The organism is Citrobacter sp. Cpo037 (assembly GCF_030332945.1).
GTDB classification, from domain to species: Bacteria; Pseudomonadota; Gammaproteobacteria; order Enterobacterales; family Enterobacteriaceae; genus Citrobacter; species Citrobacter portucalensis.
Genome location: NZ_JAOWGW010000062.1, coordinates 171789 through 273817 on the forward strand (window position 1 = coordinate 171789; position 102029 = coordinate 273817).

Here is a 102029-nt window from a genome sequence, read left to right on the forward strand (position 1 = left end):
GGTAAGCACAGCGCCACCCGGCATTTTTATTGAGCTGAAAACGTGAACACATTAGAACAAACAATTGGCAATACGCCTCTGGTGAAATTACAACGTCTGGCGCCGGATAACGGCAGTGAAATTTGGGTCAAGCTGGAAGGCAATAATCCCGCAGGTTCGGTGAAAGACCGCGCCGCGTTGTCGATGATCGTCGAAGCGGAAAAGCGCGGAGAAATTAAGCCAGGCGACGTGCTGATTGAGGCTACCAGCGGTAATACCGGAATCGCGCTGGCAATGATCGCCGCGCTGAAGGGCTACCGTATGAAGCTGCTGATGCCAGACAACATGAGTCAGGAGCGCCGTGCGGCGATGCGCGCCTATGGTGCCGAGCTGATTCTGGTCACCAAAGAGCAGGGGATGGAAGGCGCGCGCGATTTAGCCCTTGAAATGGCGCAGCGTGGAGAAGGCAAGCTGCTGGATCAGTTTAATAATCCGGATAACCCGTACGCGCATTACACCACCACCGGACCGGAAATCTGGCAGCAGACGTCAGGTCGTATTACCCACTTTGTCTCCAGTATGGGAACGACAGGCACCATTACCGGTGTGTCGCGTTTTCTGCGTGAGCAAGAAAAAGCGGTCACTATCGTTGGCCTGCAGCCGGAAGAGGGCAGTAGTATTCCGGGAATTCGCCGCTGGCCTGCGGAATATATGCCGGGCATTTTTAACGCCTCGCTGGTGGATGAGGTGCTGGATATTCACCAGAACGATGCGGAAAACACCATGCGTGAACTGGCCGTGCGCGAAGGGATTTTCTGTGGTGTCAGTTCTGGTGGCGCGGTAGCGGGGGCGTTACGTGTGGCGCGCGCGACACCGGGAGCGGTGGTGGTGGCGATCATCTGCGATCGCGGCGATCGCTACCTTTCAACCGGCGTGTTTGGCGAAGAGCACTTTAACCAGGGATTAGGGATTTAGTTTTCAGGCCTGATAACCATAGCGCTATCAGGCAAACGTACGGCACGAGCGCCGGATGACGACGTAAAGCGTCTTATCCGGCCTGCCATAATCAATCGTTACGTTTTTCCACAAGCTTATCTAGGAATTGCCACAGCTTCTCATTCATCTGCTGATAATCCCATGCTCGCATCTCTTCAACGGAACGGATGAAGCGCTTGCCTTTAGCTTCCGCCAGTTCTTGTTCGGAGTGTTGAATAAGCCCTTCTATAGCATCAGCCGTAAACTCCATATGGCACTGAAAACCATAAACAAAATTACCGTATTGCACGATTTGTCGTGGGCAGCCCTCGCTGGCAGCAAGAATGGTCGCCTGGTCGGTTAATCCTGGCATGTCGTTGTGCCAGTGACCGACGGTAAGCGGTGAGCCGAAATGGCTGAACAGCGGGTGCTGTTGACCGGCTTCGGTCAGAACGATAGGGTAGTGACCAATCTCTTTTTCCGGACTCTGGCACACCTTCGCACCCAGCGCTTCGCCGATTAACTGTGAACCCAGGCAGATCCCCACCACAATTTTACGTGCTGCAATCGCCTGGTTGATCAGATGCTGCTCGGCCTGAGAATCAAAGTACGGGCACTCTGCCAGCGTGGTTCGTGGTGACTGCGGACCGCCAAACACCACCAACATATCAAAATCATCGGCGTTCGCAGGGACCGCTTCTCCGGCATAAACGCGCGACCAGGTGACGCTATAACCGCGTGATTCGGCCCACGGCAGATACGCGCCAGCAGATTCGAAAGACTCATGAATAACAAAATGAACTCGCACTTTTTCTCTCCTGTTAGCGTTTTAGCGCCTGATGAATATCAGCCGCCAGCTTATCAATGTCGCTGTCAGTTAAGGTTGACAGCGTAATACGCAGGCCGTGGGCAGGCGTATTGACGCCAAACACTTCGCCTTCCCGCACCAGCCAGCCGGACTTCGCCAGCGCAAAAGCGATTGCCTGGCTGTTATTTTCCAGCGGTAGCCACATATTCAGACCGTCACCAACGGGTAACTCAATGCCATGTCGCCGCAGTGCTACCGCCAACGTTTGCTGCTGGGCGGCGTAAAACTGCTGAGTTTGCGCCAGCGTGTGTTGATAAGTCTCGTCACTCAGGCAGGCGCAGGCCAAATCCTGCAGCAGATGGCTGACCCACTGACTGCCGGAGTTGAGCCGTAAACGTAGCTTCCCTGAAGTGAGCGGATCGCTGGCCACAATGGCCAGGCGTAAATCCGGACCTAACGTTTTGGACATCGAACGGACAATCGCCCAGTGCGTGGTTTCCTTCGCAATCACCGGATACCAGTGGCAAGCAGATAGCAGCGCAAAGTGGTCGTCGACGATCACCAGCGTCTGCGGATAGCGGGCCAGGATTTCCTGCAATTGCGCCGCGCGGGATGCGTTCAGGCTGCATCCTGTGGGGTTATGCGCGCGCGGTGTCAGAATCACCGCCCGCGCACCTTTCTGTAGCGCGAGTTCCAGTTGGTCCGGCAGCATACCTTCGTGGTCAACATTGGCCGGACTGGCGGAGAAACCAGCATAACGCAGCATGTTGATGCTGCTCAAAAAGCACGGATCTTCTACGACAACGCTATCACCAGGCAGTAAATGGGCGCACAGTAGCCGTTCGATAGCATCAATGGCGCCGCTGGTGATATCAATTTCCCCTTTGCCGGGCATTGCATTTTGCATCCATTGTGATGCCCACGCCTTAAGTCCAGGTGATACAGCGGCATCGCCATACAACCGCGGACTCTTATTTATCTTTGCGAAATAACTACTCAGGTCAGGAAGACGCGAGGGCGCTGGGTTACCGCCGGAAAGATCGATAAGCGGGGTATTCGGATTACCACCTTCCAACGCAACGGGGGCAGTAATCCCCTTAATCACCGTGCCGTTGCGTCCCAGGCTCTGCGCCAACCCGGAGGTGACCAGGCGTTTGTAAGCCGCCGCGACAGTATTGCGGTTCACGTTTAATTCCGTTGCCAGTTCCCGCACTGGCGGCAACGTTTCGCCTGCTGCCAGCGTGCCTGTAGTGACATGTTGACGGATACTGTCAAAAATTTCGTTAGCGGTTTTTCCGTCGATCATTATTGACCTATGACAAAATGAATTTTAGCATATGACGATAATAGTGAGGCGTAGGCCCGCTGTCCAGAGAGAGGAGAAATTTATGGAGCAGGAGAGTGATATCCAGTCAGTGCTCTTTGACGACACGAATCGGGCGTTACAGACCGATATCGTCGCCGTCCAGTCACAGGTGGTGTATGGCAGCGTAGGCAACAGCATCGCCGTCCCGGCCATTAAAGCGCAGGGGTTACGCGTGACGGCAGTACCCACGGTGCTGTTCAGTAATACCCCGCATTATGAAACCTTTTACGGCGGCGTTATTCCGTCCGACTGGTTTAGCGGCTATCTCCGCGCCTTAAGCGAGCGTGATGCCTTGCGCGAGCTAAAGGCGGTGACTACTGGATACATGGGCAGCGCGGAGCAAATCGCCTTGCTGGCACAGTGGCTGGAAACCGTTCGGGCCACGCATCCGGACCTGTGCATTTTGGTCGACCCTGTGATTGGCGATACGGATAGCGGCATGTATGTGAAAGCCGAAATCCCGGAAGCTTATCGTCAGCACCTGCTGCCGCTGGCGCAGGGGCTGACGCCGAACGTGTTCGAGCTGCAAATGCTGAGCGGAAAGCCGTGTCGTACGCTTGATGAAGCCATTACGGCGGCACAATCACTGCTCACTGACACGCTGAAATGGGTGGTGATTACCAGCGCGCCGGGGGATAGCGAAGAGATTATTAACGTTGCGGTGGTGACGGCTGAAACGGTTGAGGTGTTAGTCCATCCGCGAGTGAAAACGGATCTGAAGGGGACTGGCGATCTGTTTTGTGCAGAGCTGGTGAGCGGCCTTGTGCTGGGGAAAGCGCTGACGACTGCGACGCACGACGCCGCGCAGCGTGTACTGGACGTGATGACGTGGACGCACCTGTGCGGTTGTGATGAATTAATTCTGCCACCGGCAGGGGAGGCGCGATGAAGAGTTACCGGCTGGTGATTCGCCAGAATGGGCGTATGGTTGGACATTTTGACACCAACGGGGCAGCAGCGCTGGAAGATATCTGTGTAGCGCGGGCCATGTTTGGTATTGCGGGTGGCTACGACTGTGAATTGTTAGTGGCAGACTCGGAGCGACGGATGCTGGAAAGCGGGCCGGAAGGGATGAAAATCCTGATGCGCGAGGCGTGTTACCGACCAGTCACCTCACAAATTTAACGCCGGATGGCGGCGCATATGCCTTATCCGGCCTACGTTACGGAGTTTGTTGTAGGCCGGATAAGCGTAGCGCCATCCGGCAGGGTTTTGATATCCATCAGATAAAAAAAATGGCGCCTGCTGGCGCCATTTTTCTCTGCAAAAAGAATTACTTCTTGATGCGGATAACCGGAGTCTCACCCACTGTCACGCTACCGGACAGTTTGATCAGCTCTTTGATTTCGTCCATGTTGGAGATAACAACCGGAGTCAGGGTAGACTTGGCTTTTTCTTCCAGCAGCGGCAGATCGAATTCAATAACCGGGTCGCCCACTTTCACGCGCTGACCTTCTTCAGCGATGCGTTTGAAGCCTTCGCCTTTCAGTTCAACGGTATCAATACCGAAGTGAACAAACAGCTCAATGCCGCTGTCGGATTCGATAGAGAAAGCGTGGTTGGTTTCAAAGATTTTGCCGATGGTGCCATCAACAGGAGCAACCATTTTGTTACCGGTTGGTTTGATAGCAATGCCATCACCAACGATTTTTTCAGCAAAAACTACATCCGGCACGTCTTCGATGTTGACGATCTCGCCAGAGAGCGGAGCAACGATCTCAATAGTTCCGGTGTCTTTCTTATCATCAGAAACCAGAGATTTCAGTTTATCGAACAAACCCATGATCTTCTCCTAAGCAGTAAATTGGGCCGCATCTCGTGGATTAGCAGATTGTTTTTTCTTCAATGAACTTGTTAACCAGCGTCATTAACTCGTCCGTTGTCGGTTGAGCAAGAGCCTGCTCTGCTAACACCTTCGCATCTTCGAAGTTCGTGTTACGGATAATCTTCTTAATGCGCGGGATAGAAATGGCGCTCATAGAGAATTCGTCCAGACCCATCCCCAGCAACAGAAGTGTAGCACGTTCGTCGCCTGCAAGCTCACCACACATGCCAGTCCATTTGCCTTCAGCATGAGAAGCATCAATAACTTGCTTGATCAGCGTCAGCACAGATGGCGACATCGGTTGGTAAAGGTGTGAAATCATATCATTACCACGGTCAACTGCCAGGGTGTACTGCGTTAAATCATTGGTGCCGATACTAAAGAAATCAACTTCTTTGGCTAAATGACGCGCAATTGTTGCCGCAGCCGGTGTTTCCACCATCACGCCAATCTCAATGCTTTCGTCAAATGCTTTACCTTCGTCGCGCAGTTCCTGTTTGTAGATTTCGATCTCTTTGCGCAGTGCACGCACTTCTTCAACAGAGATGATCATTGGGAACATGATGCGCAGTTTGCCGAAAGCAGAGGCGCGCAGGATAGCGCGAACCTGGTCACGCAGGATCTCTTTACGATCCATGGCGATACGCACGGCACGCCAGCCCAGGAACGGGTTCTCTTCTTTCGGGAAGTTCATGTACGGCAGTTCTTTATCGCCGCCGATGTCCATGGTACGGACGATGACCGCCTGAGAGCCACAGGCTTCAGCAACGGCTTTATACGCAGCAAACTGTTCTTCTTCAGTTGGCAGCGATTCACGGTCCATGAACAGGAATTCGGTGCGGTACAGACCCACACCTTCAGCGCCGTTACGCTCAGCGCCTTCAACGTCACGAACGGTACCGATGTTGGCGCAAACTTCAACCTGATGTCCGTCCAGCGTGATAGCCGGCAGATCTTTCAGCTTAGCGAGTTCCGCTTTCTCGGTAGCAACCTGCTCCTGAACGGCACGCAGTTGCTCAATAACGTCGTTGGTCGGATTGACGTAAACCTGGTTGTTTACGGCATCCAGAATCAGATAGTCGTCGTTTTTCACCTGAGAGGTGACGCTACCCGTACCTACGATGGCAGGCAGTTCCAGAGAACGCGCCATGATAGAGGTATGGGAAGTACGTCCGCCCGCGTCAGTGATGAAACCCAGCACCTTGTTCAGGTTCAGCTGTGCGGTTTCTGACGGGGTCAGGTCTGCGGCAACCAGGATAACTTCGTCCTGGATAGCGCTTAGGTCAATAATTGCCAGACCCAGAATGTTACGCAGCAGGCGTTTACCGATGTCGCGTACGTCAGCCGCACGTTCTTTCAGGTATTCATCATCCAGCTCTTCCAGGGCTGTGGCCTGACCTTCGATAACTTCATGCGCAGCTGCATCAGCCGTCATGTGCTTATCTTTAATCAGGGCTATGATTTCCTGCTCCAGCTCCTCATCTTCGAGCAGCATGATATGCCCTTCAAAGATGGCTTCTTTTTCTTCACCGAACGTTTCACCAGCTTTGGTTTTGATCGCTTCCAGTTGCGCAGATGCCTTGGCACGACCGCTCAGAAAACGTTCAACTTCCTGATCAACCTTGTCGGCAGAAATTTTTTTCCGGTCAATGACGATCTCGTCTTCTTTCAGCAGCAATGCTTTACCGAAAGCGATACCCGGGGATGCTAAAATGCCTGAAATCATAACCCTACCTTACTTGTGACTGATATTTAAAAGAACTCGTTGAACTTACTCGAGTTCAGCCATCAGTTTAACCAGATGCTCAACTGCTTTCTGCTCGTCTTCACCTTCTGCGGACAGGGTGACAACGGTACCCTGAGTCAGGCCCAGAGTCTGCAGTTTAAACAGGCTTTTGGCGCTAGCGCTTTTGCCGTTGGAAGTCACAGTAATTTCAGAAGTAAAGCCTTTTGCTTCTTTAACAAACTGAGCAGCAGGGCGAGTATGCAGACCGTTCGGAGCGGTAATGGTAACTTCTTGCTGGAACATTATATTTCCCCAACTTATAGGTTTAGTGTTGTGGAACTAAAGTCTAGCCTGGCGGCTCAACTTTAGCCTGTATTGTTAGCATCGGCGTAAACTGGACGCGACACAAAAGGAGTTCGGTGCAATCCGTTGCTGGCAACTTATTGCCGCTGACGTTTCGTTCGTCATTAAACATTATGCCGCGAAAGGAAGAGTTGAACCAAATCATAAAATCGATTCAGCTAGCGCTTTTCCTGTAACGATTAATTTCGCGCATCAAAATAATTAGTTTGGTTAAATACCAGTTCCGGCGGGTTGAATCAATGCCAGGCGAGTTGAAACTTTGAAGCAGGCCACAAAAAAGCACCCAAAAGGGTGCTTTTTTACGCGTTTTTAACATGCTGGCACTACTGTTGCAGTTCTTTCTCTGTAAAGAGATCGGCAAACAGTGCTGTGCTCAGATAACGCTCACCCGATGACGGTAGAATAACCACTATATTCTTATTGGTAAAGGTTTCATCTTCCTGGAGCTTAAGCGCGGCAGCAACCGCAGCACCGGAAGAGATCCCAGCCAGAATACCTTCTTCTTCCATCAGACGACGCGCAGTAGAAATAGCTTCATCATTAGTGATGGCAACGACTTTATCGATAAGCTTCAGATCAAGGTTACCCGGAATGAAGCCAGCGCCGATGCCCTGAATTTTATGCGGGCCTGGTTTGAGTTCTTCACCTGCCAGCGCCTGGGCGATAACAGGGGAGTCGGTAGGTTCAACCGCGACGGTGATCAGATCGGTTTTGCCTTTAGTGCCTTTAATGTAACGGGTCACACCAGTCAACGTACCGCCGGTACCAACGCCAGAAATAAAGACATCAACCTGGCCATCGGTATCTTCCCAGATTTCCGGGCCGGTAGTTTTTTCGTGGATTTCCGGGTTTGCCGGGTTGCTGAACTGCTGCAGCAGCAGGAATTTTTCCGGATCGCTGGCCACAATTTCTTCCGCTTTCTGAATCGCGCCCTTCATACCTTTTGCGCCTTCGGTCAGCACCAGGTTCGCGCCCAGCGCTTTTAAGAGCTTGCGGCGCTCAATGCTCATGGTTTCAGGCATGGTCAGAGTCAGTTTGTAACCGCGAGCTGCGGCAACGTAGGCCAGCGCAATCCCTGTGTTGCCGCTGGTTGGTTCGACCAGCTCTACACCCGGTTTAAGTACACCTCGTTTTTCGGCATCCCAAATCATGTTGGCACCGATACGGCATTTGACGCTAAAGCTTGGGTTGCGTGATTCCACCTTCGCCAGAATGCGTCCGTTACCGATACGGTTCAGTCGAACCAGCGGCGTATGACCGATAGTCAGCGAGTTGTCTTCAAAAATCTTACTCATGGCCTGTCCTTAACTGTATGAAATTGGGATACCGCTTCAGCATACCTGTTGAGAAAGTATGGGGAAGTAAGGAATTCGTATATCTATATGCCACCAGGAAATAATGCGTTGCAGTATGGAATAAGAGCGGGCATAAGCCAGCCCGCTTTTACACATTTTTGCATTACTTCCATAACGCGTGCTTAGCACGATAGCAGTCTACCCACATCGCCGTGGCACCACAAACCGCAACTGGCATGATGAACAGATTGAGCACCGGAATCATGGTGAACAGGCTGGTCAATGCGCCAAATTGCATATTGGTGACCTTGCGTGTGCGCAGCGCGACGCGCATCTCCTTAAAAGGCACCTTATGGTTATCAAACGGATAATCGCAGTACTGAATGGCCAGCATCCACGCGCTGAACAGGAACCACAGCACCGGGGCTACGGTCTGACCAATACCCGGAATGAAATAGAGGATCAGCAACACGACGGCGCGCGGGAGATACCACGCCAGCTTTTGCCATTCACGTTTCATAATACGGGGAACATCTTTCATGATGCCGAGAACGCCGGTGTCAGGCGGTGTTGCGCCCGTTAAGCGCGCTTCCAGTTGTTCAGCCAGCAGACCGTTAAACGGCGCTGCAATCCAGTTGGCTATGGTGGAAAACAGGTAGCCGAACACCAGTAGTACGGAGATAGTGACAATCGGCCACAGCAAGTAGCTGAGCCACTGAAGCCAGTCAGGGACGTGACTCATCAGGGCGGGGATCCAGCTATCGAGTTGTGTGAATAGCCACCAGAATGCGCCGCCCATCAGCAGGATATTCACCAGCAAAGGCAGGATGACAAAGCGACGAATGCCCGGTAGGGTGATGAGCTTCCATCCCTGTGAAAAGTAATAAAGGCCGCTGCGAGGTACGACTGCAGATGATGAAACCATGGTCAGGACATACTCCTTGTTATATAAGCTCTGGTAAACTTTGCGTATCTTACCGGGTTGTTGAGCGTTAAGCTGTTCAGAAATGTTCGAAAAAACAGCAAAAAGCACAATTTTGTTCATCTTTATGCCGTGAAAGCCAAGAGTGCACTTGCACTTGGCGTAATCGACAAATACTCTTAGTGAGTAAATGTTTGCCGTGGTGGCAAGGTGTTAGAACAACAGAGAATATAATGATGCAGGATTTGCGTCTGATATTAATCATTGTTGGCGCGATCGCCATAATCGCTTTACTGGTACATGGTTTTTGGACTAGCCGTAAAGAGCGGTCTTCTATATTCCGCGATCGCCCACTGAAACGCATGAAGTCTAAACGTGAAGACGAGGATTCGTTCGACGACAACGTCGAGGAAGACGAAGGCGTGGGCGAAGTTCGCGTTCATCGTGTGAATCATGCTCCCGGTAACGCGCAGGAACATGGTGTTCCTCCTCAGTCGCCGCAACACCAGTACCAGCCGCCTTATGCGTCTGCTCAGCCGCGTCAACCCGCGCCGCAGCCTGCACAAGCGCCGGTACCGCCGCCGCATGCTCAGCAGCAGCCGCAGCCTGTACAACCGCAGCAGCCGGTGCAGCATCAGCCTGTTCAGCAACAACCTGCGCAGCAGCCGATGCAGCATCAGCCCGTTGCTCCGCAGGTTCAGCAGCCCGTGCAGCAAGCACCGCAACCTGCGCCGCAGGCTTTCCAGCCCGCAGAGCCTGCCGTTGAACATCAACCTCAGCCTGAGCCGGTAGTTGAAGAAGCGCCTGTTGCTGAAAAACCGCAGCGTAAAGAAGCGGTCATTATTATGAACGTTGCGGCGCATCACGGTAGTGAGCTCAACGGTGAAGTGCTGCTCAACAGCATTCAGCAAGCCGGTTTTAAATTTGGCGACATGAATATTTTCCATCGTCATTTGAGTCCGGATGGCAGCGGTCCTTCGCTGTTCAGCCTTGCCAATATGGTTAACCCAGGAACGTTTGACCCCGAAATGACGGGTGATTTCAGCACCCCTGGCGTGACTATTTTTATGCAGGTTCCGTCCTACGGTGACGAGCTGCAAAACTTTAAGCTGATGCTGCAGTCCGCACAGCACATTGCCGATGAAGTGGGTGGTGTGGTGCTCGACGATCAACGTCGTATGATGACGCCGCAGAAACTGCGCGAGTATCAGGACCGCATCCGCGAAGTTAAAGAATCTCACGCCTGATTCTCCTCTGGCGTGACATATCCTTGCTAAACCCCCGCCTGTCGGGGGTTTTTTATCATTGATGGTGCGATATGGAATCAATCGAACAACAACTGACAGAACTGCGAACCACGCTTCGCCATCATGAGTATCTCTACCATGTGATGGATGCGCCGGAAATTCCCGATGCGGAATACGATCGCCTGATGCGTGAACTGCGCGAGCTGGAAGCGCAGCATCCGGAACTTATCACCCCCGACTCGCCAACCCAGCGCGTAGGCGCCGCTCCGTTAGCAGCGTTCAGCCAGATTCGCCATGAAGTGCCAATGCTGTCGCTGGATAACGTGTTTGATGAAGAGAGTTTTCTCGCCTTCAACAAGCGCGTGAAGGACAGACTGAAGAGTACGGACAAACTAACCTGGTGCTGCGAACTGAAGCTGGACGGGCTGGCGGTCAGTATCCTGTATGAAAACGGTGTGCTGGTCAGTGCCGCAACGCGTGGTGATGGTACTACGGGTGAGGATATTACCTCGAACGTGCGCACCATTCGTGCGATCCCGTTAAAACTGCGTGGCGATAACATTCCGACGCGTCTGGAAGTGCGCGGTGAAGTGTTCCTGCCGCAGGCCGGGTTTGAAAAAATTAACGAAGAGGCCCGCCGTACTGGCAACAAAGTGTTTGCTAACCCGCGTAACGCGGCGGCCGGGTCATTGCGCCAGCTCGATCCGCGTATCACAGCGAAGCGACCGCTTACTTTCTTCTGCTATGGCGTCGGTGTGCTGGAAGGTGGTGTGCTGCCTGATACCCACTTGGGCCGTCTGCTGCAATTTAAAGAGTGGGGATTGCCGGTGAGCGACAGAGTTACGCTTTGCGACTCTCCGGAGGAAGTACTTGCTTACTATCACAAGGTTGAAGAAGACCGACCGACGCTGGGATTCGATATCGACGGTGTGGTGATCAAAGTCAACTCCATGGTATTGCAAGAGCAACTGGGTTTTGTTGCCCGCGCGCCGCGCTGGGCGGTGGCCTTTAAGTTCCCGGCGCAAGAGCAGATGACCTTCGTACGTGATGTTGAGTTTCAGGTTGGACGCACCGGGGCGATTACGCCTGTCGCTCGCCTTGAGCCAGTTCAGGTTGCCGGGGTGTTGGTCAGTAACGCCACCTTGCACAATGCGGATGAAATTGAGCGTCTTGGTTTGCGTATTGGCGATAAAGTCGTCATTCGCCGTGCGGGCGATGTCATCCCGCAGGTAGTGAACGTCGTGCTTTCCGAACGCCCGGACGATACGCGTGAAATTGAGTTTCCCACCCACTGTCCGGTATGCAACTCTGACGTTGAGCGTGTGGAAGGCGAAGCGGTCACACGCTGTACCGGTGGTTTAATCTGCGGAGCGCAGCGTAAGGAATCGCTGAAACACTTCGTTTCCCGCCGCGCGCTGGACGTTGACGGCATGGGCGACAAAATTATCGATCAACTGGTCGAGAAAGAGTATGTCCACACGCCAGCGGATCTCTTCACACTGACCGCAGGCAAGCTGACCGGTCTTGATCGTATGGGGCCGAAATCGGCACAAAACGTGGTGAATGCGCTGGAAAAAGCGAAAGAAACAACGTTTGCCCGTTTCCTCTACGCGCTGGGTATTCGCGAAGTCGGCGAAGCTACGGCGGCTGGTCTGGCGGCACATTTTGGCACCCTTGAGGCGCTGGAAGCGGCCTCTATTGAAGAGCTACAAAAAGTGCCGGATGTCGGCATTGTGGTAGCGACCCACGTGTTTAATTTCTTTGCCGAAGAGAGTAACCGCGAGGTGATCGTCCAACTGCTGGCGCAGGGTATCCATTGGCCAGCGCCGGTGGTCATCAACGCTGAAGAAATCGACAGCCCCTTCGCGGGTAAAACGGTGGTGCTGACCGGGAGTCTGAGCCTGATGTCACGCGATGACGCCAAAGCGCGACTGACTGAGTTGGGTGCAAAAGTGGCCGGTAGCGTATCGAAGAAAACCGACCTGGTGATTGCCGGTGAAGCGGCGGGGTCGAAACTGGCAAAAGCGCAGGAACTGGGTATTGCCGTGATCGATGAAGCTGAAATGATCCGCTTACTGGGTGCCTGAGATGGAAAAAGAGCAGCTGGTTGAAATCGCCAATACCGTGATGCCCTTTGGCAAATATAAAGGGCGTCGGCTGATTGATGTACCGGAAGAGTATCTGCTGTGGTTTGCCCGTAAGGATGAATTCCCGCCGGGCAAGCTCGGCGAGCTGATGCAAATCACGCTGCTGATTAAAACTGAAGGGCTGACGCAACTGGTGCAGCCCCTGAAACGCCCGCTCTAAGCCTTTGCGGCGCGGCTTTTCTGCTGCGCCTGCAATGCGTCCGTTTGTTGCTTGTAGCGACGTGCCAGCACGGCACACACCATCAGCTGAATTTGATGGAAGATCATCAACGGCAGCACCATCATTCCTATCACTGACGTCGGGAACAGAATATTTGCCATTGGGATCCCATTTGCCAGGCTCTTTTTCGATCCGCAAAAGACAATGGTGATCTCATCGGCTTTGTTGAAGCCGCATTTACGCGCAACAAAGACGTTGATGCCAATCACGATTGCCAGCAATACGATGCTGACCACCACGATAAACAGCAGCGAGCCAATCCCCACTTTGTGCCAGATCCCGTTAACCACGGCTTCACTGAAGGCGGAGTACACCACCAGCAAGATGGAGGATTGGTCCGTTTTGGCGATCCATTTTTTATGTCGGGACACCCAATTACCAATCCACGGACGTGAAAGATGTCCCAGTACGAACGGCAGCAGCAGTTGCAGCATGATTTTCCCCACCTGCTCCAGACTGCCTTCTGCGCCGTGCATATTCATTACCAGGCCAACCAGCAACGGCGAGAGAAAAATACCCAGCAGGCTGGAGGCCGAAGCGGAACACACGGCAGCGGCAACGTTACCCCCTGCCAGCGACGTAAAAGCGATTGCCGACTGCACCGTGGCCGGCAAAATACACAGGTACAGGAAACCGGTGTACAGCATCGGGTCAACATTAACCGGCGCCCACCAGGCGAACAGAACACCCAGTACCGGGAAAACAACAAACGTGCTGCACATCACCCATAGATGCAAACGCCAGTGACTACCGCCAGCAATAATGGCTTCACGCGAAAGCTTCGCCCCGTGCATAAAAAACAACAGGGCAATGGCAGCGGTGGTTAAGCCTTCAAAGAAAGGCACAAAGCCACCCTTGGCCGGGAAAAAGGACGCCAGTAATACGACCGTAATCAACGTTATCGTGAACGGATCAAGGATACGAAAAAGTTTCATAAAAGCTCCTGAAATTCGGTAGGAACATTTTGCGTTTTTCTGTTTGAGAAATAAAATTGATTTATTGCATCCATATATGAATCGAATAAATGAATTACTCTCTGCGTCAGCTCCGTATCTTTGTTACCGTCGCTCAGGCCAAAAGCTTTAGCCGGGCGGGGGATATCATTGGCTTAAGCCAGTCTGCGGTCAGCCACAGCGTTAAAGAGCTGGAAGGGCAGACGGGTGTGCGGTTGTTAGATAGAACAACGCGGGAAGTGGTGCTGACGGAAGCAGGGCACCAGTTGGCGGCTCGGCTGGAACGTATTCTGGATGAACTGCACAGCACGCTGCGTGAAGCAGGCCAGGTGGGAACGCAGTTAACCGGAACGGTGCGCGTTGCCGCCAGCCAGACAATATCAGCTCACCTTATTCCACAGTGTATTGCCCAGAGTAATCAGCTTTATCCAGCAATCGATTTTGTGCTGCACGATCGTCCGCAACAGTGGGTGCTGGAGAGTATTCGTCAGGGCGAGGTGGATTTTGGCATTGTGATAGATCCAGGTGCTGTGACCGATCTACAGTGTGAAGCGGTGTTATCCGAACCGTTCCTGCTGTTGTGTCGAGAGGATCATCCGCTAGCCCAACGCGAATGGGTAAATTGGCAGGATTTATATCATGAGCGCTTGGTATTACAGGATTACGCTTCCGGCAGTCGACCGTTGATCGATGCGGCACTGGCCCACTTTTCCATTGAGGCGAATATCGTTCAGGAGATAGGTCACCCGGCCACACTGTTCCCGATGGTTGAGGCGGGGATTGGTATCAGCGTGCTGCCTGCGCTGGCGCTTCCTCTGCCACAAGGCAGCCATTTGCAGGTTAAACGCCTGACGCCGGTTGTGGAACGACAATTGATGCTGGCACGACGTAAAAATCGTTCTTTATCGACTGCGGCCCAGGCGCTGTGGGACGTGGTGCGGATGCAGGCCAGTGAATTAACCGCCGGTCGGGCACGGGATCCTTTGTACCAGCTTTAACGATATGACTGGTGTTTGTCATGTCGTTAGGTTTGGCTTTCAGTATCGATGAACTGATCGTTAACTTTGATATTTTACCCGGCACCGGACTACCTCTTTATATTTATAAATTCTCCTGCGATATTCTTAGACAATTGCTCAGTTTGCGGATTTTTAAGGCTATTTTAAATTATTACTTTTTTTCTTGACCTTCCACTTGCTGGAAGGTTGATACTCTTTATACGCAAGTACGGATAGCAGTATCTAATACAATGATGTATAGCGATTGATTAATGAAATGACTAAACAATTCATACAGTAACTCGTTATAGGTAGAATTAACACGATCCCGATGGAGTAATATTAGTGATATGTTAAATAATCCTACAATAGCTGGTTACTGAAACTAATCCGGTAAATATATTTAACTAATGGGGTATTGGCGGCGATGATAAGCAAAAATAAAATTTTAATTGCAATGCAAATTAGTATGCTGGCATGGTCTGGTTATACGCTTGCAGCAGACAGAGTGTATGTAGCAAATGAAGGTGCAGATTCAGTTAATGTGCTTGATGCTGCATCTTTAAAGACTGTAGATAAAGTACATGTTGGTAAAATGCCGCATAACGTTCAGGTGTCACCAGACAATAAAACAGTTTGGGTAACCAACCTTGGTGCTAACGGAACACATTCATCAGGCTCTGAACATATGGATATGAGTAAAGATGCTCATTCTGAGAAAATGGACATGGGCAAAGATTCTCATGCTGGCAAAAAGGGACATGGCGAAGTTTGGGTTATTAATGCCGAAAATGATACGGTTATTGCAAAACTTCCGGTTGGCGCACACCCTGCGCATGTTGTTGTCACCCCTGATGGGAAAATGGCGTATATTTCAAATAGTGCAGATAACACCATCAGCGTGATTGATGCAGAACATTTGAAAAATTTAACGACAATTAATGTAGGTAAATTCCCTCATGGCCTCAGAGTGAGTCCTGACGGTAAAGAAGTTTATATCGCGAATATGAAAGGGGGCTCGGTATCCGTTGTTGATACAGCCAGTAATAAAGAAGTCGCGCAGATCCCATTAGGTAAAATGCCAGCCCAGGTAGGTTTCTCACCGGACGGAAAACTGGTGTTTGTTTCCCTGTCTGGTGAAGATGCTGTAGCGGTGATTGATACAGCAACGCGTAAAGTTGTGAAGAAAATTAATGTCGGTACCGTACCAATCCAGCTGTTTGGCACTCCGGATGGTAAAAGCATGCTGGTAACCAATCAGGGCTCGAAGAGCAAGCCGGGTAACACAATAAACATGATTGATATCGCAAGCCTTACGGTAGCGAAAACCATCACCACTGGCGATGGGGCCCATGGCGTGGTTGTCGATAAAAATGGCAAATATGCTTACGTAACTAACTCATTTGCAAACTCTGTCTCGATGATTGACATTAATGAGCGTAAGGTAGTGAACACGCTTCCGGTAGACAACAACCCAAATGGTATCAGCTGGGGCTCTGTCGAAGTGACGCCTAAATAACTGTGCTAGCATTTATCAATACCCGTCATTCGCTGGCGGGTATTTTCATGAATATTCTATAAATAAAGGAACAACAGATGAGAAAGCCGGAGCGGACAAAAACGCTGCCTAGTAAGTTCAATTTTGATGATACTGTAAACAGACTCGTCAGCGTATTGAATGCTAAAAATATTCGTATTTTTGTGCAGGTTGATCAACAGCAAGCGGCAACGGATGTAGGTCTTGCTCTGCGACCGACGATGTTATTTCTGTTTGGTAACCCAAAGGGTGGTACTCCTGCCATGCAAGCAAATCCTCATGCGGCAATAGAGTTACCCCTACGGGTGGTTATTTGGCAGGATGACAATGGTGATACCCATATAGATTATCAGGATGCAAGTACTGTTCTGGAGTTTGATTATGGTGTTGCACATAAAATTGTTGCTCCAGTTAGCATTCTGGCAACTCTTCTTAACGAAGTGTCCGGTAATTAATTGCAAATAGCACTAAATTCCTCGCGGATATTTAGTGTTATTTTTCTGCGTTTATTATGAAAGTATTTAACCCGCTATAATAAACCTATTGAACAATACATATGATGTTCATTACTCTTCAATGTTTGTCGATTCGTCTATTTTATAAATTGAAGGGTTTTTGTTTGCAATATTATGTGAAAAGTATATCTTGACGCTCAAATATTAATATGTAAGTTATGAGGATAGTTATGAAAAAGACATTAGTCACATCATTGGCCGCTTCTTTGTGTTTTCTCAGTCTGTCTGCCTTTGCTGCTACAGAAATCTCGCAACAAGAAGCCAATAGTTTAAAGCATGTCAAGTCAATCACCGTAACGGAAAATACGGTGAATCAATGTATGCACAAAATTTCGAAAATGGCAGATAAAGAAGGTGCTGATTTCTTTGTCATTAAGAACTTCTCTTCTATAGGCAATGGTTCTCAGGCTGTAGTGACCAGCGAACTCTATAAAAAGTAAACAGCAGTTTCCCCCGTTTTGATTATTGATTAGCGAAAGTGCGTTGTTATACCTGCTTTCGCTTATTAATAATCAACAAATGTTTGTCAGTCATTCTCAGGGCGGGCTTTGTCAGCCCACTCGTCTGACGAATTCCAGATATGTTGGTACTCCTTGCCATTTCTGGCAGAAAAAAAATGTGAGTTCAGGCTGATTTAGCACATACCATCTATACCGATTTACTATCGGTAATCGGGATAAACGGTATTGGTAATCGATTGCGTAGTCTCGCTATAACAATGCGGTACGCTACGTTATTTCGATTACTCAGTATTAAGGACATCTCATGAGCCACTCTCTTTTCTCGCAAAATCCCTGGTATAGCGCTGATATCATTCGTGGTTACAAACCGGATTTTACGCCGCGCGTAGCCTTTATCCTCGGCTCCGGCCTGGGGGCGCTGGCGGATCAAATTGAGGATGCGGTTGCCATCTCTTACGAGAAACTACCAGGGTTCCCGGTGAGTACCGTACACGGTCATGCTGGTGAACTGGTATTGGGAAATCTGGCGGGAATTCCGGTGGCCTGTATGAAAGGACGTGGACATTTCTATGAAGGTCGCGGTATGACGGTGATGACGGATGCCATTCGTACGCTGAAGCTGCTGGGATGTGAGCTGCTGTTTTGCACCAGTGCCGCAGGCTCTTTGCGTCCCGAAGTCGGACCGGGTAGCCTCGTGGCGCTTAGCGATCACATCAATACGATGCCGGGTACGCCGATGGTAGGGCCAAACGATGAGCGTTTTGGTGAGCGATTCTTTTCATTGGCGAATGCCTATGATGCTGACTACCGTGCGGTCCTGCAAACTGTTGCCGCTGAGGAAGGATTCTCGCTGAGTGAAGGGGTTTTTGTCTCTTATCCGGGGCCGAACTTTGAAACCGCAGCAGAAATCCGCATGATGCAAATTATCGGTGGCGACGTGGTGGGGATGTCGGTGGTGCCTGAAGTTATCTCTGCGCGCCACTGCGGTTTGAAAGTGGTTGCGGTGGCGGCCATCACCAACCTGGCGGAAGGTCTGGGTGATGTTAAATTATCTCACGCGCAGACGCTGGCTGCGGCGGAACTCTCCCGGCAGAATTTCATCAATTTGATCTGCGGATTCTTGCGCAAACTGGCCTGAATAACTAAAAAATGACCCCGCTTGCGGGGTCTTACTTTATGGCAAGGAACGGAAAAATGGGTATCGCATCTCGCTTAAAGCTCATGTCGTTTTTGCAATATTTCATCTGGGGAAGCTGGTTGGTAACCCTGGGTTCCTACATGATTAATACCCTGGATTTTACCGGTGCGAACGTCGGTATGATTTACAGTTCGAAAGGGCTGGCGGCGATTATCATGCCGGGCATTATGGGCATCATTGCCGATAAATGGCTACGCGCCGAGCGCGCCTATATGCTTTGTCATCTTGTATGTGCGGGCGTGTTGCTATATGCCACAACCGTTACCGATCCGCAGACCATGTTTTGGGTGATGCTGGTTAACGCAATGGCGTATATGCCGACGATTGCGTTATCGAATAGCGTCTCATACTCGTGTCTGGCACAATCGGGTCAGGATCCGGTCACCGCGTTCCCGCCAATTCGTGTGTTTGGCACCATAGGGTTTATTGTGGCGATGTGGACAGTCAGTTTGATGGGACTGGAACTGAGCAGCGCGCAGTTGTATATCGCTTCAGGGGCATCGTTGCTGCTGGCTCTCTATGCGCTTACGTTGCCGAAAATCCCGGTTGCTGAGAAGAAAGCAAACACCACGCTTGCTAGCAAGCTCGGTCTGGACGCCTTTGTCCTATTTAAAAAACCGCAGATGGCAATCTTCTTTTTGTTTGCGATGATGCTGGGGGCGGTGTTGCAAATCACCAACGTCTTTGGCAATCCGTTCCTGCATGATTTTGCCCGTAACCCGGAATTTGCCGACAGCTTTGTGGTGAAGTATCCCTCCATATTGCTTTCCGTTTCACAGATGGCGGAGGTGGGCTTTATTCTCACTATTCCGTACTTCCTTAAACGCTTTGGCATAAAAACGGTGATGCTGATGAGCATGCTGGCATGGACGCTGCGCTTTGGCTTCTTTGCCTTTGGCGATCCGTCGCCGTTTGGTTTTGTGCTGCTGCTGATGTCGATGATCGTCTACGGCTGTGCGTTTGATTTCTTCAATATCTCGGGATCGGTATTTGTCGAGCAGGAGGTTAGCTCTAACATTCGCGCCAGCGCGCAAGGGCTGTTTATGACGATGGTAAACGGCGTTGGCGCGTGGGTGGGATCAATCCTGAGTGGTATGGCGGTAGACTATTTTTCTGTCGATGGCGTCAAGGATTGGCAAACTATCTGGCTGGTGTTTGCCGCGTATGCGCTGGCTCTGGCGGTTATCTTTGCATTGTTCTTCAAGTACAAGCATGAGCCTGAAGGACTGGCACAGAAATCACCGGCACATTAACACTCCATTGGCGGCGGGATCTGATACCCGCCGTTTCATTTTCTGCGAGGCAATGTGGTAACTTTGCGCATTATCCTTATTTCAGGAGCGCATTATCCATGGAACGCACGCACCGCATCGATCTGAAGTTACTGCGTTATTTTCTTGCTGTCGCAGAAGAACTGCATTTTGGACGTGCTGCTGCTCGCCTGAATATGTCGCAACCGCCGCTCAGTACCCATATTAAAGAGCTGGAGCAACAGCTCGGCACTTTGCTATTTATCCGTCATTCCCGCAGCGTGGCGTTAACTCACGCGGGAAAGATATTGATGGAAGAGTCGCGCCGACTGTTATCCAGTGCCAATCAGGCGCTGGCGAGAGTGGAGCAAATTGGTCGTGGTGAGGCAGGGCGAATTGAGCTTGGCGTTATCGGTACAGCGATGTGGGGAAAAATGCGTCCGGTGATGCGGCGTTTTATGAAGGATAATCCCAATGTTGAGGTGCTGTTTCGCGAGAACATGCCCGCGATGCAGATGACGATGCTGGAACGGCGTGAACTGGATGCGGGAATTTGGCGGATGGCTACGGAGCTTTCTCCCGGTTTTACCAGTTTGCGTTTGCATGAGTCCTCTTTTCTGGTTGCCATGCCGGAAGAACATCCTCTTACTGCCTGTGAGTCCATACCGCTGGAGGCGTTGAGAAATGAATATTTTGTCACAATGCCTTCCATTCATACTGACTGGGCATTTTTGCAGCGAGTTTGCCTGAGTGCTGGATTTTCCCCGATGATTATTCGTGAGGTGAAGGAGCCGCAAACGGTGCTGGCGATGATCAGCATGGGGATTGGTATTACGTTAATTGCTGACAGCTATGCGCAGATGAATTGGCCTGGCGTGGTATTTCGACCGTTAGAGGAACGTATTCCGGCGGATTTGTATATTGTGTATGACCAACAGCAGGCGACACCCGCGCTGGAGAAACTGGTAGCGGCATTGACGATGTGATGTCTGTGCCGGATGGCGACTAACGTCTTATCCGGCCTGCGTGTGTCAGGGGCGTCTGTAGGCCTGATAAGCGCAGCGCATCAGGCAAGCAGGTTGGGATCTTATAAATCGCAGATAGCAAAAAGGCGCCTTTAGGGCGCCTTTTTACATTGGTGGGTCGTGCAGGATTCGAACCTGCGACCAATTGATTAAAAGTCAACTGCTCTACCAACTGAGCTAACGACCCGAAGTGGTGGGTGATGACGGGATCGAACCGCCGACCCCCTCCTTGTAAGGGAGGTGCTCTCCCAGCTGAGCTAATCACCCACTTCGGTACTTCAATTTTATTGTAAGAAATCCAGCTGGCGAGAAAGTGGTGGGTGATGACGGGATCGAACCGCCGACCCCCTCCTTGTAAGGGAGGTGCTCTCCCAGCTGAGCTAATCACCCACTTCTCAATTTCTTACTCTACACGGCGGAGACTACATAAAGTAGTTGGTGGGTGATGACGGGTTCGAACCGCCGACCCCCTCCTTGTAAGGGAGGTGCTCTCCCAGCTGAGCTAATCACCCCCGCTGTGTGGAGTCGCATTATAGGGAGAGTTGAAAATGAGTCAACGCATTTTCTAAAGAATTTGTTCGTTCGTCGTAAATTTAAACAAAACGATCGCAAATCAATCCATGCAGCATGATTTGTATACGAAAATGGCAAAGCGTGATGTTCCAACCTGAACAACATTGAGGAATCAGACCACAGTGATAGAATACGAGCCTGATAATCTTCCCAGGATTTGCCGGTTGTCGGCATCTTTATAAACGTAAGGCCATTTCATGAAAATCAAAACTCGCTTCGCGCCAAGCCCGACAGGTTACCTGCATGTCGGTGGTGCGCGTACTGCTCTATATTCCTGGCTTTTTGCACGTAACCATGACGGTGAGTTTGTGCTGCGTATTGAAGACACCGATCTCGAACGCTCCACTCCGGAAGCTATTGAAGCCATTATGGATGGCATGAATTGGCTGAATCTGGAATGGGATGAAGGCCCGTACTTCCAGACCAAACGTTTTGATCGCTACAACGCCGTGATTGATGAGATGCTGGAAGCCGGTACCGCGTATAAATGCTATTGCTCCAAAGAGCGTCTGGACGCACTGCGCGAAGAGCAGATGGCAAACGGTGAGAAGCCACGTTACGACGGTCGCTGCCGCCACGGCCATGAGCATCATGCTGCTGATGAACCATGCGTGGTGCGTTTTGCCAACCCGCAGGATGGATCCGTTATTTTTGACGACCAGATCCGTGGGCCGATCGAATTCAGCAACCAGGAGCTGGACGATCTGATCATCCGCCGTACTGACGGTTCCCCGACCTACAACTTCTGTGTTGTTGTCGACGACTGGGATATGGAAATCACTCACGTTATTCGTGGTGAAGACCATATCAACAACACTCCGCGTCAGATCAACATCCTGAAAGCGCTGAATGCGCCGGTGCCGGTTTATGCACACGTGTCGATGATCAACGGCGACGACGGTAAAAAACTCTCTAAACGTCACGGTGCGGTCAGCGTTATGCAGTATCGCGACGACGGTTACCTGCCGGAAGCGCTGCTGAACTATCTGGTGCGTCTGGGCTGGTCCAGCGGCGATCAGGAAATCTTCACCCGTGAAGAGATGATCAAACTGTTCTCCCTTAGTGCGGTGAGCAAGTCTGCCAGTGCGTTCAACACCGAAAAACTGCAGTGGCTGAACCATCACTACATTAATTCGCTGGCACCAGAATATGTGGCAACGCATCTGCAATGGCACATTGAGCAGGAAAATATCGATACTCGCGTCGGTCCGCAGCTGTCTGAGCTGGTTAAACTGCTGGGTGAGCGCTGCAAAACGCTGAAAGAGATGGCGCAGAGCTGCCGCTACTTCTACGAAGACTTTGCTGAGTTCGACGCGGATGCAGCTAAGAAACACCTGCGTCCGGTAGCGCGTCAGCCGCTGGAAGTGGTTCGCGATAAGCTGGCTGCTATCAGCGAGTGGACGGCAGAAAACGTGCACCACGCGATTCAGGCAACCGCTGATGAGCTGGAAGTGGGTATGGGTAAAGTTGGGATGCCGCTGCGCGTAGCCGTAACCGGCGCGGGTCAGTCTCCGGCGTTAGACGTCACGGTGCATGCGATTGGTAAATCACGCAGCATTGAGCGTATTAATAAAGCGCTGGCGTTTATTGCTGAGCGTGAAAGCCAGCAGTAAGATCGGTTGAGCGATGAAACAACGGCAGGAGCGCATCCTGCCGTTTTTTTTGCCTGTTATTCAGACTCATCAATACCCAGACGGGTAAGGAAAGTGCGAATACCTTCGCGCGAAATATACATAGCCAGCTTTTCTTGTTCCGTTGGGGACATGTTGTCCAGTGCGCTGATTATCTGGCGACAGGCGTGGCTACGCACCACGTGGGTATATTCTGCCAGCGGTTCCTCAGCCTGATAAATTTCAGGGACTTTGCGAAAAGCCGGAATATTGAGCAGAAACGTACGGACGCTGGAGTCGATATGGATCAGCCTTGCACGACCCCCTTTAACGCCGGGAAACTTTTCGGTGGTCCAGTTTTGTTCTCTGATCCAACGATTGACGGTTTGTTTGGCAACCCCGAGACATTCCGCCAGTTCTTCGGTCGTCATTTTGCTGCGTAATTTTTTCATATTATTTGTTGTCGCGGATCCCTAAGCGTTGTAACAAACCCGTAATGCCTTCACGCAGGATCAGTGACGTAAACATTTTTTGTTCTGACGGAGTCATCTCTTTGGCGAGCCTAATCAGTAGAGCTTCGATAGAGGTATCGCCGGATAACGATAAATTATCTGATAAACCTTCGGCTGAACGCTCAGCACTGCGAATGTATTCACGAACTTGTTCGGTGACGTGAACCAGACGCGCTTTACCGCCCTGTACGCCTGGTTTTGGTGATGTAGCCCAACCCTCCTTGCGCACCCATTTATTGATGGTCTGTCGGCTGTATCCGGTCAGATTAGCAAGTTCTTCTGGCGTCATCCGTTCCTTGAACATAACGATTCCCTGAATAGTCGTGGGGTTAATTAGTGGCTCATTTTATAGCACCATTTTAGTAGAAACCGTGACGCGTTTAACTACTGAATGCGAGTTGTTACGCAATGTTCTTCATTTGACTGCTTTTTCAGCGATTGAATTCTATGAGTTAATTTTGCCGTTGACACACGCGAAGGGAATTCATATGATGCCGCCCGTCAACTCGACAAGCTTTACGTAATGGGGCTATAGCTCAGCTGGGAGAGCGCTTGCATGGCATGCAAGAGGTCAGCGGTTCGATCCCGCTTAGCTCCACCAAATTTAATCCCAATAAATTTGGTACGTACGTAATAGCATCGTGGGGCTATAGCTCAGCTGGGAGAGCGCTTGCATGGCATGCAAGAGGTCAGCGGTTCGATCCCGCTTAGCTCCACCAAAATTTAAACCCTCGCTGAAAAGCGGGGGTTTTTTGTTTCTGTTTCCTACCTGTTCTTATCCTGTATCTCTTCGGTTTGCTGGATAGCAGGCATAAAAAAACCGGGGAGAAGAATCTCCCCGGTCTTATCAATACGACGTTGTCTTACGCTTACAGCACCAGTGCGGCGATAGATGCAGACAGTACACTCACCAGCGTAGAGCCGTACACCAGCTTCAGACCGAAGCGGGAAACCACGTTACCTTGCTCTTCGTTCAGACCTTTAATCGCACCGGCGATAATACCGATGGAAGAGAAGTTAGCGAAGGAGACCAGGAACACGGACAGGATACCTTCTGCACGCGGAGAGAGCGTGGCGGCAATTTTCTGCAGATCCATCATCGCAACGAATTCGTTGGAAACCAGTTTGGTTGCCATGATACTGCCCACCTGCAGCGCTTCGCTGGACGGCACACCCATTACCCATGCAACCGGGTAGAAGATGTAGCCCAGGATGCCCTGGAAGGAGATGCTGTAGCCAAACCAGCCGGTCACGGTGGCGAACAGGGCGTTCAGGGCTGCGATCAGCGCGATGAAACCAATCAGCATAGCTGCAACGATAATTGCCACTTTGAAACCTGCCAGGATGTATTCACCCAGCATTTCGAAGAAGCTCTGGCCTTCGTGCAGGTTAGACATCTGGATGTTTTCTTCGCTGGCATCAACGGTGTACGGGTTGATCAGCGACAGCACGATAAAGGTGCTGAACATGTTCAGAACCAGCGCCGCAACCACGTACTTCGGCTCCAGCATGGTCATGTACGCGCCGACGATAGACATGGAAACGGTCGACATCGCCGTTGCAGCCATGGTGTACATACGGTTGCGAGACATTTTGCCGAGAATATCTTTATAGGCGATAAAGTTCTCGGACTGACCCAGGATCAGGGAGCTGACGGCGTTGAAGGATTCCAGCTTGCCCATACCGTTCACTTTGGATAACAGGAAACCAATCGCGCGGATGATAACCGGCAGAACGCGGATATGCTGCAAAATACCGATAAGAGCGGAAATGAAGACGATTGGGCACAGCACTTTCAGGAAGAAGAATGCCAGTCCTTTGTCGTTCATGCTGCCGAAGACAAAGTTTGTCCCTTCATTAGCGAATCCGAGGAGTTTTTCAAACATCTCGGAGAAGCCTCTCACGAAGCCCAGACCGACATCAGAGTTCAGGAAGAACCATGCCAGTAACACTTCAATAACAAGCAATTGAATAACATAACGAATGCGGATTTTTTTACGGTCACTGCTTACCAGCAGTGCGAGTACCGCAACCACGGCAAGGGCCAGGACGAAATGAAGAACGCGGTCCATATTTGCTCCAAATATGAGGCAGGTTTAGTTTTCGTGCACATTCTATGTAACAACCATAAAGAAAACGAGATCAAACACACACTATAATAAGGACCTGTGACGAGATTCAAAATTAGTGATCGGTGATACACTTCTGTTATGTTTAGTATGGAAGTGAAAAGTTATGTCATTGTGCTAATCTCATAACAATAATTAAACATCTCACCAGTATTTCCAGAATCCTTATCGATCCATAGACAAACGCTATCAGAGAAATCAACTTCATCCATCAAAATGAATTTGATAATCATTCTCAATAGGCGTAGCTTGAAACATAGCAAAGGCTATGTTTCTGAGGCACTAAAATGACTAACGATCGCGTTGAGAGTAGCAGTGGACGGGCAGCGCGCAAGTTGAAGCTCGCATTAATGGGACCTGCGTTCATCGCGGCGATCGGCTACATCGATCCGGGAAACTTCGCCACCAACATCCAGGCAGGGGCCAGCTTTGGCTATAAACTGTTGTGGGTGGTGGTCTGGGCAAACCTGATGGCGATGCTGATCCAGGTGCTGTCGGCAAAGCTGGGTATTGCCACGGGTAAAAACCTGGCGGAGCAAATTCGCGATCACTATCCTCGTCCGGTGGTGTGGTTCTACTGGGTGCAGGCCGAAATTATCGCCATGGCGACAGACCTTGCTGAATTCATTGGTGCCGCGATTGGTTTCAAATTGATCCTCGGCGTGTCGTTATTGCAGGGGGCCGTGCTCACCGGTATCGCGACTTTTTTGATTCTGATGTTGCAGCGTCGTGGGCAAAAACCGCTGGAAAAAGTGATTGGCGGCTTGCTGCTGTTTGTGGCTGCGGCTTACATTGTGGAACTGATCTTTTCCCAGCCGAACTTCGCGCAACTTAGCAAGGGAATGGTTATCCCGAGCCTGCCTAATTCCGAAGCGGTGTTCCTGGCGGCTGGCGTGCTCGGCGCTACTATCATGCCACACGTCATTTATCTGCACTCTTCCTTAACTCAGCATCTGCACGGCGGAACACGTCAACAGCGCTATGCTGCCACGAAATGGGATGTGGCAATCGCCATGACGATTGCTGGATTTGTCAATCTGGCGATGATGGCGACGGCTGCCGCTGCATTTCATTTTAGTGGGCATACCGGTATTGCCGATCTCGATCAAGCATATCTGACACTTGAACCGCTGTTGAGTCACGCTGCGGCGACGGTATTCGGTTTAAGCCTGGTGGCTGCGGGACTTTCTTCTACCGTGGTCGGTACGTTGGCCGGGCAGGTGGTGATGCAAGGGTTTATCCGCTTTCACATTCCGCTATGGGTACGCCGTACCGTCACCATGATGCCATCATTTATTGTGATTTTGATGGGACTGGATCCGACGCGTATTCTGGTGTTGAGCCAGGTGTTGCTCAGTTTTGGTATTGCACTGGCGCTGGTGCCGCTGTTGATCTTCACCAGCAACAGTCAGCTGATGGGCGATTTGGTGAATACCCGATGGGTAAAACAGGTAGGCTGGGTGATTGTTGTGCTGGTGGTGGCGCTCAATATCTGGCTGTTGGTAGGAACCGCACTCGGTTTGTAAAAACAAAAGGGCCTGTTGGCCCTTTTGTTACATTAATGATGATGTTTGTGGCCACGCCCGCGACCGCGATGGTCGTCACGATCGTTCCAGCCTTCACGATAACCGCGCTCATAAGCTTTGCGTTTGTCCCAGCCACGATGGTAGCCGTTGTCATGACGCCACCAGCGATTTTTTCGCCACTCATAGTTATGGTGCCAGTAATCCCGGTCGCGCCAGCGGCCGCCATCCCAGTAGTTACCGTAGTTATCGCGATCGCCAATTTGTAATTTTATTGATGGCAGCAGGGTGATTTCGCCAGCGTTCGCGGCCAGCGGTGTAAAAGCCAATAAGACTGCCGCCAGAATCAGTGACCTGAACATGTTTTCTCTCCTTCACGATCGAGCCGTAGCCGGCCTGTTAACGTAATATTACGGGGCAGTAAAGCCCCGTTTCATCGCCTTAACTCTTAAATCGCAAGTGAGAGCACTTTTTGTTAATAAATGTGTCTTTATTTCAATCAACTCAGGATAGCATCAATCTCCGCGCACTCTTCAGACGTAAAGTGACGGTTTGCCAGCATGCCGACAGCGTCTTCAATCTGCGCCGTTTTACTCGCGCCAATCAGCACTGACGTGACTTTGTCATCCCGTAACACCCATGCCAGCGCCATCTGGGAAAGCTTTTGCCCGCGTCGTTCTGCCAGCACATTCAGCGCCCGCACTTTTTCCAGTTTTTGTGGAGTGATCTGGTCCGGATTCAGAAAGCGACTGGTGCTTGCCGCACGAGAATCCGCAGGAATGCCGTTCAGATAGCGGTCGGTTAACTGTCCGCCAGCCAGCGGTGAGAAGGCGATACTGCCGACACCTTTTTCCTGTAATAGCGACAGCAAGCCACCTTCGACCCAACGTTCAAACATGGAATATTTGGGCTGGTGAATAAGGCATGGCGTACCTAAATCGTCGAGTATTTCAATCGCCTGCCTGGCAAGATCCGCGGGATAGTTAGACAACCCTACATACAGCGCTTTGCCCTGACGGACGATGTGATCCAGCGCGCGCATGGTTTCTTCGAGCGGCGTTTCAGGGTCGGGGCGATGGTGGTAGAAGATATCGACATACTCCAGCCCCAGACGCTTCAGGCTTTGATCGAGACTGGCAATCAGATATTTGCGTGAACCCCAGTCACCGTAGGGACCTTCCCACATGGTGTAGCCCGCTTTAGTGGAGATAATAAGCTCATCTCGCCACGGTAAAAAATCTTCCTGCAGGATCCGACCAAAATTCCGTTCTGCCGAACCCGGCGGTGGACCATAGTTATTTGCCAGATCAAAATGGTTAATCCCCAGATCGAATGCGCGCTGTAACAATGCGCGACTGTTCTCGACCTGCGTGGTATCACCAAAATTGTGCCACAAACCCAGTGAGACAATCGGGAGCTTAAGGCCGCTTTGACCGCAGCGGCGGTACTCCATTGTCTGATAACGATTTTCATCTGCGTGATAAACCATGTCACCCCCCCTCCACAATGCGTGTGTCTTCCAGTGTATACGGTTACACCGCCGATTCTTCAATGAATTTTAACCACCAAAACTGTAAATCCTGCTTTCCACCCCTTCACAGCGACTTTCCTGGACAGTCATCACAGTTCTTCGATACTCAACATGAGGTTACCGTCAGAAGGATAGCTGTCATGCAAACCCCGTATTCCGTTGCTGATTATCTGCTGGACAGGCTGGCAGGCTGTGGCATCGGCCATCTCTTTGGTGTGCCGGGCGATTATAATTTGCAGTTTCTTGACCACGTGATTGAACATCCCAACGTATGTTGGGTCGGGTGTGCGAATGAATTGAATGCGGCTTATGCGGCAGATGGCTATGCTCGGGTATCCGGGGTAGGGGCGCTGCTCACCACGTTTGGCGTGGGTGAGTTAAGTGCAATTAACGGTATCGCGGGTAGCTTCGCGGAATATGTTCCTGTTTTGCATATTGTCGGCGCACCCTGTCGCGGCGCGCAGCGTCGTAGAGAGTTGATGCATCACACTTTGGGTGACGGTGACTTTCAGCATTTTTATCGCATGCAGCAGGCAGTAACGACGGCCAGCGCGATACTGGATGAACAAAATGCCTGCTATGAAATTGACCGTGTGTTGCGAATGATGCTCAGCGAGCGCAGGCCGGGCTATCTGATGCTGCCTGCTGATGTGGCTAAACAGCCTGCTACGCCACCGAATGATATTATGATTGTTCCTCTGAGCGAGCCGGAAAGCAGCGTGATAGAGGCGTTTCGCTACCATGCCCGTGAACGATTGCTGGACAGCCCACGCGTAGCGTTGCTGGCCGACTTCCTCGCGCTGCGTTTTGGCCTGCAGCCGGTTTTACAGCGCTGGATGGCGGAAACGCCGATGGCTCATGCCACGTTGTTGATGGGCAAAGGACTGTTTGATGAGCGTCACCCGGCGTTTGTTGGCACATACAGCGCGGGAGCCAGCAGCGATTATGTACGTCAGGCGATAGAAGATGCCGATACGATAATGTGTGTCGGTACGCAATTTGTCGACACCCTGACAGCTGGGTTTACACAACAGCTACCGCAGGATCGCACCATTGACGTTCAGCCCCATGCGTCACGAATTGGATCCCACTGGTTTAACATCCCGATGGAGCAGGCGGTCACCACATTACGTGAGCTGTGCCTGGAAATGTCGTTTTCTCTGCCACCAGAACGTCCGCCACTTGGGCGTGTTCAGGTTGAGAAGGGCCCACTGACGCAGGAAAACTTCTGGCACACGGTGCAGCAGTTTCTGAAGCCTGATGACATTATCCTCGTCGATCAGGGAACCGCCGCCTTTGGCGCGGCTGCGCTCTCATTACCTTGCGGGGCGGAAGTCCTGGTTCAACCGTTGTGGGGATCTATCGGCTACGCGCTCCCGGCGGCATTCGGTGCGCAAACGGCCTGTCCGGACCGTCGGGTGATCCTGATTATTGGTGATGGCGCGGCGCAGCTCACCATTCAGGAGCTGGGCTCCATGCTCAGAGATGGGCAATCGCCGGTTATTTTACTGCTCAACAATGATGGTTATACCGTTGAGCGGGCCATACACGGGGCAAATCAGCGCTATAACGACATTGCCGCCTGGAGCTGGACGTTGATGCCGCAGGCGTTTAGTCGTGAATGTCAGGCCGAATGCTGGCGGGTGAAGCAGGTGGTACAGCTGGAAGAAGTGCTGGCCCGGCTGTCCCAACCGCAACGACTGTCGTTAATTGAGGTGGTGCTACCGAAAGCCGATCTTCCTGAATTATTGCGCACGGTGACCCGTGCGCTGGAATCTCGCAACGGCGGATAGCTATTTATCGGGGCGCTCAGCGACCATCATCGGTTTGCCCGCCAGCAGCAGCCAGGCGGGCAGCATGACGATGCACAGCAGCGGCAGCAGGGTGGAATCTGGCACCACCACTGCTGCCATAAACAGGCTCAGCCAGGCGTCGCGGGTGACGACCAGCACCAGCCCGAGAATAGAGCAAGAAACCGTGATGGCAGCCGGCACCGCTTCAACATGGGCGTGCAGCATCAGGCCAAGCGCGACGCCAACGAATACCGCCGGGAAGATTCGTCCGCCGCGAAAACCACTCGCCGCTGCAACCACTAATGCCGCCAGCTTAATGACGGCGAGCATGAAATAATCTGATGTCCCCAGCGTTTGGCTAAACGCCATTTGCTGCATTTCGTCTAGTCCCTTAAACAAGGTAAGCGGCCCGCCGATAACACCCAAAATGCCAAGGATAAAACCGCCTGTCCCGAGGATCAGCACCGGGTGTTTTAATCGATGCATTAAATGGTGCAAATGCGGCAGACACCAGACGGCCACCATTCCAGCGGCAATGGCGATGGCAGCAACAACCGCGCCGCTGAGGATATCCGTCAAGTGCATCTGCGTGTAGTGCGCGATGGGCAGTGAAAAATGGGGGTGAAAAAACAGGCTGGTGGTTAGCGAACCCGCGGCGGCGGCCATTAACGGCGCAAACAGGCGATCCCACAAGGGCACATCGTTTGAGCTATTCAGCGTTTGCGAAAATATCAACGCGGCGGCAACGGGGGTACCAAATAGTGCGCCGATGGTGCCGGCAGAGGCGAGAATGGTCCAGTCCAGTTTCGCTATACGGGGAAACATGCGGCTACCAAGTGCTACTGCCAGAGCGATATTTACGGTCATGATCGGGTGTTCCGGACCCAGACTGACGCCACCCGCGAGGCCAAGGATTAGCGCTGCCAGCAGGCCCGGTATTGCTGATGTTGGCACCGGCATGCCAATTAACGGTTCACAGGCCGGATCCGGACCTGCGTGGCCATGACTGTAGCGGATAACTAACCCGACCATGATCCCCGTGAGCGTCAGCATACCGATAATCCAGACCGGAGAGTCCTGGGCTATACCGATGCTAACAGGCAGACGTTCCCACAAAAACTGCTGTAAAACGGAAGCCACTTTCATCACAACGATCAACACCAGGCTGGACGCTATGCCAATGATTAGCGCTGGAGTTGATAGCAAGAGCATCGTTCTGGCTCGCGGATGGAGCATTTTCTATTCCTTAAAACAGAGTCATAGACATAGTTTGCACAGCCTGCCTGACGACATCGCTGCAAATGGTGCTGAAACGATAAAGTAATTGTGTGATCTGGATCGATTTTCCACGGGCATCAGCCTTCAGACCGTTGTTGTTATGTCCCCATGAATTTACAGTGTGGCAAAGATTTATTCTGACTTTAGCGGAGCAGTGGAAGAATGACAAAATATGCTTTAGTAGGGGATGTTGGCGGCACCAACGCGCGTCTTGCTCTGTGCGATATTGCCAGCGGCGAGATTTCGCAGGCAAAAACCTATTCCGGGTTGGATTATCCAAGTCTGGAGGCGGTGGTGCGCGTGTACCTGGATGAGCATAGCGTTAGCGTTGAAGATGGTTGTATTGCCATTGCCTGTCCGATCACCGGCGACTGGGTGGCAATGACCAACCATACCTGGGCGTTCTCTATTGCTGAGATGAAAAAAAACCTGGGCTTCAGCCATCTGGAAATCATCAATGATTTCACCGCTGTGTCGATGGCGATCCCGATGCTGAAAAAAGAGCATTTAATTCAGTTTGGTGGTGCGGAACCTGTGGAAGGCAAACCTATTGCGGTTTATGGCGCAGGAACCGGGCTTGGCGTGGCGCATCTGGTCCACGTGGATAAACGCTGGGTAAGTCTCCCTGGTGAAGGCGGCCACGTGGATTTTGCGCCTAACAGCGAGGAAGAGGGAATTATCCTTGAGGTTCTGCGCGCGGAAATAGGTCACGTGTCCGCAGAACGCGTGCTGTCTGGTCCGGGACTGGTGAATCTGTATCGCGCGATCGTCAAATCTGACGGACGCCTGCCGGAAAATCTGCAGCCGAAGGATATCACCGCACGGGCGCTGGAAGATTCCTGCATTGACTGTCGTCGTGCGCTGTCGCTGTTCTGCGTCATCATGGGACGTTTTGGTGGCGATCTGGCGTTAACGCTGGGCACATTTGGCGGCGTGTACATCGCCGGGGGGATCGTGCCACGCTTCCTTGACTTCTTTAAAGCATCGGGCTTTCGCGGTGGTTTTGAAGATAAAGGCCGTTTTAAAGCCTACGTGCAGGATATTCCGGTGTATCTGATTGTGCACGATAACCCGGGCCTGCTTGGATCCGGTGCGCATTTGCGCCAGACGTTAGGCCATATTTTGTAAGGTCAGGGCCGGATGGCGCTCAGCGCTTATCCGGCTTTGTCGTTCTGGCTGTTCATATTTTCTAAAATTATCTTGATCATCTGTTGTTCAAATAAATCGGCATGCAGGTATCTTGTGTTTTTATATTTTTTATCGGTATCCAGATAGGGTTGATGCAAACAACATTCTGGCGGCGTGCATGAGATCAGGATGTTAATAAGGTCAATTGGTTTAGGGTATTCAATATATAGCGGGCCATGGTGATAGTTATGTTCATTTTGCCATTCCGCCAGATCGTCCATGAAACACTCTGCGGTTGGTTTTGGCATCGCGCTGGCTTTATCTTTACCCAATACAATATAAGCCAGGTTGTATAACCCGTGCGCGTATGGCCAGAACATTTTAAGGAGCTTACTGAGCCCTGGTTCTCTCAATGCAGACACGCTTTTACAATATAAATCGAGTAGTGTGCCTGCTTCTGTCACATCCTCATCCAGGAGCGCCATCAGATACCTGAGGATGAACATATCGCTTGCTGTTTGCTTCGAGGTCAGTACCTTTTGCGCTCTTTTTCTGGCATCCACTGCAAAGTCTGCACGTTTGTACCACACCGCCATTATTATATTCGTCATGGCAGGTTAACAGGGTGACCGTTATCACTCATACCCAATTTTTCAGGCAATAAGAGCGGTACTCGGTCAAATAAACCCGCGGCAAGAATCTCCAGTGTCGTCCATACATTAATACTGTGATCGCAGCCTGAATCCACACCCTGCGTCACATGTTTAATCATCGCAGACTGTCGCAGGGATAAGTGCAGAGATTCCATATTATTTGACTGTATCGCGGTTTTATATCCTAATAACTCCGGGCTGCGCTTCATGCGCAGAATAAAAAGCCATGAACTCAGCTGTTGTTGCAGTGAATAATCCAGATGGCATTGTTCATGAATATCCAGGCACTCAGCTAAATAATCGTCCGTACTTATCCATATCAGGGCATTTTTTTCCGCTTCTTTTGCGTATTCGCGTAGATATGTACGTTGATATTTTTCGCTCAGCTTCGCCATGACATCACCTGTAAAAAATAGAGTGACGACCAATATACTACAAACTTAGTTCAGCTATCCCGTTCGTCGCGGAATCGACTGAAAGCGTGCGCTGCACTCTCCATTCGTCACGCTTTTTCAGCACTATAAATGCATTAACTGTCTGAACTCTTTCACTTTACTCCGACTAACCGGGATTTCAAATTCCAGATCCTTTAAACGCAGAATATAAGTGTTGTTAAACCAGGGTTCGATCTCACGGATTTTATTCAGATTTACGCAGAACGAGCGGTGGCAGCGGAAGAAATGCGAAGCCGGCAGTTTGCTGCAAAATTCGCTGATGTTCATCGGCATGACGTATGATTCTCGTCGCGTATAGACGAACGTCATCTTTTCATGCGCTTCAGCGTAGTAGATGTCGTTGATTGGGGTCACGATGATCCGCTCATCTTTGATCAGGTTGATCGTATCGTTTTCGCGGGCTACCGGACTTACAGGGGACGTTCCCGTTTGCTGTTGCTGCCAGGCGGCTTCCAGCTTTTGCAGCATGCTGACAATGCGTGATTCCTGGTATGGCTTCAGAATGTAGTCAAAAGCTTCCAGTTCGAAGGCTTCAACGGCGTGCTCTTTCCATGCGGTAATAAACACAATAAAGGGTTTATGTGCGAACTGGCTGATATTTTGTGCCAGCAAAACGCCGTCCAGCGAGGGAATATTAATATCCAGAAAAATGGCGTCAACGCGGTTGTGCTGGAGATATTTCAGCACGTCCAGACCATCGTCAAACGTGCCGACAATCTCCATCTGGCTGTGCTCTTTTATCAGCCAGCTCAGTTCCTGTTGGGCCAGGAATTCATCTTCAACAATGATGACTTTCACGACTTCACTCCTGGTTAAAGCAATAATGTAGTTGGCGCGGCTGCGGGCGAGTGCACATTAGGTACATAAAAGGCAATCTCTGTGCCTGGCTCCAGACGGCGGATATGTAATCCCTCACCGTAGAGCAGCTTAACGCGATGGTGCACATTCAACAGACCAATTTTATTGCCCGGCATTTCATTGGACTCGACCCGTTCAATCACTTTTGGGTCGATACCATGACCCGTATCTCGTACGGCAATCCGTACCCGGTTGCCGCACTCCGCAACGCTGATGGTGACCACACCTTTCCCTTTGCAGGGCTGGATCCCATGGACGATAGCGTTCTCGACCAACGGCTGAATCAGCAGGCTGGGAATAAAACAGCTTACCTCTTCATCGATATCATAAATAACGGTCAGCTTGTCGCCAAAGCGGGCCTGTTCGATGGTGATGTAATCCTTGATTTGATACAGCTCTTTCTTGATGTCGATCTGCTCATCGTCTTTTAATTCAATATTATAGCGAAGATAGCGCGACAAATTAAAAATGAGCTGACGTGCGGTGTCCGGGTTAAGCCGCACCGACGATGAAATCGCGTTCAGGGCATTAAACAGAAAATGGGGATTTATTTTGCTTTGCAGCGCGCGTAGCTCTGCCTTATTTGCCATTTCTCGTAGTTGCTCTGCGCGGGAGACTTCAAGCTGGGTGGAGATGATTTGCGACAGACCGATCGCCATTTCCTGTAACGAGGAAGTGATTTGATGAGCGTGACAGTAGTAGATCTTCAGCGTGCCGGTCACGACGCCTTTCTCCCAAAGCGGGATCACCAGCATGGAGTGAATTTCCGGGGTGCGATGCGCTTCATCATTGTTTTTTATGATAATTTTACCGTGATTTATGGCTTCCTGCGTGGTGGGGCTGACGAAGTCATCGTTATCGCGGTAGTTGATCTCTCCAACGCCAACATAGGCCAGAACGTGCTGAGTATTGGTGATGGCAACCGCGTCAGCGTGGATATCGTGGCGAATAATTTCGCACACCTGACGTAACGACTCGCTGTTGACCTGACGAAAGAGCGGTAGCGTTTTGTTGGCGATATCCAGCGCCAGCTTGGCCTGTTTTGCAGCGCTGGCTTCTTTCTCACCTTCAACGCTTTGTACCAGCATCACGATAAAACCAATACAGACGCTGCCGAGGATCATCGGGATACCGATTTTTGAGACAATATCCAGCCCCAGTTCGGTGGTGGGTGCCCAGGCGACGACGAGGATCATGGTCAGTGATTCGCACAGCATTCCGCCTAAAATACCCGCGCGCCAGTGCTGTGCTTTGGGGATCTTTCGGTTGATCCACCCGGCAATGCAGCCAGCCAGAATGCTGGTAATAAAGCAGGGTAGGGCAGTTACGCCGCCAATATCGATCAGGTAACGGTGGGTGCCTGCGATCAGCCCTGTAATAATGCCAACCCATGGACCGAACAGGATCCCTCCTGACATGACCGCGATAATACGCACATTGACCAGAGAACCTTCTACCGGTACGCCTGACCAGGTACTGAACAGGGCAAACATGGAGAAAATCGCGGTAACGGCGAGCAGCTCTTTTGGGGAGTGGGCTGACTTGTGCAACAGTTCGCGAAACAGGCGGATACGAATCAGGAAAAACAGACAGAACAGCATCAGTGCTGCCCGGTCAAATACCGCCAGCAGCATATTGAATATTTCGTGCACGGGTGACTCTTGCGCAAGGGTTAAACCACTATGATAGGTAACCTGAGGCAGGATGACCAGCACCCCCGCAGTTCAGAGCTAATGGGGAAAAACCATAACATTAAAAGGGGATTGTTGCATGATTGTTGTATTTACAATGCCTGTCCTGTGAGTGCTGCGTTCAAGGTAATGTATTTAACAACAAAATGTTAAATGATGGTAATTTTAAGCGAGTTGTGAAAATGAATATTTCCTCATTTTACTCAGCTGTTCCTCTTTTTCGTCAGGAAAAAATATTTTGTTTTGCCTCTCGACAGAAGGAAATTATTCAGGCTATTTTCTAAACGTGCCACCATCGTGGCAGCGTCGCTCGGACGGTCCGGGCGCTAACGTTAATCTGAGGATATTATGGCTGACTCCCGCCCTGAACGTCGCTTTACGCGTATTGATCGCCTTCCCCCGTACGTTTTTAACATCACCGCTGAACTGAAGATGGCTGCGCGTCGGCGCGGCGAAGATATTATCGATTTCAGTATGGGGAACCCGGATGGGGCCACGCCTCCTCACATTGTTGAAAAACTGTGTACCGTGGCGCAGCGCCCGGATACTCACGGTTATTCCACCTCACGCGGCATTCCGCGTTTGCGTCGGGCGATTTCCCGCTGGTACCAGGAACGCTATGACGTTGAGATCGATCCTGAATCCGAAGCCATTGTGACCATCGGTTCCAAAGAGGGGCTGGCGCACCTGATGCTGGCTACGCTCGATCACGGTGATACGGTCCTCGTGCCCAACCCAAGTTATCCCATCCATATCTATGGCGCGGTGATTGCCGGCGCGCAGGTGCGTTCAGTGCCGCTGGTTGAGGGTGTCGACTTCTTTAATGAGCTGGAACGCGCAATACGCGAAAGTTACCCGAAGCCGAAGATGATGATCTTAGGTTTCCCATCCAACCCGACCGCGCAGTGCGTCGAGCTGGAATTCTTTGAGAAAGTGGTGGCCCTGGCTAAACGCTATGACGTGCTGGTGGTTCACGACCTGGCCTACGCTGATATTGTTTATGACGGCTGGAAGGCACCATCGATTATGCAGGTACCCGGCGCTCGCGACGTCGCTGTTGAATTTTTCACCCTGTCGAAAAGCTACAACATGGCGGGATGGCGTATCGGGTTTATGGTGGGCAACAAAACGCTGGTGAACGCGCTGGCGCGAATCAAGAGCTATCACGATTACGGGACCTTTACGCCACTGCAGGTTGCGGCAATTGCCGCGCTGGAAGGCGATCAGCAATGTGTGCGGGATATCGCTGAGCAATATAAACGTCGTCGTGATGTGCTGGTCAAAGGACTGCATGAAGCAGGCTGGATGGTCGAGATGCCAAAGGCCTCAATGTACGTTTGGGCGAAAATTCCAGAGCAATACGCCGGGATGGGGTCACTTGAGTTTGCCAAGAAGCTGCTGAACGAAGCGAAGGTATGCGTTTCGCCAGGGATTGGGTTTGGTGATTATGGTGATACGCATGTGCGATTTGCGTTGATTGAAAACCGTGACCGTACCCGTCAGGCTATTCGCGGCATCAAGGCGATGTTTCGCGCAGATGGCCTGTTACCGACCAGTGCAAAATCGGCTTCTGAAAGTACCGACTGACAGAATGATTCCCCAAAATGCAAAACAGGAGCCTGATGGCTCCTGTTTTTTTGCTGCGTCTTTTAATTTAGATCATCAGGGCGAAAGTACCGGCCCAAACGATGACCATAAAAGAAATGCCCATAAAGAAATATTTCACTTTTCATCTCTCCGCGTACCTGGGGTACGTCTAAATGAACATATGCTTACCTGACAGAGAGCTGATGCACTCGCGAACGAAAGGGTGAATACCCCTCATTTGCTTGGCTGCATCACCTCAGAATTCTGAGCTTTAATGCTCCAGACGGCGCTAATGTACGCCTAAAAATGAGGAGAGACAAGAGGCATTTTTTTATTTAATTTTAATAACTTACAACTGTCGTGATTCGGCGACAGTTTAATTTCTGCCGGTAATAAATTGCTATTGAGCGACGGAATGGTTACTCGGAGAATTCTCATATCGCCATGATGTTAATGCGGTTAATTTTTCGCGGAATGAGATAATGAAAAGGTTAAAAATGACCAGATTAATGATGTTAGCACTCGTTTTTACGCCATTGACGTCGATGGCGGCCTCACCGTTGGCGTTTAATTTCAGCTGCGCAAGTATTGGTGGGGTGAATAGTGATGGTAAAGGCAATGTTTGGATTGATGGCTCGAAGGCGACGGTGAAGGCCTTCAATGAAAATTACTGGGAGGCTAAAAGCGGGAACAATACGGTTTCTATTTCTCGTAAAGATGACGGAAATCCGGACGTTTCCTGGAGTGGGCCGAATCGAAAGCACGGGGTATGCCTGCCTGAAGATAATATTGACTTTTCTGGGGCCAAAAAATCGACCAGCACTGGACCCTCTTTTTCCTGCGCTGCGGTTGCAAAAGGCAGTATCGAAGAGATTATCTGTCAGAGTCCTTCGCTCTCAGAAATGGATTTAGCCTTAAACGGGGCCTACAAGCAGGCGCTGGTTAAATCGAGCAATAACCCGACGCTGAAAGCAGAGCAGCGCGGTTGGGTGAAAGGGCGTAACGAGTGTTGGAAGGAACAGGATAAATCAGCCTGCATCGCCCGCAACTACAGCGAGCGAATGGCTGAACTGCACAGCAAATGGGGCGTTAAGTAATTCAACCGTAGAAAAAAAGAAAGGCCTTACGGCCTTTCTTTTTAGATATACAACGAAGCTTCACCCATCGGGCGAGTTTTGAAGCGACGGTGGATCCAGAGATACTGCTCGGGTGCACGCATGATCTCTTTTTCGATAATTTTATTCATATACGCCGCAGCCTGGCTTTCATCTGCCGGGTAACCTTCCATTTCCGGGGTGATGAACAGGCGGTAACCGGTGTTATCTGCTTTTCTCACCATGGTTACGGTCAGCATTGCTGCGCCCGATAATCGTGACAGTACGTAGGTACCGTTGGTGGTCGCCACGTCTTTGACTGCGAAGAAGGGGGCGAATGAACTCCCTTTACGACCATAGTCCTGATCGGGGGCAAACCACACTGCCTCGCCTTTTTTCAGGGCGCCGACAATACCACGCAGATTATTTCTGCCGATCATCGCCTTGTTGGAGCGCATACGACCGCGGGTTTGGATCCACTCCATCAACTTATTATTGTGCGGGCGATAGGTTGCCATCATTGGCTGGCAAAGCCCCATTACGCGACCACCCAACTCGAGCGACATAAAGTGTACGCCAACGACCATCACGCCACGGTTTTGCATCTGAGCGCGCTTCAGGTTGTCCAGCCCTTCTACATCAAACCATTTACGCACCCGAAGGTCCGGCCAGAACCAGGCCATACCTGTTTCAAGCAGCCCCATGCCGAGCGAACGGAAATTCTCATCGACCAGTTTGTCTCTTTCTTCTTGCGACAGATTTGGGAAACAGAGTTCGAGATTTTTACGTGCAATAGATTCACGGCGTTTTAAAAATGGACGAGCCAGCGTTCCTGTACGGGTACCAAGAAAACACAATACGGGATAGGGAAGCTGTACCAGTAACCAGAGCACACCAACACCAAACCATGTGAGCCAGTAGCGCGGATGCAAAAACGCGCGTGAAAATTTACTTTGGGGGAACATAAGCACCTGTTGTTGATACGAAATAGATGTATCGCGAAGATTCTTTGCCTGTCGCTTTACACTCTGCACTGATCTTTAGGCCGCCATGAACGACATTGGTTCCTGTAAAGAGTGTAAAACTGAGTCAGGACAAAACCACGAGGGGGCATGAATGATCGGACGCACAATGTACACCCGAAAATTAATGTCAGCCAGAAATAATTACTCAAGATTCGTAAATGTTTTTAGGGCGATTAAGGGCAAAATTTCGCCTATATATAATTCGTTGTTTTTATGATGATTAAATAAACGACGGAGAAACAGTGTAATAGTAAGCGGTCGAATGATCTTTGTGAATAAAATGTTGCTCAAATTGCATGCGGATAGGAATTGTCTTAGAATATAAAGTTAAGGGAGTGTAAGGACTTACGTTAAGTTTACGGCAGACAGGAGGTATCGCTATGCTCTATTTCTGGATCTTTCTCATACTGAGCATTCTGTGCGTCAGTTGCTATATCTGGCAGGTTATAGGCGCTGCGGCGTCAATTAGCGCTTTTCTCGGCATGGCCATCCTTACGGCATTAATTTACGTTTTTACTATGCGGCTGACCAATGGTGACGAAATGGTAACTGGATTATTCCTGTTTCTTGCCCCGGCATGTGGTTTGATCATTCGCTTTATGGTCGCAGACGGTAAGCAATAATTTGCAATGTTACGTTTAGCAATAAATTATCACCTTAAGTTATTTATTATTTGTCTGAGTTTATTGAAGTGCCAGCATCGCTGGCACTTTTTTGTGAGACCGAAATGAATTACCGGGCATCCGCCAACTGGAGTGATGCTTCTTCTTGTTGAGCATTTTTTCGCTGTTGTTCAAGTTCCAGCGCACCGCGATGAGAGAGGTAGCAGAACAGGATGCAGCAAACAATACCCCCCATCAGCAGATAGAAGCCGCCGTGCCACCCCATTTTGTCGACCATTACGCCAAACAGACTGGTGCCCAGCGATGCGCCAAAAATGTAGCTCATAAATCCGCGCAGTCCTACTGCAGAACCTACTGCGAAGCTGGGAACGATTTCCATCGTCTGAATAGAAGCGAGGAACTGTGGAACATAGATCAGGCAACCCACAATGGCGGCAAAAATAGTGACCATCAGCAGGGATTCACTTTTCCAGTAGCCGATCAAACAGACGAAAATCAGCGCCATACAAATCATGGCCAGCGGCATGCGACGGCCTTTAAACAGTTTATCGGTAAGCCAGCCCGCCAGTAATGTGGAAGGGATTGCCGCCCATTCAAAAAACAGAAAAGCGATGCTCATTTGCTCTTTCGAGAAATGTTTTTCGGTTAACAGATAAATAGGCAACCAACTAATCATGCCAAAACGCACCATATAGACGAAGACATCTACCAGTGAAACATACCAGGCATTCTTATTACGCAGCACATAGGTGCAGAAAATCTGGAAGGCACTCATATTTTCTGGTGCCTGGACAGCGTGTCGGGAATTTAATACTACTTTTTCTTCCGGCATCATTTGTTCCAGAGCCGGTAAGCCTTCCTGGCGCGGTGAACCTTTCCCCAGCATCAGCACAATAAAAGCAAACAGTACGGCAACACCGGCCGGGACAATATAGCTGGCGCTTTGCCAGTGCTCGCTCCCTAAAATGGCAAAGGCGGCACCAACAATCGGAGCGACAATACCACCGCCAACGTTGTGAGAAATATTCCAGAATGCGCCGACGCGTCCACGTTCTTTACGCGGAAACCAGTTGGCAATGGTAATAAATGAAGGACCAACGCCCATTCCCTGGAACAAGCCATTGAAAACGACCAGAGCGGCAAAAATCCAGAATCCGGTACTGAATCCTAAACCGACGTTTACGATGGCGCACAGAACCAGGCCGCATGCCATAAAGACCTTAGGGCTGGCCTTGTCTGCCAGACTACTCATAATGCCTTTACTGATCCCATAGGCAATAAGCATACAACTGCTGAGTAGACCAATTTGCGTGGCACTGAGATCCAGATGTTCTTTCAGGTACGGTGTTGAGAGCGTGAAGTTATTGCGCACAATATAGTATGCGAGATAGCCAAGAAATACACTGAGTAATGCCTGAATGCGGTATCGGCCATAAGTTTCCTGGACTTTCTCCGCCGGGACTTTATTTGCTGAAGGCCCTGCCTTAAATATGGATAACATATCATCACCTAAATTTATATTGATGTGAATATCAGGATTTTTCGTAGTGAAGAGTGAAATAGACGGCAGAGAAACTCAAGTTGATGAAATGAGTCACTATTGACACAATTTGTGGATTGCGTGGCTGATTTTGACTCTTTTTAAATAATGGCTTTTCAATTCTATTCTTTTACGGACGCTTTTATCATTAGCGTGTGCGGATATTAACAAATTCAGACTGCGTTTTCGGGTATTCTTCACCGATGTCGTCACTTTCCGTTTGGTTATTCTACGAATAACCTTATTCTTCCCCCAGTCGGTGATAAACGGGTAAGTTTTGTCTCAATATTATTTTTTGCACATGTTGGTATTTATGAACAGGATCACAAACAGACTTTTGGGCCGGGGGCGTTGTTGGGCGATCTCGCTCTGTTTTATGTCGTTGTCGGTGAGTTGCCAGGCGCAGGGTAAAGAGCTGGTAATGGCGACAACCTTTTCACCGGGGGCAACGGCCTGGATTATTCAGCGTTGGCAGACTGAACCGGGGTCGGTGATGATTCGCACGTTAAACCGGACCAGCAGTTCGTTGGAGCAACTGCTGGATACCGCGAATGCGGAAAATGTTGATCTGATTTTGACCTCATCCCCTATGCTGTTGCAGCATCTGCAGGAACATCAGAAGCTGGCGCCCTTCGACAATGCGTTGCCGGAAAGCCAGCGGCTGGTGCCAGACTCTATCCGTTCGACCTCCGTGGCAGTGGCGATATCTGGTTTTGGTCTGTTGATTAATCGTTCTGCGCTGGCGGCACGACATCTGTCGCCTCCTGCCGACTGGGGGGACTTAACGCTGCCCAAATATCAGAACGCGCTGTTGATGAGTAGCCCATCGCGTTCGGATACCAACCATCTGATGGTTGAGTCATTGCTACAGCAAAAAGGGTGGGAAGCGGGGTGGGCGACGCTGCTGGCGAGTGCTGGAAATCTGGTAACGATTTCATCACGCAGTTTTGGCGTAGCCGACAAAATTAAGAGTGGCCTGGGCGTGGCGGGGCCGGTCATTGATAACTATGCCAACCTGTTGCTTAACGATCCTCACCTGGCTTTTACCTATTTTCCACGCTCGGCGGTATCGCCAACCTATGTGGCTGTTCTCAAGAACAGCCAGCACCCCAATGAAGCGCGTCGTTTTATCCGCTATTTGTTAAGCCCGGAGGGACAGCGGATCCTTGCTGATGCGAATACGGGAAAATATCCGGTAACGCAGCTCGCATCTGATAATCCCCGCGCTGCTCAGCAGGCTATTTTAATGAACCAGCCTCCGCTTAATTATCGGCTGATCCTTAAGCGGCAACAGTTAGTGCAGCGGATGTTTGATACCTCCATCAGTTTTCGTCTTGCGCAACTGAAGGATGCATGGCGGGCGCTATACAGTGCGGAAGCGCGCCTGAAACGCCCGCTACCCGAAATCAGAGCCTTACTGACCAGCGTTCCGATAGATGCCAAAAGTAGTGAAGATGAAGCCTGGCTTGGGCAGTTTGATAATAAAAGCGTTGCCGAACAGCAGATGATGGAGTGGCAGCTCTGGTTTCTTAAAAATCAGCGTCAGGCGATATCAAAACTGGAAGAATTAAAATGAAAGGTGGATCGATACTGCAACGCCTTCGCCAACTCAGCATCAGCAGCAGCCTGCGGGGAGCCTTTCTAACGGGCGCATTACTGACGTTGAGCGTCAGCTGCGTCAGTTTGTACTCCTGGCATGAGCAGAGCTCGCAGATACGCTATTCGCTTGATGATTACTTCCCGCGCGTGCATTCCGCTTTCTTGATTGAAGGAAATCTTAACCTGGTTGTGGACCAGCTAAATGAATTCCTGCTGGCTCCCAATACGACGGTAAGGCTGCAACTGCGCAATCAGATAATCTCGCATCTGGATAAAATCGAAGTGCTGAGCAGGGGGTTGCAATCAGCAGAGCAGCAGCAACTGGCGGTGATTTTGCAGGACAGCCGGGCGCTGATGGCGGAACTGGACCGGGTGCTCTACAACATGTTCCTTGTACGCGAAAAAGTGAGCGAACTTTCCGCGCGCATTGATTGGCTACATGATGATTTTACTACTGAGCTGAATTCACTGGTGCAGGATTTTACATGGCAGCAGGGGACGTTGCTGGATCAAATCGAGGCCAAAAATGGTGATGCGGCGCTGTATCTCAAACGTGCCCGAGAGGTGCAAAACGAGCAGCAGCAGGTCTACACCCTGGCAAGAATTGAAAACCAGATCGTTGATGATTTACGCGACAGGCTCAATGAACTGAAATCGGGTAGCGACGATGGCATGCTGGTGGAGAATCACATCCGCTACCTGGAAAATCTGAAGAAAACGGCGGATGAAAATATTCGTACCCTCGATGACTGGCCCAGCACTATCACACTGCGACAAACTATCGATGAGCTGCTGGAAATCGGGATGATGAAAAATAAAATGCCCGATACGATGCGCGATTATGTCGCAGCGCAAAAAGCGCTGGTTGATGCCAGCCATGCCAGAGAGGCCACGCTTGGGCGCTTTCGAACACTGCTGGAAGCGCAACTGGGGAGTAGCCATCAGCAAATGCAGACGTTTAACCAGCGGCTGGAACAAATTGTTCGCGTCAGCGGTGGGCTTATCCTGCTGGCGACGTTGCTGGCGCTACTTCTCGCCTGGGGGCTTAACCACTACTTCATTCGCTCGCGTCTGGTGAAGCGTTTTACTGCGCTCAACCAGGCCGTGGTGCAAATTGGTCTTGGCAGAACGGATGCCTCTATCCCGGTGTATGGACGCGATGAACTGGGGCGTATCGCAGGCTTGCTGCGCCATACTCTGGGGCAATTGAGCGCGCAAAAAAATCAGCTGGAACAGGAAGTGATCGAGCGCAAGGAGATTGAATCCGATCTTCGCGCAACGCAGGATGAGCTGATCCAGACGGCAAAACTGGCTGTGGTCGGCCAGACTATGACCACGCTGGCGCACGAGATTAATCAACCGCTGAATGCGCTGTCGATGTACCTGTTTACGGCGGGGAGGGCAATCGAACAGGGACAACCCGCTCAGGCCAGAAGCACATTAACCAAAGCGGAGGGGCTGATTACTCGCATCGATGCCATTATCCGTTCACTGCGTCAGTTTGCGCGCCGGGCCGAGCCTGGCACGCCTCTGCATCCGGTCGATCTACGTCAAACGTTCAACGCTGCCTGGGAACTGTTGGCCATGCGACACAAGCCACAGCAGGGTTCGCTGACGCTGCCAGACCGGGGCGTGTGGGTGGCTGGTGATGAAGTGCGTATTCAGCAGGTGCTGGTAAACGTCCTGGCAAATGCGCTGGATGCCTGTCCGGTTGCGGCGAAAATAGAGGTTCACTGGCAGACCGAAGGCAGCCGGTTGTGCGTATTTATCAGCGATCACGGTCCCGGCTGGCCTGGGGCATTATTACCATCACTGTTAAAACCGTTTACCACCAGTAAGGATGTTGGCCTCGGTATTGGCTTATCGATTTGTGTATCGTTAATGATGCAAATGAACGGCGAACTGCGCCTGGCGTCGACCCCGGGGCGCAATGCCTGCGTCGTTCTGCAATTTAATCTGACGGATGTAAACGATGTTGAGTGATGAATATTCTGTTCTGCTTATTGATGATGATGCCGATGTTCTTGACGCTTACACCTTGTTGCTTGAACAGGAGGGATATCATGTATTCGCATGCAGTAACCCTTTTGATGCCCGAAATTGGTTGCAGGCCGACTGGCCAGGGATTGTCCTGAGCGACGTGTGTATGCCTGGCTGTAATGGAATTGACCTGATGACGTTGTTTCATCAGGATGACAATCAGCTTCCGATCCTGTTGATCACCGGACATGGCGATGTCCCTATGGCGGTGGACGCGGTGAAGAAAGGTGCGTGGGATTTTCTGCAAAAACCGGTTGATCCTGGCAAACTGCTGGTGTTGGTAGAGGACGCGTTGCGGCAGAGAAAATCTGTGATTGCACGTCGTCACTATTGCCAGCAAAAGCTCCAGGTTGAACTGGTCGGCTACAGTGACTGGGTTAATCAGTACCGCCAGCGCTTACGGCAACTGGCTGAAACGGATATTGCCGTCTGGTTTTATGGCGAGCCGGGAACCGGACGTATGACCGGTGCCCGTTATTTGCATCAGCTTGGGCGCAGCGCTGAAGGACCGTTTATTCGTGGGGAGTTGACGTTAGAGAATGCGGGGCAACTCAATGACCTTATTGCCCAGGCGCAAGGGGGAACGCTGGTCCTGAGCCATATTGAGTGCCTGACGCGCGAACAGCAGCACCAGCTGGTGCATTTGCAAAGTCAGGAGCGGCGTCCGTTTCGCTTAATTGGCATTGGCGCCACTTCGTTGGTGGAACTGGCGGCAACCAACCAGATTGTGGCTGAACTATATTACTGTTTCGCGATGACGCAAATTGGTTGCCAGCCGTTGTCTCAGCGCCCGGATGATATTGAGCCGCTGTTTCGCCATTATCTGCACAAAGCCTGTCTACGTCTGAACCATCCGGTGCCTGAAGTTGAAGTGGATTTACTGAAAGGCATGCGGCGTCGCGTGTGGTTAAGCAATGTCCGGGAACTGGCCAATGCCGCCGAGCTTTTTGCCGTTGGGTTATTGCCACTGGCTGAAACCGCGAATCCACAGCTACATTTGCCCGAACCGACACCGCTCGATCGTCGGGTCGACGAGTACGAGCGACAGATCATTACCGAAGCGCTTAATATTCATCAGGGACGTATTAATGAAGTGGCGGAGTATTTACAAATTCCGCGTAAGAAACTGTATTTGCGCATGAGAAAATACGGACTGAGCAAGGAACACTATAAGTTTTAGCAGATGGCATGTGGGGAAGAAGAGCGGGTGACGGTATTTCGGTGGTGGCACTAGCGTTCACCGAAATACGCGACGAAACTCTGGGTGATTATCGGGGTGTTTTTCTTACCACATCAAATCGTCAGGAATGACAAAATCAGCATACGGATCGTCTTCGTCCTTCGCTTCCTGGCTCAGTTCGCAATTTAGAACAATATAGCTTGCATCGCGCTGGGCAATCTTGTCGGCGACAACAGCCGGGATAATGGCGTATTCGCTCTCGCTGCTGCTTTCAGCCGTCAGGCGGGCAATGGCCAGACGGCCCTTGATCAACTGAGACTGGGTTACCTTATCAACATAAACTTTTTTGATCAGGTTATTGTCAGTAAAGTTGTAACCAATATCGCCACGGGAAATGGTGATTTTGTTCATTTCAATCAGTTGCTTGATCTGCGCTTTGTATTCTTTAGACAATGCGGCCTGCTTCTGCTGTTCGCTGAGCTGCTTATCACGCTCGACCTGTGCTTTTTTATTTTCTTCAACCGCTTCTCTGGCTTCACGAGCCTGAACGCGCGATTTTTTCGCCGTTCTCTGCACTTTCGCCATTTTTTTGCTGCTGACCAGACCTGCTTTAAGCATCTGTTCTTGTAGGGTAAGTTTTGTCATTGTCGCTTCTAATCCAAAAAATCGTTGCAAGGATTATAACCTTAACGTTCGGCGGGACGCCAGAATGACGGCCGCGCCATGGCTGTTATCTCGGGCTGCTGTCACTGTCCTGTATCTCTCTCCCTTTCTGAATCAGTTGATGATTACCTGATTCTTTAATAAAAAATAATATGCCAAATAAGTTAATGAAATGGAGTATAGATTCGCATGTGTTAATTATTTAGAGTTTTATTCTAATTGAAGTAATTAAATAGAGTTATACTGGCAAAAATTTAATCTAAAAAACAAACAGTTGCCCATTGTTCAAATTTAAAGAGCCGCTTCTTTACGCCGATAACCATAGTGAAAATATGGATAATGGGGGGAAGTGGCATGTGGTGGGTTTATCGAATGCCGATGAAAATGAAGTTAATAATTGCGCTACAACCATTATTACTGGCGTTATGTTGGTTTGCTGGTTCAGGAATATTAACGCGCATTGAGACAGAACGGCAGATGGAGAATATTGCCCAACTGACAGCGCTCGCACACAGTGCCGGAAATGTAGTGCATGAATTGCAAAAAGAACGCGGTATGAGTGTCGGGTTTCTGGGGGCTGCAGGGAAGACGTTCAAAGATGAGTTAAATGCACAGCGGGCTTTGACCGATCGCGAGATCGAGGTATTTGTGCGGTCACTGTCCGATACTGCATTACCGGAAGGGGATGTCGCCACCTCTGTCGCCACGTTTAAGAAAAACATTCTTTCTCTCTCCACTATACGGGAGAACGTCACGCAATTAGGGCTTCCGGCTTCAGATGTTGTTAAGTTTTATACCAACGTCATTGCTGATGTGCTGATTTTTGTGGGTAGATTGGGGCAGTTGACGGATTCTGGCGAGATGGCAAACGCATTCGCCGCCTACTACAACCTGCTGAATTTAAAAGAACAGGCGGGTATTGAACGAGCTCTGCTGTCAAATATCTTTTCCTCCGGCCATTTCGCCTACGGACAGTTACATCAGCTCAGTGATGTCGTCAGTAAACAGAACGTTTGGTTGGCAGAATCGTTACGCCTGAGTTCACCGGAACAGGCAGCCATGTTGAAAAGCCGCTTACAGTCAGCAGAAGCGTCAAAAGCCCTCGCATTTCGTGAAACCGCGTTTAGCCATGCCGCCAACGGTGGATTTGGTGTCGATCCTACTACCTGGTTTAAAGTACAAACCCAGCGTATTGAAGTGATGCGGCAGATAGAAAATGTGACGGCGAATCGTCTGTTGGCGAATGCAGAAAAACTCGCGCAGGATGCACGAAAAAACTGGCAAATATATATGGCTGTTAGCCTGTTAGCGCTCCTGGCATCATTGACGTTCGCTGGGGCCATCGCAATTAATATGCACCGTCAGTTTAGTGACACGCTACGCAAGATTGCGGGTATGAATGGCGATCTGACTCAACGTCTGGCGACCCCGGGCAAAGATGAGCTTTCCTCACTTAATCGTGCCTATAACACAATGCTGGAAAGTATTCAGCATATCGTACAGGAGATTAAGCAAGGCTCCGTGGTTTTGTCCGATGCCAGTAGCAGTATTACGGCGGGAAATCAGGATCTGGCTCAACGTACAGATGAACAGGCTGCATCAATAGTAGAAGCTGTGGCCAGCATGGAGCAGCTATCAACTGCGATTACGCAAACGGCGGATAATGCCCGCGAAGCGGAGCATCTGACAATCAGACTGGAAAAAGAGGTCCGACAGGCCAGTAACGTTGCCAGTGCGGCGAACCAGAGCATGGGGGATATTCGCGCTTCCAGTGAGAAAATCTCGAATATTGTGACCTCGATTGATGATATTTCGTTTCAGACTAACTTACTGGCGCTGAATGCGGCAGTGGAAGCTGCTCGGGCAGGAGAGATGGGCAGGGGGTTTGCTGTTGTAGCCAGTGAAGTGAGAAATCTTTCGCAGCGTTGCGCCAAAGAGGCTAACCAAATCCGTGAGTTGGTCGCGCAGAATATGGTCAAAATTAGTGAGGGTGTTGAGCGGGTTACTGCATCTGCTACCGCGCTGGAAGCCGCAGCGGATAATACCACCAGTATGAAGCAATATATTGCGGATATCGCTCGTGTGGCGACGGAGCAGTCACAAGGGGTAACCCAGATAAACCTGGCATTGCGACCGATGGAGCAGGTTACACAGCAAAATGCGGCGTTGGTATCTCAGGCGGCGAGCGACAGCCAGAGGCTGGACAATCTGTCGGCAACCATGAAGGATCTGGTTAACCGTTTTGTTGTCTGACGTGGCGCCGTTTAACCGACCCGGAAAACATACCGGGTCGGTTAGTTATCGTATCCTCATGGTGAGGATAGGAAGGAGCATTGGTCAGGTACTTTCAGTGGGTTAGAAAAAGATTTCTGACACAGGGATGTCGTCGCTGGTAAAGTGAGCAACCAATACCGAGATCTGGCCAGAAGGGAATTCAGTGTGACTGAGCGTATTGATTATCAGGCTGAAAAATACAGTTTTACTGAGGCGACAGAGTGTTCCCGTCTTACCGGCCAGTGGGCTGATGTTATTGCTGAATGCCGGGAAATGAAGGCGGGGCCCCAAGAACGTCTTCGTATTGCTTTATTGAATGTGGACTATGTGACCAGCTTTGAGCTGCCTTTCCGCCTGTTATTACTCCGTACTCCACAACTGATTGCCAGCGTGCGTGAAGAGCTGCAGCTTAGTCAGAAAAACGTCATCTTTAACGGCAAACGCTTTGGATGTGTTTACAGCCTGAAAGCGAGTCTCGGCGGGATCCCGGATGAATTTCAGTACCGCCTGTCACATCGTATCCGGCGCATTAGTCCTGCAGGTTCAAGCGAAGCGCCATATCAGCAGATTGCTAAAACAGTAAAAGCGCCGCGTGAACGTCTGAAGCTGGCACTGGAATCGGGCCTTGATGTCACTGCGCTGGACGGGCTTTTCTGGTTTGGCAGCCAGCGTATTGCCGCTGATGTGTTGAGGCTGAGAAAAGCAGGGATGCGGATAGCGACAAAGCAGACAATGGTGTCCGACAATCTTACTGCAACAGTGAGGAATGTGCCGTTTTACCGCCTGGCCAAGGGATGAACTGACTGGTAAATGATAGGATTTTGACTGGATGCCTAAGAATTCATGGTGTCCCCTGCAGGAATCGAACCTGCAACTAGCCCTTAGGAGGGGCTCGTTATATCCATTTAACTAAGGGGACGAAGCGGCACGAGTATAGCGTTTTTTACTCACAACGGTAAGTCTCAGGCCGCCCGACTGCTCAAACAGTCACCATTCAGGCCTGTTTTTTCTGGTTTTTCTGCTTTTGCTCATCACGCTTTGCTTGCAACCTGGCTTCTTCCTTGCGTTTGTTGCTCATATCATTGCGGATCTGCGCATGGCTCATCAGCGCGAAAATAAACGTTCCGCCACAGATATTCCCGGCGAGCGTTGGTAGCGCAAAGGGCCAGAAAAAATCACTCCAGTGCAGCGTGCCATTAAAGACCAAATAGAGAATTTCCACCGAGCCGACGACGATATGCGTGGTATCACCTAACGCAATCAGCCAGGTCATCAGAATAATGACCACAATTTTTGCCGCCCCGGCAGCTGGAAACATCCACACCATGGTGGCAATTAACCAGCCGGAAATGATGGCGTTGGAAAACATCTCTGTTGGCGTATTTTTCATCACATCCATACCAATTTTGACAAAAGCATCGCGGGTCTCTTCATCAAAAATCGGCATATGTTCAAACGCCCATGCGGCAACCCCGGTGCCAATAATATTACCCAGCAGAACCACGCTCCACAGGCGCATCAACAGGCCAAAATTGCCGAGGGTAGGGTTTTGCATCACCGGCAGTACAGCGGTGACGGTATTTTCGGTAAAGAGTTGCTGGCGGGCCATAATGACAATAATAAAGCCGAAGGTATAACCGAGGTTCTCGAGTAAAAATCCCCCTGGCACGCCTTCCAGCTGTACGTGAAAAATCCCTTTAGCCAGCAATGAGGCGCCCATCGACAGTCCTGCTGCGATGGCTGACCACAGTAGCGCCATCGCGTCACGCTCCATCTCTTTCTCTCCATCCTGGCGAATATGTTCATGGATTGCCATGGCGCGGGAGGGGAGTCTGTCCTCATCAAGCTCTATCTTTGTCCCTGTTAGCTTTTCATCGCTTTCCACCTCGAGCTCGTCGCTGTGTCGATCGATCTTATCTTTCTTGATGTCATTCATAGCCTAATCCTGAATAAGCACGTATTGCTAAAGCGTAGCGGCTTTTGTCCGAAAATCAGCGGGAGAAAGTCTGAGATAGCAAAAATAGTAACGTTTGTTTTTATCGGGTTAGTTAGAATAGAACCGCCGCGGAGTGCGCATTACCAGGCTATGATCAAATCAGTAAGACAGGGTATATAGACATCATTTGACGTGCTGTTACAATCGCTCACATCTAAACAGGCGGATACGTCATCGTTCCGTCATGGATGGCAATCAGCGATAGCCATAAAACACAGGGAGACACTTATGAAGCTTCGCCTGTCGGCGCTTGCGCTGGGAACCACACTTTTGGTGGGGTGTGCGAGCTCCGGTACTGAACAGCAGGGGCGTTCGGATCCATTTGAAGGGTTCAACCGCACCATGTACAACTTCAACTTTAATGTTTTAGATCCATACGTTGTTAGACCCGTAGCTGTTGCCTGGCGAGATTATGTTCCGCAGCCAGCGCGTAATGGTTTAAGCAACTTTACGGGGAACCTTGAAGAGCCGGCCGTCATGGTCAACTATTTCCTGCAAGGCGATCCTTATCAGGGGATGGTGCACTTTACCCGTTTCTTCCTGAATACCCTGTTAGGTATGGGCGGCTTTATCGATGTGGCTGGTATGGCTAATCCGAAGTTGCAGCGCGTTGAACCACACCGCTTTGGCAGTACGTTAGGCCACTATGATGTTGGTTACGGACCGTATATGCAGCTTCCATTCTACGGTAGTTTCACGCTGCGTGATGACGGCGGCGATATGGTCGATACCCTGTATCCGGTACTGTCCTGGCTGACCTGGCCGTTGTCGATAGGCAAATGGACGGTTGAAGGGATTGAAACTCGCGCGCAATTGCTCGACTCTGATGGTCTGCTGCGTCAGTCTTCTGATCCTTACATCATGGTGCGTGAAGCTTACTTCCAGCGTCATGACTTTATTGCGAACGGCGGGAAACTCAAACCAGAAGAAAACCCGAACGCGAAAGATATTCAGGATGATTTAAAAGAGATCGATTCTGAGTAAGGAATTGGGCAAATAAAAAGGTGAGCTAAAAAGCTCACCTTTTTTACGTCTGAAGAAAATCAGAATGCGTAGTTGAAGTTTGTACCAAACAGCCAGGCTTTACCTTCAGAGTCGAAAGTATATTTGCCTTCTTGCACTGTTACTTTTTGTCCGTGCATGTAAGACACACCGACGTCGATAGAGGCATCGTCATTGAACGCATAAGTTGTACCTGCACTCAACCACAGGCGATCCTGATCCGGAATCGAGATGGAACGCTTACTTGCTGGAACCGGGCTATCGTCATAAGCAATACCGGTACGGAACGTCCAGCTTTTATCCATATAGTAAGTCGTACCCAATGCAATGCGGTAAGAATCTTTGAAGCCTTCTTCTTTATAGAACAGTGTCTGTCCATTGGAACCTGTGGCTTTCAGCTCCTGGAACTGACTCCAGCTGGTATGGGCCATGCTGTAGTGGATAGCCCACTGTGGTGCAATACGGTTATAACCTGACAATTCCCACATTTCAGGAAGGTTAAGTGTCAGAGAACCCGGGACAGTGGCATTGGTCGTTCCCCATGGGAATGTAGTGCCAGCGCCAGGTATAGCATTCGCCTGGGTACGGATGCCACTCTTATAATCGCCATCAAAATCAATTTTAACTTCAGAACGGTACGTTAAACCATAACGGTTATTTTTATCCAGTTCGTACAGAATCCCGGCGTTCCAACCGTAGCCCCATTCGTCCCCTTTCAGGCTGGCAATTTTGTTGCTGACCTTCGGTAATGCAGCCGTCTGCTCGCCAGAATAACGTTCAATTTTTGCATCAGCATAAACGGCGTTAAAACCGAGACCGAAGCTCCAGCTATCATTCAGACGGTAGGCGCCGCTCAGGTTAAGGTTGACCGTTTTAAGGTCGGTCTTACCGCCGTATTCACCGACGATGTAGCTGTCGTTAAATTCGGTAGCCAGGCCATAGTTTGAGGTAACGGAAGCACCCCAACCAAACTGTTCGTTGATAGGCATCACGAAGTGAGCATTGGGAACCCACGCCGTAGGCGCGATGTTGTCCGCATCAGTGCTGCGTCCGGTGTATGGCGATTTACCGGAAATATTAACGTCTGGATCGATATACACCGCACCTGCTGAGAAAGTAGGGCGATCGAACATCATAATCAGTGCCGGGTTACGACTGGCGTTACCTGCATCATCTGCAATTGCGCCTTCACCCGAATATGCCCGGCCAAGGCCAGAGGAAGAAAATTCGTTTAACTGAAAGCCTGCAGACCAGGCCTGTGTGGAGATAATTGCCACTGCGACTGCGAGAGCAGACTTTGTAAACAGGGTTTTCTGGCTCATGACCATAACCTCATAGATTTATTTTTATACAAACAATGTTACATGCCGTAACAGGAGCGCGAAGTGTAGGGTCTGAGGTACGACTTAGAAATCAGACCAGTGGCGTGAGTATAGGTCGGACCAGCTGGAATGTTGCAAGTATGTTTATAAATATTTTCAAATTTGATCAGAGAAACGCGATCCAGCTGGCAAAATTGCGGGGGTGCGCACTCACCTGTTTGGGCGATTTTTGTTTTAGATCATTTTTAAGTGTGATTTCGGTCACTTATCGCATTTCATACAATTAACGACTGGAGAGGCGAATAATGGGAGCGTAAAATATCCCTATCGTTTATCTGGCACCTCAGGTGCGAATACAGAGGAAATCTACAATGAGTAAATGCAGTGCTGATGAAACCCCGGTTTGCTGCTGTATGGATGTTGGCACCATCATGGACAACTCCGATTGCACCGCGTCCTACAGCCGTGTGTTCGCGAACCGCGCAGAGGCAGAAGAAACGCTGGCCGCTCTGACTGAAAAGGCGCGTGGCGTGGAATCTGAGCCTTGCCAAATCACCTCGACCTTTACTGAAGAGTCAGAAGGTGTGCGTCTGGATATCGACTTTGTTTTTGCCTGTGAAGCTGAAACGCTGATCTTCCAGCTGGGCCTGCGTTAATCCCCCTCTGCAAAAGCCCTTGCTATCTGATAGCAAGGGCTTTTTCGTAACTGTCAGTGATTATTCACTGTGTCTTAGCTCCCACTTTCTTTTCTCTCCGCTTGGCTAAATGTAAAAAATTGGTTAAGACTATGATCAGGTCAGACCACTTATTTTATTTTTTACAGGGGAGTGTTATGAGTCAGGCTTTACCGCTGGTTACCCGCCAGGGCGACCGTATTGCCATTGTAAGTGGATTGCGTACGCCATTTGCTCGTCAGGCTACCGCGTTTCATGGCATTCCCGCCGTTGATTTAGGAAAAATGGTCGTCGGTGAGCTGCTGGCGCGCAGCGAAATACCTGCTGATGTGATTGAGCAACTGGTTTTTGGTCAGGTGGTGCAAATGCCTGAAGCGCCAAATATTGCTCGTGAAATCGTGCTGGGAACCGGCATGAATGTGCATACGGATGCCTATAGCGTAAGCCGAGCCTGCGCGACCAGTTTTCAGGCAGTGGCGAATGTCGCGGAAAGCCTGATGGCGGGGTCTATTCGTGCGGGAATTGCGGGTGGTGCGGACTCATCGTCAGTCTTGCCTATTGGCGTTAGTAAAAAGCTGGCGCGGGTGCTGGTGGATGTCAATAAGGCCCGGACAACCGGTCAACGCCTTAAACTCTTTTCCCGACTGCGTTTACGTGACCTGATGCCTGTGCCGCCAGCCGTCGCCGAGTATTCCACTGGTTTGCGTATGGGGGATACGGCTGAGCAAATGGCCAAAACCTATGGTATTACCCGAGAACAGCAGGATGCTCTGGCGCACCGCTCTCATCAGCGTGCCGCTCAGGCGTGGGCTGAAGGAAAGCTGGCAGATGAGGTAATGACTACCTACGCGCCACCGTTTAAAGATCCTTTTTCAGAAGATAACAATATTCGCGGTAACTCTACGCTGGCCGATTACGCCAAACTACGTCCGGCGTTTGACCGCAAGCACGGCACTGTCACCGCAGCAAACAGTACCCCGCTAACGGACGGCGCAGCCGCCGTGATCATGATGACGGAGTCGCGTGCGAAAGAGTTGGGGCTGGTGCCGCTGGGATACCTGCGTAGTTTTGCTTTTACCGCCATCGATGTCTGGCAGGACATGCTGCTGGGACCAGCGTGGTCAACGCCGCTAGCCCTGGAGAGAGCGGGTCTGACGATGGCAGATTTAACCCTGATCGACATGCATGAAGCTTTTGCCGCACAAACGCTGGCGAATCTTCAGTTGTTGGGTAGCGAACGTTTTGCCCGCGATGTGCTGGGCAGAGCACATGCCACTGGCGAAGTTGATGACAGTAAATTTAACGTGCTGGGTGGATCGATTGCCTATGGACACCCCTTCGCCGCTACCGGTGCGCGCATGATCACCCAAACCCTACATGAGTTACGACGTCGTGGCGGTGGTTTTGGTTTAGTGACCGCCTGTGCAGCTGGTGGTTTGGGTGCAGCCATGGTTCTGGAGGCGGAATAATGGAAATGGCATCGGCTTTTACACTAAACGTACGTCTGGATAACGTTGCTGTTGTCACCATTGATGTGCCCGGAGAGAAAATGAACACCCTGAAAGCGGAGTTTGCTTCACAGGTACGGGCCATTCTGAAACAAATCCGCGATAACAAAGCATTGCGCGGCGTGGTGTTTATTTCGGCTAAACCCGATAACTTCATTGCCGGGGCGGATATCAACATGATTGGTAGTTGTCGTAGCGCGCAGGAAGCCGAAACGCTGGCCCGTCAGGGGCAGCAGATGATGGCGGAAATTAATGCCTTGCCGATCCCGGTTATCGCCGCGATTCATGGCGCATGCCTCGGCGGTGGCCTGGAGATGGCACTGGCGTGCCACAACCGTATTTGTACCGATGATGTTAAAACCGTTCTGGGTTTACCGGAAGTACAACTTGGCTTGTTGCCCGGCTCCGGTGGTACGCAGCGGCTGCCGCGCCTGATTGGCGTCAGTACCGCACTGGATATGATCCTCACCGGAAAACAATTACGCGCAAAACAGGCGCTGAAAGTTGGTTTAGTGGATGAAGTTGTACCGCATTCCATTTTGCTGGAAGCGGCCGTAGAACTGGCTAAAAAGGACAGTTCTGCGCATCGAACACTGCCCGTGAGAGAGCGAGTGTTGGCGGGGCCGCTGGGGCGGGCGCTGTTGTTCCGCATGGCCAGTAAAAAGACGGTGCAAAAAACGCAAGGTAACTACCCTGCAACAGAACGTATCCTTGAGGTCATCGAAACCGGGCTAGCGCAAGGCAGCAGTAGCGGTTACGACGCTGAGGCCAGTGCGTTTGGTGAGCTGGCGATGACATCCCAGTCTCAGGCGTTACGGCACATCTTTTTTGCCAACACCGATGTGAAAAAAGATCCCGGAAGTGATGCGAAACCTGGCCCGCTAAACAGCGTAGGTATTTTGGGCGGCGGTCTGATGGGCGGTGGTATTGCCTACGTGACGGCCTGTAAAGGCGGCTTGCCTGTGCGCATCAAAGATATAAACGCTAAGGGAATCAACCACGCGCTGAAGTACAGCTGGGATCAGCTTGAAACGAAGGTTCGCCGCCGTCATATCAAAGCCAGCGAACGCGATAAACAACTGGCGCTGATTTCGGGAACGATCGACTACCGTGGCTTTGCGCATCGCGATCTAATTATTGAAGCCGTGTTTGAAGATCTGTCGCTAAAACAAAGGATGGTGGCAGAAGTTGAGCAAAATTGCGCACCTCATACCATTTTTGCTTCTAACACCTCATCTTTGCCCATTAGCGATATTGCTGCGAACGCTGCAAGGCCCGAACAAGTGATTGGTTTACACTTTTTTAGTCCGGTGGAAAAAATGCCGTTGGTCGAAGTGATCCCGCATGCCACGACCTCTGAGCAGACAATTGCAACTACCGTTAAGTTAGCGAAAAAACAGGGTAAAACGCCGATAGTGGTGAGAGATAAGGCCGGCTTTTACGTTAACCGCATTTTAGCGCCTTATATTAACGAAGCGATTCGTATGTTGACCGAAGGCGAGCGGGTCGAAACCATAGACGCCGCGCTGGTTAAGTTTGGTTTTCCAGTTGGGCCAATCCAACTTTTGGATGAGGTTGGAATTGATACGGGCACTAAAATTATACCAGTGCTTGAGGCTGCATATGGAGAACGTTTTAGCGCGCCTGCAAATGTTGTTGCTTCAATTTTGAATGACGATCGCAAAGGTAGAAAAAATGGTCGGGGTTTCTATCTTTATGGTGCGAAAGGGCGTAAAAGCAAAAAACAGGTCGACCCTGCAATTTATACGCTTATTGGCGTCCAGGGTCAGGGCCGACTTTCCGCTGCGCAGGTAGCAGAGCGGTGCGTTATGTTAATGCTCAATGAAGCAGCCCGTTGTTTCGACGAGAAGATAGTCCGCAGCGCACGTGATGGCGACATCGGCGCTGTATTTGGTATTGGTTTTCCGCCATTCCTCGGCGGCCCGTTCCGGTATATGGATTCTCTCGGCGCGGGTGAAGTGGTTGCGGTTCTGCAACGGCTGACCACGCAGTACGGCTCGCGGTTTACACCGTGTGAGCAGTTATTGCAGATGGCGGAACGCAGTGAAAGATTCTGGAATATTGGGGAAACTGACCTGAATTCATGAGGTCAAAGGTAGGATGAATCCGCACTGAATGTATGGGTCGCGCTCAAAATGTAAACAGAGATTGACTATACTTACGCCGTTGAGGTAAAAAACAGCGTTTCATTCGGTGAATGGATAAGGCACAATGCCGGCCACCATATCGTTACCACAGCCAATAGGGGCTGTGAATAAAGGTAGTGGTGATTCTGGTTAACAAAAGCGGTGCAATATGCAAGTTTTTATCATGCGTCACGGCGACGCGGCCCTCGATGCCGCCAGTGATTCGGTTCGTCCCTTAACCTCCTGTGGTTGTGACGAATCTCGCCTGATGGCGAACTGGCTGAAAGGTCAAAAAGTGGATATCGAACGTGTTCTGGTGAGCCCGTTCCTACGAGCCGAACAAACGCTGGATGTGGTGGGGGAGTGTATGAACCTGCCAACCGGTGTGGATGTTTTGCCGGAGCTGACTCCCTGCGGCGATGTCGGTCTGGTCAGCGCCTATTTACAGGCTCTGGCCAATGAAGGTATCGCCACCGCACTGGTTATCTCTCACTTGCCTTTAGTGGGATATCTGGTGTCTGAGCTTTGCCCAGGTGAAACACCGCCGATGTTTACCACATCAGCGATTGCCAGCGTTACGCTTGATGAGAGCGGGAAGGGTACTTTTAACTGGCAAATGAGCCCGTGTAACCTGAAAATGGCAAAAGCGATTTAAACAGGCCGGATAAGGCGCAGCAGCCACCCGGAAAATCAAAGAGCCGCAAATGCGGCTCTTTTTGTCTTTCTGCATCACGGAAGTTCGGGCGGTAGCCACTCTTCCACTTCAATCAGCACCAGCAGCGCGGCGTCGCCACCGTACTCCTTCGGTGCCTGATGAAAGGCCATTACGTGCGGATGCTGGGCCAGCCAGAGCGGCGTCTGCTGTTTCAGAATATGTTTTCCGTGGCCATGCATCACGCAGGCGCAAAACACATGTTCACGGCGACAGGCGGCAATCAGCGCGCCTAACTCTTGTTTGGCCTGTTGCTGGGTCAGCCCATGCAGATCGAGAAACAGCTCTGGAGAGTAATCGCCACGGCGCATTTTCTTCAGTTCGAAATGGCTGACGTCGGCGCGCAGGTATCTTACCGGGCCGTCCGTATTCAGCAGCGGCTGAAACTCATCCGAGAAATAGTGGCTGGCATCAGCCTGCTCCTGTAGCAGCCTTTTAACCGGAACCTCGGCAATTTTTTTACGTGGAGGTCGGTGAACAATGGTGTCCTGTTTAATTTTACGCGTGCCGGTCATCAGCTGGCGAAACAGCGTCTGATCCTCCTCGCTGAGCGATGTTTTCTTTTTCATTCGAGAGTCTCAACTTTTATTTTCCGTTAGTTTAACCCGACTCGGCGGGCATCCGATCGCTTAAAACGCAATTTTCGCGTTCAGGCCCCGTGTGAATGCTGATTTATCGCCGTCTTCGTGGCAAACTAGCCGCCGAAATTAATACGAGCATGCCCTGGAGGAATACGTGGATAAAATTTTCGTCGATGAAGCAGTGAGTGAACTGCATACCATTCAGGACATGTTGCGTTGGGCGGTCAGCCGTTTTAGCGCGGCGAACATCTGGTATGGCCATGGCACGGATAACCCATGGGACGAGGCCGTACAACTGGTGCTGCCGTCACTTTATTTGCCGTTGGATATTCCAGAAGATATGCGTACCGCGCGTCTGACCTCCAGCGAGCGTCATCGTATTGTTGAACGCGTGATTCGCCGCGTCAACGAGCGCATTCCGGTTGCTTATCTGACCAACAAAGCCTGGTTCTGCGGGCATGAATTTTATGTTGATGAACGCGTGCTGGTTCCACGTTCACCGATTGGCGAGCTTATCAATAACCGCTTTGCGGGCCTTATTAATGAGCAACCGCAGCATATCCTCGATATGTGTACCGGCAGCGGCTGTATTGCCATTGCCTGCGCCTATGCCTTCCCGGAAGCCGAAGTCGATGCGGTGGATATTTCCACTGACGCGCTGGCGGTGACTGAACACAATATTGAAGAACACGGTCTGATCCATCACGTCACGCCGATCCGTTCCGATCTGTTCCGCGATCTGCTGAAAGTCCAGTATGACTTGATTGTGACCAACCCGCCGTATGTCGATGCGGAAGATATGTCCGATCTGCCAAACGAATATCGTCACGAACCTGAACTGGGTCTGGCGTCCGGCAGCGATGGGCTGAAACTTACCCGCCGCATTCTGGGGAACGCCCCAGACTACCTGTCAGATAACGGTATTCTGATTTGTGAAGTCGGAAACAGCATGGTACATCTGATGGAGCAGTATCCGGATGTACCGTTCACCTGGCTGGAGTTCGACAACGGTGGTGACGGCGTATTTATGCTGACCAAAGAGCAGTTAGTTGCTGCTCGCGAGCACTTCAGCATTTATAAAGACTAATTACACGCGCACATACACAACACGCATAACGGAGCCGTGATGGCAGGAAACACAATTGGGCAACTCTTTCGCGTAACCACTTTCGGCGAATCACACGGGCTGGCGCTCGGTTGTATTGTCGATGGTGTTCCGCCGGGCATTTCTCTGACAGAAGCTGACCTGCAGCACGATCTCGACAGACGCCGTCCGGGCACATCGCGCTACACTACGCAGCGTCGTGAGCCGGATCAGGTGAAAATCCTCTCCGGGGTGTTCGAGGGCGTTACCACAGGCACCAGCATTGGCCTGCTGATCGAAAATACCGATCAGCGTTCACAGGATTACGGCGCGATTAAGGACGTTTTTCGTCCGGGACACGCCGACTATACCTATGAGCAAAAATATGGCCTGCGCGACTACCGTGGCGGCGGACGTTCATCCGCACGTGAAACAGCGATGCGCGTGGCGGCCGGAGCGATTGCCAAAAAATATCTGGCGGAAAAATTCGGCGTTGAGATCCGCGGCTGCCTGACGCAGATGGGGGATATTCCGCTGGAGATTAAAGACTGGTCCCAGGTGGAACTTAACCCGTTCTTTTGCCCGGACCCGGATAAACTCGAAGCGCTGGATGAACTGATGCGCGGGCTGAAGAAAGAAGGTGACTCCATCGGAGCTAAGGTGACCGTTGTTGCACGCGGTGTACCTGCGGGTCTCGGCGAACCTGTATTCGACCGCCTGGATGCCGACATCGCCCATGCGCTGATGAGCATTAACGCCGTTAAGGGCGTTGAGATTGGCGATGGATTTGACGTTGTTGCGCTGCGCGGCAGTCAGAACCGTGACGAAATCACCAAAGAAGGTTTCCAGAGTAACCATGCGGGCGGCATTCTGGGCGGGATCAGCAGCGGGCAACAAATCATTGCTCATATGGCGCTGAAACCGACGTCCAGTATTACCGTTCCTGGGCGCACTATTAACCGCTTTGGAGAAGAAGTCGAAATGATCACTAAAGGTCGCCACGATCCGTGCGTAGGGATCCGCGCCGTACCGATCGCCGAGGCGATGCTGGCGATCGTATTGATGGATCACCTGCTGCGTCAGCGGGCGCAAAATGCGGACGTGAAGACCGATATTCCACGCTGGTAAGAGATGAAAAAAACGGCACTTGCGGCGCTGGCTCTGTTTGCCAGTACCGCCTGTCTGGCGGCGACGCCCTGGCAGAAAATTACCCATCCGGTTGCGGGCAGCGCGCAGTCTATCGGCGCGTTTTCCAATGGCTGTATTGTTGGCGCAGATACGCTGCCTGTCCAGTCAAAACACTATCAGGTGATGCGCACCGATCAGCGTCGTTACTTTGGCCATCCGGATCTGGTGAGGTTTATCCAGCGTCTGAGTAATCAGGCCAATAGTCAGGGGCTGGGCACGGTGTTAATCGGCGATATGGGTATGCCGGCCGGTGGGCGATTCAATGGCGGTCACGCCAGCCACCAGACGGGATTGGATGTGGATATTTTCCTGCAACTGCCGAAAACGCGCTGGACCCAGTCGCAACTGCTGCGGCCGCAGGCGTTAGATCTGGTCTCACAGGATGGCAAACGTGTTGTGCCGTCACTGTGGAAACCGGAGATTTTCAGCCTGATCAGGCTGGCTGCAAAAGATAATGAAGTAACGCGTATTTTCGTGAATCCGGCGATTAAGCAACAACTTTGTCTGGATGCAGGGACCGACAGGGACTGGTTGCGTAAAGTGCGGCCGTGGTTCCAGCATCGTGCGCATATGCACGTGCGGTTACGTTGCCCTGCCGACAGCCTTGAGTGTGAAGATCAACCGTTACCGCCACCGGGTGACGGCTGTGGCGCAGAGCTGCAAAGCTGGTTCGAACCTCCAAAACCTGGAACCACCAAGCCTGAGAAGAAGACACCGCCGCCGTTGCCGCCTTCCTGCCAGGCGCTACTGGACGAGCATGTACTCTAATGGATCATTTTGCCTCTCTGTTTATGGTGTCGCCACTGCTGTTAGGTGTGCTTTTTTTTGTGGCGATGCTGGCAGGTTTTATTGATTCTCTGGCCGGAGGCGGTGGTCTACTCACCATCCCGGCATTGATGGCGGCCGGGATGCCACCTGCGCAAGCGCTGGCGACCAATAAGCTGCAAGCCTGCGGGGGATCTATCTCTTCCTCCCTCTATTTTATTCGTCGGGGTGTGGTTAATCTGGCGGATCAGAAGCTCAATATCTTCATGACCTTTATCGGCTCAATGAGTGGCGCGCTGTTGGTTCAACACGTGCAGTCAGATGTTCTGCGCCAGATCCTGCCAGTATTGGTTATCTGTATTGGCCTTTACTTTCTGTTGATGCCGAAAATCGGGGAAGAAGACCGACAGCGTCGACTGCATGGGTTGCCTTTTGCGCTGGTGGCCGGGGGATGCGTCGGCTTTTACGATGGCTTTTTTGGTCCGGCGGCGGGGTCGTTCTACGCGCTGGCTTTTGTCATGCTGTGCGGATACAACCTGGCGAAATCGACGGCTCACGCCAAAGTATTAAATGCCACCTCGAATATCGGCGGGTTGTTGCTGTTTGCTCTCGGCGGCAAAGTGATTTGGGCGACAGGTTTTGTGATGCTCATTGGCCAGTTTATTGGCGCACGGATGGGCTCTCGACTGGTACTCAGCAAAGGACAAAAACTTATTCGGCCAATGATCGTTATTGTCTCCGCCGTGATGAGCGCCAAGCTACTTTATGATAATCATGGACAGGAGATTCTCCACTGGCTGGGGATGAACTAATGAATAATACGCATCACTACGAACAGTTAATTGAGATTTTTAACGGCTGCTTTGCCGATGAATTTAATACCCGTCTGATTAAAGGCGACGACGAACCGATCTATCTTCCAGCGGATGCGGAATTACCGTATCACCGTATCGTTTTTGCGCATGGTTATTACGCCAGTGCGTTACACGAAATTTCACACTGGTGCATCGCCGGTAAAGCCCGTCGTGAACTGGTCGATTTCGGTTACTGGTACTGCCCGGACGGACGCGACGCGAAGACACAATGCCAGTTTGAAGATGTGGAAGTGAAGCCGCAGGCGTTTGACTGGTTGTTTTGCATGGCGGCGGGCTACCCGTTTAACGTCAGTTGCGACAATCTGGAGGGGGACTTTGAACCGGATCGCGTGGTATTCCAGCGCCGTGTTCATGCTCAGGTGATGGAGTACCTGGAAAAAGGGATCCCTGAACGTCCGGCGCGTTTCATTAACGCGTTACAGAATTATTATCACACGCCTGAACTTACGGCGGAACAATTCCCGTGGCCCGAAGCGCTCAACTGAAGCCGCTGCCACGTTTACAATGAGGAAATAAGATGATCGCGGAGTTTGAATCACGCATTCTGGCATTAATCGACGATATGGTAGAGCACGCCAGCGATGATGAGTTGTTTGCCAGTGGCTATTTGCGTGGGCACCTGACGCTGGCTGTGGCTGAGCTGGATGCTGGCGAGGACCATTCCGCTGAGGCATTGTACGCCAATGTGACCAGCAGCCTGGAAAAAGCCATCAGCGCAGGCGAACTCTCGCCGCGTGACCAGGCGTTAGTGAAAGAGATGTGGGACACACTGTTCCAGAAGGCAACGCAATAATAATTGCAGTGGATTGTGCCGGATGGCGACGCGAAGGCGTCTTATCCGGCCTACGAGGACGGGAGTTGTAGGCCTGATAAGCGTAGCGCCATCAGGCAATGGCGAGATGGTATCTTATTTCACCGCTTTACCCTTCAATAACTTCCTTACCCACAGACGATTCGGATTCAGCGCTGCCAGCGTGTTGGCATCCATTGGTATGGGTTCATTGCTCATTTGCGATGCAAGAATTTCTGCACACAGCGGGGCAGTACACAGCCCGCGCGAGCCCAGCGCACCTAACATAAATAAATCGGAATACACCGGGGCGTTTACGGCGTGCACTTTGTCTTCGGCAAGAGTGGCATACTGGCTGAGCGTGGCGTCATAATCCGCGACGTTGCCGACCATCGGCATGTGATCGCGCGTGGCGCAGCGCACTCCACAACGGGCGTCATTGCCACTAACGTCTACTTCTTTTGCCCACGAGGCATTCGGGAAACAATCTATTAAGCGCTGACGGTTTTGCTGCTGATCGTCCGCGCGATACACCGTTTCTTCACTTCCGCGATGATAGCTGGCGCCAATGCAGTGCTGCTGGTTTTGCGGGTTGTGTGGCGTGAGGTAGCCGTCATAGCACAGCACCTGACGCAGCGCTGAAAGCGAAGGCGTGGTAGGAATGTGACTCACCTGACCGCCTACGGAGTACACCGGAAGCGACTGCGTTTGCTCAACGCCGTTAATGCGATGCCCGTTAGCCATAACTACAGCAGCGTGAGTGGCGGTGTCGCCACTGGAAAACGTCAATTGCCAGTGTTCTGTCTGCCGAGACAGCGAGGCCAGCGTATGTTGATACCGGGTGCGTAATCCCAGCGTTGCGGCGTAGTCGAATACGGCGGCGGTTAACTGTGCCGGACACAGCCATCCTCCGGCAGGGTACTGAATGCCGCCGCATCCGGTTTCTACGCCGGTCGTTTGTAAAACCTGCTCTGCGTTAACGCTGATGGCGAGCGCATCAGGCAATTCAAGGGACAGCATTTGGTCGATTTTTTGCTGGCTTTTTTCATCCCACGCCAGTTGTGTCACACCGCACCAGTCATGCGCGAACTCAACGGGGAGGGCGTCATACAGTCGACGAGCGAAGGTAAACGCGGTGGGGAAAAAGAGATTAATGGCCGCGTCATGCTTGCTGAGTAGCGGATAAAGCGCGCCCTGGCGATTGCCGGATGCACCCCCGGCTGGGTTATCGTCGGCGCAATAGAGAGTGACCTGCCAACCGCGACGCAGTAACGCCAACGACAGCAATGCGCTGGCAATCCCCCCGCCAATAATGGCGGCTTCGCGTTTATCTGTTCCGGTACGTGCAAACCACGGCGCCGAGGAGGGGAGCGTCAGCGTCTGTTCCATTACGCCACAGAGCATTTCGCGTTTGCGACCAAAGCCTTTGCATTTTTGCATCGTAAACCCGGCTTCCTGCAACCCCCGGCGCACAAAGCCAGCTGAGGTGAAGGTCGCCAGCGTACCGCCGGGACGAGCCAGACGGGCCATTGCGTTAAACAGCGTTGGCGTCCACATATCCGGGTTTTTTGCCGGAGCGAAACCGTCCAGAAACCAGGCATCCACTTTTTGATTCAGGGAGTCATCGAGCTTACTGGTCAGTTCGTTAATATCGCCAAACCACAGATCCAGCGTGATACGTCCTTCATCAAGGAGCAGGCGATGGCATCCCGCCAGCGGCAGCGGCCATTGCTCTTGCAGCGCCGTGGCCCACGGGGCAAGTTCTTGCCAGTGCTGATGGGCTAAGGTTAAATCTTCGCGCGTCAGTGGATATTTTTCAAAGCTGATGAAATGTAATCTTTCCAGGGTAGCTTCGGGATGGGTATCGCGAAAATCGGTAAATGCCTGCCAGAGTGTCAGGAAGTTAAGTCCGGTGCCAAACCCGCTTTCTGCCACCACGAAGAGGGGCCGTGAATGCGCAGGGAATCGCTGGGCGAGATGATTCCCGCCGAGAAAGACGTAACGTGTCTCTTCCAGCCCGTTATCATTGGAAAAATAGACATCGTCAAAATCTCGGGAAACAGGTGTACCCTCAGCGTTGAATTCAAGGTTTGCAGGTTGTATAGCGTATTGTTTCACGTAAGTTACTCGTCTGGCAGGCTGTGCCCCGATCTTAGCGATGAGTGCCTGGCTGCGCAAATTTCCACACTAAATGGCTGATCGGACTTGTTCGGCGTACAAGTGTACGCTATTGTGCCACTCGAAACTTTAAAATAGTGCGACTTACAGAGGTATTGAATGAAACGTGCAGTGATTACTGGCTTGGGCATCGTTTCCAGCATCGGTAATAACCAGCAGGAAGTCCTGGCATCTCTGCGTGAAGGACGTTCAGGGATCACTTTCTCTCAGGAGCTGAAGGACTCCGGCATGCGTAGCCACGTTTGGGGCAACGTAAAACTGGATACCACTGGCCTCATTGACCGCAAAGTAGTGCGCTTTATGAGCGACGCATCCATCTATGCATTCCTTTCTATGGAACAGGCAGTGGCTGATGCCGGCCTTGCAGCAGAAGATTACCAGAACAACCCGCGCGTTGGCCTGATTGCAGGTTCCGGCGGCGGCTCCCCGCGTTTTCAGGTGTTCGGTGCTGACGCAATGCGTAGCCCGCGTGGTCTGAAAGCGGTTGGCCCGTATGTGGTCACCAAAGCGATGGCGTCCGGCGTTTCTGCCTGCCTCGCAACACCGTTCAAAATCCACGGCGTAAACTACTCCATCAGCTCTGCCTGTGCGACATCTGCGCACTGTATCGGTAACGCGGTAGAACAAATTCAGCTGGGCAAACAGGATATCGTTTTTGCTGGCGGCGGCGAAGAGCTGTGCTGGGAAATGGCGTGTGAATTCGACGCAATGGGCGCGCTGTCTACTAAATACAACGACGATCCATCCAAAGCTTCCCGTACCTATGACGCACACCGTGACGGTTTCGTTATCGCTGGTGGTGGCGGTATGGTCGTGGTCGAAGAGCTGGAGCATGCGCTGGCACGTGGCGCGCATATCTACGCGGAAATCGTCGGTTACGGCGCAACGTCCGATGGCGCAGACATGGTTGCTCCGTCTGGCGAAGGCGCAGTACGTTGCATGCAGATGGCGATGCACGGCGTAGACACCCCGATCGACTACCTGAACTCTCACGGTACCTCTACTCCGGTAGGCGACGTGAAAGAGCTGGGTGCAATCCGTGAAGTGTTTGGTGATAACAGCCCGGCCATCTCTGCGACTAAAGCCATGACCGGTCACTCTCTGGGTGCGGCTGGTGTGCAGGAAGCTATCTACTCTCTGCTGATGCTGGAACACGGCTTTATCGCGCCGAGCATCAACATTGAAGAGCTGGATGAGCAGGCGGCAGGTCTGAACATCGTGACCAAACCGACCGAGCAGGCGCTGACTACCGTGATGTCCAACAGCTTCGGCTTTGGCGGCACTAACGCAACTCTGGTTATGCGTAAGCTGAAAGCATAAAACAGTGTGCCGGATCTTATATCCGGCTCATGCTGTACAGTAAAGGGAGCCTGATGGCTCCCTTTTTTATATCGTTGACAATCGATCCGGTTTACAGGCAGACTCCAGCTTCAACATTATCCTCTTGATAATGCGTAAGCGTTTAACGTTATCCAACGCACCTTAATCCTGATAGTCAGGTAGAGGGGGCGTGGACATTCCTCGCCTTACTCTGCATTTTGGAGTAACGCATGACAGCTGTAACCCAACAAGAAAAAACACCTTCGGCGAACTTTTCGTTGTTTCGTATCGCTTTTGCGGTTTTCCTGACCTATATGACGGTCGGCCTACCTTTGCCCGTGATTCCTCTGTTTGTGCATCAGGAACTGGGCTATGGCAATACCATGGTCGGTATCGCCGTAGGCGTACAGTTTCTGGCAACGGTATTAACGCGCGGCTACGCCGGGCGCTTAGCCGATCAATATGGTGCTAAACGCTCGGCGCTACAGGGGATGTTTGCCTGTGGGCTGGCGGGCGCGGCGTGGCTTTTAGCCGCGCTATTGCCAGTTTCTGTCCCTGTAAAATTTGCGTTGTTAATCGTCGGGCGTTTGATCCTCGGTTTTGGCGAAAGCCAACTGCTCACTGGAACGTTGACCTGGGGGTTGGGGTTGGTCGGCCCAACACGCTCCGGTAAGGTGATGTCGTGGAACGGAATGGCGATTTACGGCGCGCTGGCCGCCGGTGCACCGTTGGGCCTGTTGATCCACAGCCACTTTGGCTTTGCAGCGCTGGCCGGGACGACGATGGTATTACCGCTGCTGGCATGGGCATTCAACGGCACTGTACGCAAAGTGCCTGCGCATGCAGGAGAACGTCCTTCGTTATGGAGCGTGGTAGGGCTTATTTGGAAACCGGGCCTGGGCCTGGCGCTGCAGGGCGTTGGCTTTGCGGTGATCGGTACGTTTATTTCACTCTATTTTGTCAGCAACGGCTGGACGATGGCGGGGTTCACCCTGACTGCGTTTGGTGGGGCGTTTGTGCTGATGCGCATTCTGTTTGGCTGGATGCCGGACCGGTTCGGCGGCGTGAAGGTTGCCGTTGTCTCTTTGCTGGTGGAAACTGCGGGGCTGATTCTGCTGTGGCAGGCCCCATCAGCCTGGATTGCGCTGCTCGGAGCGGCATTAACCGGGGCCGGGTGTTCGCTTATCTTCCCGGCCTTGGGTGTCGAGGTAGTGAAGCGAGTGCCCGCGCAGGTTCGTGGGAGGGCGCTGGGCGGTTACGCCGCGTTTCAGGATATCTCCTACGGCATAAGCGGTCCGGTCGCCGGGGTGCTGGCCACCGCGTACGGTTATCCCTCAGTGTTCCTTGCCGGGGCGATATCTGCCGTGGTGGGGATTATTGTAACGTTGCTTACGCTGCGTAAAGGTTAGGCGACCAGCCAGAAAATGGTTAACGCAATTATCAACGCAACAAACAGCAGTCCCGGTCGTGCCGACAGAGATTTAACCGTTTCAATCATCGGCGCGAACGGGCTGTAAATGGGCTGCAGATGGCGCGGATCGCTGAGCTCGCGTTCTCGTTCCACGCGCCGCAGGAAAATTTGATTGAGCAAGTCCTGCACCTGCACCGTGGTCAGAATCGATTGTGGTTGGATCTGATACGTCTGCTGTGCGTACTCTTTTATTGCTGTCAGCTCATTCGGCTCTAATGGCAGCTTCAGCGCCGCCTGGAGCGTTTGTAGCGTCGGGGCGCTTTGCAAGCTGAGCGTCTGGCGCGCCTGCAGCCAGGTGACCAGGTGCGTAAACTGTTTGGCAGGGATCAGCTCACCGCTTTTTACGCCAGACAACTCCAGCATCGACTGCCAGATCATCTTCCCGGATTCTCCCGTGGCCGCCGCCAGTTTGGTAACTAACTGGTTCAGCGTATTGTGCTCTGCGGGGAGCAACGGACGATCGGTGGCCGGGCGCTGCTGTGGCTGCGGTATCGACAGCTGCCCCTGTTGCAGTAGCGTGAGCACGTTCTTTAACTGCTCAGGCGTGAGCTTGCTGAGCGCCGTTTGCCCATACTGCTGACGGATAAAATCACTCACTGCCTGGCGATTATTTCCCTGGCTCAGTAATTCAGTGAGCTGCGAAAGCACCTGACGATTAACATGATTTTGCTGAGCAACCCCCAGCCGTTGATTCAGGTTTTGCTCAGCGGCTGGAAAGTGACGTGACTGCAGCGGCGTATCACTTTTGACGCCCAGATCGTGCTTCATTCCGGCCCACACCTCAGCACTTTGCTGCTGGGTGAGTGAAATCAAACGGGTAATAAGCCGTTCCAGCACAGTACGTTGTTGCGTGGATAACGGTTGTTCACCCGCAGCGGAAGGGGCATTATGGCCTTCGCCGGGAGGGCGTGCGGGCGTACCTGAAATGGGCTGCATCATCTCTGTTCCTTAAATCTGTGCTGACCAGGTCTCGCAGTATGCCTGGCGGCGAGATTATGGCACACTTGCCCGGTTAACTCTCGTTCTCAAACAGGTGCGAAAGACGTGAAAATCCTCGTTGATGAAAATATGCCCTATGCCCGCGAACTGTTCAGTCGTTTGGGGGAAGTCAAAGCGGTTCCCGGCCGTCCGATTCCCGTTGCTGAACTGGATGATGCGGATGCTTTAATGGTGCGCTCGGTGACGAAAGTAAATGAATCACTGCTTGGCGGAAAACCGGTTAAATTTGTCGGTACGGCAACCGCTGGCACAGACCATGTGGATGACGCCTGGCTTGCTCAGGCGGGGATAGGTTTTTCCGCCGCACCCGGTTGTAACGCAATAGCGGTCGTAGAATATGTTTTTTCAGCATTGCTGATGCTGGCGGAGCGCGACGGGTTTGCGTTACGCGATCGCACCGTAGGCATTGTGGGTGTGGGGAACGTGGGCGGGCGTTTGCAGGCGCGTCTGGAAGCGTTGGGGATCCGCACGCTGCTGTGCGATCCACCGCGAGCCGATCGCGGTGACGAAGGCAATTTCTGCTCGCTGGATGAACTGGTTGAGCAAGCCGATGTGCTGACTTTCCATACCCCGCTGTTTAAAGACGGGCCGTACAAAACGCTGCACATGGCGGATGACTCGCTGATTAGCCGGTTGAAGCCGGGCACCATTCTGATCAACGCCTGCCGTGGGCCGGTCATCGACAATACGGCATTGCTGAACCGATTGAATGCCGGTCAGTCGCTGAGCGTTGTGCTGGATGTCTGGGAAGGAGAGCCGGATCTCAATGTGGCATTGCTGGAGAAAGCCGATATCGGCACGGCGCACATTGCCGGGTATACCCTCGAAGGAAAAGCGCGTGGTACCACGCAGGTCTTTGAGGCCTATAGTAAGTTTATTGGTCACGAGCAGCACGTTGCGCTCAGTACCCTGTTACCCGCACCGGAATTTGGTCGTATTACCCTGCATGGCCCGTTAGATCAGCCAACGCTGAAAAGGCTCGTGCATTTAGTGTATGATGTGCGCCGCGATGATGCGCCGTTGCGTAAAGTCGCTGGAATTCCGGGTGAGTTTGATAAACTGCGTAAAAATTACCTTGAGCGTCGTGAATGGTCGTCTTTATATGTGATGTGTGACGACGCAACGGCTGCTGCCTTATTGTGTAAGCTGGGTTTTAACGCTGTTCATCATCCGGCACATTAATGTCTTCTTAATGCTCCCTGTCGAATAATGCGACAGGGACGCTTACGTATTTCTTGGAGTAAATCACCATGTCTGAAGGCTGGAATATTGCCATTCTGGGCGCAACGGGCGCCGTAGGCGAAGCCCTGCTCGATACGCTGGTTGAACGCCAGTTCCCGGTCGGTGAAATTTATGCGCTGGCGCGTAATGAAAGCGCCGGTGAGCATCTGCGTTTTAACGGTAAATCGGTCATAGTGCAGGACGTTGCAGACTTTGACTGGACGCAGGCACAGTTGGCATTTTTTGTTGCGGGCGCTGAAGCCACCGCCGCATGGGTAGAAGAAGCCACTAATGCGGGTTGTCTGGTGATTGACAGCAGCGGTCTGTTCGCGCTCGAGCCTGACGTTCCGCTGGTGGTTCCGGACGTTAACCCGTTCGTGCTGGCGGATTACCGTAACCGCAATGTGATTGCGGTGCCTAACAGTCTGACCAGCCAACTGCTGTCTGCGCTGAAACCGTTGATTGATGACGGTGGGCTTTCGCGTATTACGGTGACCAATATTATCTCAGCTTCCGCTCATGGCAAAAAAGCGGTGGATGCGCTGGCCGGACAGAGTGCGAAACTGCTTAATGGCATCCCGATTGACGAAGATGATTTCTTTGGCCGTCAGTTGGCATTCAACATGCTGCCGATGCTGCCCGATCGCGAAGGTAGCGTGCGTGAAGAACGTCGTATCGTTGATGAAGTGCGCAAAATTATGCAGGATGACGGCCTGCTCATCTCTGCCAGCATCGTGCAGTCCCCGGTATTTTATGGCCACGCGCAGATGGTGAATTTTGAGGCCCTGCGTCCGTTGGCGGCGGAGGAAGCGCGCGATGCGTTTTCACGCGGTGAAGACGTGGTGTTGTCGGAAGAGACCGATTTCCCGACCCAGGTTGGCGATGCATCGGGCACGCCGCACCTTTCTATTGGCTGCGTGCATAATGATTACGGTATGCCAGAGCAAGTTCAGTTCTGGTCTGTGGCGGACAACGTTCGCTTTGGCGGCGCGTTAATGGCGGTGAAAATTGCGGAAAAACTGGTGCAGGAGTACCTGTACTAATGTCTGACCAGCAACAGCCGTCAACCCATAAAATTGCGCTGGGCATTGAGTATGACGGCAGCAAATATTATGGCTGGCAGCGCCAGAACGAAGTGCGTAGCGTTCAGGAAAAACTGGAAAAAGCGCTCTCTCAGGTGGCGAATGAGCGCATCAATGTTTTTTGTGCAGGACGCACGGATGCGGGCGTTCATGGCACTGGGCAGGTCGTGCATTTTGAAACCACTGCCCAGCGTAAAGATGCGGCCTGGACACTGGGGGTAAATGCGAATTTACCTGGTGACATCGCCGTGCGCTGGGTTAAAGCTGTACCCGATGATTTTCATGCTCGATTTAGCGCCACGGCTCGCCGTTATCGCTACATCATCTACAATCATCGGTTGCGCCCTGCGGTTTTGGGTAAAGGGGTAACCCATTACTATGAACCGCTGGACGCTGAGCGTATGCATCGTGCGGCCCAGTGTCTGATTGGCGAAAATGATTTTACCTCGTTTCGGGCGGTGCAGTGTCAGTCGCGCACGCCGTGGCGAAACGTGATGCACATTAACGTCGAACGTTTCGGTGCATATGTGGTGGTGGATATTAAAGCGAATGCCTTTGTACATCATATGGTCAGGAATATTGTCGGCAGCCTGATGGAAGTTGGCGCCAACAACCAGCCGGAGAGCTGGATAGCAGAACTGTTAGCGGCAAAGGACAGAACGCTGGCAGCGGCAACGGCGAAAGCGGAAGGACTGTATCTGGTTGCGGTAGATTACCCAGACCGGTTCGACCTGCCAAAACCGCCTATGGGCCCGCTATTTCTGGCGGACTAATTTGAGTCGTATAAAGGCAAAACTATGGACCTGATTTACTTTCTTATCGATTTTATCCTGCACATTGATGTGCACCTGGCGGAGCTGGTTGCGGAATACGGTATCTGGGTATACGCCATTCTGTTTCTGATCCTGTTCTGTGAAACCGGGCTGGTGGTGACACCCTTCCTGCCTGGGGACTCGCTGCTGTTTGTTGCGGGGGCGCTTTCTGCGCTGCCAACCAACGATCTCAATGTTCATCTGATGGTGGCACTGATGATTGTGGCGGCGATTGTGGGCGATGCGGTGAACTACACGATTGGTCGATTGTTCGGGGAAAAACTTTTCAGTAACCCGAACTCCAAAATTTTCCGCCGCAGCTACCTGGATAAAACCCATGCGTTCTACGAGCGTCATGGCGGTAAGACGATTATCCTGGCGCGTTTCGTGCCTATCGTGCGTACATTTGCGCCGTTTGTTGCCGGTATGGGACATATGTCCTACCGTCACTTTGCGATGTATAACGTCGTCGGTGCACTGCTGTGGGTATTGTTGTTCACCTACGCAGGCTACCTGTTCGGCGATCTGCCGATCGTCCAGGAAAACCTGAAATTATTGATTGTGGCGATTATCGTCCTTTCCGTATTGCCGGGGGTGATTGAAGTAATTCGCCATAAGCGTGCTGCGTCACGGGCTGCAAAATAGAAAGTAACTCAGCGGTTCGACCACTTTTTTATCCAAAGTTTCGGGCTGTTATGTTTTAATGTGCAACATTCATGGTCTGTTAGGGGCAAAAATGGCATTATGCGCCCCTTATAACAAAGCTGACTAGGGTTCAGGCAGAAAGGTCACCAATGAGCTGGATTGAACGAATTAAAAGCAACATTACTCCCACCCGCAAGGCAAGCATTCCTGAAGGGGTGTGGACCAAGTGTGATAGCTGCGGTCAGGTTTTATACCGTGCTGAGCTGGAACGTAATCTTGAGGTCTGTCCGAAGTGTGACCATCATATGCGCATGTCGGCGCGCAATCGCCTGCATAGCCTGTTAGATGAAGGTTCTCTTGTGGAACTGGGTAGCGAGCTTGAGCCGAAAGACGTGCTGAAGTTTCGTGACTCCAAAAAATACAAAGACAGACTGGCTTCTGCGCAGAAAGAAACTGGCGAGAAAGATGCGCTGGTGGTGATGAAAGGCACACTTCACGGTATGCCGGTCGTTGCTGCGGCATTCGAGTTCGCGTTTATGGGCGGCTCCATGGGCTCTGTGGTCGGCGCGCGTTTTGTCCGTGCCGTTGAGCAGGCGCTGGAAGACAACTGTCCGCTGATCTGTTTCTCTGCTTCTGGCGGGGCGCGTATGCAGGAAGCGTTGATGTCTTTGATGCAGATGGCGAAAACCTCTGCTGCGCTGGCGAAAATGCAGGAACGCGGTTTACCGTATATTTCTGTACTGACCGACCCAACAATGGGTGGTGTTTCCGCAAGCTTCGCGATGCTGGGCGATCTCAACATTGCAGAACCGAAAGCATTGATCGGCTTCGCTGGTCCGCGTGTTATCGAGCAAACCGTACGTGAGAAACTGCCGCCGGGATTCCAGCGCAGCGAGTTCCTGATTGAAAAAGGCGCTATCGATATGATCGTTCGCCGTCCGGAAATGCGTCTGAAACTGGCAAGCATCCTGGCGAAGCTGATGAATCTTCCTGCGCCGAATCCGGATGAGCCGCGTGAAGGCGAAGTGGTACCTCCGGTTCCCGATCAGGAACCAGAGGCCTGATAGTTTACGCTATGGGTTTCGGGTTGCAGGCAGGCGAGAAGAGCGTTGATCCCGATGAGCTTACACCGGTAAGTGATTCGGGAGAGCGAGTACAGCCAACGCATCTGCAACGTGGAAAACAACGTGTAAAAAAGGGCAGGCCGGTTGGCGCTGCCCTTTTGCTTTTCTCAACGTAAAGAATCTACAGGCATCATGGACAATAAACGTATCCCTCAAGCCGCGTCGCCCCTGGCGTCGTGGCTTTCTTATCTGGAAAACCTGCACAGTAAAACCATCGATCTGGGCCTTGAACGCGTCAGTCAGGTGGCGCGTAAACTGGGTGTGTTGAAACCTGCGCCATTTGTTTTTACGGTGGCAGGAACCAATGGGAAAGGCACAACCTGTCGTACGCTGGAATCTGTGCTGACTGCGGCAGGCTATAAAGTTGGGGTGTACAGTTCGCCTCATCTGGTGCGCTACACGGAACGCGTACGCGTGCAGGGGCGTGAACTGCCGGAATCAGCCCATACCGCCTCGTTTGCTGAGATTGAAGACGCACGGGGTGACATTTCCCTGACCTACTTTGAATACGGTACGTTATCGGCACTCTGGCTGTTTAAACAGGCCCAGCTGGATGTCGTTATTCTGGAAGTGGGGTTAGGCGGCCGCCTTGACGCCACCAATATCGTCGATGCCGATGTCGCAGTAGTCACCAGTATTGCGCTTGACCATACTGACTGGCTGGGCCCGGATCGCGAAAGTATTGGTCGTGAGAAGGCGGGAATTTTCCGCGCAGAGAAACCGGCCATCGTCGGCGAACCGGAAATGCCTTACACCATCGCGGATGTCGCTCAGGAGTGCGGGGCGGTTTTGCAACGTTGCGGTGTGGACTGGCGCTATGCGGTCACGGAGAACGACTGGTCGTTTACTGATGCTCATGGAACGCTGGCGCACCTGCCGTTGCCGCAGGTGCCACAACCTAATGCTGCAACCGCACTGGCTGCACTGCGCGCAAGCGGCCTTAACGTCAGCGAGCAGGCTATTCGTGACGGTATCGAACAAGCGATTTTACCGGGGCGCTTCCAGATTGTGAGCGAGTCGCCGCGGGTGATTTTTGATGTTGCCCATAACCCGCATGCGGCGGAGTATCTGACTGGACGTCTGAAAAAGTTAGTGAAAAGCGGGCGTGTACTTGCGGTTATCGGTATGCTACATGATAAAGATATTGCCGGTACGTTGGCCTGGCTGAAAAGCGTGGTTGACGACTGGTACTGTGCGCCCCTGGAAGGGCCGCGTGGAGCAACGGCAGAACAGCTGCTGGAGCACCTGGGCAAAGGCAGCGCCTATGACAGCGTGGCGCAGGCATGGACTGCGGCACTGGCTGAGGCGAAGCCAGAAGATACCGTGTTGGTGTGTGGATCGTTTCACACTGTCGCACATGTCATGGAAGTAATAGACGTGGGGAGAAGCGGTGGCGAGTAAGTTTCAGAACCGATTAGTCGGCACAATTGTGCTGGTCGCGCTCGGGGTAATTGTGCTTCCCGGGCTGCTTGACGGGCAAAAAAAGCATTATCAGGATGAATTTGCAGCGATCCCACTGGTGCCTAAACCCGGCGATCGCGATGAACCAGACATGATGCCTGCAGCAACGCAGGCGCTGCCGACTCAGCCGCCGGAAGGGGCGGCAGAAGAGGTGCGTGCGGGTGATGCTGCCGCGCCATCGTTGGATCCATCACGTTTGACGACGGCAAACAGCGCGGAGTTAGATCCTGTCCCTGCGCCTGTGGAACCACCGAAACCTAAACCGAAGCCGCAGCCTGTTACCGTCGCCCCGACGCCAACACCGGCACCGACTCCAGCGCCGAAACCGGCCGCTGAGGAAGCGCCAGCGCCAACCGGCAAAGCGTACGTTGTACAACTCGGTGCATTGAAAAACGCGGATAAGGTCAATGAGATCGTGGGTAAACTTCGTGGCGCGGGCTTCCGGGTATATACTTCCCCGTCAACGCCGGTGCAGGGTAAAATAACCCGCATTCTCGTAGGGCCTGACGCCTCCAAAGATAAGCTGAAGAACTCGCTGGGCGAGCTGCAGAAGATCTCTGGTTTGAGCGGGGTGGTGATGGGGTATACCCCTAACTAAGGGATTGCGTTACGTTGCTCTGATGTAGGCCGGACAAGGTGTTTACACCGCCATCCGGCAGTGCCCGAAGAGGCATAAAATCGTATGGCGTTGAAGATTTTTTCAGCGCCATTTTTATTTACGCGTGGAAAGGAAATCCCTACGCAAACGTTTTCTTTTTCTGTTAGAATGCGCCCCGAACAGGACGACAGGGCGTAAAATCGTGGGACACATATGGTCTGGATTGATTACGCCATTATCGCGGTGATTGGTTTTTCCTGTCTGGTTAGCCTGATCCGTGGCTTTGTTCGTGAAGCATTATCGTTGGTGACTTGGGGTTGTGCTTTCTTTGTCGCCAGCCATTACTACACTTACCTGTCTGTCTGGTTTACGGGCTTTGAAGACGAACTGGTTCGAAATGGGATTGCTATCGCGATACTGTTCATCGCGACACTTATCGTCGGCGCTATCGTTAACTTTGTGATAGGCCAACTGGTAGAGAAAACAGGACTGTCGGGTACCGACAGGGTGTTGGGGATTTGCTTCGGTGCTTTGCGTGGAGCGTTGATCGTCGCCGCCATACTGTTCTTTCTCGATACCTTTACCGGTCTGTCGAAAAGTGAAGACTGGGGTAAGTCACAGCTGATCCCGCAGTTCAGTTTCATCATCAGATGGTTCTTTGACTATCTGCAAAGCTCGTCAAGTTTCTTGCCCAAAGTATAAACTTTGGGTCGTTGCTGAACGAGGAAAAGACGTATGTGCGGTATTGTCGGTATCGCCGGTGTTATGCCGGTAAACCAGTCGATTTATGACGCGTTAACGGTGCTCCAGCATCGTGGTCAGGATGCTGCGGGCATCATCACCATTGATGCCAACAACTGCTTCCGCTTGCGTAAAGCAAATGGAATGGTGAGCGATATTTTTGAAGCGCGCCATATGCAGCGTTTGCAGGGCAATATGGGCATCGGTCATGTGCGTTACCCAACGGCTGGCAGCTCCAGCGCCTCCGAAGCTCAACCTTTTTACGTCAACTCACCGTATGGCATTACGCTTGCCCACAATGGCAACCTGACCAACGCGCATGAGTTGCGTAAAAAGCTGTTTGAAGAAAAGCGCCGCCACATCAATACCACTTCAGATTCTGAAATTCTGCTGAATATTTTCGCCAGCGAGCTGGATAACTTCCGCCATTACCCGCTGGAAGCCGACAATATTTTTGCTGCCATTGCGGCAACCAACCGCCAGATTCGCGGCGCCTATGCCTGCGTGGCGATGATTATCGGTCACGGCATGGTTGCCTTCCGCGACCCTAACGGTATCCGTCCGCTGGTGATGGGCAAACGCGATATTGGCGATGGCCGTACCGAGTACATGGTGGCGTCTGAGAGCGTAGCGCTGGATACGCTGGGCTTTGAATTCCTGCGCGACGTAGCACCTGGCGAAGCGGTGTACATCACCGAAAAAGGCCAGCTGTTTACTCGTCAGTGTGCTGATAACCCGGTGAGCAATCCGTGTCTGTTTGAATACGTTTACTTCGCTCGCCCTGACTCCTTTATCGACAAGATTTCCGTCTACAGCGCCCGTGTGAATATGGGGACTAAGCTTGGCGAAAAAATTGCCCGTGAGTGGGAAGATCTGGACATCGATGTAGTAATCCCAATCCCGGAAACCTCCTGTGATATCGCGCTGGAAATTGCCCGTATTCTCGGTAAGCCGTACCGCCAGGGGTTTGTGAAAAACCGCTATGTGGGCCGTACCTTTATCATGCCGGGCCAGCAGTTGCGTCGTAAATCTGTGCGCCGTAAGCTGAACGCTAACCGTGCGGAATTCCGTGATAAAAACGTGCTGCTGGTGGATGACTCCATTGTGCGCGGCACCACTTCAGAACAGATTATCGAGATGGCGCGTGAAGCTGGCGCGAAGAAGGTGTATCTGGCCTCTGCCGCCCCGGAAATTCGCTTCCCGAACGTTTATGGCATCGATATGCCTACGGCGACGGAGCTGATTGCGCATGGTCGCGAAGTGGATGAGATTCGCCAGATAATCGGCGCAGATGGTCTGATCTTCCAGGATCTGAACGATCTGATTGAAGCTGTCCGTGCTGAGAACCCGGATATTCAGCAGTTTGAATGTTCAGTGTTTAACGGCGTGTACGTTACTAAAGACGTCGACCAGCAATATCTCGATTTCCTCGACTCCCTGCGTAATGACGATGCCAAAGCGGTGTTGCGTCAGAACGAAGCGGAAAACCTTGAGATGCACAACGAAGGTTAATGTTTGCTCGCAAGCAAGGACGCAACCTGCGCCCTTGCTTGCAACTCACCGTAATTTCCTGCAAAGTCGGCCCTGAGCAAGTAAGGGCGATTACACATGAAACGACTCATCATTGGTATTTCTGGTGCAAGCGGGGCAATTTACGGCGTGCGCCTGTTGCAGGTATTGCGTGACGTCACTGATGTGGAAACCCACCTGGTGATGAGTGCCGCTGCCCGGCAGACGCTGGCGCTGGAAACGGACCTCTCTGTGCGCGACGTGCAGGTGCTGGCAAATGTGAATCACGATACCCGTGATATCGCCGCCAGTATCTCCTCCGGCTCTTTTCAGACCGCCGGAATGGTTATCCTGCCTTGTTCAATCAAAACGCTTTCTGGCATCGTCCACAGTTACACCGATGGGTTGCTTACCCGTGCGGCAGATGTAGTGTTGAAAGAACGTCGTCCGTTGGTGCTGTGTGTACGCGAAACGCCGCTGCATTTGGGGCATTTGCGATTGATGACGCAGGCGGCAGAAATTGGGGCGGTAATTATGCCACCTGTTCCGGCGTTTTATCATCGTCCGCAAACGCTCGATGATGTGATTAATCAAACGGTTAATCGCGTGCTTGACCAGTTTGATATTACCCTTCCGCAGGACCTGTTCACCCGCTGGCAAGGGGCGTAAGCCGTTCCATCAGCGTGCAAAGAATCATCGGTTGCCCTGTTTCAGGGCAATTTTGTAACCGCGATCATATCCTCAACATTTAATTCGTTAAAACTCAACGAAACGCTGCGGTTCAACCGCCAGACCTGCTATCTTCAAAATCAGGACATTATTGCAACGTTTTATTAACATATTTAACGTCGAATATCCTCATCGACGCTAAAATGGCATAAGACCTGCATGAAAAAGTCTGCAAACACACAACACAACGTAAAACATAATAAAATTACGCTACTTGAGGGTTATGTATGAAGAAGACGGTTCTTGCTTTGTCTTTGCTGGTAGGACTCTCCGCCACCGCGGCCAGCTACGCAGCACTTCCGCAGACGGTTCGTATTGGTACAGATACAACGTACGCTCCTTTTTCCTCTAAAGATGCCAAAGGCGACTTTGTCGGTTTTGATATCGATCTGGGAAATGAGATGTGTAAGCGCATGCAGATCAAATGCACCTGGGTTGCCAGCGACTTTGATGCGCTGATCCCATCGCTGAAAGCGAAAAAAATTGATGCCATCATCTCCTCGCTTTCTATCACCGAAAAGCGTCAGCAAGAGATTGCGTTCTCAGACAAACTTTACGCTGCAGACTCACGTCTGATCGCCGCGAAAGGTTCCCCAATTCAGCCGACTCTGGATTCCCTCAAGGGTAAACACGTTGGCGTCCTGCAAGGCTCTACTCAGGAAGCCTATGCCAATGACAACTGGCGCAGCAAAGGCGTGGACGTGGTGGCCTATGCGAACCAGGACCTCATCTATTCTGACCTGACGGCAGGCCGTCTGGACGCGGCATTACAAGATGAAGTCGCGGCCAGCGAAGGCTTCCTGAAGCAGCCTGCTGGTAAGGATTACGCTTTTGCCGGTCCGTCGGTGAAAGATAAAAAATACTTTGGTGATGGAACCGGGATTGGCTTGCGCAAAGATGATACAGAGCTGAAAGCCGCTTTCGACAAAGCGCTGGGCGAACTGCGTAAAGACGGCACCTACGACAAAATGGCGAGCAAATATTTTAATTTTAATGTCTACGGCGATTAATACAGCGGCGTGGGGAATTGACTGCACCATTGCGGGTAACCATTTCGGTGCATAATAAATTCAGTGCACTGTTTTGGTGCTTTTATCGCTGACTTAATAGGCATGAGTGCATACTTAAGCGCTTTTCATGCAAATAAATACCGCCGACAGGGTAGAATGCTTTGCCTTGTCGGCCTGATTAATGGCACGATAACTGCACCTGGTCCTGTAAAGATCCCCTATAAAAGACAGTCTGTTGAGGATAGTTATGAAAAAACTGGTGTTGTCTCTTTCTCTGGTTCTGGCTTTCTCCAGTGCTACCGCAGCATTTGCAGCCATTCCGCAAAAAATTCGTATCGGTACCGATCCTACTTATGCGCCGTTCGAATCGAAGAATGCGCAGGGTGAATTAGTCGGTTTTGATATCGATCTGGCTAAAGAGCTGTGCAAACGTATCAATACGCAATGTACCTTCGTGGAAAACCCTCTGGACGCGCTGATCCCTTCGCTAAAAGCGAAGAAAATTGATGCCATCATGTCCTCGCTTTCCATTACTGAAAAACGTCAGCAGGAAATCGCATTTACCGACAAGCTTTATGCAGCCGATTCGCGTCTGGTTGTCGCTAAAGATTCTGCTATTCAGCCGACCATTGAGTCGCTGAAAGGTAAACGTGTTGGTGTGCTGCAGGGCACTACCCAGGAAACGTTCGGCAACGAACACTGGGCGCCAAAAGGTATTGAGATTGTCTCTTATCAGGGGCAGGACAATATCTATTCTGACCTGACTGCCGGGCGTATTGACGCCGCGTTCCAGGATGAAGTCGCGGCTAGCGAAGGCTTCCTGAAACAGCCAGTCGGTAAAGATTACAAATTCGGCGGCCCGTCTGTGAAAGACGAGAAGTTGTTCGGCGTGGGTACCGGTATGGGACTGCGCAAAGACGATAACGAGCTGCGCGAAGCGCTGAACAAAGCCTTTGCCGAAATGCGAGCTGACGGTACTTACGAGAAGCTGGCGAAAAAGTACTTCGATTTTGATGTTTACGGCGGTTAATTACCGCAGGTGCTGATAAAGCCCGTAGATTTTTGACGCGTTGAATTTATGCCCGATGGCACCGCGCTTATCAGGCCTACGGTGATTTTGTAGGCCAGATAAGGCAAAGCCGCCATCCGGCATTTAACGGTTAGTCTGAAATCAAAAGAGGCTTACTACTCCACCACACACGACAGGACAGGCAGCATGTTGTATGGCTTTTCAGGTGTTATTTTACAGGGCGCAATTGTTACGCTGGAGCTGGCACTCAGCTCGGTGGTACTGGCGGTTCTGATAGGTCTTGTCGGCGCAGCAGCAAAGCTGTCGCAAAGCCGGGCAATGGGGCTTATTTTCGAAGGGTACACAACGCTAATCCGCGGTGTGCCCGATCTGGTCTTAATGCTGCTCATCTTCTACGGATTACAAATCGCGCTGAATACCATTACCGATGCCATCGGTATCGGCCAGATTGATATTGATCCGATGGTTGCGGGCATTATCACCCTTGGATTCATCTACGGTGCCTACTTTACCGAAACTTTTCGCGGTGCGTTTATGGCTGTACCAAAAGGCCATATTGAAGCCGCGACGGCGTTTGGCTTTACCAGCTCACAAATATTTCGTCGCATTATGTTCCCGGCGATGATGCGATATGCCTTACCGGGAATCGGTAATAACTGGCAGGTTATTCTTAAGGCTACGGCGCTGGTATCGTTGCTTGGACTTGAAGACGTGGTGAAAGCGACTCAGCTTGCCGGGAAGAGTACCTGGGAGCCGTTCTATTTTGCCGTCGTGTGCGGGGTCATCTATCTGGTGTTTACCACTGTTTCTAATGGTGTGCTGCTGTACCTTGAGCGCCGCTATTCCGTGGGTGTGAAGAGGGCTGACCTGTGATCGAGATTATTCAGGAGTACTGGAAGTCCCTGCTGTGGACCGACGGATATCGCTACACTGGCGTCGCTATCACCCTGTGGCTTTTGATTTCGTCAGTAGTGATGGGCGGAATACTGGCACTCTTTTTGGCGATTGGTCGCGTTTCCAGTAACAAATTTATCCAGTTTCCCATCTGGCTATTCACCTATATTTTTCGTGGGACGCCGCTGTACGTTCAGCTACTGGTGTTTTATTCCGGGATGTATACGCTGGAGATAGTTAAAGGCACGGACTTCCTCAACGCGTTTTTCCGCAGCGGGCTGAATTGCACCGTGCTGGCGCTGACGCTGAATACCTGCGCCTATACCACGGAGATTTTCGCCGGGGCTATCCGTTCCGTGCCTCACGGTGAGATTGAGGCTGCGCGCGCATACGGTTTCTCGTCATTCAAACTGTATCGATGCATTATTTTACCTTCCGCGCTGCGTATTGCGCTGCCGGCATACAGCAATGAAGTTATTTTAATGCTGCACTCAACGGCGCTGGCATTTACTGCAACGGTGCCTGATTTGTTGAAAATCGCTCGCGATATCAACTCGGCAACGTATCAGCCGTTTACCGCATTCGGTATTGCCGCTGTGCTGTATTTGATTATTTCGTATGTCCTGATCAGTCTGTTCCGTAAAGCGGAAAAACGCTGGTTGCAGCATGTATCCTCTAAATGATTCGAGTAACACGATGTCTGAAAATAAATTAAACGTTATCGATTTACATAAGCACTACGGCGAACATGAAGTGCTAAAAGGGGTATCGCTGCAGGCCAACGCGGGTGATGTTATCAGCATTATTGGCTCGTCAGGTTCCGGTAAAAGTACCTTCCTGCGCTGCATTAACTTTCTCGAGAAACCGAGTGCCGGGTCGATTGTCGTCAGTGGTCAGAACATTGGTCTGGTGCGCGACAAAGACGGCCAGTTGAAGGTTGCGGACAAAAATCAGCTACGCCTGCTGCGTACGCGTCTGACGATGGTTTTTCAGCACTTTAATCTGTGGAGCCACATGACGGTGCTGGAAAACGTCATGGAAGCGCCGATTCAGGTGTTGGGGCTGAGCAAGCAGGAAGCTCGCGACCGTGCGGTGAAGTATCTGGCTAAAGTGGGCATTGATGAGCGCGCACAGGGCAAATATCCGGTGCACCTGTCCGGTGGTCAGCAGCAGCGTGTTTCCATTGCCCGTGCGCTGGCGATGGAACCGGAAGTGTTATTGTTTGATGAACCTACGTCGGCGCTTGATCCTGAGTTGGTGGGTGAAGTGCTGCGCATTATGCAACAGCTGGCTGAAGAGGGGAAAACCATGGTGGTGGTGACCCACGAAATGGGGTTTGCCCGTCATGTTTCCACGCACGTGATATTCCTGCATCAGGGGAAAATTGAGGAAGAGGGTGACCCGGAGCAGGTATTCGGTAATCCGCAAAGCCCGCGTTTGCAGCAGTTCCTCAAAGGTTCGTTGAAGTAAATCACCTGCCCGGAGGCGCTACGCTTTCCGGGCTTACAATTTTAGCGCGTCGCACTCCAGCCGAAACACCCAGTCGTCGTAGGCGATGCCGTCAATCTCATACGCCTTTTCCAGTACCTGCGTACGTACAAAGCCTGTCTTTTCCAGAATACGGATTGAACCTTTATTATCCGCCAGCGCGTATGCGTTTATCGCCGTCACACCTGCATGCTCGAAGGCATACTGGCACACCGCGCGGACGGCTTCGCTGGCAATACCTTTCCCCTGAGCCTGTGGCATGATGGCGTAGCCGAGGTCGGCTTCATGCGGGTAAAGATGGCTGATTTGCAGACCAATATCGCCGAGTGGAGTCGGGCTGTTATGCTTGCGGATGACGAAAGTGTGCTGTGCGGCCAGACGTCTGGCGAATAACAGCCGGGTATCTTTCGCCGGGGCGATGTTGCCCATATAGCGCATGACTTCAGGACATTCACGGAGTTTCTGGAAAAATGACCAGTCAGAAAATTGAAACAAAGAGAGGGTAAGTCGGGGAGTCGATATTATCGCCATAACGTCGCCATTGCGGAAATCTGGTCTATAACCTTACCACCACAACGGCGACTGTGAATAGCGCTTAGGGGTTATCGGATGACATCCGCCAGCGCTTCCTCTAAATCGTACCAGCGAAACGTAAAACCGGAAGCTTCCAGGCGTTTGGGCAATGCGCGTTGTCCACCAAGGACCAGTACTGACGATTCCCCCATCAGCAGTCGCATAGCGGTGGCGGGAACGCGCAGAATGGCAGGGCGGTTCAGAGCGTGACCCAGCGCATGGGCAAACTGCTCATTGTGCACCGGGTATGGCGAAACCATATTGAAGGGACCGCGTAGATCGTTATTCAACAGCCAGATAATTCCGTTGACCATATCATCAACATGGATCCAGGCCATATACTGGCGTCCGTTACCGATCGGGCCGCCTAAGCCAAGACGAAACGGCGGGACCATTTTTGCCAGAATGCCGCCTGCTGAGGCCAGTACCACGCCGGTACGCAGCATACATACGCGGGTTTTGTCGCTTTGCGCAGTGCTGGCAATTTGCTCCCAGCGGGCGCACAGCTTGTGGGTAAATTCGTTATGCGGTGGCTCTTCTTCCGTAACCACAACTTCGCCCAAATCGCCGTAGTAACCGGTAGCGGAACCGGAGATTAACACTGAGGGCGGCGTCTCGCTGGCATTGATTAAATCGACCAGTTTCTGCGTAATGCCCCAACGGCTCTGGCACAAGCGTTCCTTTTGCTGTGCGCTCCAGCGCTTATCTGCAATAGGCTCTCCGGCAAGGTTAATCACGGCATCAATATTATTGAGATGTTGCCGCTCTTCCAGTCCTTTCCATAACGTGACCCGAGAGTCGAGAATCTGACGAGCCTTATCAGGGGTACGTGTCACTACGATTATCTGATGCCCCAGTTCCAGCAGGCAGGGGATCAGATGACGTCCAATCAGGCCAGTACCGCCGGTAATCAGAATCTGCATGTCGCCTCCCGGGTTACGTTTTAGCGCTGCCAGCTCAGCGTCATTGATACTGAATCGGCATAACGCAATGCGTGAAGTTTATCTATCTCCACTTCAGCATAAGTGACCCAGTGATGTTCGCGTGCGATATCGAGCACATCTTGAGTTAATTTTTCTAACAATGAGAAGCGGTTACCCTCCACGTGGGCAATGATGCTTTTGGTGATAGTACGATAATTCAGCGCGTCGTTGATATCTTCGCTGGTACGGGCTTTGTCTGCCGGATAGTGAATGGCAATGTTGATGACGATATCCTGGCGATTAAGGATCTCCTCTTCTTTGATGCCGATAAAGGTGCGCAGACGAAGGTTTTTTATACGAATAATGGCGTCAGGTTGTGACATTGCAGGTTTCCTCCATGTATGAACCTCTGCATGATACACGAGAACCGAATTGCGTCACCGCTTCTCACTCTGTGCTTGCTGCATGGCGCGTTCCGTGGCGGGACGCGTACGGATGCGTTCGTGCCAGTTATTGACTGCCGGATAGTTGTCGAGATCGATGCGCTGACGCTGATGGGCGTGGATCCACGGCCAGCAGGCAATGTCAGCAATGCTGTAGTGATCGCCTCCCAGCCAGGGTGACGTTTCCAGACGTTTATTCATCACGTTGTACAGGCGCTGGGTTTCAACCTGGTATCTTTCAATAGCGTAAGGGATCGTTTGCGGAGCGTAATGACTGAAATGATGATTCTGCCCCAGCATAGGACCCAGACCGCTGACCTGCCAGAACAACCACTGGAGCGTGGTGTGGCGTTCGCGTAATTCACCGCTGAGCAGCTTACCGCTCTTCTCCGCCAGATAGAGTAAAATTTCTCCGGACTCAAACAGGCTGATGGGCCTTCCGCCGTCCACCGGGGCATGATCGATAATGGCCGGGATTTTATTGTTCGGCGAGATCTGCAGAAAATCGGGGCGAAACTGGCTACCTTTGCTGATATCGACATGAATCAGACGGTATTGCAGCTGTGCCTCTTCAAGAAACAGCGTGATTTTGTGACCGTTTGGCGATGGCGTGTAATAGAGATCGATCATTTTCAGCATCCGTTTTGTCATGAACCGGGTCATTACAAGTATAGAGCCTGTTGGCGTGCGTGAGTTTTCATCAAGTGACAGCGAGAGAAAGACTCTATATTTTGAAGGCAAGCCAATACACTTCAGAGGACATTATGAGCAAATCTGCAATTACGCTGTGGTCAGATGCCAATTTTTTCTCCCCTTACGTGCTGTCTGTTTATGTTGCTCTGCAAGAGAAAGGGCTACCTTTTACGCTGAAAACCGTTGATCTCAATAGTGGTGAACACTTGCATCCTTCATGGCAAGGTTACGCCTTGACGCGCCGCGTACCGGTTCTTGAGATCGATGGTTTTGAACTGAGCGAATCATCAGCGATTACGGAATTCCTGGAAGAGAGCTTTGCACCGCCACAGTGGGAGCGTATCTACCCACACGATGTACAAAAGCGCGCTCGGGCGCGCCAGGTTCAGGCGTGGATCCGCAGCGATTTAATGCCTATCCGTGAGGAACGATCAACAGATGTCGTTTTTGCTGGCGTGAAGAAAGGACCTTTAAGCGAAGCGGGAAAAGCCAGTGCGGAAAAACTGTTCGCTACTGCGAGCAGTTTACTGAGCCACGGTAAGCAGAATTTATTTGGTGAATGGTGTATCGCTGACTGTGATTTAGCGCTAATGCTTAATCGCCTGGTCCTGAATGGCGATGAGGTTCCTGAAGCGCTTGCGGAATACGCCACCTTCCAGTGGCAGCGCGCTTCAGTACAGCGTTTTATCGCGCTTTCAGCGAAGCGTTCCTGCTGAAAAACGGGCCATAATCCAGTATCATTACAAGGTGATTTTCAGCGAGGAGTGAGTGATGAAACTGATGTTCGCATCGGACATTCATGGTTCGTTGCCAGCCACGGAACGCGTACTCGAACGGTTTGCTGCAAGCGGCGCGCAATGGCTGGTGATATTGGGTGATGTTTTAAACCACGGGCCGCGTAATGCGCTTCCAGAAGGCTATGCACCTGCGCAGGTTGCTGAACGGCTGAATGAGCTGGCATCGCGAATTATTGCGGTGCGTGGTAATTGCGATAGCGAAGTGGATCAGATGCTCCTGCATTTTCCGATGACTGCGCCGTGGCAGCAAATTCTGACAGAAAACCAGCGACTCTTTTTGACGCACGGACACCTTTTTGGCCCGCAAAATATGCCGGCGCTCAATGCGGGCGATGTTCTGGTTTATGGGCATACTCATCTGCCGGTTGCTGAGCGGCGCGAGGATATCTATCATTTCAATCCCGGCTCGGTAAGCATCCCGAAAGGGGGCTTTGCGGCAAGTTACGGGATTCTGGATGATAATGTTCTCAGCGTAATGGCACTCAATGATCAAAGTGTTATTGCACAGGTCGAGATTAATCCGTAATTTACCCCACAAACATAAACGCGCCGTAAGAGCGCCAGAAAAAAGAAGGTTTCCTGATGGTGGAACAGCGTCGTTTGGCAAGTACTGAATGGGTGGATATTGTGAATGAAGACAACGAAGTCATTGCACAGTCCAGCCGGGAACAAATGCGGGCGCAACGCTTACGCCATCGTGCAACGTATATCGTTGTGCATGATGGTATGGGCAAAATTCTGGTTCAACGTCGCACTGAGACAAAAGATTTTTTGCCCGGCATGCTGGATGCCACCGCAGGCGGTGTGGTTCAGGCTGACGAGCAGATGCTGGAATCAGCGCGTCGTGAAGCAGAAGAGGAACTGGGGATTGCGGGCGTGCCGTTTGCCGAGCATGGTCAGTTTTACTTTGAAGACCAGAACTGTCGCGTATGGGGTGGGTTGTTTAGCTGCGTTTCCCACGGACCGTTTGCGCTTCAGGAAGATGAGGTCAGTGAAGTTTGCTGGTTGACGCCGGAAGAAATTACCGCGCGCTGCGACGAATTTACACCGGATTCCCTGAAAGCCCTGGCGCTGTGGATGACCCGTAACGCCAAGAATGAAGGGGCGAAAGCCGAAAAGCAGGAAGAAGCTGAGTAAACTCTGTTCATCCGGCCTACTGCGTCGAGAAATCGAGTAGGCCGGACGCACACTTTTTAATGGTAACCCATCATCTGCGCGCCAATCACCACCACGCTGGACATAATAAACAGCAGTCCCAACAGCGTAGCACCTACCTTCAGCCAGTTACGAAAATCCACCCGACAAACGCCTAACGTAGCCATCAGAGACGCTGACGTCGGATAGATAATATGACTGAATCCGTCGCCAAACTGGAAGGCCAGGACCGTGACCTGACGGTTTACGCCAACCAGATCGCCCAGCGGTGCCAGTAGCGGCATGGTTAACGCAGCCTGACCAGAGCCGGAAGTGACGAAGAAATTAAATACTGCCTGGAACAATAGCATAAACCACGCTGCGATGGCGTTATCCAGCCCGCTGATGCCATTGGCAATGCTGTGCAGCAGAGTGTTTAACACGCTGGCTTCACCCGCCTCTCCATTACCGACCAGCAGTAAAATGCCTTTGGCAAAACCAACCAGCAGGGCAGGGGCAATCATCATTCGTGCACCCTCAGTGAATGAGGAGGCCATGATGTTGACCGTCATGCCGTTGAGCCGGAACACGACGCCGATAATGCCAATCACCAGACCCATCGTGAAGAACTGACTGGCGATCTCAGGAATAAACCACGCGTTGACGATAACGCCCCAGACAACCCAAATCATCACCGCGGTCAGCACCAGTAGCACTAACCAGTCGCCCAGCGTGAAGCGTCGTTCCACGACCTCGTCCTGCTGCTCGCGAAAGAAGCGGTCGGATTCATGTACCCGGGACAAAAGCGGATTCTTTTTGATACGCGCCGCATAGGCCAGCGTGAAGGTCAGCCCGATTAGTGTAGCGATCACCCAGACCGCGATGCGTAGCCCGGAACCAGAGAGCACCGGTACTCCCGCAATACCTTGCGCGACCACCACGCAAAATGGGTTCATCCATGAGCTGGCGAAACCAATCTGAGTCGCGATATAGGTAACCAGAACGGTGGTGATACTGTCGTAACCTAGCCGTACCATCAAAGGCGCGATGATAATGGCAAAGGCAACAGCCTCTTCCCCCATGCCAAACACCGCGCCGCCTAAGGAGAAGAGAATAAACAGCACTGGGATAAACAGGACCTCGTTGCCCCGCGTATGGCGAATGAGCGCCAGGATGCCGTTATCAATGGTGCCGGTACGCATAACGATGCCGAATGCACCGCCAATGACCAGCATAAACATAATGATGCCGACAGCAGTGCCGAATTTCGAGCCGGAGGTTAATCCTTCAAACGGGAAATTCATCAGGCCTGGGCGTTCATCTCCGGTGGTGAATAACTGCACCCGGTGATACTGCTCTTCACCTGCGTCGTTGGTCAGAATACGAAAGGAATGGGGGTCAACCACCTTACGGGTTTTGGTTTGTCCATCAACCTGATACTGAACTTCCTGGCTATCGAACATCCCGACGGGAACAACCCATGTTGCCAGACTGGTTAAAATGGCGACGAAAAAAATAATCACCAGCGTGTCGGGCATCGCCCATTTTTTAGCTGGCTGTGATTCTGTTACTACTGACATGAAAGACTATCCCTGTTGCAACGCAAAAGAGAGTAAGTATGCGAACAGAAGAATGGTTATTCATTGATGCAGCGCATTCAGGCAAATATTTCAGATTATGCCAAAGGGGAAACAGACATAAAAAAACCGGAAATATCAGCTATTTCCGGTTTGATAAGCAGATGTGTTGCCGGATAAGAGATCCGGCACACTCGGCAGATTACTGCTGCTGCTGGGAAGACTGGATCGCGGTCAGTGCGATGGTGTAGACGATATCGTCTACCAGCGCGCCACGAGACAGGTCGTTCACCGGCTTGCGCATACCCTGCAGCATCGGCCCGATGGAGATCAGGTCGGCAGAACGCTGTACCGCTTTGTAGGTGGTGTTACCGGTGTTCAGATCCGGGAAGATGAACACGGTAGCGCGACCTGCAACCGGAGAGTTCGGCGCTTTGGATTTTGCTACGTCAGCCATAACGGCGGCGTCGTACTGCAGCGGACCGTCGATCATCAGGTCAGGACGTTTTTCCTGCGCCAGACGGGTTGCTTCGCGAACTTTCTCTACGTCGCTACCTGCACCAGAAGTACCGGTGGAGTAAGAGAGCATCGCTACGCGCGGTTCGATACCGAAGGCAATTGCGGAATCAGCGGATTGAATCGCGATTTCTGCCAGCTGCTCTGCGGTCGGATCCGGGTTGATCGCGCAGTCGCCGTAAACGTAAACCTGATCCGGCAGCAGCATGAAGAACACGGAAGACACCAGGGAGCTACCCGGCGCAGTTTTGATCAGCTGCAGCGGCGGACGGATGGTGTTCGCGGTGGTGTGTACTGCACCAGAAACCAGGCCGTCAACGTCGTCTTGCTCCAGCATCAGGGTACCGAGAACCACGTTGTCTTCCAGCTGTTCGCGGGCAACGGTTTCGGTCATACCTTTGTTTTTACGCAGTTCGACCAGGCGAGCAACGTAGCTTTCGCGAACCACATCTGGATCAACGATTTCTACGCCAGCGCCCAGTTCAACGCCCTGAGAGGCTGCAACGCGGGTGATCTCATCCGGGTTACCCAGCAGTACGCAGGTTGCGATACCACGTTCAGCACAGATGGCTGCTGCTTTAACGGTACGCGGTTCGTCGCCTTCCGGCAGAACAACGCGTTTGCCCGCTTTGCGCGCCAGCTCGGTCAACTGGTAACGGAACGCTGGCGGAGACAGACGACGGCTGCGCTCAGAGGTCGCAGTCAGGGATTCAATCCAGTCAGCGTTGATGTAGTTTGCAACGTATTCCTGGACTTTCTCAATGCGCTCGTGATCGTCAACCGGAACTTCCAGGTTGAAGCTCTGCAGGCTCAGAGAGGTCTGCCAGGTGTTGGTGTTTACCATGAATACCGGCAGGCCGGTTTCAAATGCACGTTCGCACAGTTTAGTGATGCGCGCGTCCATTTCGTAGCCGCCAGTCAGCAGCAGGGCACCGATTTCCACGCCGTTCATGGCCGCCAGGCATGCTGCAACCAGCACGTCAGGACGATCTGCGGAAGTTACCAGCAGGGAGCCTGCGCGGAAGTGTTCCAGCATGTGTGGAATGCTGCGTGCGCAGAACGTCACAGACTTCACGCGACGGGTGTTGATATCGCCTTCGTTAACGATGGTGGCGTTCAGGTGACGCGCCATATCGATTGCACGAGTAGCGATCAGATCGAAGCTCCATGGCACCGCGCCCAGAACCGGCAGCGGGCTGGATTCTTGCAGTTTAGCCGGATCAACTTTGATCACTTTCGCTTTGGAAGAGTCGTCGAAAATCTCGGACAGATCCGGGCGAGTACGGCCCTGCTCATCAACCGGTGCGTTCAGTTTGTTAACGATTACGCCGGTGATGTTGGTGTTTTTCGCGCCGCCGAAGCTGCTGCGAGTCAGTTCAATACGCTCGTTCAGCTGTTCCGGGGTGTCGGTACCCTGAGACATAACGAAGACGATTTCCGCGTTCAGCGTTTTCGCGATTTCGTAGTTCAGGGACTGCGCGAACTGATGTTTACGGGTTGGGACCAGGCCTTCAACCAGTACAACTTCAGCGTCTTTGGTGTTCGCGTGGTAGTTCGCGATGATCTCTTCCATCAGCACATCTTTCTGATTGCTGGACAGCAGAGATTCAACGTGGCTCATCTTCAGCGGCTCAGCGGCTGGCAGAGAAGAGTTAGCGCGGACGATGCTGGTAGTCTGGTCTGGCGCATCGCCACCGGCACGCGGTTGAGCAATCGGCTTAAAGACGCTCAGACGAACGCCTTTGCGTTCCATTGCGCGGATCACGCCAAGGCTGACGCTGGTCAGGCCGACGCTGGTTCCGGTAGGGATCAGCATAATAATACGGGACACGGTTTATCCTCTTTCGTTACCGCCAATTTAGACGGGTTACAAAACAGCACCGCCAGCTAGGCTGGCGGTGTGAAATCAGGCAGTCAGGCGGCTCGCGTCTTGCGCGATAACCAGTTCTTCGTTGGTTGGGATAACCAGCGCAGGACGGGTACCTTCTTTGTTGATGAAACCAGATTTGCCGAAACGTGCGGCCAGGTTACGTTCGTGGTCAACTTCAAAGCCCAGAACGCCCAGTTTGCCCAGAGACAGTTCACGAACCATCGCTGCGTTTTCACCGATACCACCGGTGAAGACAACTGCATCCAGACGACCATCCATCAGCGCAGTGTAAGAACCGATGTATTTCGCCAGACGGTGGCAGTAAACGTCCATTGCACGTTTAGCGTCTTCTTTAGTAGCGTAGTTATCTTCAACATAACGGCAGTCGCTGGTGACTTCGGTCAGACCCAGCAGGCCGGACTCTTTGGTCAGCATTTTGTTGATCTGGTCAACGCTCATGCCCAGGGTATCGTGCAGGTGGAAGATGATCGCCGGGTCGATGTCACCGGAACGTGTACCCATCACCAGACCTTCCAGTGGGGTCAGACCCATGGAGGTATCAACACATTTACCGTTACGGATAGCAGATACAGAACCGCCGTTGCCCAGGTGGCAAGTGATGATGTTCAGCTCTTCAACCGGTTTGTTCAGTACTTTTGCCGCTTCCTGAGTGACGAAGAAGTGGCTGGTACCGTGTGCGCCGTAACGACGAACGCCGTGTTCTTTGTAGAGGCTGTACGGCAGAGCATAGAGGTAAGACTCTTCCGGCATAGTCTGATGGAACGCGGTGTCGAATACAGCCACGTTTTTGTCTTTCAGATTAGGGAAGGATTTCAGCGCTTCTGCGATACCGATCAGGTGAGCCGGGTTATGCAGCGGTGCGAAAGAGGCAGAATCTTTGATGCCCTGAATAACGGAATCATCGATAACCACAGAGCTGGTGTACTTCTCACCGCCGTGTACGATACGGTGACCAATAGCGGTCAATTGCGCAGACAATTCTGGTTTTTGTGCCAGAATAGTGTTAACGATAAAGTTCAGCGCTTCACTGTGAGCGGCGCCTGCACCTAAAGCCGCTTCTTGTTTACCGCCGTCCATTTTCCACTTGATACGTGCTTCTGGGAGATGGAAACATTCGGCTAAACCAGAGAGGTATTCTTCACCGTTTACTGCATCGATGATGGCAAATTTCAGTGAGGAGCTACCGCAGTTCAGAACCAGTACTAACTTACTCGACATGGAAGTACCTATTTATGATACGTGGCTAAAAAAACGTCAGGGAGTCATAGAGCGTAGCGCATGATGACACCGACGTTTATGATTAACATCATGCGCCATAGTCTTTTTGGGCACGATGGAATAAATACCTTTGAGTCTATGTCATTTTGCGTATTTTTCAGGCAATGGCATAATGTATGCCAATTTGACGACTCAATGATTTTGGACTACAGGCCTTACAGGCCGGCACAGGATACCTGAATGTGGGTATCAAAGACAAAATGTTTTGAACGATGTCCCTTGTAGTTGTTGTTTTGCACAAATTTTTTAATTTTTATATGTGAAGTTGAGGTAACCGCCATGTCGACACCGGATAATCGCTCCGTCAATTTTTTTAGCTTGTTTCGCCGGGGGCAGCACTATGCAAAGACGTGGCCAATGGAAAAGCGCCTTGCGCCCGTGTTTGTTGAGAACCGCGTGATCCGCATGACGCGTTACGCGATCCGTTTTATGCCGCCTATCGCCGTCTTCACCTTATGTTGGCAAATTGCGTTAGGGGGGCAGTTGGGCCCGGCCGTAGCGACTGCGCTGTTTGCGCTTAGCCTGCCGATGCAGGGGATGTGGTGGCTGGGAAAACGTTCTGTAACGCCGCTGCCGCCTTCAATTCTCAATTGGTTCTACGAAGTTCGGGGTAAATTGCAAGAAGCTGGGCAGGCGCTCTCTCCGGTAGAAGGAAAGCCGGATTACCAGGCGCTGGCTGACACGCTTAAGCGCGCCTTCAAACAACTGGATAAAACTTTCCTTGATGATTTGTAATTGACCCCTGATTACGCATATAAAAGAAGGCACATGATGCCTTCTTTTTTTCATCGCAGTAGTAGTGATACAGGAGTCCCAAATGGAAATGACCAACGCTCAACGTCTGATTTTGTCGAATCAGTACAAAATGATGACTATGCTCGATCCAACTAACGCCGAGCGTTATCGTCGTTTGCAGACGATTATTGAACGCGGTTACGGCTTGCAGATGCGTGAGCTGGATCGTGAGTTTGGTGAGCTGACGGAAGAAACCTGTCGTACGATTATCGATATTATGGAGATGTATCACGCATTACATGTGTCCTGGACTAATCTTAAGGATGCACAGGCTATTGATGAGCGTCGCGTGACCTTCCTCGGTTTTGACGCTGCAACGGAAGCCCGTTTCCTCGGGTATGTTCGTTTTATGGTCAATGTGGAAGGTCGTTACACCCACTTTGATGCGGGTACGCATGGCTTCAACGCCCAGACCCCAATGTGGGAAAAATATCAGCGTATGCTGAATGTTTGGCACTCTTGCCCGCGTCAGTATCACCTGAGCGCGAATGAAATTAACCAAATCATTAATGCCTGAGGGGGCGAGCGTGCAGTGCAAAGGTTTTCTGTTTGATCTGGATGGAACGCTGGTCGATTCCTTACCCGCAGTAGAGCGTGCGTGGTGCAACTGGGCCGATCGCTTCGGCCTCGATCACGCCGAGGTACTCGGCTTTATTCATGGTAAGCAGGCCATTACCTCCCTGCGACACTTTATGGTGGGCAAGTCTGAGGCAGAGATCGCCGCGGAATTTACCCGTCTGGAGCAGATCGAAGCGACGGAAACTGCCGGGATCACCGCGCTGCCGGGGGCTGTTGATTTACTCAACCATCTCAATAAAGCGGGTATTCCATGGGCGATTGTGACCTCCGGCTCCATGCCGGTCGCACGGGCGCGCCATCGTGTTGCTGGGCTTCCTGCTCCTGAAGTGTTTGTCACCGCCGAGCGGGTAAAGAGAGGGAAACCAGAACCAGACGCGTATCTGTTAGGCGCTCAGCTTCTGGGCCTGGCACCGCAGGAATGTGCAGTGGTGGAAGATGCCCCCGCCGGGGTGCTTTCAGGACTGGCGGCTGGGTGTCATGTCATCGCGGTTAACGCGCCAGCGGATACGCCGCGTCTGGACGAGGTGGATTTTTCGCTGACCAGTCTGGAACATATTTCTGTGACCAAACAACCCAACGGAAATGTGGTCGTTATAAGAAATACCTGATCATGATTTAGCCCCAGATTGTTGGGGCTTTTTTATGGCAGAATCAGTCCATCCCTCTCATTTAACAAGGATATGTTGTGAACGGTGAATTGATATGGGTTCTCTCATTGCTGGCGATTGCCGTCGTCTTGTTTGCAACTGGCAGAGTGCGTATGGACGCGGTCGCTTTGCTGGTCATTATTGCCTTTGTTCTGAGTGGAACATTGAGCATCACAGAGGCTTTTTCCGGGTTCAGCGATCCTAACGTTATTTTGATAGCGGCTTTATTCATTATCGGCGACGGCCTGGTGCGTACCGGGGTGGCGACGGTAATGGGCGCCTGGCTGGTGAAGGTGGCTGGCAGCAGTGAAGTGAAAATGCTGGTGTTGCTGATGATAACCGTAGCCGGACTTGGTGCCTTCATGAGTTCGACCGGTGTGGTCGCCATCTTTATTCCGGTTGTCTTAAGCGTTTCCATGCGCATGCAAATCTCCCCCTCACGCCTGATGATGCCATTGAGCTTTGCCGGATTGATAAGCGGCATGATGACGCTGGTGGCAACGCCGCCGAACCTGGTCGTCAACAGTGAATTGTTACGTGAAGGACTTAACGGTTTTAGCTTTTTTAGCGTAACCCCACTGGGGCTGGTGGTGTTGGTTCTCGGCATAATTTATATGCTGGTGATGCGTTTTATGCTGAAAGGCGAAGACTCCGGGCTGCCGGGAGACGGCTGGAAGCGCCGGACCTTTCGCGACCTGATTAAAGAATATCGCCTGACAGGGCGTGCTCGTCGCCTGGCGATTCGCCCGGGTTCTCCCATGATTGGCCAACGTCTGGATGACCTGAAATTGCGTGAGCGCTACGGGGCAAACGTGATTGGTGTTGAACGCTGGCGGCGTTTTCGCCGCGTGATTGTTGATGTTAACGGGGTTTCTGAGTTCCGTGCCCGTGACGTATTGCTGATCGATATGTCAGCGGCCGACGTTGACCTGCGTGAATTTTGCAGCGAGCAACTGTTGGAGCCAATGGTGCTGCGCGGCGAATACTTCTCTGAGCAGGCGCTTGATGTGGGTATGGCCGAGATTTCATTGATCCCTGAATCGGAATTGATCGGCAAAACGGTACGGGAAATCGCCTTTCGCACACGTTATGGTCTGAATGTCGTCGGACTGAAGCGTGATGGTGCGGCGCTGGACGGGGCGGTCGTCAATGAGCCGCTGCTGATGGGCGATATTATTCTGGTGGTGGGTAACTGGAAACTCATCACTTTGTTGGGGCAAAAAGGGCGCGATTTCGTGGTGCTGAATATGCCCGTGGAAGTCAGTGAAGCCTCCCCGGCGCACAGCCAGGCGCCGCATGCGATTTTCTGTCTGGTGCTGATGGTCGCGTTAATGCTCACCGATGAAATTCCTAATACGGTTGCCGCGATTATCGCCTGTTTGCTGATGGGAAAATTCCGTTGCATTGATGCCGAAAGCGCCTATAAAGCCATTCACTGGCCAAGTATTATTTTGATTGTCGGAATGATGCCCTTTGCGCTGGCATTACAGAAAACGGGCGGTGTTGATCTGGTGGTTAAAGGGTTAATGGACGTTGGTGGAGGGTACGGCCCGTATATGATGCTGGGCTGCCTGTTCGTGCTGTGCGCGACCATTGGGTTATTTATCTCTAACACTGCGACGGCGGTACTGATGGCGCCGATTGCGCTGGCGGCAGCAAAGTCTATGGGCGTTTCGCCGTATCCTTTTGCGATGGTGATTGCGATGGCGGCTTCCGCAGCCTTTATGACGCCAGTTTCTTCACCGGTAAACACACTGGTGCTCGGGCCGGGTAACTACAGCTTTAGCGATTTCGTAAAAATTGGCGTGCCGTTTACCATCATTGTGATGGTGGTGTGCGTGGTGATGATCCCGATACTGTTTCCGTTTTGATTTTTATGTGCCGGATGGCGGCTAACGCCTTATCCGGCCTACAAAGGTAACGTTGTCGCAAACTTACAATGGAGAATCCTGACTGATTTCATCTAATGAGAGGTGAAAACTCGGGACGAACACGTCCATAAAGTAGTCCATCTCTTCGCTTCGTCGTGACTCCAGCGTTTTTTCCAGACGTGTTTTCGCCAGCAGAAATTCGTTGTTACCGGCGGAGAGTTCTTCCAGGCACTTCAGATACGCGCACAGGGCATCGGCCTGTTTAACAATCGACCTCTCTTCTTCGCTTAAGGCATGTTCATCAATGAGTGGCGCAAAAATATCGCGCAGCTCATCAGGAACCATATCGACCAGTTTTTGTTGGGCAATTTTCTCTATCGCTTTATATTCCTGAGCAATCTGCGAGTTAAAATATTTCACTGGGGTAGGGAGATCGCCGGTTAACACCTCTGACGCATCGTGATACATCGCCAGCAGGGCAATACGCTCAGCATTAACCTGACCACCAAATTTACGGTTTTTAATTGCGGCCAGCGCATGGGCAACCATGGCAACCTGCAGACTGTGTTCGGACACGTTTTCGGTGCGCACGTTGCGCATCAGCGGCCAGCGGTTAATGAGTTTCAGACGGGAGAGGTGGGCAAAAAAGTGGCTCTGCTTCATAACGACCCTTACTCAGTGACTTCAGTAACGGTATTTTGCGCAGAGAGTGCTACCGGATGCAAACCCGGCAGCACTTTGCGTGGTTACAGCTGGCGATACCCTGACAGGAAACGCTCAAATTTACTCAGCGACATTTCGATATCGTCAATACGCGGTAGCGTGACGATGCGGAAATGATCCGGCCACGGCCAGTTGAATGCCGTCCCCTGGACCAGCAGTACTTTTTCCTGCAACAGGAAGTCGAGTACCATCTTCTGGTCGTCATGAATATTGAAGCGTTTAGCATCAATTTTCGGGAACATATACAGCGCACCGCGCGGTTTTACGCAAGAGACGCCGGGGATGTCATTAAGCAGTTCCCAGGCGCGGTTACGTTGCTCATACAGACGTCCGCCAGGCATGATGAATTCGCTGATGCTCTGATATCCACCCAGTGCGGTTTGAATGGCATGTTGTGCCGGAACGTTGGCACACAGGCGCATAGAAGCCAGCATCTCAAGGCCTTCGATATACCCTTTGGCATGTTTCTTCGGTCCGTTCAGTACCATCCAGCCCTGGCGGAAACCGGCAACACGATAGGTTTTTGACAGGCCGTTAAAGGTAATAGTCAGCAGGTCAGGGGCCATTGCCGCAATCGAGTGGTGCTCGGCGTCATCGTAAAGAATTTTGTCGTAAATCTCGTCCGCAAAGATGATGAGATTGTTTTGGCGGGCAATCTCAACAATCTCCATCAGCAGCTCTTTAGAATACACCGCGCCAGTAGGGTTGTTTGGGTTGATGATGACGATCCCACGGGTACGCGGCGTAATTTTGGCGCGGATATCATCCAGGTCCGGGAACCAGTCTGACGATTCGTCACACAGGTAGTGCACGGCATTACCACCAGAGAGCGAAACCGCCGCCGTCCACAGTGGATAATCAGGTGCAGGAACCAGCATTTCGTCCCCACTGTTTAGCAATGCCTGCATGGCCTGCACAATCAATTCAGATACGCCGTTACCGATATAGATATCTTCCACGGTTACGTCGCGCATCCCACGGGCCTGGTAATGCTGCATGATTGCTTTGCGGGCTGAATAAAGGCCTTTGGAATCGCAATATCCTTGCGCAGTTGGCAAATTGCGGATCACATCCACCAAAATTTCATCTGGCGCTTCAAACCCGAAAGGCGCGGGGTTGCCGATGTTCAGTTTCAGAACTTTGTTGCCTTCTTCTTCCAGGCGCTTTGCTTCCTTCAGAACCGGGCCGCGAATGTCATAACAGACGTTTTCTAATTTGCTGGATTTTTCAATGGGGGACATGAACGTTGACCTTTTTAGCTGTGAATGCCACTCCCTGCCGTGGAAGTCAGCCCAGCACAATGTACTCCCACGACGGTGAGTTTTGAAGGGTCTTTAGTAGAAGATTTTGGAAAGCAGGAGGATTATAATTCACTGTTAATGACTAAATAATATGATTTTTGTAGAGTAATAATCTGGGTTGTTGTGTTTTTTGTGGTTTATATTTTGCTTTGTTAGTGTGGGTATGGTGATTTGTCTGGCCTAAAAAAGTTAGGCCTGTAAAGAAAAAGGTAGCCGAGATCTCAGCTGAATGGCGTATTTCGAAAATACTGAGGTTTTGCCTGCGAAATCTGTTATCGGTCTGATCCCTGCGTGATGCGGTGTGAATCCATTGTTAAGCATAATTAATGAATTGAGAGATTCTTAATTAATTATTATTTATTATTTAAACGACATCAAATTGAGTGGGCCAATAATACGAAAACCGTTGCACTGACATAACACCAATTTGCCCGGAATTATTCGCGATAACACTTATAAATATAGTGGTTTTAGGTTAAGATAACTCCTATGAAATGGTGTGTAGTACGAATTTTACGATAATTCAAATGTTTGTTGGTTGTTCCTAACATCCTGAAAAGTTAGTTTTTAATGTGTAAATTATTGTTCGTTAACTATTTTTTAAATTTACAAAATTTACATGTTTCCCATTAGTCAGAATCATCCAGCAGCTAAAAATACGGCTCTTTCTCGTTGCTATATTCCGATGAATATCACGGGTATTAAAATAGCTCAGAAAGAGAATTGTTTCGTTTGTTAAACCAAATACATCCTTATTTTCACTTGGTTACACTAAGGAAGGTGCGAATAAGCAGGTCATTTCTTCCCAAGCTGACTCGCTGATTAAAATTTCGCGGATCTGGGCCGATTTTTTTCCCGCAAACACATCGAATCAGCCTATTTAGGCTATTTTTTCCACCATTTCTGGCGTTATTTCCGGTTTTTACTGAGATCTCTCCCACTGACGTATCATTTGGTCCACCCGAAACAGGTTGGCCAGGGTGAATAACATCGCCAGTTGGTTATCGTTTTTCAGCAGCCCCTTGTATCTGGCTTTCACGAAGCCGAACTGCCGCTTGATGATGCGAAACGGGTGCTCCACCCTGGCACGGATGCTGGCTTTCATGTATTCGATGTTGATGGCCGTTTTGTTCTTGCGCGGATGCTGCTTCAAGGTTTTTACC

98 protein-coding genes and 7 tRNA genes are annotated in these 102029 nt (G+C 51.6%); 63 read left to right on the top strand and 42 right to left on the bottom strand.

Going from position 1 to position 102029, the window contains the following annotated elements:
• The first annotated feature begins 42 nt into the window (after positions 1-42).
• A complete protein-coding gene (cysM, locus tag OGX94_RS12600; protein ID WP_003835014.1) occupies positions 43-954 on the top strand; it encodes a cysteine synthase CysM in 912 nt (303 codons plus the stop codon).
• A 91-nt stretch (positions 955-1045) separates the two neighbouring features.
• Here cysM and OGX94_RS12605 read toward each other — a convergent pair whose 3' ends face one another.
• Together OGX94_RS12605 and ptsJ are read right to left on the bottom strand one after the other, a co-directional pair.
• Entirely contained in the window at positions 1046-1762 is a 717-nt protein-coding gene (locus OGX94_RS12605) for a type 1 glutamine amidotransferase (RefSeq protein WP_003835011.1), read from the bottom strand.
• A 13-nt stretch (positions 1763-1775) separates the two neighbouring features.
• Complete coding sequence (gene ptsJ, locus OGX94_RS12610; RefSeq protein WP_003835008.1) at positions 1776-3068, bottom strand: MocR-like B6 salvage transcription factor PtsJ; 1293 nt, start codon at positions 3066-3068, stop codon at positions 1776-1778.
• A gap of 82 nt (positions 3069-3150) precedes the next feature.
• Between ptsJ and pdxK the strand changes: the two genes are divergently transcribed.
• Positions 3151-4017, top strand: a complete 867-nt coding sequence (gene pdxK, locus OGX94_RS12615) for a pyridoxine/pyridoxal/pyridoxamine kinase (RefSeq protein ID WP_206159761.1) — start codon at positions 3151-3153, stop codon at positions 4015-4017.
• On the top strand, positions 4014-4253 hold the full coding sequence (locus tag OGX94_RS12620) for a cytoplasmic protein (RefSeq protein ID WP_079939140.1): 240 nt from the start codon (positions 4014-4016) through the stop codon (positions 4251-4253). Before pdxK ends, OGX94_RS12620 begins: the two co-directional genes overlap by 4 nt.
• A gap of 148 nt (positions 4254-4401) precedes the next feature.
• Here OGX94_RS12620 and crr read toward each other — a convergent pair whose 3' ends face one another.
• The 5 genes from crr to cysZ all read right to left on the bottom strand — a co-directional run bounded on the left by crr (position 4402) and on the right by cysZ (position 9262).
• Complete coding sequence (gene crr, locus OGX94_RS12625) at positions 4402-4911, bottom strand: PTS glucose transporter subunit IIA (RefSeq protein WP_000522253.1); 510 nt, start codon at positions 4909-4911, stop codon at positions 4402-4404.
• A 40-nt stretch (positions 4912-4951) separates the two neighbouring features.
• Entirely contained in the window at positions 4952-6679 is a 1728-nt protein-coding gene (ptsI, locus tag OGX94_RS12630) for a phosphoenolpyruvate-protein phosphotransferase PtsI (RefSeq protein WP_008785405.1), read from the bottom strand.
• Positions 6680-6724: 45 nt separating this feature from the next.
• Positions 6725-6982, bottom strand: coding sequence for a phosphocarrier protein Hpr (gene ptsH, locus OGX94_RS12635; RefSeq protein WP_002913505.1), 258 nt, complete (start codon positions 6980-6982; stop codon positions 6725-6727).
• A 383-nt stretch (positions 6983-7365) separates the two neighbouring features.
• Positions 7366-8337: a cysteine synthase A gene (gene cysK / locus OGX94_RS12640; RefSeq protein ID WP_003038091.1), complete on the bottom strand. Its 972-nt coding sequence runs from the start codon at positions 8335-8337 to the stop codon at positions 7366-7368.
• Between the two features lie 163 nt (positions 8338-8500).
• The gene (gene cysZ / locus OGX94_RS12645) at positions 8501-9262 is read right to left on the bottom strand and encodes a sulfate transporter CysZ (RefSeq protein WP_003834927.1); all 762 of its coding nucleotides are present in this window, start codon (positions 9260-9262) and stop codon (positions 8501-8503) included.
• Positions 9263-9492: 230 nt separating this feature from the next.
• On the opposite strand from cysZ, the gene zipA reads away from it, so the two are divergent.
• The 3 genes from zipA to OGX94_RS12660 all read left to right on the top strand — a co-directional run bounded on the left by zipA (position 9493) and on the right by OGX94_RS12660 (position 12813).
• Complete coding sequence (gene zipA, locus OGX94_RS12650; RefSeq protein WP_003834924.1) at positions 9493-10506, top strand: cell division protein ZipA; 1014 nt, start codon at positions 9493-9495, stop codon at positions 10504-10506.
• Positions 10507-10577: 71 nt separating this feature from the next.
• Entirely contained in the window at positions 10578-12593 is a 2016-nt protein-coding gene (ligA, locus tag OGX94_RS12655) for an NAD-dependent DNA ligase LigA (RefSeq protein WP_257661774.1), read from the top strand.
• A gap of 1 nt (position 12594) precedes the next feature.
• Positions 12595-12813 carry a DUF3820 family protein gene (locus OGX94_RS12660; protein WP_003038102.1) on the top strand — a complete coding sequence of 73 codons (219 nt, stop codon included), beginning with the start codon at positions 12595-12597 and terminating at the stop codon, positions 12811-12813.
• Here OGX94_RS12660 and OGX94_RS12665 read toward each other — a convergent pair.
• Positions 12810-13808, bottom strand: a complete 999-nt coding sequence (locus tag OGX94_RS12665; protein WP_003834916.1) for a bile acid:sodium symporter family protein — start codon at positions 13806-13808, stop codon at positions 12810-12812. The genes OGX94_RS12660 and OGX94_RS12665 overlap by 4 nt on opposite strands.
• A gap of 89 nt (positions 13809-13897) precedes the next feature.
• Here OGX94_RS12665 and OGX94_RS12670 point away from each other — a divergent pair, with 89 nt between their 5' ends.
• The 7 genes from OGX94_RS12670 (at position 13898) to OGX94_RS12700 (ending at position 20771) form a co-directional block, all read left to right on the top strand.
• The gene (locus OGX94_RS12670) at positions 13898-14824 is read left to right on the top strand and encodes a LysR family transcriptional regulator (RefSeq protein ID WP_003834913.1); all 927 of its coding nucleotides are present in this window, start codon (positions 13898-13900) and stop codon (positions 14822-14824) included.
• Between the two features lie 427 nt (positions 14825-15251).
• On the top strand, positions 15252-16343 hold the full coding sequence (locus tag OGX94_RS12675) for a YVTN family beta-propeller repeat protein (RefSeq protein WP_193134276.1): 1092 nt from the start codon (positions 15252-15254) through the stop codon (positions 16341-16343).
• 77 nt (positions 16344-16420) lie between these two features.
• The gene (locus tag OGX94_RS12680; protein ID WP_257661776.1) at positions 16421-16816 is read left to right on the top strand and encodes a DUF302 domain-containing protein; all 396 of its coding nucleotides are present in this window, start codon (positions 16421-16423) and stop codon (positions 16814-16816) included.
• Between the two features lie 230 nt (positions 16817-17046).
• Entirely contained in the window at positions 17047-17316 is a 270-nt protein-coding gene (locus OGX94_RS12685) for a YdgH/BhsA/McbA-like domain containing protein (protein WP_008785396.1), read from the top strand.
• 325 nt (positions 17317-17641) lie between these two features.
• Positions 17642-18475, top strand: a complete 834-nt coding sequence (gene xapA, locus OGX94_RS12690; protein ID WP_286569352.1) for a xanthosine phosphorylase — start codon at positions 17642-17644, stop codon at positions 18473-18475.
• A 56-nt stretch (positions 18476-18531) separates the two neighbouring features.
• Positions 18532-19788 carry a nucleoside permease gene (locus OGX94_RS12695; RefSeq protein WP_257661777.1) on the top strand — a complete coding sequence of 419 codons (1257 nt, stop codon included), beginning with the start codon at positions 18532-18534 and terminating at the stop codon, positions 19786-19788.
• Positions 19789-19886: 98 nt separating this feature from the next.
• Positions 19887-20771 carry a LysR family transcriptional regulator gene (locus tag OGX94_RS12700; RefSeq protein ID WP_149335096.1) on the top strand — a complete coding sequence of 295 codons (885 nt, stop codon included), beginning with the start codon at positions 19887-19889 and terminating at the stop codon, positions 20769-20771.
• A 150-nt stretch (positions 20772-20921) separates the two neighbouring features.
• On the opposite strand, the gene OGX94_RS12705 is transcribed toward OGX94_RS12700, so the two are convergent.
• The 4 genes from OGX94_RS12705 to OGX94_RS12720 form a co-directional block, all read right to left on the bottom strand.
• A tRNA-Lys gene (locus tag OGX94_RS12705) sits at positions 20922-20997 on the bottom strand.
• Positions 20998-21001: 4 nt separating this feature from the next.
• A tRNA-Val gene (locus tag OGX94_RS12710) sits at positions 21002-21077 on the bottom strand.
• A 47-nt stretch (positions 21078-21124) separates the two neighbouring features.
• Positions 21125-21200 (bottom strand) — tRNA-Val (locus OGX94_RS12715).
• A gap of 46 nt (positions 21201-21246) precedes the next feature.
• Positions 21247-21322, bottom strand: a tRNA-Val gene (locus OGX94_RS12720).
• Between the two features lie 258 nt (positions 21323-21580).
• On the opposite strand from OGX94_RS12720, the gene gltX reads away from it, so the two are divergent.
• Positions 21581-22996, top strand: a complete 1416-nt coding sequence (gene gltX, locus OGX94_RS12725) for a glutamate--tRNA ligase (protein ID WP_003834898.1) — start codon at positions 21581-21583, stop codon at positions 22994-22996.
• Positions 22997-23052: 56 nt separating this feature from the next.
• Here the strand turns inward: gltX and OGX94_RS12730 are convergent, their stop codons facing one another.
• Together OGX94_RS12730 and OGX94_RS12735 are read right to left on the bottom strand one after the other, a co-directional pair.
• A complete protein-coding gene (locus tag OGX94_RS12730) occupies positions 23053-23445 on the bottom strand; it encodes a MerR family transcriptional regulator (protein ID WP_003834896.1) in 393 nt (130 codons plus the stop codon).
• A gap of 1 nt (position 23446) precedes the next feature.
• Positions 23447-23809 (bottom strand): YfeC-like transcriptional regulator, encoded by a 363-nt coding sequence (locus OGX94_RS12735; RefSeq protein ID WP_003028277.1) that lies wholly within the window; start codon positions 23807-23809, stop codon positions 23447-23449.
• A 221-nt stretch (positions 23810-24030) separates the two neighbouring features.
• Between OGX94_RS12735 and OGX94_RS12740 the strand changes: the two genes are divergently transcribed.
• Positions 24031-24106: transfer RNA gene (locus tag OGX94_RS12740), tRNA-Ala, on the top strand.
• A gap of 42 nt (positions 24107-24148) precedes the next feature.
• Positions 24149-24224, top strand: a tRNA-Ala gene (locus tag OGX94_RS12745).
• Between the two features lie 150 nt (positions 24225-24374).
• Here the strand turns inward: OGX94_RS12745 and nupC are convergent.
• On the bottom strand, positions 24375-25577 hold the full coding sequence (nupC, locus tag OGX94_RS12750; protein ID WP_003834893.1) for a nucleoside permease NupC: 1203 nt from the start codon (positions 25575-25577) through the stop codon (positions 24375-24377).
• Positions 25578-25850: 273 nt separating this feature from the next.
• Here nupC and OGX94_RS24965 point away from each other — a divergent pair, with 273 nt between their 5' ends.
• Together OGX94_RS24965 and OGX94_RS12755 are read left to right on the top strand one after the other, a co-directional pair.
• Positions 25851-25925: a hypothetical protein gene (locus OGX94_RS24965; protein ID WP_418219455.1), complete on the top strand. Its 75-nt coding sequence runs from the start codon at positions 25851-25853 to the stop codon at positions 25923-25925.
• Positions 25922-27160 (top strand): Nramp family divalent metal transporter, encoded by a 1239-nt coding sequence (locus tag OGX94_RS12755; RefSeq protein ID WP_257661779.1) that lies wholly within the window; start codon positions 25922-25924, stop codon positions 27158-27160. The genes OGX94_RS24965 and OGX94_RS12755 overlap by 4 nt, the downstream gene beginning before the upstream one ends.
• A gap of 32 nt (positions 27161-27192) precedes the next feature.
• On the opposite strand, the gene ypeC is transcribed toward OGX94_RS12755, so the two are convergent.
• Both ypeC and mgrA read right to left on the bottom strand, forming a co-directional pair.
• Complete coding sequence (gene ypeC, locus OGX94_RS12760) at positions 27193-27519, bottom strand: DUF2502 domain-containing protein YpeC (RefSeq protein ID WP_003834889.1); 327 nt, start codon at positions 27517-27519, stop codon at positions 27193-27195.
• 137 nt (positions 27520-27656) lie between these two features.
• Complete coding sequence (mgrA, locus tag OGX94_RS12765; protein ID WP_197385648.1) at positions 27657-28646, bottom strand: L-glyceraldehyde 3-phosphate reductase; 990 nt, start codon at positions 28644-28646, stop codon at positions 27657-27659.
• Positions 28647-28828: 182 nt separating this feature from the next.
• On the opposite strand from mgrA, the gene OGX94_RS12770 reads away from it, so the two are divergent.
• A complete protein-coding gene (locus OGX94_RS12770) occupies positions 28829-30481 on the top strand; it encodes an alpha-keto acid decarboxylase family protein (RefSeq protein ID WP_257661780.1) in 1653 nt (550 codons plus the stop codon).
• Here the strand turns inward: OGX94_RS12770 and OGX94_RS12775 are convergent, their stop codons facing one another.
• Positions 30482-31717: an ion channel protein gene (locus OGX94_RS12775; protein WP_257661781.1), complete on the bottom strand. Its 1236-nt coding sequence runs from the start codon at positions 31715-31717 to the stop codon at positions 30482-30484.
• A 204-nt stretch (positions 31718-31921) separates the two neighbouring features.
• Between OGX94_RS12775 and glk the strand changes: the two genes are divergently transcribed.
• The gene (glk, locus tag OGX94_RS12780) at positions 31922-32887 is read left to right on the top strand and encodes a glucokinase (protein WP_063942028.1); all 966 of its coding nucleotides are present in this window, start codon (positions 31922-31924) and stop codon (positions 32885-32887) included.
• Between the two features lie 26 nt (positions 32888-32913).
• Here glk and OGX94_RS12785 read toward each other — a convergent pair whose 3' ends face one another.
• The 4 genes from OGX94_RS12785 to OGX94_RS12800 form a co-directional block, all read right to left on the bottom strand.
• On the bottom strand, positions 32914-33483 hold the full coding sequence (locus tag OGX94_RS12785) for a hypothetical protein (protein WP_257661782.1): 570 nt from the start codon (positions 33481-33483) through the stop codon (positions 32914-32916).
• 11 nt (positions 33484-33494) lie between these two features.
• Positions 33495-33935 carry a hypothetical protein gene (locus OGX94_RS12790; protein ID WP_257661783.1) on the bottom strand — a complete coding sequence of 147 codons (441 nt, stop codon included), beginning with the start codon at positions 33933-33935 and terminating at the stop codon, positions 33495-33497.
• A 123-nt stretch (positions 33936-34058) separates the two neighbouring features.
• Entirely contained in the window at positions 34059-34793 is a 735-nt protein-coding gene (locus OGX94_RS12795) for a LytR/AlgR family response regulator transcription factor (RefSeq protein WP_003834866.1), read from the bottom strand.
• Positions 34794-34807: 14 nt separating this feature from the next.
• Positions 34808-36505, bottom strand: a complete 1698-nt coding sequence (locus OGX94_RS12800) for a sensor histidine kinase (protein ID WP_008785387.1) — start codon at positions 36503-36505, stop codon at positions 34808-34810.
• A gap of 387 nt (positions 36506-36892) precedes the next feature.
• Between OGX94_RS12800 and alaC the strand changes: the two genes are divergently transcribed.
• Positions 36893-38131, top strand: a complete 1239-nt coding sequence (alaC, locus tag OGX94_RS12805; protein ID WP_003834862.1) for an alanine transaminase — start codon at positions 36893-36895, stop codon at positions 38129-38131.
• 67 nt (positions 38132-38198) lie between these two features.
• Here the strand turns inward: alaC and ypdK are convergent, their stop codons facing one another.
• Entirely contained in the window at positions 38199-38270 is a 72-nt protein-coding gene (gene ypdK, locus OGX94_RS12810) for a membrane protein YpdK (protein ID WP_010723117.1), read from the bottom strand.
• 343 nt (positions 38271-38613) lie between these two features.
• Between ypdK and OGX94_RS12815 the strand changes: the two genes are divergently transcribed.
• On the top strand, positions 38614-39228 hold the full coding sequence (locus tag OGX94_RS12815; RefSeq protein ID WP_063942030.1) for a lysozyme inhibitor LprI family protein: 615 nt from the start codon (positions 38614-38616) through the stop codon (positions 39226-39228).
• Between the two features lie 41 nt (positions 39229-39269).
• On the opposite strand, the gene lpxP is transcribed toward OGX94_RS12815, so the two are convergent.
• Positions 39270-40190 (bottom strand): kdo(2)-lipid IV(A) palmitoleoyltransferase, encoded by a 921-nt coding sequence (gene lpxP, locus OGX94_RS12820; protein WP_063942031.1) that lies wholly within the window; start codon positions 40188-40190, stop codon positions 39270-39272.
• Positions 40191-40630: 440 nt separating this feature from the next.
• On the opposite strand from lpxP, the gene OGX94_RS12825 reads away from it, so the two are divergent.
• Positions 40631-40873, top strand: a complete 243-nt coding sequence (locus OGX94_RS12825) for a DUF2545 family protein (RefSeq protein WP_003834857.1) — start codon at positions 40631-40633, stop codon at positions 40871-40873.
• A 109-nt stretch (positions 40874-40982) separates the two neighbouring features.
• Here the strand turns inward: OGX94_RS12825 and pgtP are convergent, their stop codons facing one another.
• Positions 40983-42374: a phosphoglycerate transporter PgtP gene (gene pgtP, locus OGX94_RS12830; RefSeq protein WP_286569357.1), complete on the bottom strand. Its 1392-nt coding sequence runs from the start codon at positions 42372-42374 to the stop codon at positions 40983-40985.
• Positions 42375-42789: 415 nt separating this feature from the next.
• Between pgtP and pgtC the strand changes: the two genes are divergently transcribed.
• The 3 genes from pgtC to pgtA are packed head-to-tail and all read left to right on the top strand — an operon-like array spanning position 42790 to position 47232.
• On the top strand, positions 42790-43989 hold the full coding sequence (gene pgtC, locus OGX94_RS12835) for a phosphoglycerate transport regulator PgtC (protein WP_502873443.1): 1200 nt from the start codon (positions 42790-42792) through the stop codon (positions 43987-43989).
• A gap of 11 nt (positions 43990-44000) precedes the next feature.
• The gene (pgtB, locus tag OGX94_RS12840) at positions 44001-45995 is read left to right on the top strand and encodes a two-component system sensor histidine kinase PgtB (protein ID WP_257661986.1); all 1995 of its coding nucleotides are present in this window, start codon (positions 44001-44003) and stop codon (positions 45993-45995) included.
• The gene (gene pgtA / locus OGX94_RS12845; RefSeq protein ID WP_191222321.1) at positions 45985-47232 is read left to right on the top strand and encodes a two-component system response regulator PgtA; all 1248 of its coding nucleotides are present in this window, start codon (positions 45985-45987) and stop codon (positions 47230-47232) included. Before pgtB ends, pgtA begins: the two co-directional genes overlap by 11 nt.
• Positions 47233-47337: 105 nt before the next feature.
• Here the strand turns inward: pgtA and OGX94_RS12850 are convergent, their stop codons facing one another.
• Complete coding sequence (locus OGX94_RS12850) at positions 47338-47877, bottom strand: DUF2058 domain-containing protein (RefSeq protein WP_020996692.1); 540 nt, start codon at positions 47875-47877, stop codon at positions 47338-47340.
• Positions 47878-48249: 372 nt separating this feature from the next.
• On the opposite strand from OGX94_RS12850, the gene OGX94_RS12855 reads away from it, so the two are divergent.
• Positions 48250-50148, top strand: a complete 1899-nt coding sequence (locus tag OGX94_RS12855) for a methyl-accepting chemotaxis protein (RefSeq protein ID WP_063940582.1) — start codon at positions 48250-48252, stop codon at positions 50146-50148.
• A 186-nt stretch (positions 50149-50334) separates the two neighbouring features.
• Positions 50335-50967, top strand: a complete 633-nt coding sequence (locus tag OGX94_RS12860; RefSeq protein WP_063940581.1) for an ECs1377 family protein — start codon at positions 50335-50337, stop codon at positions 50965-50967.
• A 46-nt stretch (positions 50968-51013) separates the two neighbouring features.
• On the opposite strand, the gene OGX94_RS12865 is transcribed toward OGX94_RS12860, so the two are convergent.
• Together OGX94_RS12865 and OGX94_RS12870 are read right to left on the bottom strand one after the other, a co-directional pair.
• Positions 51014-51088: transfer RNA gene (locus OGX94_RS12865), tRNA-Arg, on the bottom strand.
• Positions 51089-51163: 75 nt separating this feature from the next.
• Positions 51164-52105: a formate/nitrite transporter family protein gene (locus OGX94_RS12870; protein ID WP_125112645.1), complete on the bottom strand. Its 942-nt coding sequence runs from the start codon at positions 52103-52105 to the stop codon at positions 51164-51166.
• A gap of 288 nt (positions 52106-52393) precedes the next feature.
• Here OGX94_RS12870 and mlaA point away from each other — a divergent pair, with 288 nt between their 5' ends.
• Positions 52394-53149 carry a phospholipid-binding lipoprotein MlaA gene (gene mlaA / locus OGX94_RS12875; protein WP_003028190.1) on the top strand — a complete coding sequence of 252 codons (756 nt, stop codon included), beginning with the start codon at positions 52394-52396 and terminating at the stop codon, positions 53147-53149.
• Between the two features lie 59 nt (positions 53150-53208).
• On the opposite strand, the gene fadL is transcribed toward mlaA, so the two are convergent.
• On the bottom strand, positions 53209-54489 hold the full coding sequence (fadL, locus tag OGX94_RS12880; RefSeq protein WP_286569359.1) for a long-chain fatty acid transporter FadL: 1281 nt from the start codon (positions 54487-54489) through the stop codon (positions 53209-53211).
• Positions 54490-54860: 371 nt separating this feature from the next.
• Here fadL and OGX94_RS12885 point away from each other — a divergent pair, with 371 nt between their 5' ends.
• The 4 genes from OGX94_RS12885 to sixA all read left to right on the top strand — a co-directional run bounded on the left by OGX94_RS12885 (position 54861) and on the right by sixA (position 59473).
• On the top strand, positions 54861-55145 hold the full coding sequence (locus OGX94_RS12885; RefSeq protein WP_003834838.1) for a YfcZ/YiiS family protein: 285 nt from the start codon (positions 54861-54863) through the stop codon (positions 55143-55145).
• A gap of 176 nt (positions 55146-55321) precedes the next feature.
• Entirely contained in the window at positions 55322-56632 is a 1311-nt protein-coding gene (gene fadI, locus OGX94_RS12890) for an acetyl-CoA C-acyltransferase FadI (RefSeq protein WP_063940574.1), read from the top strand.
• Positions 56632-58779 carry a fatty acid oxidation complex subunit alpha FadJ gene (gene fadJ / locus OGX94_RS12895; RefSeq protein WP_003834835.1) on the top strand — a complete coding sequence of 716 codons (2148 nt, stop codon included), beginning with the start codon at positions 56632-56634 and terminating at the stop codon, positions 58777-58779. Before fadI ends, fadJ begins: the two co-directional genes overlap by 1 nt.
• Positions 58780-58987: 208 nt before the next feature.
• Positions 58988-59473, top strand: coding sequence for a phosphohistidine phosphatase SixA (gene sixA / locus OGX94_RS12900; protein ID WP_003028179.1), 486 nt, complete (start codon positions 58988-58990; stop codon positions 59471-59473).
• 74 nt (positions 59474-59547) lie between these two features.
• On the opposite strand, the gene smrB is transcribed toward sixA, so the two are convergent.
• Positions 59548-60099, bottom strand: coding sequence for an endonuclease SmrB (smrB, locus tag OGX94_RS12905; protein ID WP_003839296.1), 552 nt, complete (start codon positions 60097-60099; stop codon positions 59548-59550).
• A gap of 166 nt (positions 60100-60265) precedes the next feature.
• Here smrB and prmB point away from each other — a divergent pair, with 166 nt between their 5' ends.
• The 6 genes from prmB to OGX94_RS12935 are packed head-to-tail and all read left to right on the top strand — an operon-like array spanning position 60266 to position 64816.
• Positions 60266-61198: a 50S ribosomal protein L3 N(5)-glutamine methyltransferase gene (gene prmB, locus OGX94_RS12910; protein WP_003834827.1), complete on the top strand. Its 933-nt coding sequence runs from the start codon at positions 60266-60268 to the stop codon at positions 61196-61198.
• Positions 61199-61237: 39 nt separating this feature from the next.
• On the top strand, positions 61238-62323 hold the full coding sequence (gene aroC / locus OGX94_RS12915; RefSeq protein WP_003834825.1) for a chorismate synthase: 1086 nt from the start codon (positions 61238-61240) through the stop codon (positions 62321-62323).
• 3 nt (positions 62324-62326) lie between these two features.
• Positions 62327-63151 carry a penicillin-insensitive murein endopeptidase gene (gene mepA / locus OGX94_RS12920; protein WP_063940571.1) on the top strand — a complete coding sequence of 275 codons (825 nt, stop codon included), beginning with the start codon at positions 62327-62329 and terminating at the stop codon, positions 63149-63151.
• Positions 63151-63960, top strand: coding sequence for a sulfite exporter TauE/SafE family protein (locus tag OGX94_RS12925; protein ID WP_003834821.1), 810 nt, complete (start codon positions 63151-63153; stop codon positions 63958-63960). The genes mepA and OGX94_RS12925 overlap by 1 nt, the downstream gene beginning before the upstream one ends.
• On the top strand, positions 63960-64508 hold the full coding sequence (locus OGX94_RS12930; protein WP_003834819.1) for an elongation factor P hydroxylase: 549 nt from the start codon (positions 63960-63962) through the stop codon (positions 64506-64508). Before OGX94_RS12925 ends, OGX94_RS12930 begins: the two co-directional genes overlap by 1 nt.
• A gap of 32 nt (positions 64509-64540) precedes the next feature.
• A complete protein-coding gene (locus tag OGX94_RS12935; RefSeq protein WP_003028163.1) occupies positions 64541-64816 on the top strand; it encodes a YfcL family protein in 276 nt (91 codons plus the stop codon).
• Between the two features lie 114 nt (positions 64817-64930).
• Here OGX94_RS12935 and mnmC read toward each other — a convergent pair whose 3' ends face one another.
• Complete coding sequence (gene mnmC, locus OGX94_RS12940) at positions 64931-66931, bottom strand: bifunctional tRNA (5-methylaminomethyl-2-thiouridine)(34)-methyltransferase MnmC2/FAD-dependent 5-carboxymethylaminomethyl-2-thiouridine(34) oxidoreductase MnmC1 (RefSeq protein WP_257661784.1); 2001 nt, start codon at positions 66929-66931, stop codon at positions 64931-64933.
• A 159-nt stretch (positions 66932-67090) separates the two neighbouring features.
• Here mnmC and fabB point away from each other — a divergent pair, with 159 nt between their 5' ends.
• Positions 67091-68311, top strand: coding sequence for a beta-ketoacyl-ACP synthase I (gene fabB, locus OGX94_RS12945; protein ID WP_046670107.1), 1221 nt, complete (start codon positions 67091-67093; stop codon positions 68309-68311).
• Between the two features lie 230 nt (positions 68312-68541).
• Positions 68542-69720, top strand: a complete 1179-nt coding sequence (locus OGX94_RS12950; RefSeq protein ID WP_286569362.1) for an MFS transporter — start codon at positions 68542-68544, stop codon at positions 69718-69720.
• On the opposite strand, the gene flk is transcribed toward OGX94_RS12950, so the two are convergent.
• Positions 69717-70718 (bottom strand): flagella biosynthesis regulator Flk, encoded by a 1002-nt coding sequence (flk, locus tag OGX94_RS12955; protein WP_286569370.1) that lies wholly within the window; start codon positions 70716-70718, stop codon positions 69717-69719. The two genes, OGX94_RS12950 and flk, sit on opposite strands and share 4 nt — an antisense overlap.
• A gap of 108 nt (positions 70719-70826) precedes the next feature.
• Between flk and pdxB the strand changes: the two genes are divergently transcribed.
• The 15 genes from pdxB (at position 70827) to hisP (ending at position 85107) form a co-directional block, all read left to right on the top strand.
• Positions 70827-71963: a 4-phosphoerythronate dehydrogenase PdxB gene (gene pdxB, locus OGX94_RS12960; protein WP_003834802.1), complete on the top strand. Its 1137-nt coding sequence runs from the start codon at positions 70827-70829 to the stop codon at positions 71961-71963.
• Between the two features lie 68 nt (positions 71964-72031).
• Positions 72032-73045 (top strand): aspartate-semialdehyde dehydrogenase, encoded by a 1014-nt coding sequence (locus OGX94_RS12965; protein ID WP_257661785.1) that lies wholly within the window; start codon positions 72032-72034, stop codon positions 73043-73045.
• On the top strand, positions 73045-73857 hold the full coding sequence (truA, locus tag OGX94_RS12970; protein ID WP_003028142.1) for a tRNA pseudouridine(38-40) synthase TruA: 813 nt from the start codon (positions 73045-73047) through the stop codon (positions 73855-73857). Before OGX94_RS12965 ends, truA begins: the two co-directional genes overlap by 1 nt.
• A 24-nt stretch (positions 73858-73881) precedes the next feature.
• Positions 73882-74541, top strand: a complete 660-nt coding sequence (locus OGX94_RS12975; RefSeq protein ID WP_003028140.1) for a DedA family protein — start codon at positions 73882-73884, stop codon at positions 74539-74541.
• A gap of 149 nt (positions 74542-74690) precedes the next feature.
• A complete protein-coding gene (gene accD / locus OGX94_RS12980) occupies positions 74691-75605 on the top strand; it encodes an acetyl-CoA carboxylase, carboxyltransferase subunit beta (protein ID WP_003834797.1) in 915 nt (304 codons plus the stop codon).
• Positions 75606-75797: 192 nt separating this feature from the next.
• A complete protein-coding gene (folC, locus tag OGX94_RS12985) occupies positions 75798-77066 on the top strand; it encodes a bifunctional tetrahydrofolate synthase/dihydrofolate synthase (RefSeq protein ID WP_063940566.1) in 1269 nt (422 codons plus the stop codon).
• Complete coding sequence (gene dedD, locus OGX94_RS12990; protein ID WP_125112636.1) at positions 77056-77724, top strand: cell division protein DedD; 669 nt, start codon at positions 77056-77058, stop codon at positions 77722-77724. The genes folC and dedD overlap by 11 nt, the downstream gene beginning before the upstream one ends.
• A gap of 213 nt (positions 77725-77937) precedes the next feature.
• Positions 77938-78426 (top strand): colicin V production protein, encoded by a 489-nt coding sequence (gene cvpA, locus OGX94_RS12995; RefSeq protein WP_003028129.1) that lies wholly within the window; start codon positions 77938-77940, stop codon positions 78424-78426.
• A 33-nt stretch (positions 78427-78459) separates the two neighbouring features.
• Entirely contained in the window at positions 78460-79977 is a 1518-nt protein-coding gene (gene purF, locus OGX94_RS13000; protein WP_003028127.1) for an amidophosphoribosyltransferase, read from the top strand.
• A gap of 96 nt (positions 79978-80073) precedes the next feature.
• A complete protein-coding gene (locus OGX94_RS13005) occupies positions 80074-80643 on the top strand; it encodes a UbiX family flavin prenyltransferase (RefSeq protein ID WP_121571902.1) in 570 nt (189 codons plus the stop codon).
• 287 nt (positions 80644-80930) lie between these two features.
• Positions 80931-81713 (top strand): lysine/arginine/ornithine ABC transporter substrate-binding protein ArgT, encoded by a 783-nt coding sequence (argT, locus tag OGX94_RS13010; protein WP_003834788.1) that lies wholly within the window; start codon positions 80931-80933, stop codon positions 81711-81713.
• Between the two features lie 247 nt (positions 81714-81960).
• On the top strand, positions 81961-82743 hold the full coding sequence (hisJ, locus tag OGX94_RS13015; protein WP_003028120.1) for a histidine ABC transporter substrate-binding protein HisJ: 783 nt from the start codon (positions 81961-81963) through the stop codon (positions 82741-82743).
• A 186-nt stretch (positions 82744-82929) separates the two neighbouring features.
• Positions 82930-83616 (top strand): histidine ABC transporter permease HisQ, encoded by a 687-nt coding sequence (locus OGX94_RS13020; RefSeq protein ID WP_003028118.1) that lies wholly within the window; start codon positions 82930-82932, stop codon positions 83614-83616.
• A complete protein-coding gene (hisM, locus tag OGX94_RS13025; RefSeq protein WP_003028116.1) occupies positions 83613-84320 on the top strand; it encodes a histidine ABC transporter permease HisM in 708 nt (235 codons plus the stop codon). Before OGX94_RS13020 ends, hisM begins: the two co-directional genes overlap by 4 nt.
• A gap of 13 nt (positions 84321-84333) precedes the next feature.
• Positions 84334-85107 (top strand): histidine ABC transporter ATP-binding protein HisP, encoded by a 774-nt coding sequence (hisP, locus tag OGX94_RS13030; RefSeq protein ID WP_003028114.1) that lies wholly within the window; start codon positions 84334-84336, stop codon positions 85105-85107.
• Between the two features lie 33 nt (positions 85108-85140).
• On the opposite strand, the gene OGX94_RS13035 is transcribed toward hisP, so the two are convergent.
• The 4 genes from OGX94_RS13035 to yfcG all read right to left on the bottom strand — a co-directional run bounded on the left by OGX94_RS13035 (position 85141) and on the right by yfcG (position 87694).
• Positions 85141-85656, bottom strand: coding sequence for a GNAT family N-acetyltransferase (locus tag OGX94_RS13035; protein ID WP_149335113.1), 516 nt, complete (start codon positions 85654-85656; stop codon positions 85141-85143).
• 71 nt (positions 85657-85727) lie between these two features.
• Complete coding sequence (locus tag OGX94_RS13040; protein ID WP_003834782.1) at positions 85728-86621, bottom strand: TIGR01777 family oxidoreductase; 894 nt, start codon at positions 86619-86621, stop codon at positions 85728-85730.
• Between the two features lie 20 nt (positions 86622-86641).
• Positions 86642-87004, bottom strand: a complete 363-nt coding sequence (gene folX / locus OGX94_RS13045) for a dihydroneopterin triphosphate 2'-epimerase (protein WP_003028107.1) — start codon at positions 87002-87004, stop codon at positions 86642-86644.
• A gap of 54 nt (positions 87005-87058) precedes the next feature.
• Entirely contained in the window at positions 87059-87694 is a 636-nt protein-coding gene (yfcG, locus tag OGX94_RS13050) for a GSH-dependent disulfide bond oxidoreductase (protein WP_003834779.1), read from the bottom strand.
• A gap of 134 nt (positions 87695-87828) precedes the next feature.
• Here yfcG and yfcF point away from each other — a divergent pair, with 134 nt between their 5' ends.
• Genes yfcF through yfcD form a run of 3 tightly spaced genes read left to right on the top strand, consistent with a single transcriptional unit; the run spans position 87829 to position 89691 of the window.
• The gene (yfcF, locus tag OGX94_RS13055; protein WP_003834778.1) at positions 87829-88473 is read left to right on the top strand and encodes a glutathione transferase; all 645 of its coding nucleotides are present in this window, start codon (positions 87829-87831) and stop codon (positions 88471-88473) included.
• 55 nt (positions 88474-88528) lie between these two features.
• Positions 88529-89080 carry a phosphodiesterase gene (gene yfcE, locus OGX94_RS13060; RefSeq protein ID WP_003834777.1) on the top strand — a complete coding sequence of 184 codons (552 nt, stop codon included), beginning with the start codon at positions 88529-88531 and terminating at the stop codon, positions 89078-89080.
• Positions 89081-89136: 56 nt separating this feature from the next.
• Entirely contained in the window at positions 89137-89691 is a 555-nt protein-coding gene (yfcD, locus tag OGX94_RS13065) for an NUDIX hydrolase YfcD (RefSeq protein ID WP_003834775.1), read from the top strand.
• 56 nt (positions 89692-89747) lie between these two features.
• On the opposite strand, the gene yfcC is transcribed toward yfcD, so the two are convergent.
• From yfcC to ackA, 3 genes are all read right to left on the bottom strand, one after another.
• On the bottom strand, positions 89748-91268 hold the full coding sequence (yfcC, locus tag OGX94_RS13070; protein ID WP_257661786.1) for a putative basic amino acid antiporter YfcC: 1521 nt from the start codon (positions 91266-91268) through the stop codon (positions 89748-89750).
• Positions 91269-91467: 199 nt separating this feature from the next.
• A complete protein-coding gene (gene pta, locus OGX94_RS13075; protein WP_008785351.1) occupies positions 91468-93612 on the bottom strand; it encodes a phosphate acetyltransferase in 2145 nt (714 codons plus the stop codon).
• Between the two features lie 75 nt (positions 93613-93687).
• On the bottom strand, positions 93688-94890 hold the full coding sequence (gene ackA / locus OGX94_RS13080; RefSeq protein WP_003834770.1) for an acetate kinase: 1203 nt from the start codon (positions 94888-94890) through the stop codon (positions 93688-93690).
• Between the two features lie 339 nt (positions 94891-95229).
• On the opposite strand from ackA, the gene yfbV reads away from it, so the two are divergent.
• From yfbV to OGX94_RS13100, 4 genes are all read left to right on the top strand, one after another.
• Complete coding sequence (gene yfbV, locus OGX94_RS13085; protein ID WP_003028087.1) at positions 95230-95685, top strand: terminus macrodomain insulation protein YfbV; 456 nt, start codon at positions 95230-95232, stop codon at positions 95683-95685.
• An 82-nt stretch (positions 95686-95767) separates the two neighbouring features.
• Positions 95768-96262 carry a YfbU family protein gene (locus OGX94_RS13090; protein ID WP_003028086.1) on the top strand — a complete coding sequence of 165 codons (495 nt, stop codon included), beginning with the start codon at positions 95768-95770 and terminating at the stop codon, positions 96260-96262.
• Positions 96255-96932: a sugar phosphatase gene (locus tag OGX94_RS13095; protein WP_008785348.1), complete on the top strand. Its 678-nt coding sequence runs from the start codon at positions 96255-96257 to the stop codon at positions 96930-96932. The genes OGX94_RS13090 and OGX94_RS13095 overlap by 8 nt, the downstream gene beginning before the upstream one ends.
• Before the next feature lie 77 nt (positions 96933-97009).
• Entirely contained in the window at positions 97010-98842 is a 1833-nt protein-coding gene (locus tag OGX94_RS13100) for an SLC13 family permease (RefSeq protein WP_257661787.1), read from the top strand.
• A 63-nt stretch (positions 98843-98905) separates the two neighbouring features.
• Here the strand turns inward: OGX94_RS13100 and yfbR are convergent, their stop codons facing one another.
• The 3 genes from yfbR to OGX94_RS13115 form a co-directional block, all read right to left on the bottom strand.
• The gene (gene yfbR / locus OGX94_RS13105) at positions 98906-99505 is read right to left on the bottom strand and encodes a 5'-deoxynucleotidase (protein ID WP_003028083.1); all 600 of its coding nucleotides are present in this window, start codon (positions 99503-99505) and stop codon (positions 98906-98908) included.
• Between the two features lie 83 nt (positions 99506-99588).
• Positions 99589-100806: an alanine transaminase AlaA gene (gene alaA, locus OGX94_RS13110; RefSeq protein WP_003028082.1), complete on the bottom strand. Its 1218-nt coding sequence runs from the start codon at positions 100804-100806 to the stop codon at positions 99589-99591.
• 982 nt (positions 100807-101788) lie between these two features.
• A partial coding sequence (locus tag OGX94_RS13115) for an IS5/IS1182 family transposase (protein WP_031493805.1) occupies positions 101789-102029 on the bottom strand: 241 nt, incomplete at its 5' end.

Excerpts from the sequence above, each read along its gene's own strand:
- ptsJ (WP_003835008.1), bottom strand. The coding sequence starts at position 3,068 with ATGATCGACGGAAAAACCGCTAACGAAATTTTTGACAGTATCCGTCAA.
- pdxK (WP_206159761.1), top strand. The coding sequence starts at position 3,151 with ATGGAGCAGGAGAGTGATATCCAGTCAGTGCTCTTTGACGACACGAAT.
- OGX94_RS12620 (WP_079939140.1), top strand. The coding sequence starts at position 4,014 with ATGAAGAGTTACCGGCTGGTGATTCGCCAGAATGGGCGTATGGTTGGA.
- crr (WP_000522253.1), bottom strand. The coding sequence starts at position 4,911 with ATGGGTTTGTTCGATAAACTGAAATCTCTGGTTTCTGATGATAAGAAA.
- ptsI (WP_008785405.1), bottom strand. The coding sequence starts at position 6,679 with ATGATTTCAGGCATTTTAGCATCCCCGGGTATCGCTTTCGGTAAAGCA.
- ptsH (WP_002913505.1), bottom strand. The coding sequence starts at position 6,982 with ATGTTCCAGCAAGAAGTTACCATTACCGCTCCGAACGGTCTGCATACT.
- cysK (WP_003038091.1), bottom strand. The coding sequence starts at position 8,337 with ATGAGTAAGATTTTTGAAGACAACTCGCTGACTATCGGTCATACGCCG.
- cysZ (WP_003834927.1), bottom strand. The coding sequence starts at position 9,262 with ATGGTTTCATCATCTGCAGTCGTACCTCGCAGCGGCCTTTATTACTTT.
- zipA (WP_003834924.1), top strand. The coding sequence starts at position 9,493 with ATGATGCAGGATTTGCGTCTGATATTAATCATTGTTGGCGCGATCGCC.
- ligA (WP_257661774.1), top strand. The coding sequence starts at position 10,578 with ATGGAATCAATCGAACAACAACTGACAGAACTGCGAACCACGCTTCGC.
- OGX94_RS12660 (WP_003038102.1), top strand. The coding sequence starts at position 12,595 with ATGGAAAAAGAGCAGCTGGTTGAAATCGCCAATACCGTGATGCCCTTT.
- OGX94_RS12665 (WP_003834916.1), bottom strand. The coding sequence starts at position 13,808 with ATGAAACTTTTTCGTATCCTTGATCCGTTCACGATAACGTTGATTACG.
- OGX94_RS12670 (WP_003834913.1), top strand. The coding sequence starts at position 13,898 with ATGAATTACTCTCTGCGTCAGCTCCGTATCTTTGTTACCGTCGCTCAG.
- OGX94_RS12675 (WP_193134276.1), top strand. The coding sequence starts at position 15,252 with ATGATAAGCAAAAATAAAATTTTAATTGCAATGCAAATTAGTATGCTG.
- OGX94_RS12680 (WP_257661776.1), top strand. The coding sequence starts at position 16,421 with ATGAGAAAGCCGGAGCGGACAAAAACGCTGCCTAGTAAGTTCAATTTT.
- OGX94_RS12685 (WP_008785396.1), top strand. The coding sequence starts at position 17,047 with ATGAAAAAGACATTAGTCACATCATTGGCCGCTTCTTTGTGTTTTCTC.
- xapA (WP_286569352.1), top strand. The coding sequence starts at position 17,642 with ATGAGCCACTCTCTTTTCTCGCAAAATCCCTGGTATAGCGCTGATATC.
- OGX94_RS12695 (WP_257661777.1), top strand. The coding sequence starts at position 18,532 with ATGGGTATCGCATCTCGCTTAAAGCTCATGTCGTTTTTGCAATATTTC.
- OGX94_RS12700 (WP_149335096.1), top strand. The coding sequence starts at position 19,887 with ATGGAACGCACGCACCGCATCGATCTGAAGTTACTGCGTTATTTTCTT.
- gltX (WP_003834898.1), top strand. The coding sequence starts at position 21,581 with ATGAAAATCAAAACTCGCTTCGCGCCAAGCCCGACAGGTTACCTGCAT.
- OGX94_RS12730 (WP_003834896.1), bottom strand. The coding sequence starts at position 23,445 with ATGAAAAAATTACGCAGCAAAATGACGACCGAAGAACTGGCGGAATGT.
- OGX94_RS12735 (WP_003028277.1), bottom strand. The coding sequence starts at position 23,809 with ATGTTCAAGGAACGGATGACGCCAGAAGAACTTGCTAATCTGACCGGA.
- nupC (WP_003834893.1), bottom strand. The coding sequence starts at position 25,577 with ATGGACCGCGTTCTTCATTTCGTCCTGGCCCTTGCCGTGGTTGCGGTA.
- OGX94_RS12755 (WP_257661779.1), top strand. The coding sequence starts at position 25,922 with ATGACTAACGATCGCGTTGAGAGTAGCAGTGGACGGGCAGCGCGCAAG.
- ypeC (WP_003834889.1), bottom strand. The coding sequence starts at position 27,519 with ATGTTCAGGTCACTGATTCTGGCGGCAGTCTTATTGGCTTTTACACCG.
- mgrA (WP_197385648.1), bottom strand. The coding sequence starts at position 28,646 with ATGGTTTATCACGCAGATGAAAATCGTTATCAGACAATGGAGTACCGC.
- OGX94_RS12770 (WP_257661780.1), top strand. The coding sequence starts at position 28,829 with ATGCAAACCCCGTATTCCGTTGCTGATTATCTGCTGGACAGGCTGGCA.
- OGX94_RS12775 (WP_257661781.1), bottom strand. The coding sequence starts at position 31,717 with ATGCTCCATCCGCGAGCCAGAACGATGCTCTTGCTATCAACTCCAGCG.
- glk (WP_063942028.1), top strand. The coding sequence starts at position 31,922 with ATGACAAAATATGCTTTAGTAGGGGATGTTGGCGGCACCAACGCGCGT.
- OGX94_RS12785 (WP_257661782.1), bottom strand. The coding sequence starts at position 33,483 with ATGGCGGTGTGGTACAAACGTGCAGACTTTGCAGTGGATGCCAGAAAA.
- OGX94_RS12790 (WP_257661783.1), bottom strand. The coding sequence starts at position 33,935 with ATGGCGAAGCTGAGCGAAAAATATCAACGTACATATCTACGCGAATAC.
- alaC (WP_003834862.1), top strand. The coding sequence starts at position 36,893 with ATGGCTGACTCCCGCCCTGAACGTCGCTTTACGCGTATTGATCGCCTT.
- OGX94_RS12815 (WP_063942030.1), top strand. The coding sequence starts at position 38,614 with ATGAAAAGGTTAAAAATGACCAGATTAATGATGTTAGCACTCGTTTTT.
- lpxP (WP_063942031.1), bottom strand. The coding sequence starts at position 40,190 with ATGTTCCCCCAAAGTAAATTTTCACGCGCGTTTTTGCATCCGCGCTAC.
- OGX94_RS12825 (WP_003834857.1), top strand. The coding sequence starts at position 40,631 with ATGCTCTATTTCTGGATCTTTCTCATACTGAGCATTCTGTGCGTCAGT.
- pgtP (WP_286569357.1), bottom strand. The coding sequence starts at position 42,374 with ATGTTATCCATATTTAAGGCAGGGCCTTCAGCAAATAAAGTCCCGGCG.
- pgtC (WP_502873443.1), top strand. The coding sequence starts at position 42,790 with ATGTCGTTGTCGGTGAGTTGCCAGGCGCAGGGTAAAGAGCTGGTAATG.
- pgtA (WP_191222321.1), top strand. The coding sequence starts at position 45,985 with ATGTTGAGTGATGAATATTCTGTTCTGCTTATTGATGATGATGCCGAT.
- OGX94_RS12850 (WP_020996692.1), bottom strand. The coding sequence starts at position 47,877 with ATGACAAAACTTACCCTACAAGAACAGATGCTTAAAGCAGGTCTGGTC.
- OGX94_RS12855 (WP_063940582.1), top strand. The coding sequence starts at position 48,250 with ATGTGGTGGGTTTATCGAATGCCGATGAAAATGAAGTTAATAATTGCG.
- OGX94_RS12870 (WP_125112645.1), bottom strand. The coding sequence starts at position 52,105 with ATGAATGACATCAAGAAAGATAAGATCGATCGACACAGCGACGAGCTC.
- mlaA (WP_003028190.1), top strand. The coding sequence starts at position 52,394 with ATGAAGCTTCGCCTGTCGGCGCTTGCGCTGGGAACCACACTTTTGGTG.
- fadL (WP_286569359.1), bottom strand. The coding sequence starts at position 54,489 with ATGAGCCAGAAAACCCTGTTTACAAAGTCTGCTCTCGCAGTCGCAGTG.
- OGX94_RS12885 (WP_003834838.1), top strand. The coding sequence starts at position 54,861 with ATGAGTAAATGCAGTGCTGATGAAACCCCGGTTTGCTGCTGTATGGAT.
- fadI (WP_063940574.1), top strand. The coding sequence starts at position 55,322 with ATGAGTCAGGCTTTACCGCTGGTTACCCGCCAGGGCGACCGTATTGCC.
- fadJ (WP_003834835.1), top strand. The coding sequence starts at position 56,632 with ATGGAAATGGCATCGGCTTTTACACTAAACGTACGTCTGGATAACGTT.
- sixA (WP_003028179.1), top strand. The coding sequence starts at position 58,988 with ATGCAAGTTTTTATCATGCGTCACGGCGACGCGGCCCTCGATGCCGCC.
- smrB (WP_003839296.1), bottom strand. The coding sequence starts at position 60,099 with ATGAAAAAGAAAACATCGCTCAGCGAGGAGGATCAGACGCTGTTTCGC.
- aroC (WP_003834825.1), top strand. The coding sequence starts at position 61,238 with ATGGCAGGAAACACAATTGGGCAACTCTTTCGCGTAACCACTTTCGGC.
- mepA (WP_063940571.1), top strand. The coding sequence starts at position 62,327 with ATGAAAAAAACGGCACTTGCGGCGCTGGCTCTGTTTGCCAGTACCGCC.
- OGX94_RS12925 (WP_003834821.1), top strand. The coding sequence starts at position 63,151 with ATGGATCATTTTGCCTCTCTGTTTATGGTGTCGCCACTGCTGTTAGGT.
- OGX94_RS12930 (WP_003834819.1), top strand. The coding sequence starts at position 63,960 with ATGAATAATACGCATCACTACGAACAGTTAATTGAGATTTTTAACGGC.
- OGX94_RS12935 (WP_003028163.1), top strand. The coding sequence starts at position 64,541 with ATGATCGCGGAGTTTGAATCACGCATTCTGGCATTAATCGACGATATG.
- fabB (WP_046670107.1), top strand. The coding sequence starts at position 67,091 with ATGAAACGTGCAGTGATTACTGGCTTGGGCATCGTTTCCAGCATCGGT.
- OGX94_RS12950 (WP_286569362.1), top strand. The coding sequence starts at position 68,542 with ATGACAGCTGTAACCCAACAAGAAAAAACACCTTCGGCGAACTTTTCG.
- flk (WP_286569370.1), bottom strand. The coding sequence starts at position 70,718 with ATGCAGCCCATTTCAGGTACGCCCGCACGCCCTCCCGGCGAAGGCCAT.
- OGX94_RS12965 (WP_257661785.1), top strand. The coding sequence starts at position 72,032 with ATGTCTGAAGGCTGGAATATTGCCATTCTGGGCGCAACGGGCGCCGTA.
- truA (WP_003028142.1), top strand. The coding sequence starts at position 73,045 with ATGTCTGACCAGCAACAGCCGTCAACCCATAAAATTGCGCTGGGCATT.
- OGX94_RS12975 (WP_003028140.1), top strand. The coding sequence starts at position 73,882 with ATGGACCTGATTTACTTTCTTATCGATTTTATCCTGCACATTGATGTG.
- accD (WP_003834797.1), top strand. The coding sequence starts at position 74,691 with ATGAGCTGGATTGAACGAATTAAAAGCAACATTACTCCCACCCGCAAG.
- folC (WP_063940566.1), top strand. The coding sequence starts at position 75,798 with ATGGACAATAAACGTATCCCTCAAGCCGCGTCGCCCCTGGCGTCGTGG.
- cvpA (WP_003028129.1), top strand. The coding sequence starts at position 77,938 with ATGGTCTGGATTGATTACGCCATTATCGCGGTGATTGGTTTTTCCTGT.
- purF (WP_003028127.1), top strand. The coding sequence starts at position 78,460 with ATGTGCGGTATTGTCGGTATCGCCGGTGTTATGCCGGTAAACCAGTCG.
- OGX94_RS13005 (WP_121571902.1), top strand. The coding sequence starts at position 80,074 with ATGAAACGACTCATCATTGGTATTTCTGGTGCAAGCGGGGCAATTTAC.
- argT (WP_003834788.1), top strand. The coding sequence starts at position 80,931 with ATGAAGAAGACGGTTCTTGCTTTGTCTTTGCTGGTAGGACTCTCCGCC.
- hisJ (WP_003028120.1), top strand. The coding sequence starts at position 81,961 with ATGAAAAAACTGGTGTTGTCTCTTTCTCTGGTTCTGGCTTTCTCCAGT.
- OGX94_RS13020 (WP_003028118.1), top strand. The coding sequence starts at position 82,930 with ATGTTGTATGGCTTTTCAGGTGTTATTTTACAGGGCGCAATTGTTACG.
- hisP (WP_003028114.1), top strand. The coding sequence starts at position 84,334 with ATGTCTGAAAATAAATTAAACGTTATCGATTTACATAAGCACTACGGC.
- OGX94_RS13035 (WP_149335113.1), bottom strand. The coding sequence starts at position 85,656 with ATGGCGATAATATCGACTCCCCGACTTACCCTCTCTTTGTTTCAATTT.
- OGX94_RS13040 (WP_003834782.1), bottom strand. The coding sequence starts at position 86,621 with ATGCAGATTCTGATTACCGGCGGTACTGGCCTGATTGGACGTCATCTG.
- folX (WP_003028107.1), bottom strand. The coding sequence starts at position 87,004 with ATGTCACAACCTGACGCCATTATTCGTATAAAAAACCTTCGTCTGCGC.
- yfcG (WP_003834779.1), bottom strand. The coding sequence starts at position 87,694 with ATGATCGATCTCTATTACACGCCATCGCCAAACGGTCACAAAATCACG.
- yfcF (WP_003834778.1), top strand. The coding sequence starts at position 87,829 with ATGAGCAAATCTGCAATTACGCTGTGGTCAGATGCCAATTTTTTCTCC.
- yfcE (WP_003834777.1), top strand. The coding sequence starts at position 88,529 with ATGAAACTGATGTTCGCATCGGACATTCATGGTTCGTTGCCAGCCACG.
- yfcD (WP_003834775.1), top strand. The coding sequence starts at position 89,137 with ATGGTGGAACAGCGTCGTTTGGCAAGTACTGAATGGGTGGATATTGTG.
- yfcC (WP_257661786.1), bottom strand. The coding sequence starts at position 91,268 with ATGTCAGTAGTAACAGAATCACAGCCAGCTAAAAAATGGGCGATGCCC.
- ackA (WP_003834770.1), bottom strand. The coding sequence starts at position 94,890 with ATGTCGAGTAAGTTAGTACTGGTTCTGAACTGCGGTAGCTCCTCACTG.
- yfbV (WP_003028087.1), top strand. The coding sequence starts at position 95,230 with ATGTCGACACCGGATAATCGCTCCGTCAATTTTTTTAGCTTGTTTCGC.
- OGX94_RS13090 (WP_003028086.1), top strand. The coding sequence starts at position 95,768 with ATGGAAATGACCAACGCTCAACGTCTGATTTTGTCGAATCAGTACAAA.
- OGX94_RS13095 (WP_008785348.1), top strand. The coding sequence starts at position 96,255 with ATGCCTGAGGGGGCGAGCGTGCAGTGCAAAGGTTTTCTGTTTGATCTG.
- yfbR (WP_003028083.1), bottom strand. The coding sequence starts at position 99,505 with ATGAAGCAGAGCCACTTTTTTGCCCACCTCTCCCGTCTGAAACTCATT.
- alaA (WP_003028082.1), bottom strand. The coding sequence starts at position 100,806 with ATGTCCCCCATTGAAAAATCCAGCAAATTAGAAAACGTCTGTTATGAC.